General features: G+C 72.1%; 91 protein-coding genes and 1 riboswitch (1 of these 92 only partly in view). Of the genes, 38 read left to right on the top strand and 53 right to left on the bottom strand.

Features of this window, described 5'->3' with window-relative positions:
* The 6 genes from ligA to ACIBK8_RS02465 all read right to left on the bottom strand — a co-directional run.
* Positions 1–1,546: the 5' portion of an NAD-dependent DNA ligase LigA gene (gene ligA / locus ACIBK8_RS02490; protein WP_399039639.1), read on the bottom strand. It extends 671 nt beyond the left edge of the window; 1,546 of the gene's 2,217 nt are visible here — the first part of the coding sequence; it begins with the start codon at positions 1,544–1,546; its stop codon lies off the left edge, out of view.
* A 31-nt stretch (positions 1,547–1,577) separates the two neighbouring features.
* Positions 1,578–2,534, bottom strand: a complete 957-nt coding sequence (locus ACIBK8_RS02485; protein ID WP_399039792.1) for a methionine synthase — start codon at positions 2,532–2,534, stop codon at positions 1,578–1,580.
* A 219-nt stretch (positions 2,535–2,753) separates the two neighbouring features.
* The gene (locus tag ACIBK8_RS02480; RefSeq protein ID WP_399039638.1) at positions 2,754–4,190 is read right to left on the bottom strand and encodes an MFS transporter; all 1,437 of its coding nucleotides are present in this window, start codon (positions 4,188–4,190) and stop codon (positions 2,754–2,756) included.
* A 190-nt stretch (positions 4,191–4,380) separates the two neighbouring features.
* Positions 4,381–4,824, bottom strand: coding sequence for a MarR family winged helix-turn-helix transcriptional regulator (locus tag ACIBK8_RS02475; protein ID WP_399039637.1), 444 nt, complete (start codon positions 4,822–4,824; stop codon positions 4,381–4,383).
* 76 nt (positions 4,825–4,900) lie between these two features.
* Positions 4,901–5,590: an SDR family oxidoreductase gene (locus ACIBK8_RS02470; RefSeq protein WP_393682267.1), complete on the bottom strand. Its 690-nt coding sequence runs from the start codon at positions 5,588–5,590 to the stop codon at positions 4,901–4,903.
* An 85-nt stretch (positions 5,591–5,675) separates the two neighbouring features.
* On the bottom strand, positions 5,676–6,218 hold the full coding sequence (locus tag ACIBK8_RS02465) for a TIGR00730 family Rossman fold protein (protein ID WP_399039636.1): 543 nt from the start codon (positions 6,216–6,218) through the stop codon (positions 5,676–5,678).
* A 390-nt stretch (positions 6,219–6,608) separates the two neighbouring features.
* Here ACIBK8_RS02465 and ACIBK8_RS02460 point away from each other — a divergent pair, with 390 nt between their 5' ends.
* Positions 6,609–7,268: a hypothetical protein gene (locus tag ACIBK8_RS02460; protein WP_399039635.1), complete on the top strand. Its 660-nt coding sequence runs from the start codon at positions 6,609–6,611 to the stop codon at positions 7,266–7,268.
* A 47-nt stretch (positions 7,269–7,315) separates the two neighbouring features.
* Here the strand turns inward: ACIBK8_RS02460 and gdhA are convergent, their stop codons facing one another.
* From gdhA to mnmA, 3 genes are all read right to left on the bottom strand, one after another.
* Positions 7,316–8,692 (bottom strand): NADP-specific glutamate dehydrogenase, encoded by a 1,377-nt coding sequence (gdhA, locus tag ACIBK8_RS02455; RefSeq protein ID WP_399039634.1) that lies wholly within the window; start codon positions 8,690–8,692, stop codon positions 7,316–7,318.
* Between the two features lie 153 nt (positions 8,693–8,845).
* A complete protein-coding gene (locus ACIBK8_RS02450; protein ID WP_399039633.1) occupies positions 8,846–9,574 on the bottom strand; it encodes a VC0807 family protein in 729 nt (242 codons plus the stop codon).
* A 161-nt stretch (positions 9,575–9,735) separates the two neighbouring features.
* The gene (gene mnmA, locus ACIBK8_RS02445) at positions 9,736–10,863 is read right to left on the bottom strand and encodes a tRNA 2-thiouridine(34) synthase MnmA (RefSeq protein WP_399039632.1); all 1,128 of its coding nucleotides are present in this window, start codon (positions 10,861–10,863) and stop codon (positions 9,736–9,738) included.
* A gap of 54 nt (positions 10,864–10,917) precedes the next feature.
* Between mnmA and ACIBK8_RS02440 the strand changes: the two genes are divergently transcribed.
* Positions 10,918–11,619, top strand: coding sequence for an N-acetylmuramoyl-L-alanine amidase (locus tag ACIBK8_RS02440; protein ID WP_399039631.1), 702 nt, complete (start codon positions 10,918–10,920; stop codon positions 11,617–11,619).
* Here ACIBK8_RS02440 and ACIBK8_RS02435 read toward each other — a convergent pair.
* From ACIBK8_RS02435 to ACIBK8_RS02405, 7 genes are all read right to left on the bottom strand, one after another.
* Positions 11,609–12,385 (bottom strand): GIDE domain-containing protein, encoded by a 777-nt coding sequence (locus tag ACIBK8_RS02435; RefSeq protein ID WP_399039629.1) that lies wholly within the window; start codon positions 12,383–12,385, stop codon positions 11,609–11,611. The genes ACIBK8_RS02440 and ACIBK8_RS02435 overlap by 11 nt on opposite strands.
* A gap of 47 nt (positions 12,386–12,432) precedes the next feature.
* Positions 12,433–13,602 carry a cysteine desulfurase family protein gene (locus ACIBK8_RS02430; RefSeq protein ID WP_399039627.1) on the bottom strand — a complete coding sequence of 390 codons (1,170 nt, stop codon included), beginning with the start codon at positions 13,600–13,602 and terminating at the stop codon, positions 12,433–12,435.
* A 77-nt stretch (positions 13,603–13,679) separates the two neighbouring features.
* On the bottom strand, positions 13,680–18,047 hold the full coding sequence (locus ACIBK8_RS02425) for an SAV_2336 N-terminal domain-related protein (protein ID WP_399039626.1): 4,368 nt from the start codon (positions 18,045–18,047) through the stop codon (positions 13,680–13,682).
* The gene (locus tag ACIBK8_RS02420; RefSeq protein WP_399039624.1) at positions 18,044–19,057 is read right to left on the bottom strand and encodes an AAA family ATPase; all 1,014 of its coding nucleotides are present in this window, start codon (positions 19,055–19,057) and stop codon (positions 18,044–18,046) included. The genes ACIBK8_RS02425 and ACIBK8_RS02420 overlap by 4 nt, the downstream gene beginning before the upstream one ends.
* A gap of 118 nt (positions 19,058–19,175) precedes the next feature.
* Positions 19,176–21,332: a trypsin-like peptidase domain-containing protein gene (locus ACIBK8_RS02415; RefSeq protein ID WP_399039623.1), complete on the bottom strand. Its 2,157-nt coding sequence runs from the start codon at positions 21,330–21,332 to the stop codon at positions 19,176–19,178.
* The gene (locus ACIBK8_RS02410; protein WP_399039621.1) at positions 21,329–21,769 is read right to left on the bottom strand and encodes a CU044_2847 family protein; all 441 of its coding nucleotides are present in this window, start codon (positions 21,767–21,769) and stop codon (positions 21,329–21,331) included. Before ACIBK8_RS02410 ends, ACIBK8_RS02415 begins: the two co-directional genes overlap by 4 nt.
* 120 nt (positions 21,770–21,889) lie before the next feature.
* The gene (locus ACIBK8_RS02405) at positions 21,890–22,738 is read right to left on the bottom strand and encodes a thioesterase family protein (RefSeq protein ID WP_399039620.1); all 849 of its coding nucleotides are present in this window, start codon (positions 22,736–22,738) and stop codon (positions 21,890–21,892) included.
* Between the two features lie 96 nt (positions 22,739–22,834).
* Between ACIBK8_RS02405 and ACIBK8_RS02400 the strand changes: the two genes are divergently transcribed.
* Positions 22,835–23,464, top strand: coding sequence for a trimeric intracellular cation channel family protein (locus ACIBK8_RS02400; protein WP_399039619.1), 630 nt, complete (start codon positions 22,835–22,837; stop codon positions 23,462–23,464).
* A 21-nt stretch (positions 23,465–23,485) separates the two neighbouring features.
* Here the strand turns inward: ACIBK8_RS02400 and ACIBK8_RS02395 are convergent, their stop codons facing one another.
* The 9 genes from ACIBK8_RS02395 to ACIBK8_RS02355 form a co-directional block, all read right to left on the bottom strand.
* Positions 23,486–24,919 (bottom strand): M1 family metallopeptidase, encoded by a 1,434-nt coding sequence (locus tag ACIBK8_RS02395; protein ID WP_399039618.1) that lies wholly within the window; start codon positions 24,917–24,919, stop codon positions 23,486–23,488.
* A 91-nt stretch (positions 24,920–25,010) separates the two neighbouring features.
* On the bottom strand, positions 25,011–26,144 hold the full coding sequence (locus ACIBK8_RS02390; protein ID WP_399039617.1) for an ABC transporter ATP-binding protein: 1,134 nt from the start codon (positions 26,142–26,144) through the stop codon (positions 25,011–25,013).
* On the bottom strand, positions 26,141–27,217 hold the full coding sequence (locus ACIBK8_RS02385; RefSeq protein WP_399039791.1) for an ABC transporter ATP-binding protein: 1,077 nt from the start codon (positions 27,215–27,217) through the stop codon (positions 26,141–26,143). Before ACIBK8_RS02385 ends, ACIBK8_RS02390 begins: the two co-directional genes overlap by 4 nt.
* Before the next feature lie 134 nt (positions 27,218–27,351).
* On the bottom strand, positions 27,352–28,362 hold the full coding sequence (locus ACIBK8_RS02380; RefSeq protein WP_399039616.1) for an ABC transporter permease: 1,011 nt from the start codon (positions 28,360–28,362) through the stop codon (positions 27,352–27,354).
* 72 nt (positions 28,363–28,434) lie between these two features.
* Positions 28,435–30,183: an ABC transporter substrate-binding protein gene (locus ACIBK8_RS02375; RefSeq protein ID WP_399039614.1), complete on the bottom strand. Its 1,749-nt coding sequence runs from the start codon at positions 30,181–30,183 to the stop codon at positions 28,435–28,437.
* A gap of 104 nt (positions 30,184–30,287) precedes the next feature.
* Complete coding sequence (locus tag ACIBK8_RS02370; RefSeq protein WP_399039613.1) at positions 30,288–31,286, bottom strand: ABC transporter permease; 999 nt, start codon at positions 31,284–31,286, stop codon at positions 30,288–30,290.
* Between the two features lie 380 nt (positions 31,287–31,666).
* Positions 31,667–32,470, bottom strand: a complete 804-nt coding sequence (locus ACIBK8_RS02365) for an enhanced serine sensitivity protein SseB C-terminal domain-containing protein (protein WP_399039612.1) — start codon at positions 32,468–32,470, stop codon at positions 31,667–31,669.
* A gap of 59 nt (positions 32,471–32,529) precedes the next feature.
* Positions 32,530–33,327: an enhanced serine sensitivity protein SseB gene (locus ACIBK8_RS02360; RefSeq protein ID WP_399039610.1), complete on the bottom strand. Its 798-nt coding sequence runs from the start codon at positions 33,325–33,327 to the stop codon at positions 32,530–32,532.
* 89 nt (positions 33,328–33,416) lie between these two features.
* Positions 33,417–34,121, bottom strand: coding sequence for an AAA family ATPase (locus ACIBK8_RS02355; protein ID WP_399039790.1), 705 nt, complete (start codon positions 34,119–34,121; stop codon positions 33,417–33,419).
* A 210-nt stretch (positions 34,122–34,331) separates the two neighbouring features.
* Positions 34,332–34,426, top strand: a riboswitch (glycine riboswitch).
* A 150-nt stretch (positions 34,427–34,576) separates the two neighbouring features.
* On the opposite strand from ACIBK8_RS02355, the gene gcvT reads away from it, so the two are divergent.
* From gcvT to ACIBK8_RS02325, 6 genes are all read left to right on the top strand, one after another.
* Positions 34,577–35,704, top strand: coding sequence for a glycine cleavage system aminomethyltransferase GcvT (gcvT, locus tag ACIBK8_RS02350; RefSeq protein ID WP_399039609.1), 1,128 nt, complete (start codon positions 34,577–34,579; stop codon positions 35,702–35,704).
* 108 nt (positions 35,705–35,812) lie between these two features.
* Positions 35,813–36,190, top strand: coding sequence for a glycine cleavage system protein GcvH (gcvH, locus tag ACIBK8_RS02345; protein ID WP_393682305.1), 378 nt, complete (start codon positions 35,813–35,815; stop codon positions 36,188–36,190).
* Between the two features lie 66 nt (positions 36,191–36,256).
* The gene (gene glyA / locus ACIBK8_RS02340) at positions 36,257–37,516 is read left to right on the top strand and encodes a serine hydroxymethyltransferase (RefSeq protein WP_399039608.1); all 1,260 of its coding nucleotides are present in this window, start codon (positions 36,257–36,259) and stop codon (positions 37,514–37,516) included.
* A 214-nt stretch (positions 37,517–37,730) separates the two neighbouring features.
* Entirely contained in the window at positions 37,731–39,401 is a 1,671-nt protein-coding gene (locus tag ACIBK8_RS02335; protein ID WP_399039607.1) for an APC family permease, read from the top strand.
* 104 nt (positions 39,402–39,505) lie between these two features.
* Complete coding sequence (locus tag ACIBK8_RS02330; protein ID WP_399039606.1) at positions 39,506–40,888, top strand: L-serine ammonia-lyase; 1,383 nt, start codon at positions 39,506–39,508, stop codon at positions 40,886–40,888.
* Between the two features lie 264 nt (positions 40,889–41,152).
* Positions 41,153–41,617 (top strand): MarR family winged helix-turn-helix transcriptional regulator, encoded by a 465-nt coding sequence (locus ACIBK8_RS02325; protein WP_399039605.1) that lies wholly within the window; start codon positions 41,153–41,155, stop codon positions 41,615–41,617.
* A gap of 56 nt (positions 41,618–41,673) precedes the next feature.
* On the opposite strand, the gene ACIBK8_RS02320 is transcribed toward ACIBK8_RS02325, so the two are convergent.
* The 3 genes from ACIBK8_RS02320 to ACIBK8_RS02310 form a co-directional block, all read right to left on the bottom strand.
* Positions 41,674–41,973: a hypothetical protein gene (locus ACIBK8_RS02320; protein WP_399039604.1), complete on the bottom strand. Its 300-nt coding sequence runs from the start codon at positions 41,971–41,973 to the stop codon at positions 41,674–41,676.
* A 287-nt stretch (positions 41,974–42,260) separates the two neighbouring features.
* On the bottom strand, positions 42,261–43,745 hold the full coding sequence (locus ACIBK8_RS02315; RefSeq protein WP_399039603.1) for an ATP-binding protein: 1,485 nt from the start codon (positions 43,743–43,745) through the stop codon (positions 42,261–42,263).
* A 1-nt stretch (position 43,746) separates the two neighbouring features.
* Positions 43,747–44,490 (bottom strand): response regulator transcription factor, encoded by a 744-nt coding sequence (locus tag ACIBK8_RS02310; RefSeq protein ID WP_399039602.1) that lies wholly within the window; start codon positions 44,488–44,490, stop codon positions 43,747–43,749.
* A 207-nt stretch (positions 44,491–44,697) separates the two neighbouring features.
* Between ACIBK8_RS02310 and ACIBK8_RS02305 the strand changes: the two genes are divergently transcribed.
* The 4 genes from ACIBK8_RS02305 (at position 44,698) to ACIBK8_RS02290 (ending at position 48,114) form a co-directional block, all read left to right on the top strand.
* Complete coding sequence (locus ACIBK8_RS02305) at positions 44,698–46,038, top strand: glycosyltransferase family 4 protein (protein ID WP_399039601.1); 1,341 nt, start codon at positions 44,698–44,700, stop codon at positions 46,036–46,038.
* 105 nt (positions 46,039–46,143) lie between these two features.
* A complete protein-coding gene (locus ACIBK8_RS02300; RefSeq protein WP_393682319.1) occupies positions 46,144–46,698 on the top strand; it encodes a GH25 family lysozyme in 555 nt (184 codons plus the stop codon).
* A 53-nt stretch (positions 46,699–46,751) separates the two neighbouring features.
* On the top strand, positions 46,752–47,582 hold the full coding sequence (gene nadE, locus ACIBK8_RS02295; RefSeq protein WP_399039600.1) for an ammonia-dependent NAD(+) synthetase: 831 nt from the start codon (positions 46,752–46,754) through the stop codon (positions 47,580–47,582).
* Positions 47,583–47,793: 211 nt separating this feature from the next.
* Positions 47,794–48,114 (top strand): hypothetical protein, encoded by a 321-nt coding sequence (locus tag ACIBK8_RS02290; protein WP_393682321.1) that lies wholly within the window; start codon positions 47,794–47,796, stop codon positions 48,112–48,114.
* On the opposite strand, the gene ACIBK8_RS02285 is transcribed toward ACIBK8_RS02290, so the two are convergent.
* From ACIBK8_RS02285 to ACIBK8_RS02255, 7 genes are all read right to left on the bottom strand, one after another.
* A complete protein-coding gene (locus ACIBK8_RS02285) occupies positions 48,111–48,977 on the bottom strand; it encodes a cytochrome c biogenesis CcdA family protein (protein ID WP_399039599.1) in 867 nt (288 codons plus the stop codon). The genes ACIBK8_RS02290 and ACIBK8_RS02285 overlap by 4 nt on opposite strands.
* Complete coding sequence (locus ACIBK8_RS02280) at positions 48,974–49,735, bottom strand: DsbA family protein (protein WP_399039598.1); 762 nt, start codon at positions 49,733–49,735, stop codon at positions 48,974–48,976. Before ACIBK8_RS02280 ends, ACIBK8_RS02285 begins: the two co-directional genes overlap by 4 nt.
* Before the next feature lie 102 nt (positions 49,736–49,837).
* The gene (locus tag ACIBK8_RS02275) at positions 49,838–50,302 is read right to left on the bottom strand and encodes a hypothetical protein (RefSeq protein WP_399039597.1); all 465 of its coding nucleotides are present in this window, start codon (positions 50,300–50,302) and stop codon (positions 49,838–49,840) included.
* A gap of 537 nt (positions 50,303–50,839) precedes the next feature.
* Positions 50,840–51,367, bottom strand: a complete 528-nt coding sequence (locus ACIBK8_RS02270; protein ID WP_393682326.1) for an ATP-binding protein — start codon at positions 51,365–51,367, stop codon at positions 50,840–50,842.
* A gap of 274 nt (positions 51,368–51,641) precedes the next feature.
* Positions 51,642–52,409 carry an enoyl-CoA hydratase/isomerase family protein gene (locus ACIBK8_RS02265; RefSeq protein WP_399039596.1) on the bottom strand — a complete coding sequence of 256 codons (768 nt, stop codon included), beginning with the start codon at positions 52,407–52,409 and terminating at the stop codon, positions 51,642–51,644.
* Positions 52,410–52,484: 75 nt separating this feature from the next.
* Positions 52,485–53,702, bottom strand: coding sequence for an Ig-like domain-containing protein (locus ACIBK8_RS02260; RefSeq protein WP_399039789.1), 1,218 nt, complete (start codon positions 53,700–53,702; stop codon positions 52,485–52,487).
* A gap of 210 nt (positions 53,703–53,912) precedes the next feature.
* Positions 53,913–55,169, bottom strand: a complete 1,257-nt coding sequence (locus tag ACIBK8_RS02255; protein ID WP_399039595.1) for an Ig-like domain-containing protein — start codon at positions 55,167–55,169, stop codon at positions 53,913–53,915.
* 205 nt (positions 55,170–55,374) lie between these two features.
* On the opposite strand from ACIBK8_RS02255, the gene ACIBK8_RS02250 reads away from it, so the two are divergent.
* The 5 genes from ACIBK8_RS02250 (at position 55,375) to ACIBK8_RS02230 (ending at position 62,068) form a co-directional block, all read left to right on the top strand.
* On the top strand, positions 55,375–55,905 hold the full coding sequence (locus ACIBK8_RS02250) for a hypothetical protein (protein ID WP_399039594.1): 531 nt from the start codon (positions 55,375–55,377) through the stop codon (positions 55,903–55,905).
* A gap of 74 nt (positions 55,906–55,979) precedes the next feature.
* Positions 55,980–57,653, top strand: coding sequence for an alpha/beta hydrolase (locus tag ACIBK8_RS02245; protein ID WP_399039593.1), 1,674 nt, complete (start codon positions 55,980–55,982; stop codon positions 57,651–57,653).
* Between the two features lie 3 nt (positions 57,654–57,656).
* Positions 57,657–58,193, top strand: a complete 537-nt coding sequence (locus tag ACIBK8_RS02240) for a hypothetical protein (protein WP_399039592.1) — start codon at positions 57,657–57,659, stop codon at positions 58,191–58,193.
* Between the two features lie 78 nt (positions 58,194–58,271).
* Positions 58,272–60,170: an ABC transporter ATP-binding protein gene (locus tag ACIBK8_RS02235; protein ID WP_399039591.1), complete on the top strand. Its 1,899-nt coding sequence runs from the start codon at positions 58,272–58,274 to the stop codon at positions 60,168–60,170.
* The gene (locus ACIBK8_RS02230) at positions 60,167–62,068 is read left to right on the top strand and encodes an ABC transporter ATP-binding protein (RefSeq protein ID WP_399039590.1); all 1,902 of its coding nucleotides are present in this window, start codon (positions 60,167–60,169) and stop codon (positions 62,066–62,068) included. Before ACIBK8_RS02235 ends, ACIBK8_RS02230 begins: the two co-directional genes overlap by 4 nt.
* A 58-nt stretch (positions 62,069–62,126) precedes the next feature.
* Here ACIBK8_RS02230 and ACIBK8_RS02225 read toward each other — a convergent pair whose 3' ends face one another.
* The 8 genes from ACIBK8_RS02225 to ACIBK8_RS02190 form a co-directional block, all read right to left on the bottom strand.
* Entirely contained in the window at positions 62,127–63,353 is a 1,227-nt protein-coding gene (locus ACIBK8_RS02225; RefSeq protein ID WP_399039588.1) for an ATP-grasp domain-containing protein, read from the bottom strand.
* A 14-nt stretch (positions 63,354–63,367) separates the two neighbouring features.
* A complete protein-coding gene (locus ACIBK8_RS02220) occupies positions 63,368–64,585 on the bottom strand; it encodes an ATP-grasp domain-containing protein (protein WP_399039587.1) in 1,218 nt (405 codons plus the stop codon).
* Positions 64,586–64,599: 14 nt separating this feature from the next.
* Positions 64,600–65,556, bottom strand: a complete 957-nt coding sequence (locus tag ACIBK8_RS02215) for a cupin-like domain-containing protein (protein WP_399039586.1) — start codon at positions 65,554–65,556, stop codon at positions 64,600–64,602.
* A 36-nt stretch (positions 65,557–65,592) separates the two neighbouring features.
* Positions 65,593–66,285, bottom strand: coding sequence for an alpha/beta hydrolase (locus tag ACIBK8_RS02210; RefSeq protein WP_399039585.1), 693 nt, complete (start codon positions 66,283–66,285; stop codon positions 65,593–65,595).
* 43 nt (positions 66,286–66,328) lie between these two features.
* Positions 66,329–66,928, bottom strand: coding sequence for a GNAT family N-acetyltransferase (locus ACIBK8_RS02205; RefSeq protein WP_399039584.1), 600 nt, complete (start codon positions 66,926–66,928; stop codon positions 66,329–66,331).
* Complete coding sequence (locus tag ACIBK8_RS02200) at positions 66,925–68,601, bottom strand: AMP-binding protein (RefSeq protein WP_399039583.1); 1,677 nt, start codon at positions 68,599–68,601, stop codon at positions 66,925–66,927. The genes ACIBK8_RS02205 and ACIBK8_RS02200 overlap by 4 nt, the downstream gene beginning before the upstream one ends.
* 94 nt (positions 68,602–68,695) lie before the next feature.
* A complete protein-coding gene (locus ACIBK8_RS02195) occupies positions 68,696–70,459 on the bottom strand; it encodes a hypothetical protein (protein WP_399039581.1) in 1,764 nt (587 codons plus the stop codon).
* 208 nt (positions 70,460–70,667) lie between these two features.
* The gene (locus ACIBK8_RS02190) at positions 70,668–71,351 is read right to left on the bottom strand and encodes a DUF899 family protein (RefSeq protein WP_399039580.1); all 684 of its coding nucleotides are present in this window, start codon (positions 71,349–71,351) and stop codon (positions 70,668–70,670) included.
* Between the two features lie 207 nt (positions 71,352–71,558).
* Here ACIBK8_RS02190 and ACIBK8_RS02185 point away from each other — a divergent pair, with 207 nt between their 5' ends.
* The 10 genes from ACIBK8_RS02185 (at position 71,559) to glgB (ending at position 89,752) form a co-directional block, all read left to right on the top strand.
* On the top strand, positions 71,559–72,218 hold the full coding sequence (locus tag ACIBK8_RS02185; protein ID WP_399039579.1) for a DUF4328 domain-containing protein: 660 nt from the start codon (positions 71,559–71,561) through the stop codon (positions 72,216–72,218).
* 110 nt (positions 72,219–72,328) lie between these two features.
* A complete protein-coding gene (locus ACIBK8_RS02180; protein ID WP_399039578.1) occupies positions 72,329–73,498 on the top strand; it encodes a methyltransferase in 1,170 nt (389 codons plus the stop codon).
* Between the two features lie 44 nt (positions 73,499–73,542).
* Entirely contained in the window at positions 73,543–75,345 is a 1,803-nt protein-coding gene (locus tag ACIBK8_RS02175) for an ABC transporter transmembrane domain-containing protein (protein WP_399039577.1), read from the top strand.
* On the top strand, positions 75,342–77,222 hold the full coding sequence (locus ACIBK8_RS02170) for an ABC transporter ATP-binding protein (RefSeq protein ID WP_399039576.1): 1,881 nt from the start codon (positions 75,342–75,344) through the stop codon (positions 77,220–77,222). Before ACIBK8_RS02175 ends, ACIBK8_RS02170 begins: the two co-directional genes overlap by 4 nt.
* A gap of 295 nt (positions 77,223–77,517) precedes the next feature.
* Positions 77,518–79,542, top strand: a complete 2,025-nt coding sequence (locus tag ACIBK8_RS02165) for a M4 family metallopeptidase (RefSeq protein WP_399039575.1) — start codon at positions 77,518–77,520, stop codon at positions 79,540–79,542.
* A gap of 286 nt (positions 79,543–79,828) precedes the next feature.
* Positions 79,829–81,457, top strand: a complete 1,629-nt coding sequence (locus tag ACIBK8_RS02160; RefSeq protein ID WP_399039574.1) for a M4 family metallopeptidase — start codon at positions 79,829–79,831, stop codon at positions 81,455–81,457.
* 286 nt (positions 81,458–81,743) lie between these two features.
* Positions 81,744–83,747 (top strand): alpha-1,4-glucan--maltose-1-phosphate maltosyltransferase, encoded by a 2,004-nt coding sequence (locus ACIBK8_RS02155; protein ID WP_399039573.1) that lies wholly within the window; start codon positions 81,744–81,746, stop codon positions 83,745–83,747.
* Positions 83,744–85,462, top strand: coding sequence for a maltose alpha-D-glucosyltransferase (treS, locus tag ACIBK8_RS02150; protein ID WP_399039572.1), 1,719 nt, complete (start codon positions 83,744–83,746; stop codon positions 85,460–85,462). The genes ACIBK8_RS02155 and treS overlap by 4 nt, the downstream gene beginning before the upstream one ends.
* Positions 85,463–85,743: 281 nt before the next feature.
* Complete coding sequence (locus ACIBK8_RS02145; protein WP_399039571.1) at positions 85,744–87,228, top strand: maltokinase; 1,485 nt, start codon at positions 85,744–85,746, stop codon at positions 87,226–87,228.
* Between the two features lie 40 nt (positions 87,229–87,268).
* Positions 87,269–89,752, top strand: coding sequence for a 1,4-alpha-glucan branching enzyme (glgB, locus tag ACIBK8_RS02140; protein WP_399039569.1), 2,484 nt, complete (start codon positions 87,269–87,271; stop codon positions 89,750–89,752).
* A 137-nt stretch (positions 89,753–89,889) separates the two neighbouring features.
* Here glgB and ACIBK8_RS02135 read toward each other — a convergent pair whose 3' ends face one another.
* A complete protein-coding gene (locus ACIBK8_RS02135) occupies positions 89,890–90,306 on the bottom strand; it encodes a DUF4259 domain-containing protein (RefSeq protein ID WP_399039568.1) in 417 nt (138 codons plus the stop codon).
* Positions 90,307–90,417: 111 nt separating this feature from the next.
* Positions 90,418–92,109 carry an MFS transporter gene (locus ACIBK8_RS02130; protein ID WP_399039567.1) on the bottom strand — a complete coding sequence of 564 codons (1,692 nt, stop codon included), beginning with the start codon at positions 92,107–92,109 and terminating at the stop codon, positions 90,418–90,420.
* A gap of 114 nt (positions 92,110–92,223) precedes the next feature.
* Between ACIBK8_RS02130 and ACIBK8_RS02125 the strand changes: the two genes are divergently transcribed.
* Positions 92,224–92,850, top strand: coding sequence for a TetR/AcrR family transcriptional regulator (locus tag ACIBK8_RS02125; protein ID WP_399039566.1), 627 nt, complete (start codon positions 92,224–92,226; stop codon positions 92,848–92,850).
* Positions 92,851–93,217: 367 nt separating this feature from the next.
* Here ACIBK8_RS02125 and ACIBK8_RS02120 read toward each other — a convergent pair whose 3' ends face one another.
* Complete coding sequence (locus tag ACIBK8_RS02120) at positions 93,218–94,624, bottom strand: cation:dicarboxylate symporter family transporter (protein WP_399039565.1); 1,407 nt, start codon at positions 94,622–94,624, stop codon at positions 93,218–93,220.
* A 143-nt stretch (positions 94,625–94,767) separates the two neighbouring features.
* Here ACIBK8_RS02120 and ACIBK8_RS02115 point away from each other — a divergent pair, with 143 nt between their 5' ends.
* The 5 genes from ACIBK8_RS02115 to ACIBK8_RS02095 all read left to right on the top strand — a co-directional run bounded on the left by ACIBK8_RS02115 (position 94,768) and on the right by ACIBK8_RS02095 (position 101,616).
* The gene (locus ACIBK8_RS02115) at positions 94,768–96,459 is read left to right on the top strand and encodes an ATP-binding protein (RefSeq protein WP_399039564.1); all 1,692 of its coding nucleotides are present in this window, start codon (positions 94,768–94,770) and stop codon (positions 96,457–96,459) included.
* A gap of 49 nt (positions 96,460–96,508) precedes the next feature.
* The gene (locus ACIBK8_RS02110) at positions 96,509–97,189 is read left to right on the top strand and encodes a response regulator (RefSeq protein ID WP_399039563.1); all 681 of its coding nucleotides are present in this window, start codon (positions 96,509–96,511) and stop codon (positions 97,187–97,189) included.
* 151 nt (positions 97,190–97,340) lie between these two features.
* Positions 97,341–98,048 carry an XRE family transcriptional regulator gene (locus tag ACIBK8_RS02105; RefSeq protein ID WP_399039788.1) on the top strand — a complete coding sequence of 236 codons (708 nt, stop codon included), beginning with the start codon at positions 97,341–97,343 and terminating at the stop codon, positions 98,046–98,048.
* A gap of 165 nt (positions 98,049–98,213) precedes the next feature.
* On the top strand, positions 98,214–98,993 hold the full coding sequence (locus ACIBK8_RS02100; protein WP_399039562.1) for an ABC transporter ATP-binding protein: 780 nt from the start codon (positions 98,214–98,216) through the stop codon (positions 98,991–98,993).
* A gap of 61 nt (positions 98,994–99,054) precedes the next feature.
* Positions 99,055–101,616 (top strand): ABC transporter permease, encoded by a 2,562-nt coding sequence (locus tag ACIBK8_RS02095; RefSeq protein ID WP_399039561.1) that lies wholly within the window; start codon positions 99,055–99,057, stop codon positions 101,614–101,616.
* 77 nt (positions 101,617–101,693) lie between these two features.
* Here ACIBK8_RS02095 and ACIBK8_RS02090 read toward each other — a convergent pair whose 3' ends face one another.
* Positions 101,694–102,719: an ATP-dependent 6-phosphofructokinase gene (locus tag ACIBK8_RS02090; protein WP_399039560.1), complete on the bottom strand. Its 1,026-nt coding sequence runs from the start codon at positions 102,717–102,719 to the stop codon at positions 101,694–101,696.
* Between the two features lie 230 nt (positions 102,720–102,949).
* Here ACIBK8_RS02090 and pta point away from each other — a divergent pair, with 230 nt between their 5' ends.
* Genes pta through pyk form a run of 3 tightly spaced genes read left to right on the top strand, consistent with a single transcriptional unit; the run spans position 102,950 to position 107,790 of the window.
* Positions 102,950–105,046 carry a phosphate acetyltransferase gene (gene pta / locus ACIBK8_RS02085; RefSeq protein WP_399039559.1) on the top strand — a complete coding sequence of 699 codons (2,097 nt, stop codon included), beginning with the start codon at positions 102,950–102,952 and terminating at the stop codon, positions 105,044–105,046.
* Positions 105,047–105,093: 47 nt separating this feature from the next.
* Entirely contained in the window at positions 105,094–106,305 is a 1,212-nt protein-coding gene (locus ACIBK8_RS02080; RefSeq protein ID WP_399039558.1) for an acetate kinase, read from the top strand.
* Positions 106,306–106,365: 60 nt separating this feature from the next.
* Positions 106,366–107,790, top strand: a complete 1,425-nt coding sequence (gene pyk, locus ACIBK8_RS02075; RefSeq protein ID WP_399039557.1) for a pyruvate kinase — start codon at positions 106,366–106,368, stop codon at positions 107,788–107,790.
* Positions 107,791–107,870: 80 nt separating this feature from the next.
* Here the strand turns inward: pyk and ACIBK8_RS02070 are convergent, their stop codons facing one another.
* From ACIBK8_RS02070 to ACIBK8_RS02055, 4 genes are all read right to left on the bottom strand, one after another.
* On the bottom strand, positions 107,871–109,214 hold the full coding sequence (locus tag ACIBK8_RS02070; RefSeq protein ID WP_399039556.1) for a hypothetical protein: 1,344 nt from the start codon (positions 109,212–109,214) through the stop codon (positions 107,871–107,873).
* The gene (locus ACIBK8_RS02065; RefSeq protein ID WP_399039555.1) at positions 109,204–109,767 is read right to left on the bottom strand and encodes a DUF6114 domain-containing protein; all 564 of its coding nucleotides are present in this window, start codon (positions 109,765–109,767) and stop codon (positions 109,204–109,206) included. The genes ACIBK8_RS02070 and ACIBK8_RS02065 overlap by 11 nt, the downstream gene beginning before the upstream one ends.
* Positions 109,768–109,904: 137 nt before the next feature.
* Positions 109,905–110,522, bottom strand: coding sequence for a DUF6230 family protein (locus ACIBK8_RS02060; RefSeq protein ID WP_393682386.1), 618 nt, complete (start codon positions 110,520–110,522; stop codon positions 109,905–109,907).
* 593 nt (positions 110,523–111,115) lie between these two features.
* On the bottom strand, positions 111,116–112,090 hold the full coding sequence (locus ACIBK8_RS02055; RefSeq protein ID WP_399039554.1) for a tetratricopeptide repeat protein: 975 nt from the start codon (positions 112,088–112,090) through the stop codon (positions 111,116–111,118).
* Between the two features lie 338 nt (positions 112,091–112,428).
* Here ACIBK8_RS02055 and ACIBK8_RS02050 point away from each other — a divergent pair, with 338 nt between their 5' ends.
* Entirely contained in the window at positions 112,429–113,064 is a 636-nt protein-coding gene (locus tag ACIBK8_RS02050) for a TetR/AcrR family transcriptional regulator (RefSeq protein WP_399039553.1), read from the top strand.
* A gap of 6 nt (positions 113,065–113,070) precedes the next feature.
* Here ACIBK8_RS02050 and ACIBK8_RS02045 read toward each other — a convergent pair whose 3' ends face one another.
* Positions 113,071–114,099 (bottom strand): GDP-mannose 4,6-dehydratase, encoded by a 1,029-nt coding sequence (locus ACIBK8_RS02045; RefSeq protein WP_399039552.1) that lies wholly within the window; start codon positions 114,097–114,099, stop codon positions 113,071–113,073.
* A gap of 50 nt (positions 114,100–114,149) precedes the next feature.
* Positions 114,150–115,313: a UDP-N-acetylglucosamine--N-acetylmuramyl-(pentapeptide) pyrophosphoryl-undecaprenol N-acetylglucosamine transferase gene (locus ACIBK8_RS02040; RefSeq protein WP_399039551.1), complete on the bottom strand. Its 1,164-nt coding sequence runs from the start codon at positions 115,311–115,313 to the stop codon at positions 114,150–114,152.
* Positions 115,314–115,343 lie beyond the last annotated feature (30 nt).

Genomic DNA, 115,343 nt, shown 5'->3' with positions numbered 1-115,343 from the left:
CCGGGTCCAGGACATGGGACTTGATGGGCAGCAGCTGCTCGATGGAGAGGCCGAAGAGGTCGCCCTCGTCCTTGACCGGCGGTTCGGCGGGCTCCAGCGGCTGGCTGAGCGCGGTGGCGGCGACGTAGCCGAAGTTCTCGATGTCGAGGCACTTGCGGCCGGCGAGGTAGAACAGCCGCTCGCGGATCTGGGCGGGGCAGGAGCGGGCGTTGGGGCACCGCAGGTCGATGTCGCCTTCCTTGGCGGGCTGCAGCGGCGTCCCGCACTCGGGGCAGTCGGCCGGCATCACGAACTCCCGCTCGCTGCCGTCCCGGAGGTCGACGACCGGGCCGAGGATCTCGGGGATGACGTCGCCCGCCTTGCGGATCACGACGGTGTCCCCGATGAAGACGCCCTTGGCCTTGACCACGTCCTGGTTGTGCAGCGTCGCGAACTCGACCTCGGAGCCGGCCACGGTCACCGGCTGCACGACCGCGTACGGCGTGACCCGGCCCGTGCGTCCGACGCCCACCCGGATGTCGACCAGCTTGGTGTTGACCTCTTCGGGCGGGTACTTCCAGGCGATGGCCCAGCGCGGCGCCCGCGAGGTCGAGCCGAGGCGTCCCTGGAGCCGGATCTCGTCGAGCTTGACGACGACGCCGTCGATCTCGTGCTCGACGGCCGTGCGGCGGGTCTCGGCGTCGCCGTAGTGGGCGATGAACTCGCGTACGCCTTGCAGGGAGTCGACGACCTTGTTGTGCCGTGCGGTGGGCAGGCCCCACTCCCGCAGCAGGTCGTAGGCGTGCGACTGGCAGTCGATGTCGAAGCCCTCGCGGGCGCCGATGCCGTGCACCACCATGTGGAGCGGGCGGGTCGCGGTGACCTTGGGGTCCTTCTGGCGGAGCGAACCGGCGGCGGCGTTGCGCGGGTTGGCGAACGGGGGCTTGCCGTCGGCGACCAGCCGGGCGTTCAGTTCGAGGAACTTCTCCATCGGGAAGTACACCTCCCCGCGGACCTCGACCAGCTCCGGGATCCGCTCGCCGGTGAGGCGTTGCGGGATCTCGGCGATGGTGCGGACGTTGGGGGTGATGTCCTCGCCGGTGCGGCCGTCGCCGCGGGTGGCGGCGCGGGTCAGCCGGCCCTTTTCGTAGGTGAGGTTGACGGCGAGGCCGTCCACCTTCGGCTCGCACAGGAAGTGGTAGCCGGCCTCCTTCGGCGCGCCGCCCAGCTCCCCGGCGAGCCGCTCGGCCCAGGCCGCCAACTCCTCGTCGTCGAAGGCGTTGTCGAGCGAGAGCATCCGCTCGCGGTGCTCGACCTCGGTGAACTCCGTGGCGTACGCGCCCGCGACCTTCTGGGTCGGTGAATCCGGGGTGCGCAGTTCCGGATGCTCGGACTCCAGGGCCTCCAGGGAGCGGAGCAGCTTGTCGAACTCCGCGTCACTGACGACCGGAGCGTCCTTCACGTAGTAGCGGAAGCGATGCTCCTCGATCTGCTCAGCGAGCTGCGCGTGCTCCTCCCGCGCCGCCGTGGGCACCTCGGATGCCGCTGCGTGCTGTTCGCCAGCCACCGTCTTGTCCTCCCGTGGTCCTTGAGTGCGGTCACTCAGGGTTGTCTGCGAGCGATGTCGCCGCCCGGACACAGTGCGCAAGCACCGAGCGGGCATAAGCGGGCGAAGCACCCGCGAGCCCGCACGACGGGGTGACCACCACGGACTCGGCGAGAGTCCCCGGATTCAGCCCCAGCCTGCGCCACAGCGTCCTGACACCCATGACGCTACCGGCAGGGTCTGACAATCGGCCGTCCACGCCGGGCACCACACCGGCGAACAGGGCCGTCCCCCCTTCCACGGCCTCGCCGATCGCCTCCTCCTCACGCTCGGTGAGCAGCGAGAAATCGAACGAGACACCCGCGACCCCGGCCCTGCGCAGCAGCCCGAACGGGACCTCGGGCGCGCACGAGTGCACGACGACGGGCCCGCCCTGCGCCACCCCGACGAGATCGCGCAGGGCGCCCTCGACGACGGCCCGGTCCACCGCCCGGTGGGTGCGGTAGCCGCTGGCGGACTTCACCCGGCCCTGGAGCACGGAGGTGAGCGACGGCTCGTCGAGCTGGAGCACGACCCGGGCGCCCGGCACCCGCCGCCGTACGTCGGCGAGATGGCCGCGCACCCCCTCCACCAGGGAGGCCGTGAGGTCGCGGCAGGCGCCGGGGTCGCTGACGGCGGCCTCGCCGTTGCGCAGCTCCAGGGTGCTCGCCAGGGTCCACGGACCGACCGCGGAGACCTTCAGCGGCCCTTCGTAGCCCTGGGTGAACTCCTCCAGGGCGTCGAGGTCTTCGCCGAGCCAGGCGCGGGCGCGCCGGGTGTCGCGTCCCGGCCGGTCGCTGATCCGCCAGCCGCTGGGCTCCACGTGGGCGTAGAGCTCGACGAGCATCCCGATGGTGCGCCCGATCATGTCGGCGCCGGGGCCGCGGGCCGGCAGTTCCGGCAGGTGGGGGAAGGTCTCCAGGGAACCGGTGACGGTCTTGGCCGCCTCCCGCGCGTCACCGCCCGGCATCGACCCGACCCCGGTCGCCGTCCCGGCACCCCAGGGGTGCCCGCCGTCGTCCGCGGTGCCCGCGCCCTGCCCGTCGTACGTGTTGTTCTCGCTCACCCCGGAAGCGTATGCGGCGGGGCGGAAGTCGCGTGTGACGGGTGAGCTGGAACGTGGTGCATCACAGTGATGCACTGTGTACGGTTTGGGATTTTGCGCGCTGTCCGCCGGGGAGGGCTCCCGTCACCCCCGCCTCCGCACCCCCAGCCACCCCACGACCGCCGCGATCGCCAGCGCGACCGCGGTCAGGGCGAAGGCGTACGCGGCGCCCCGGTAGCCGCCGCCCGCCGCAGTCAGCACCGCGCCCATCCCGGCGATCCCGACGAGCGAGCCGACCTGCCGGTTGGCGTTGAGGGTCGCGCTGCCGATGTCGGCGTGCTCGCGTCCGGCCGCCTCCATCAGCACACCGGTCATCGCGGGCGAGGCGACGCCGCTGGCGAAGTTGGTGAGCGCGAGGACCGACGCCAGCGCCCAGTACGGCAGTTCCGGTGTGAGCACCAGGAAGAGCACGGCGTACCCGGCGGCCGAGAAGGCCAGCGAGGCGGCCAGGGCGGCGCGGTTGCCGACCCGCAGCCCGATCCTGGCGTAGAGCACGTTGCCGAACGGGATGACCAGGACGGCGGGCAGCATCTGGAGGCCCGCCGTGACGGGCCCGGCGCCGCGTGCGGTCTGGAGGAAGAGGCCGAGGACGAACAGCACGCCGTAGAAGGCGAAGTTGAAGAGGAAGCCGACCGCGTTGGCGGCCGAGAAGCGGCTGTCGGCGAAGAGCGCGACCGGCAGGACCGGGGTCCTGGCGGCCCGTTCGCGGACGACGAATCCGGCGGCGGCGACGGCGGCGACCGCGAAGGCGCCCAGGACCCCGGGGGCGGCCCAGCCCTTGGCCGGCCCCTCGATGAGGCCGAAGCTCAGCGAGGCGAGGGCGAGCAGTCCCAGCAGGTGTCCGGCGCCGCCGAGCGCCGCGCGGCGGCCGGGGACCGGTGCCACGATCCGCCGGGTGAGCAGCAGCGCCAGGATGCCGATGGGCAGGTTGACGAGGAAGATGCTGCGCCAGCCGAGCGTGCCCACCAGGAAGCCGCCGATCGACGGGGCGAGTCCGACGGACGTCGAGACGATCGCCGACCAGATACCGAGCACCTTCGCCCGGCGCGCCGGTTCCGGGAAGGCGTGCATCAGCAGGGACAGCGAGCTGGGCATGAACAGGGCGGCCCCCAGGCCCTGGAGGAAGCGGGCCGCCACCAGGACGCCGCCGTCCGGCGCGGCGGCGCCCAGCAGCGAGGCGGCGGTGAACACCGCGAGGCCCGCGAGGTAGATCCGGCGGGCACCGAACCGCTTGGCCAGCGATCCGGCGAGCAGCAGCAGCGAGGCGAAGGCGAGGACGTAGCCGTCGACGACCCAGGTGAGTCCCGACATGGTCAGGCCGAGCCGGGCCCGCAGGTCGTTCGACGCGACGTTCATGATGCCGGTGTCCAGGCTCGCCATCACGAACCCGAGCGCCAGGACGAGGAGTTGGGCCCAGCCGCCGCCCATGCGCGCGGGCGCCTGCGGCCCGCCCGTCGCCGCGCCGGTGGCGCCCGTCTTTCCGCTCGCCGCCGGTCGCGGGCCCGCCGTTTCAGTGATCATGGATTTACTTAAAGCTGTAGTCATCCACTCCAGCAATGGTTACAGCTATAACTTTACTCAACGTATACGGAACCGCCCCAGAGTCACGTGCCGGAAAACGCGAACGAGGCCCCAGGGGTACCCCTGAGACCTCGCTCCCGTACGGGACGCCCGTACAGGACGCCCGTACAGGACGCCCGCCTTCCGCAGGTCAGCCGCCGCTCCGGTCCAGCGCCCGCAGCAGCTGGTCGCGCAGCGCCGAGCGCTCGTCGTGCGACAGATGGTCGAGCGGCGACGCCTCGCCCATCCGCCGCAGCAGATCCAGCCGCAGCTCCCGGCCCGCCTCGGTCAGCACCAGCTGCTTGGCCCGACCGTCCAGCGGATGCGGCTGCCGCACGACCATGCCCTGTTTCTCCAGCTTGGAGATGACGTAGGTGACGTTCGGCGGCTCGCAGCACAACACCCCGGCCAGCTCCCGCGCCGTTCTGGGCTCGCCCAGTTCCTCCAGCGCCTTCGCCTGGGTGGGCGTCAGCTCCAGTTCGGCGATCCGGCTGCGCTGATGGGCGTCCATCCGACGGCTCAGTTCGGTGACGAGTCCCCGGATCTCCCGGAACCCGCACCCCGCCGCCGCGGTCGACTTCGCTTCAGTGGTCACCTGTGCAGCGTACGTCCGCGGCGCGGGGAACCGGAGGGTCAGCCGACGGGAAAACGTTCCGCCGCGGCCGGGCCGCTCAGCGCCCCGGCCGCACCGAGAGGTCGTTGATCTCCGCGTCCCGCGGCAGGTCGATGGCCGTGAGGATGGCCGTGGCGACCGACTCCGGGTCGATCCAGCGGGACGGGTCGTAGTCCTTGCCCTCCTGCTGGTGCGTGCTCGCCTGCATCGGCGTGGCCGTGCGCCCCGGGTAGACCGAGGTGACCCGCACGCCGTTCTCGTGCTCCTCGCCGCGCAGCGAGTCGGCCAGCGCCTTGAGCCCGTGCTTGCTCGCCGCGTACGCGCCCCACTGGGGGTTCGCGTGCAGCCCGGCACCGGAGTTGACGAAGACGACGTGGCCCTGGGCGACGCGTACCAGCGGCAGCAGCAGCCGGGTCAGCTCGGCGGGCGAGACGAGGTTGGCGGCGAGCTGCCGCTGCCAGGACGCGGCGCCCAGGTCACCGATGGCGCCCAGTTCCAGGACTCCGGCGATGTGCTGGAGCGAGTCGATGCGCTCCGGGAGCGGCTGCTTGCCGAGCGCCCAGGACAGCTTCTCGGGGGTGGCGAGGTCGCCGACGAGGGTGCGGGCGCCCGGGTACCGCTCGGCCAGCTCCTTGGCCCGGCCGGCGTCGCGGGCCAGCAGCCACAACTCCTCGCCGCGCTCCAGCAGCCGCCGCGCGACCGCCGCTCCGATGCCCGAACCTGCGCCCGTGATCAAGTGCGTTCCCATGCCACCGATCCTAACGAGCACGTCAGCGGTACGCAGACGCGCACGGTCCCGGCGGGCGGCCTCACGATTACCGTGGGCGAAGAGGTCAGCCCTGCACGCCCGCCTGCTCCTCCAGGTGGGCGAGCGCGCCGACGCCGTCCTCCGCGAAGAACACCAGCTCCGTGAGCGGAACCGGCAGGAAGCCCTCCGCCTCCATGCGCTGGAACTGCTCCTTCAACCCGTCATAGAAACCCGCGGTGTTGAGCAGCACGACCGGCTTGGTGTGCATCCCGTGTTTGCGCAGCTCCAGGATCTCGGTGGCCTCGTCCAGCGTGCCCGTGCCGCCGACCATGATGACGATGGCGTCGGCGCGCTCCAGCAGCTGCGCCTTCCGCTCGGCGAGGTCCTTGGTGACGATCATCTCGTCCGCGCCCGCCCGCACCTTGTGCGCCAGGAACTCCACGGAGATGCCGATCAGCCGCCCGCCCGCGCCCTGCACCCCGTCGGCCATGACCTTCATCAGGCCGGTGTCCGAACCGCCCCACACCAGGGAATGGCCGCCCTTGCCGATCAGCTCGGCGAACTGCCGGGCGGGGGTGACGTACCGGTCGTCGAGGTCGGCGGCGGAGCAGAAGACGCAGATGTTCATGTGCGCCAGCTTACGAGCCGGGTCTCTCGCGCCCCCCGTCGGATGCGTTTTCGCTGCCGCGCCGCACGTCGGTGCGCCCCCGTGTGCGCCTGCCCGCAGGCAGTCCGGCGCCGCGACGGTGGTCCTACGGTCGCTGCGGACGGCCGCTGCGGACAACCGTCCCGCACACACCGGCCGCGGGGACCACCCGGGCACCGTACGGAGGGCCGGGGGGCCGTACGGATGCCCGAGGGGGGAGCCGTACGGACCGCCGGGGGGAGCGTACGGCCGCCCGGGACGGCGCCCGTGCGGACCCTCCGAGGGGAAGGTCCGCACGGGCCGTCCGGGAAGCGGCCCTCGCGAGCGGCCCCCCGGAAGTGGCGGTGCGGCGGATCTGCGCGAGGAGGCACAGTGATTCATGTCAGCGAGACGTTGATGCTGCAGACGGTCGAGGACTTCCTCACCTCCGACGAAACCGCCCGGCTCATCAAGATCATGGACAGTGAGACCGCCGGTTGGCGCCCGGTCGGGCAGCCCGAGGTGCTGCCCGCGCCCGGTGCGGCACAGCAGATCCTGGCCGAGGCGACCTACCGTGCGCTGCCCGCGATCCGGCGGGGCACGCCGTCGATCGCCGGGGCGACCCCCTGGAGCTACACCGAACTCATCGCGGGCCAGAGCGTCCCCACCCACCTCGACGGCATCATCAGCCCCCGGACCCCGCCGCGCCGCATCGGGCGGATCGGCGTCGCGGTCGCCGAGGCCGATGCGGGCGGGCGGTTCTACATCGAGACGACGTCCGACCCCGCCCCCTGGACCGGCGCCGTGCTGGGCGAGGCCGACGGCTATCTGCCCGGCACCCCGGTCTGCCGCAGCCTGCCGCACGCGCCGTGCCCGCACGCATCGCCGCCCGCCTGGCTCGCCGGGCCCCGTAAGAGCCGGTGGCTCACCGACGCCGGCGCCGGGGTGGCCGTCGCCTACGGCGCCCAGGTCATCCACGGCGTCACGCCGGTGATCAGCGGACGGCTCCGCAGGTTCGTCACCGACCTCGTCGACACCCCGCCGGCCGGCTGACCGCGGGCGGCGAGCAGCGAGCGGCGGGCGGCGGGCGGCGGGCGGCCCTAGATCAGCCCCTGCGCCAGCATCGCGTCCGCGACCCGCTCGAACCCGGCGATGTTCGCGCCCGCGACGTAGTCGCCCGGCAGCCCGAACCGTTCGGCCGTCTCGTAACAGGTGTGGTGGATGCCCTGCATGATCGCCGCGAGTTCGCCCTCGGCGCGCTCGAAGGTCCATGACTCGCGCGCGGAGTTCTGCCGCATCTCCAGGGCGCTGGTGGCCACGCCGCCCGCGTTGGCCGCCTTGCCGGGGCCGAAGGCCACCCCCGCCTCCTTGAGGAGGGCCACCGCCTCCGGGGTGGTCGGCATGTTCGCCCCCTCGGACACCGCCTTGACGCCGCCCCGGATCAGGATCCGGGCGGCGTCCGCGTCGAGTTCGTTCTGTGTGGCCGACGGCAGCGCCACCTCGCAGGGGACGTCCCACACCCGCCCGCCCTCGATGTACCGGGCCGACGCGCCGCGCCGTGCCACGTACTCGGAGATCCGGCCGCGCTCGACCTCCTTGATCTGCTGGAGCAGCGCGAGGTCGATGCCCTTCTCATCGACGACATAGCCGCCGGAGTCCGAGCAGGTCAGGACGTGGGCGCCGAGCGCCTGGGCCTTCTCGATGGTGTAGATCGCGACGTTGCCCGAGCCGGAGACGACGACCCGCTGGCCGTCCAGCTCCTCACCGCGCTTCTTGAGCATCTCCTCGGTGAAGAGGACGTTGCCGTAGCCGGTGGCCTCGGTGCGGACCTTGGAGCCGCCCCATTCGAGGCCCTTGCCGGTCAGCATCCCGCCTTCCCAGCGGTTGGTGACGCGGCGGTACTGGCCGAAGAGGTAGCCGATCTCCCGGCCGCCGACGCCGATGTCACCGGCCGGCACATCGGTGTGCTCGCCCAGGTGCCGGTACAGCTCGGTCATGAACGACTGGCAGAACCGCATCACCTCGGCGTCCGACCTGCCGTGCGGATCGAAGTCGCTGCCGCCCTTGCCGCCTCCGATATTGAGGCCGGTGAGGGAATTCTTGAAGATCTGCTCGAAGCCGAGGAACTTCACGATCCCCAGATTCACGGACGAATGGAACCGCAGTCCGCCCTTGTACGGGCCGAGTGCGCTGTTGAATTCCACCCGGAAGCCCCGGTTGACGCGGATCGCCCCGGAATCGTCCTGCCAGGGAACCCGGAACATGATCTGCCGTTCCGGCTCACAGATCCGCTCAAGGATTTTCGCCTCGGCGAACTCCGGACGGGCCGCCAGCACAGGGGCCAGCGTCTCCAGCACCTCCAGGGCCGCCTGGTGGAATTCCGGCTCACCGGGATTCCGCCGGACCAGCTCCGCGTGCAGGGATGCCGGCCCGGCCGAATGAACCCCGGCCTTGACCTCGGACTGAACAGTCGACATATCTTCGGATCCCTTTCGTGGCCGACGAAAAGCCTGCTGCGGTTCGGTTCGATTCCTGGCACATTCTCGCCGCAGCGGCCCTCGGACGTCCCGTCGCGTCACCGACCCTATTTGCCGGTACCGCGTCATCGGCCGCGGGGGTGGGGAAAAGCCTCAGACCGGGGTGCCGACGGGCGTCCCGGCGACGCCTTCCGCGGCGTCCCGCTCCGCCGCTCGCGCCGCGACCTCGGCGCCGACCATCTTCTCCATCGGATCCGCGCAGCTCCCCCCGGCCACCACCATCGCCACCAGGACGGCCACCACCAGGATCACCGTGCCCAGCCAGACCATCGTGTCCACCGGCAGCGTGTACGCGCCGGCTGTGCGGGCCGCGCACTCGGCCAGCAGCGCGCTCCCCCAGATCGCCGAGAACCGCCGCTCGGCCCTGCGGAACGGAGCCGACCCGGCGCTCAGCCGGTCCCAGGCCGCGGTGCCCTCAGCGGTCCCCTTCGTCACCCAGGGCTTGAGTCCGGTCGTCATCAGCGGCCTGCCGGTGCGCGCGGAGAGCAGGATCGCGATCCCGACGACGCTGCTCACGCCGCTGTCCTTGGCGAGCATCAGCCGGGCGTCGCCCGTCATCGTGCTCAGCGCGAGACCGGCGGCGTTGACGAGCAGGATCAGCAGCGCCAGGCCGTTGACCCGGCGGCTCCTGACGAGCCCCCAGACCGTCCGCAGCGCGGGCACCACGCTGCTCCAGCCGAGCGCGGCCACCGTGCCGAGGCCGAATCCGGCGCTGAGCACGTAGTACGAGCCCAGCGGAATGCCGACGTCCGCGAGGAGCGGAAGGAAGCTCCGGAGCAGCGGGTTGCTGCGCTCGGTGGTGACGGGCCGGTCCTGCCCCATGACGTACTCCCCCGGGTCCGGCGCTGAACTGCGCGGTGCCGCCGCTCGGTTGCGGCGTGCCCCCAGCTTCGCCCGGCGCCCGGCCCGCCGACAGCTCCAACTGTCCTGTCCTGGCCGTGACATTTGTCAGGGCGTGCGGTGCAGTCCGTACGCCCTGGAGGTCAGGCTTCCGCGTGCGCCCTGCGCTCGGTCGTGGCGATGGTCGCCGAGCCGACGACGCGGGTGCCGTCGTAGAGGACGATGGCCTGCCCGGGGGCCACCCCGCGGACCGGTTCGGTGAAGGTCACCCGGAGCGTGGCGCCGTCGACGACCTCAGCCGTCACCTCCGTCTCACCGCCGTGGGCGCGGAGCTGCGCGGTGTAGACGGCGGGGCCCGCGGCCGGCGGCAGGCCGCACCAGCGGGGGCGGATGGCGGTGAGGGCGGTGACGTCGAGGGAGGCGGCGGGGCCGACGGTGACGGTGTTGTCGACCGGGGAGATGTCCAGGACGTAGCGGGGCTTGCCGTCGGCCGCCGGGGTGCCGATGCGCAGGCCCTTGCGCTGGCCGATGGTGAAGCCGTAGGCGCCGTCGTGGCTGCCGAGGCGGTTGCCCGACTCGTCGACGATGTCGCCCTCGGCGGTGCCGAGTCGCTTGGCGAGGAAGCCCTGGGTGTCGCCGTCGGCGATGAAGCAGATGTCGTGGCTGTCCGGCTTCTTGGCGACGAACAGGCCACGGCGGGCGGCCTCTTCGCGGATCTCGGCCTTGGTGGTGAGGGTGTCGCCGAGCGGGAACATGGCGTGCGCGAGCTGCCGGTCGTCCAGGACGCCGAGCACGTACGACTGGTCCTTGGCCATGTCGGATGCCCGGTGCAGTTCGCGGCTGCCGTCCTCCCGGAGGACGACGGTGGCGTAGTGGCCGGTGCACACCGCGTCGAAGCCGAGGGCGAGCGCCTTGTCGAGCAGCGCGGCGAACTTGATCTTTTCGTTGCAGCGCAGGCACGGGTTGGGGGTGCGGCCCGCTTCGTACTCGGCGACGAAGTCGTCGACGACGTCCTCACGGAAGCGCTCGGCGAGGTCCCAGACGTAGAACGGGATGCCGATGACGTCCGCGGCGCGGCGCGCGTCGTGCGAGTCCTCGATCGTGCAGCAGCCGCGGGCGCCGGTACGGAAGGACTTCGGGTTCTCGGAGAGCGCGAGGTGCACGCCGGTCACGTCATGGCCGGCCTCGGCGGCACGGGCGGCGGCGACGGCGGAGTCGACACCGCCGGACATGGCGGCGAGGACACGGAGGCGGCGGGGAGCGTCAGTCATAACCACCCCAGGGTAGACGGAACCACCGACGGGTCCGAAAGCGTTATCCAGCGCATGGGGAAGAAGGATCGGCCGAAGCCGGGCATCAGCAGGCGTCGGGCGCTGTGGCTCGGTGGCGGCGGTCTCGTGGCCGCCGGCACCGGCGCCTTCGCGGCCCGCGACGAGCTGCGGCGATGGGTGCGGCCGCCGTCGGACGCCGAGCCGCGGACACCGGGCGCCGTCGATCAGCGGGGCGCCCAGTGGGTCGCGGCGGACCCGGCGAACTGGCGGCGGGCCGAGCGGCCGTCCGACTACCGCATAGACCGGGTGGTGATCCACGTCGTCCAGGGCAGCTACGCGACGGCCCTGAAGGTCTTCCAGGACCCGTGGCACGCCGCCGCCTCGCACTACGTCGTGCGCAAGGACGGCCACGTCGCGCAGGTGGTGCGGGAGCTGGACGTGGCGTTCCACGCCGGCAATCGCGCGTACAACGAACGCAGCATCGGCATCGAGCACGAGGGCTTCGTCGACCGCCCGGAGTCCTTCACCGACGCCATGTACGCCGCGTCGGCCCGCCTGACGGCCGGGATATGCCGCCGCTACGGCTTCCCCGCCGACCGGAAGCACATCATCGGGCACGTGGAGGTGCCGGGCGCCGACCACACCGACCCGGGTCCGCACTGGGACTGGGACCGCTATCTGCGGCTGGTCCGCGCCGAGCTGCGGCGCCCGCCGCCACCCTCGCCTTCGCCTTCGTCTTCGCAGGTCAGCGGATAACGGCGAGGACCAGGAGTGCCACCGCCGCGACGCCGAGCACGCCGGTGCCGGCCGCGAGCAGCAGGGCCTTGCGCCGCTCGCCGCGCAGCAGCTCCTCCTCCGGCTTGACCGACATCACGAAGACGCCGCCCTCCTCGGGTGCGCCGACGGCGAGGCGGCCGCCGCCGTCGCCCGCCTCGCCGTGGACGAAGAAGCGGCTGCCGGGGCGGACGATCCACTCCTCGTGCCGGAAGCCGATGGTGCCGTCGCCACCGAGGTTCAGGCTCAGCGGGCCGATCGACAGGCTGTTGCCGCCCGCGGTGTGCGGGTCGAAGCGGTCGACGACCTTCTCGGCGCCGACGACGGTGTGCTCGCCCGGCCTGATCACCATCTTGCCGGTGGCGTCCTCGACGAAGAACGCGGTCGACGTGGCGTGCTCGGAGACCACCTCGGTACGGGTACGGCGCTTGCGGTTGCCGTTGCCGTCCCGGTATGTCTCCTCGTACTTACGGGTGACCTTGTGGCGGTGCCAGACGCAGTCCAGCTCGGCGATCTGCGAGCGCAGCGCGCCGTCCTTGTGCGCGCGGGCCTGGCCCGCGACCTCGCAGCGGTAGCGGAAGTGCCCCGCGCCCGCGGCGTCGGCAGCCGCCTCGTGCAGGGCCCGCAGGTCACGCACCGGCAGCGTCTCGGTGCGCTCCATCACCCGCGTACGGGTGCGGGACACCCGGTGGAGAAATCCGCAGAGGGCGGCGGCGACCAGCGCGATCAGGCCGGCTATCCAGAACACAGCATCTTCCCGTTCGGTTCGGGTGCAGGGCGCTCCCCGGACGGGTCCTAGCTCAGGCCCGCGCTGCGGGCCCGTTCCGCCACCGGTCCGATGGCGTCCGCCAGCGCCGCCACGTCCGCGGCGGTGGAGGTGTGCCCCAGGGAGAAGCGGAGCGTACCGCGGGCCAGCTCCGGGGCCATGCCGGTGGCCAGCAGGACGTGGCTCGGCTGCGCGACGCCCGCCGTGCAGGCGGACCCCGTGGAGCACTCGATGCCCTGGGCGTCCAGGAGGAGGAGCAGGGAGTCGCCCTCGCAACCGGGGAAGGAGAAGTGCGCGTTGGCGGGGAGGCGTCCCGCCGGGTCGGGGTCGCCGCCCAGTACGGCGTCGGGGGCGGCGGCGCGGACGGCCTTGATCAGGTCGTCGCGGAGCGCGCCGATGTCCCGGGCGAAGTCCGCGCGGTGGGCGACGGCGTGCCGCCCGGCGGCGGCGAAGGCGGCGATGGCGGGGGTGTCGAGGGTGCCGGAGCGCACCTGCCGCTCCTGGCCGCCGCCGTGCAGCACCGGGACGGGCGCCCACTCGCGGCCGAGCAGCAGCGCGCCGATGCCGTACGGGCCGCCGATCTTGTGTCCTGAGACGGTCATCGCGGCGAGGCCCGAAGCGGCGAAGTCGACCTCGACCTGGCCGACCGCCTGCACCGCGTCGGCGTGCAGCGGGATCCCGAACTCGCGGGCCACGCGGGCGAGTTCGTGGACCGGCTGGAGGGTGCCGATCTCGTTGTTGGCCCACATGACGGTGGCCAGGGCGACGTCGGCGGGATTGCGGGCGACGGCCTCGCGCAGCGCGTCGGCGTGCACCCTGCCCAGCGCGTCGACCGGCAGCCATTCGACGTCGGCGCCTTCGTGCTCGGCGAGCCACTCCACGGCGTCCAGCACGGCGTGGTGCTCGACGGGGCTGGCGAGGACGCGGGTACGGGCCGGGTCGGCGTCCCTGCGGGACCAGAACAGGCCCTTGACCGCGAGGTTGTCGGCCTCGGTGCCGCCGGCCGTGAAGACGACCTCGCTGGGACGGGCGCCGAGTGAGGCGGCGAGCGATTCGCGTGCCTCCTCGACGGCGCGCCGGGCCCGCCGGCCGGCGGCATGCAGGGAGGACGCGTTGCCGGTGACGGTCAGCTGGGCGGTCATCGCCTGCACCGCTTCCGGGAGCATCGGAGTGGTGGCGGCGTGGTCGAGGTAAACCATGGTGCGACGATTCTACGAGCAGCCGTCGCGGGCCTCGGGGGCGCATGTCCGGCGCGCGGTGGCGCCCCGGCCACCGGCTACCGCCCGAGGCGCCGCGCCACGTCCCGGGCGGCGGCCGTCAGCCCCGCGTCCGACGCTTCCGAATCCGCGAGCTGCGCCGCCACCGCCCGCAGGCGTTCCTCTTCGGCGCCCGCCGCCGCGTCCGGGCGGCCGGTGCGGGCGAACGCGGCCAGCCGCGCGGCCAGCCCGGCCTCCGCGGCGGCCAGGACGGCGAGCTGCCGGGCCCTGACGCCGGACGCGGACCGGCCCGCGGTGCGCAGCCGCAGCCGGTCGCGCAGCACCCGGACGGCGGCGGTCAGATCGCGCAGCGCGGTGCCGGCCCGCGCCCACTCCGCCGTGCGGGAGGTACCGGCGGGCGCTCCCGGCCGCTCCCGCAGCAGGGCGCGGATCTCGTCGGCGTCCGCCGTCGCGTCGAACTCCTCGTAGACGGCGAGCGCGTCACGCCAGTGGGCCTCCGCGCTCTGCTGGTGGCCCAGGGCGCTCTCGGCCCGCCCCAGCACGGTCAGCGCGTCGGCCCGCCAGCGTTCGCCGCCTGGCGCCATCAGCCGCGCCGCCGCGTCCTGTGCGGCGTTCAGCGCGTCGTGCGGGCGGATCACCGCGACCATCGCCTGGGCCATCCGGCTGCGGGCCCTGGCGGCCCAGAGGTCCTGTCCGTCCGCGTCGAACAGCGGCAGCGCTTCGGAGATGCGGCGCAGCGCCTCGCCGCTCCTGCCGTCCGCCGCCAGCGCCTCGGCCAGTGCGTACAGGCCGTGCGCGAGTCGCGGGGTGCGGCCGACGCGTTCGTACGCGCCGACGCTCCACTCCGCGTAGGGGACGGCGTCGCCGCCCGCGCCGCCGGCCGCCCAGACCCGCGCGAGCGCGGCCAGTACGGTGGCCTCGCCGAGGGTGTCCCGGCGGCTGCGGCAGCGCTCCCATGCCGGTGTCAACTGCCGCTCGGCGTCGTCGAACCGGCCTTGGTGCAGCGCGATGAGGCCGTGGGCGAGCGGCGCCCGGAAACGGGTGAGGGAGTCGTCGGCGGCCCGCCCGGCGCGGTCGGCCCGCCGCACCTCCTTCTCCGCCGCGGCGAACCTGCCCCGCGCGGCGAGCGCCTCGGCGAGCACCAGCCTGGCCCTGCCCTCCGCGCGGTGTTCGCCCTCCAGGGCCGCGCGGTCCGCGACGATGCGCGCGGCGGGCCCGAACTCCGCGCCGTACACGCCGGATTCCGCCGCGGGCTGGGCCACCAGCAGCAGGTCGGCCGCCCTGCGCAGGGCCACGTGCGAACGGACGGCGAAGGCGCCCCCTCCGGACGCGGCGCCCGCGGCCGAATCCGCCGCCACCTGCCGCACCAGGGCCAGCACCTGCGGCATCTCCTCCGCCCACCCGGCCTGCGTCCCGGGCCGCTCGCCTGCGGGCGGCCCGCTCTTGCGGGAGCTCCCGGCGAGTTCGTCAGGCAGCCGGTCGCCCGGGTAGCGGCGCCGGTGGATCCGCTGCCCGGTGACGAGGTACCACTCCAGCAGCCTGGCCAGCCCCGCTTCCCGTGTGGACGCGGACAGTTCACGCAGCGCGAGGTCACGGGCGAGCGGGCGCAGCAGCCCGGTGTGGCGGTAGCGGTCCGGCCCCGACTCCGTCACGAGACCGGCCGCCACCAGCTCGGCAAGCACCGGCGTCAGCCGCGCCACCGGGACGTCCAGCAGCGCAGCCGCCGCGTCCCGGGAGATCGCCTCGCCGTCCGGGACGGCGAGCATCCGGAAGGCGCGCCGCGCGGGCGGCCCCGCGAGGACGCCGTCGGCCCACGCGGCGGCGGAGCCGGTGGCCGTGGCGGAACCGGAGCCCGTGGGGAAGAGGGCGCCCGGCCGCTCTTCGAGCCACTCGGCGAGCGTCCGGCCGGACGCGGTGAGCCGGTCGGCCGCGGTGCGCAGGGCCGCCGGGAGCCCGGCCGTCGCGGCCACCACGGCGTCCGCCGCCTCCGGTTCGGCGGCCACCCGCTCCGCGCCGATCAGCGCGCCGAGCAACTCCCGTGCCTCGTCCGTGCGCAGGCCGGTCAGCAGCAGTGCGCCGGGGTCCTGACGGCGGGTGCCGACACCCAGGACGGCGCTGCCGGGGCCCGCGGGCAGCAGCTCAGGGGGCACGGCGGCGTCCTCAGACGCCGGGGGCACGTCGTCGATCACGAGGAGCAGCCGGCGGCCCTCGGTCCTGGACCGGTAGCGCGCGGCGAGGGGGCCGACGGCGGTGGGCAGGCCATCGGCCGGCTCGCCGAGCCTGGCCAGCAGCTCGGCCAGGGCGGCGGCCACCGGTTCTTCGGCCGCCGCGCCCGCGCCGCCGGACCGCCGCAGCGACACGAACAGCCGGCCGTCCGGGAAGTGCTCGGCCGCCTCCCGCGCCACCCGCCGGGCGAGCGCCGACTTGCCGACCCCCGGAGGGCCGTACAGGAACCGGCAGCGCGGCGACCCGGCACCCGCCTCGCCGCCATCCGTCAGACCCGCGAGCAACCGGGCGGCCTCCTCGTCACGGCCGATGAACGGCTCGTCGGACGGCTCGTCGGACGGCTCGTCGGACGGCTTGTCGGGTGGCACATCGGACGGTTCGCCGGACGGCACGTCGAACGGCTCGCCGGATGTGGGGAGTTGGACGTCGGCGGACCGCACAGGAGGCGCGGGCGGCGGCGGTGCCGTCGCGCCCGGCGTCCCGCCCATCCGTTCCAGCACCGGGCTCGCCAGCACCGCGAACGCCCGCGCCGACTCCTTCAGCCGCATCTCGCCCGCCGCGTCCCCCATCAGCACGGGGAAGTCCGGCAGCCGTCCCATGTACGGCTCCAGGGACCTGCCGACCGCCTCGACGACCTCCACGGCCGCCTCCGCGCCGAGGCCGCTGGAGAGCAGGTCCCGTACGCCGGGCCGGAAGTCGTACACCGGCTGCGCGCACCGGCCGGCCGCCGGGCCGGTGCGCAGGGCACGGCCGATGGTCCGGGCGGCGGCGGTCTCCCGGCCGGTCCCGGTGGGTTCCAGCAGGCCGCCCAGGAGTATCTCGGCGACATGGGTGGGCCCCGCGTCGCGCATCGTGGCCGCGCGGACCAGTTGCATCAGCTGTGTGGTCAGCGGCCGGATCGCGGAGAGCCGCACGGCCAGGCGGTACGCCTCGGGCGAGAAGGCGCCCCGGAAGTACGCGACCAGTTCCTCCGCGCTGCCCTTCGGCAGGCGGCGGGGGCTGACCGGCGTCCCGTCCAGCAGCGCCGTGTCGAGCAGCCGCGGGACGCCGGGGCGGGTGAGCAGGCCCGCCCATTGGCGCAGCGCGGAGGCCGTCGGGTGCAGTACCGGCAGCACGAGCGCGCCGTCCGCCGCCGGGTCGCGCTCGCCGCTGAGCGGGTCGCGGACGGACAGCCGACGGGCCGGGGCGAACGCGCCGGGCGAGAGGAGTTTCCTGGGCACGGCCTCCAGCGCGGTGCCCCGCCACAGCCTGCGGGGCAGCGGGTTGAGTACGGCCAGCGGGCCCGCGCGCCCCCACTCCTCCAGCGCCGCCACCGTCCGCGGGTCGCGCCACCCGTCGCTCGTGCCGTCGGTCAGCAGGAACGTCAGGGTGGCGCCTGGCCGCTGTCCGCGCCCCGGCCCCGCCGGGTTCCGCGGGTCGATGCCGTACACGTGGACGGCGCGGAAGACGCCGCTGCGGGCGAACAGCGCGCGCAGTTCGGCGGGGAGGGTGTCCCACACCTGGAGGGACGGGGAGGTGTCCACCAGCAGCACAGCCGTCCAGCGCCGTTCCTGCTCCGGGCGGCTGACCACGTCGAGGAAGCCGGTCTCAGCGGTCAGCCGGACGGTGGCCTCGATGTCGGTGACGGTGCGCTGCGGGTGGTCCTGGGCACGGTGCAGCGGTCGCAGCTCCCGCCCCAACTGCTGGGCGTGCGGCAGCGCCCTGCGCCCCGGCACCCGCGCGGCCCTGGCCCGCTCCCCGTCCGGCGCACCGCCCTGGCTCCCCATCCCGTAGAGGGCGCGACGGGGCGGGACGGATGGGGCGTTGGGTTCTGGAGGGGATGGAGAGGGTTGAGGGGCAGAGGAGGCCGATGGGGTCGAGGAGGTCGGAGGGAGCGGGAAGGCCGGAGGGTTCGACGGGGCCGGTGCATCCCGGGAGTCCCGGTGCCCCAACTTGCCCGGCGATGTCGGCGAGTTGGAGGTCCCTGGCAGGTCCGACGGGACTGCCGAGTCCGACGGGTCTGAAGGGACTGAAGGGCCCGACACCTCCGGCGCACCCACCGAATCAGCCGCACCCTCGGCGGCACTCCCGTCCTCCCCCTCCTCCCCGTCCTCCTCCCCCAACGCCCCCATCGCCCGTGCCAGCCACAGCACGTCGAGGAGTTCGGTCGCTCCCAGGTCGTATCCGGCGCCTCCGAGGGTCTGCCGCAGCTGGTCGATCATGGCGACAGTGGCTCGTCGAGGCGGTGCAGCACGGCGGAGAGCAGTTCGTCCCGGCTGAGGTCGGCGCCGCTGATCCGGAGGTGGACGGCGGCGAGCAGCTGGTCGGTTGCCAGCGTCTGGGTCCTGGTGCGCTGCTCGAACGCCTCGATGAGGTCCTCGGCCTCCGCCAACGCCGTGGCGCCCAGGTGGTGTTCGACGATCTTCCGCAGCCGGTCGCCGGTCGGTTCGGGCAGGTCGAGCCGTACACAGCGGCGCAGGAAGGCGGGCGGGAAGTCGCGTTCGCCGTTGCTCGTCATGACCACGATCGGGAAGTGGGTGCAGCGGACCACGCCGCGGTGGATGGGCACCCGCTCCCGGCTCCCGCTCATCAGGACCTGCACGTCCTGCTGGTGTTCGGGCAGCCGGGCCAGCTCGGGGATCTCGAATTCGCCCTCCTCCAGGACGACCAGGAGGTCGTTGGGCAGGTCGATGTCGGCCTTGTCGAGTTCGTCGACGAGCAGCACCCGGGGCCGGCCGGCCGCCAGCGCGCTGCCCAGCGGGCCGAGCCGCAGGTACTGGCCGATGTCGCCGGCGGGCGCCGGGCGCCGGGACGCGGCCCGGCGCGGCGCCCCGCGCAGTTCCTCGCGCTCGCGCCGCAGCGAGGTCTCCCGCAGCCGGCCCACCGCGTCGTAGCGGTAGAGGGCGTCCTGGAGGGTGGAGCGGCTGTTGACGGACCAGCGCAGGACGCTGCCGAGCCCCAGTTCGTCGGCGATGGCGCGGGCCAGCGAGCTCTTGCCTGCGCCGGGGCGGCCGGTGACCAGCAGCGGGCGGTGCAGGTGCAGTGCCGCGTTGACGACGGAGATTTCGTGGTGCTCCAGGAGGTACGGGTCCACCGTCTCCCTGCCGCGTTCGGCGGGGAAGCGCCGCCAGGGCGGCGGCTCGGGCAGCGGCGACGGGCCGCGGAACACCCACCAGTTCTCGGGCTCCGCCGCCCCGCCGTCACGTCCGCCTGCTGCGCTCTGTCCGGTCACCGCGTGCTCTCCTCCTGTTTCCGGTACGTCCCCCGTTTCCTGCCCGCCGTGCCGCGCCGGGCGCTTCGGCCCGTGCGGCGTGCGTCCCGCTGTGTCCGCCGCGGTCACGGCCCGCCCCTCACGGCTGTGTCAGCACCCAGGCGTCCGGCGCGAGCGGGCCGGGACGGAAGTCGGGTGCGTCGTACAGCAGGGAGAGGCGCCGGCCGTGGTGCGCGGTGTGTCCCGGCTCGGCGACGGCCTTGGCCCGCTCCAGGCGCACCGCTTCGGGGATCTCGGTGTGGTGCGTGCCGTCCACCAGCGCCAGCAGGTCCCTGCCGATCCGCTCGCCGTGGTCGGCGCGGTGCCACAGCACGGTGTGCACCCCCGCCTGGACGCACTGCCGCAGCAGCGCGCCGTGGTGGTCGGGCGGGCAGCACAGCACCACGGTGCCGGCGTCGCGGTGCACTTCGAGCTGGGCGCGGGCCACCTTGCGGTCGGTGTGCCGGTGGTCGAGTACGACGCCTTTGGCGTGCGGCAGCGCGGCGGTGCGGTGTTTCCAGCCCGCGTAGCTCTCGCGGGACCGCTCGGTGGTGCGTACCACCACCCGCCGGCTGATGCCCGGCGCGAACGGGCCGTCCTCGTCGCTGTCGCAGGACTCCCAGGAGTCCACGTCGAGGCCGAGCCAGGCGGCCGGCAGGAAGAACTCCACCAGGGCGGTCTCCGGGTCCTCCCTGACCTCGGTGCGCAGCACCCGGCGGATGTCGTCGATCACCTGCTCGCTGCCCGCCTCGCTGTCCCTGACCATGAGGAGGCGGTGCGAGGCGCGGTCGGGCCAGGCCCAGATCTGGTAGGTGAAGCCCCGTCCTGACGGCCCCGGCAGCAGCTCGACCTGGACGCGGGGGGCGAAGCGCGGCGCGGTGACGCCCGGCTGAGGGGCGGCCCCGGGTGCCGGGGGCCGGACGGCGGTGGCCGCGAGGTCGGCCCTGAACTGGTCGACCGCCGCTTCGTCCACACCCGAGCGGGCGGCGACGCGGCCGACCCAGGCGTCCAGGTCGTCGGCCGGGTAGGCGCCGGCCGCCCGTTCGTCCGCGCTGATCCGCACCACCCCTTGCAGCAGCGGCGGCAGCGGCGTCCCGGGGGCCGGCGGGAAGCCCTCCAACGCGTCGACGGTGTCGGCGAGTCCGGTCACCTCGGGCAGCTCGGGCGCGTGCGGCAGGACGCGTTGCAGCAGGGTGCGCGCGTCGGTGCGGGTGCAGTGGGCCAGCAGCCCGGACAGGCCGCGGCGCTGATGAGTGGTCAGGTATTCGCCGGGGCGCACCGTACGGGCCGCTCTGCGCAGCGCCTCCCAGTCGTCCCTGGCGCTGTGGGCGGCGGGGCCGTGCGGGTCGCCCCAGGGCGCGTGGTGGTCCCTGACCAGTTCGAGGAGTTCGGGGATCCCGCGGCGGACGCCGACGGCCAGACCGACCAGCCGCTCCAGGTCGGCGGCCGGTCCTGCCGACGGCCGCCCGAGCCGGGCGGCCAGCCGCTCCTCGCAGTCCAGGACCGCGTCCGGCCTGGTCAGGATCCGCTCCAGCGCGCCCAGCAGTTGCTGCACACCGCGTTTGGCGGTGGGGACTGCGGGCGGCGGCAGGGTGGGGAGTTCGGCTTCGATGGCGGGCACGCTGAGGGCGTACATCGTGGGCTGCGCCCCGGCGGATCCTTCCGGCGGGCGGTGCACGGCGGTGACCAGGCCGACGACGGCCTGGCGCGCGCGGTCCCACAGCGGTCCGCCGCTGAAGCCCTCGGTGACCTGTCCCGGGCCGAGCACGTCCAGCGCGATCCAGGGCGGCGCCGAGACCCGTGGCACGGCGCGCACGGTGGGCAGCGGATTGCCGCTGGCCCACAGGGCGATGACCTCACCGGCGTGACCGTGCGGCAGGAAGGGCGCGGGCTGCGCCCCGTCGGGCGGGTCGGCCGCCAGCTCCAGGACGGCGAGGTCTCCGTGGTACGGCACCCGGCCCGGCACGGCGGGCTCGCTGCCGCGGGCCGTGGCGCGCGGCGGCGCCCACCATTCGTGGGCGACGTGGGCGGTGAGGTCGCGGCCCGGCGCGAGGTGCGGCAGCCGGAGGGTGACCGCTTCGCCGCCGGGCGGCTGCCGGTCGAAACGGTCCCTGCCCAGCGCGCTGTTGACGACGTGGGCGCAGGTGAGGACGAGCCGGTCGGCGATCAGCACGCCGCAGCCGATGGCCGCTCCGGCGTGCCGTACGGAGACGAAGGAGCGGTGCAGCGGCGTGTCGTCACCGGCGCCGGTGATCACGGCGTCGTCCCACCGGTCTCACCCGCGTCACTGCCGAGCTTCCAGGTGGCGGAGACGGTGAAGCTGGCCTCGCCGTTGCCGGAGAACACCCCGAGCTTCAGGTCGGAGCCGAGGGTGACACCGAACTGGACGGTGACCTCGTCCGGGTGGTGGCTGCTGTCCGCGATCGAGCGGTGGATACGTCCGAGTACCCCGCCGAGCGGTCGCAGGGCCTCTTCGAGCACTTCGCCGCTGCGGGTGAGCGTGCGGTGCAGCCGACTGTCGACGCTGACCGGCTGCGCCGACCCGAAGCCTTCGGGAAGTTCCAACTCGCCGTCCCCGGCGTGCCGTTGAGCGTCGTCGCCGGTGGCCGGTCCGGTGTCCTGGGCGGGGACTGCGGGTGTGGCCCGCAGCCATACGACGGTGCCGTCATCGATGCTGAGCGCTACGTCCCCCATGTCGATCAGTCTGACACGGGCGCGGCCGAATGTGGTCTCTCTTTTGCGCCGTAGGCGGAGCGGTCGTGGCGTCGGCCGCGTGCGGTGCGGGGGCACCCACCAGGGCGGGTGCCCGAGCCGTCAGCTGTCGAGCAACACCCGTGCCAGTTGGCGGGATTGAGCCACGAGGCGGTCCCGGGAGTCCCAGATCTCGCCGTCCTCCTCCAGGAAGCCGCCCGCGAGGTTGCGGGTGGTGAGGGCGACCCGCAGCGGTCCCGGGGCCGGGCGGCAGCGGATGTGGGTGGTGAGTTCGATGGTCGGCACCCAGCCGGACAGGCCCAGGTCGAAGGCGGTGGGCGGCATGCCGTCGACGGCCAGCAGCAGGGACAGCGGGTCGTGGTCGCGCCCGTCGGCGAGGCCGAACCAGCCACGCATCTCGCCCTTGCCCGACGGGGCGCCGACCGCCCAGCCCGCGGTGGCCGGATCCAGTCGTACCGCCAGCCGGCCGGCGATGGCGGTGCTGCCCGGGATGGGCGGCTGCCCCTCGGGCGCGCTGTCGGTGCCGAGGCAGTGTTCGTACGGGGGCAGGGCGGGCGGCTTGGCGCTGGTGCGGACGTCGTCGGGCAGCGCGTCGAGGTCGCCGTAGGACGCGAGCACCCGCAGCCGCTCGACCTCGGTGCCGTCCTCCTTGAACTGCACGAGGGTGGCGGCGCCGGTGGACATCGTCCGGCCGGTGCGGACCACCTCGGTCCGTATGACGGCCGGTCCCGGGACCGATGCGGTCAGGTAGTGCGCGGTGACGGAGAACGGGTCGGGGTGCGGGAGGGTGTCGCCCAGGGCGCGGCCCATGAGGGCGAGCAGATAGCCGCCGTTGACCGCGTGGATGATCGTCCAGCCCGCCGAGAGCTGTGCGTCGTAGACGCCGGGGGCGCGGCGCACGACCGCCGTATCGCGGTCGAACTCGCTGTTACCTGGGGTCACCGTAGCCATGGGATGCACGCTACACCGAAGAGTTACCGACCGGTAGTGTCACTTTGACGGAACACATCAGGCCATGACGCTCCCGGAGCCTGCAATGATTCCGCCATGCTTCACGTGCTCTACCTGGTCGGCGTCGCCGCCTTCGCCGCGAGCGGGGTGCTGGCCGCGTACCGCGCCAACATGGACCCCTTCGGCGGCCTGGTGCTCGCCTTCGCCGCCTCGATCTCCGGCGGCACGCTGCGCGATCTCATCCTCGACCGGCACCCGCTGTACTGGACCCACGACTGGGTACTGCTGACCGTGATCATCTGCGTCGGCGTCGGCACCATGATCTATCTGCGTTTCCGGACGCTGCCGTACAAATCCCTGCTGGTCGTCGACGCCGCCGGGCTCGCCGTCGTCACCGTGATCGGGGCCCGCGCCGCCATCGACGCGGGCGCCACCCCGCTCGCCGTGATCATCCTCGCGGTGCTGACCGGCGTGACCGGCGAGGTCGTACGGGACGTGCTGTGCGGGGAGTTCCCGCCGCTGCTGCTGCGCGAGGACGTCTACGCCATCGCCGCGCTGGCCGGCGGCTGCTGCCTGCTGGGGCTGCACCACCTCGGCGTCAACGGCACCGCGGCGACCGCGGCATCCGCCGGGCTCGTCTTCGCCCTGCGGATGGCCGCGGTCTACCTCGGATGGCACCTGCCCCGGCCGCAGCAGCTGGACGGCGGCCGGGGCGCGGCGGACTGACGGGCGGCGGCCCGGCAGGCCCTACTTGCCTGCCGGCAGTTCGGGCCGCCCCGGGGTCATCAGCCAGGTGTCGAAGAGGTCACCGAGCCGCTGCCCCGAGATCTTCTCGGCGAGCGCGATGAACTGCGAGGTCTCGGCGTTGCCGTAGCGGTGCGCCGAGGTCCAGGCCGGCAGCAGCCGGAAGAACGCCTTGTCGCCGATCCGCTCGCGCAGCGCCTGGAGGGTCATCGCGCCCCGCTCGTAGACCGTGTCGGAGAACATCGTGTCCCGCTGCGGGTCGCCGGCCTTGATCTGCCAGAACTCGTCGCCCGCCGGCACCGACGCGTACGCCTCGCGGAACGCGTCGTGGGCGCTCTTGGTGCCCTTGTGCTCGTCCCAGAGCCACTGCGCGTAGGTCGCGAAGCCCTCGTTGAGCCAGATGTTCTTCCATTCCTTGACCGAGACCGAGTCGCCGAACCACTGGTGGGCCAGCTCGTGGACGATCGTCGTCTCGTTGCGGACGGCCGAGTACACCGGCTTGGACTGCACCTCAAGGGAGAAGCCGGCCTTCGGCATGTCGTCGACGATCGCGCCGGTCTCCTCGAAGGGGTACGGGCCGAAGACCTTGGACCAGTAGTCGGTGGCGGCGGCGGTGACGCCGTAGACGTCGACCTTCCCGGTGGGCAGGGTCGGGTCGGTGGCGACGTAGATCGGCGTGCCGCCCGGTGTGGTGCCGGTGCGGACGTCGAACTTCCCGATGGTGGCGGTGGCGAGGTACGGCGCCATCGGCCGGCTCTCCCGCCAGTGCGCGTACGCGCGGCCGTTGCGCTCGCCCGAGTCGACGAGCCGGCCGTTGGAGACGCCGGTCAGGCCCTTGGGCGCGTCGATCCGGATGTCGTAGGTCGCCTTGTCGCCGGGATGGTCGCTGGAGGGGAACCACGTCGACGCGGCGTTCGGCTCGCAGGCGACAAAGACGCCGTCCTCGGTCTTCATCCAGCCGTAGTCGGAGCCGAAGAGGATGGGGCCGCTCAGCGGCTGCGGGACGCCGCTGTAGACCACGGTCACGGTGAACTTCCGGCCGCGGGACAGCGGGCTGCCCGGACGTACGGTCAGCTCGTCGCCGGATCTGCTGAAGTCCGCCCGGTGGCCGTTGACCGCGACCGAGGCGACGTCGAGTTTCTGCAGGTCGAGGTCGAAGGCGGAGAGGTTCTGGGTGGCCCTGGCGGTCAGCGTCGTACGGCCGTCGAGACGGCCGCTGTCGGGGTGGTAGCTGACGCCGAGGTCGTAGTGCAGGGCGTCGAACCCGCCGTTGCCGAGGTGCGGGAAGTACGTGTCGCCGACGCCAGGCGCGCCGGGTGACGCCGCCGGCGGGGCGGCCGACGCGCCGGGTCCTGCGGCGATGGACGCGGCGGCGGCCACCGCGGTGGCGAGTGCGAGCAGACGGGTGGTGCGACGTGCAGAACGGGAGAGTGCCATGAGCCGTCCCTTCGAACACACGGAGGAAAAGAATCAACCGTGCCGACTCTGCACTCTCCCGTGCCGCTTCACCCGGGACTTTGCCAACTCCTCAGGCGTGACCGCCCGTTGACTCCTTACCGCCCTTACCTTCCGTACCGTCCGCCTGCTCCGGAATCGTGCCGCCGCCGAACGGCTCCGGGTGGTGACAGGCGACCTGGTGCCCGGTGCGCAGCGCGACCAGCGGCGGCTCGGTGGTGGTGCACACCTCGGTCGCCTTCCAGCAGCGGGTGCGGAACCGGCAGCCGGACGGCGGGTTGATCGGCGAGGGCACGTCGCCCTTGAGCAGGATCCGGTCGCGCTCGGTGCGCCGCTTGGGGTCGGGCACCGGCACGGCCGACAGCAGCGCCTTGGTGTACGGGTGCAGCGGCGACGTGTAGAGCGAGGCGCGGTCGCTCAACTCCACGATCTTTCCGAGGTACATGACCGCGATCCGGTCCGATACGTGCCGGATGACCGAGAGGTCGTGGGCGATGATGACGTAGGTCAGCCCCAGCTCCTCCTGGAGGTCGTCCATGAGGTTGACGACCTGCGCCTGGATGGAGACGTCGAGGGCCGAGACCGGCTCGTCGGCCACCACCAGCTTCGGCTTGAGCGCCAGGGCGCGGGCGATGCCGATGCGCTGCCGCTGGCCGCCGGAGAACTCGTGCGGGTAGCGGTTGTAGTGCTCCGGGCTCAGCCCGACCAGCTCCAGCAGCCGCTGCACCTCCTTCTTCACCCCGCCGTCGGGCTCGACGCCCTGGAGGCGGAAGGGCGTGCCGATGATCCCGCCGATGGTGTGCCGCGGGTTCAGCGAGCCGTACGGGTCCTGGAAGATCATCTGGACGTCGCGGCGCATCGGCCGCAGCCTGCCCGGGGACAGGTGGGTGATGTCCTTGCCCTCGAACTCGATGCTGCCGCCGGTGGGTTCGTCGAGCCTGGTGATCAGCCGGCCCATCGTGGACTTGCCGCAGCCGGACTCGCCGACCACGCCCAGGGTCTCCCCCGGGCGTACGTCGAAGTCGATGCCGTCGACCGCCTGCACGGCCCCGACCTGCCGCTTGAGCAGCCCCTTGGTGATCGGGAAGTGCCGCGTCAGGCCGCGCACCCGCAGCAGCGGCTCGGGGTCGGACACCTCCGGGGACGCGGCCTCGCCGGGCCCGGCCGCCGGGGTGTTCTGGCTCTCGTCGTCAGTCGTCTCGGTCACAGCTTCGGCGCAATCTCTTCGGTCCAGATACGCTCCCGCTCCTGCGGCGCCATGTGGCAGGCGGAGAAGTGCCCGCCGTCGACCTGGCCGAGTTCGGGACGCACGGTGCGGGTGAGGTTGTCCTTGGGGACGTCCGCGTACGGGCAGCGGGGGTGGAAGGCACAGCCGGACGGCACGTTGATCAGGCTGGGCGGCGCGCCCTTGACCGGGATGAGCCGGTCGGTCTGATCGCGGTCGATCCGCGGCATCGAGCCGAGCAGGCCCCAGGTGTAGGGGTGCTGCGGCGTGGCGAAGATCCGCTCCGCGGGGCCGCGTTCGACGCACCGGCCGCCGTACATCACCAGCAGGTCGTCGGCCAGCTCGGCCACCACGCCCAGGTCGTGCGTGATGATGACGACCGCGGAGCCGAACTCCTTCTGCAGATCGCGGATCAGGTCCAGGATCTGCGCCTGGACGGTGACGTCGAGAGCGGTGGTCGGCTCGTCGGCGATCAGCAGTTCCGGGTTGTTGACCAGCGCCATCGCGATCATCGCGCGCTGGCGCATACCGCCGGAGAACTGGTGCGGGTGGTCGTCCACCCGCTTGTCGGGCTGCGGGATGCCGACCCGGTCGAGCATCTCGATCGCCCGCTTGCGCGCCGTCTTCTTGTCGACGTCGTTGTGGACGCGGTACGCCTCCACGATCTGCCGGCCGACCGTGAAGTACGGGTGCAGCGCGGACAGCGGGTCCTGGAAGATCATCGCCATCTCGCGGCCCCGCAGCCGCCGCACCTCGTCCGGATCCGCGCCGACGAGTTCCTTGCCGTCCAGCCAGATCTCGCCGGACATCCGGACCTTGCTGCGCTGCTGCCGGGAGGCGCGGTGCAGGCCCATCACGGCGAGCGAGGTGACGGACTTGCCGGAGCCCGACTCGCCGACGATACCGAGCGTCTTGCCCTTCTCCAGGGCGAAGGAGAGCCCGTCGACGGACTTCACGAGGCCGTCGTCGGTCGGGAAGTGCACCTTTAGGTCCCGCACTTCGAGGAAGGCGGAGGGCGCGGCCCCGCTCCCGGCCGCGGGCACCGAACCGGTCACCGTGGCGGTCGCGGACTCGGGCGCGGGTACGGCCTCGGGCGCGGCCTCCGTCGTGGCCTCGGCCTCGGCCGGTGACTCCGTGCCGGCCGCCCCGGTGGCGTCCTCGGCGGTTTCGGAGGATTCGGAGGAATCAGTCACGAGAGCCTCACCCGCGGATCGACGGCGGCGTACAGAACGTCCACCACCAGGTTGCAAAGGACGATGAAGAACGCGGCGAGCAGCGTGACGCCGAGGACCTTCGGCAGGTCGTTGTCGGTGATCGCCTGTACCGCGAAGGCGCCCACCCCCTGGAGGGAGAAGACCTGTTCGGTGATGAGCGCTCCGCCCAGCAGCAGCCCCAGGTCCATGCCGAAGACGGTGACGATGGGGGTGAGGGCGGCCCGCAGACCGTGCCGGACGACGACGGTGCGCTCCCCCAGCCCCTTGGCCCGCGCGGTACGGATGTAGTCCTCACCGAGGGTCTCCATCATCCCGGCTCTGGTGAGGCGGGCGTACAGCGCCGAATAGAGGAAGGCCAGCGTCACCCAGGGCAGGACCAGCGTCCTCGCCCACAGGAAGGGATTCTCCAGGAGCGGCACGTAGTCGCTGCGTTCGAAGATCGGCCACTGATAGGTGAACAGGGCCAGGGCGACCGCGCCGGTGAAGAACATCGGCAGCGAGACGCCGGCCAGCGCGACACCCATCGACAGCCGGTCGAAGATCGAGCCGGGGCGCAGCGCGGAGATCACGCCGGTGGTGATGCCGGAGACCAGCCACACGACCGCCGCGCCGAAGGCGAGCGAGAGGGTGACGGGAAGCCGGGACTGGATCTCGGGCCAGACCTCGATGTGGGTCTTGAACGAGTAGCCGAAGCACGGCACGTTGCAACGCGCCGCTTCCGGGCCGAACTTGTAGTCGACGCCGACGAAGATGCCCTTGATGAACTCCCAATACTGTTCGTATACGGGCTTGTCCAGGCCGAGATTCTTCTTCACCGCGGCGATGTCGGCAGGTGTGGGCGCCTTGCCGATGTACTGCTGGGCAAGTTGGTCGGTGGTCTGCCCGGCGAGCTTCGGCAGCAGGAAGAAGATGCCGAAGGTGACCGCGCTGACGATCAGCAGCAGGATCACCGCGCTGATCAACCTGCGGATGATGTACGAGAACACGGGGATGCGGCGTCGGTGCCCGCCGGCCGGAGGGGCCGGCGGGCACCAATGCCTTCACCTGCCTTCCGGTGCTTACTTCTTGACGCCGATGTTGAGGTAGTCGTACTGACCGCTGTAGGCCGATGTGGAGACCAGGTTGGTGGCCTTGGGCGAGCGGTAGTTCAGCACCTTGAAGTAGGTGAGCGGAACGATCGCGGCCTGCTCCATGGCCTTCTTGTCGATCTCGGCGTACTCCTTCTCGCGCGCGGCCTTGTCGGGGTTGGCGACGGCGTCGTCGAGCAGCTTGTTGATCTGCGGGTCGTCCAGCTCCGAGAGGTTGGAGTTGCCGGACTGGCTGATGGCCTTGCCGTGCAGGATCTGCTGGAGGTAGCCGTAGCCGGTCGGGAAGTCGGCGCCCCACTGCATCATCATCAGACCGACGTTGTTCTTCTTGTTGAACTTCGGCACACCGGCGTAGTCCGAGAAGTACTTGCTGGTCGGGTACTGCTGGATCTTGGCGTTGACGCCGATCTTCTTCAGCGAGTCGATGACCGAGGTCGCCGCGTCCACCTCTTCCTGGCGGTCGTTGCGCGCCAGGATCGTGGTGTTGGTCTTGCCGGCGCCGCACTTGTCCCAGTGCTTCTTGGCCTCGGTGAGGTCCAGCTTGTCGCCGGAGTACTTCTGCGGGTACAGGTCGTACTTCTGGTAGCCGGCGATGTCGGTCGGCAGCACCGTGGAGGCCAGGTCACCGCGGATCGGGCCGCCGAGCGAGGTCTGCACGGCCTTCTTGTCGACGGCGTACTCGACGGCCTTGCGGCACTCGACGTTGTCGAACGGCGCCACATTGGTGTTGATCGCCATGTAGTTGAGCCGCTGACCGAGGGCGTTGTCGGTGTTGCCCTTCTCCTTGGAGTTGGTCAGCAGCTGGGCCTGCGTCTGCGCGTCGACGCCCTTGCCCGCCATGTCGACCTGGGTGTTGCCGGCCAGCAGGTCCTTGTCGATGGTGGACTGCGCCACCTTCAGCCGCAGGACGATCTTGTCGGGCAGCTGCTTGCGCAGCGGGTCGGTCTTGGCGTCCCAGTGCGGGTTGCGGACCAGGGTGAGCTGCTTGCCCTCCTGGTAGTCCTGGAACTTGTAGGCGCCGGACGAGACCACGTGCTTGGTGTAGTCCGCGCCCTTGTCCTTGTCCTGCGGGACGGGCGCCGTCTGCGGGGCGCTGACCAGGTAGTCGAACTCCGCGAACGCCTTCTTGAGGTGGAAGACGATCGTCTGGTCGTCCGGCGTCTCGATGGACTTCAGACCGGCCTTGCTCTTGTCCTTGTACGGACCCTTGTAGCCGTCGTCGTTGTCCTTGAGGAACTGCTGGAAGTAGTTCGGCCCCAGGGACAGCGTGTCGCGGGCGAAGTTGCTGCGCTCGACCGCGTACTTGACGTCCTGCGAGGTGATGGCGGAACCGTCGTCGTACTTCAGACCCTTGCGGATCTTGTACGTCCAGGTCTTGCCGCCGTCGCTGGACTTGCCCATCGACTCGGCCAGGTCCGGCGTGAGTTCGTTGCCCTTGGCGCCGGGCGCCGCCTTGAAGGCGGTCAGTGAACGCGCGTAGAGGCGGCTGAAGTTGTAGACGAACGCGTAGTAGGTGTTGCCGGGGTCGAACGACTCGGGCGAGTCGCTCATCGCGTAGTTGAGCGTGCCGCCCTTCGCGTCCGAAGCGTTGACGATGCCCTTGGTCGCGGCGTTCGCCTCGCCGGAACTTCCGGACGTACCGCCCCCGCTGCAGCCGGCCAGCAAAAGGCCCGCACTGGTGATGGTCGCTGTCACCGCGACCGGAACTGACCTTCGCATGATGGTGGCTGTCCCCTTCATTCGTCGGAAAACGTCGGAAAACTTCGGCGGAGAGAAACTTCGGAGAGCCGGGATGCGGGCGCCGGGCCGCGGTCCGGCGGGCCTCAGCGGCTGCGCGGATCCAGGGCGTCCCGCAGTCCGTCACCGAGGAGGTTGAACGCCAGCACGGTGACGAAGATGGCGATGCCGGGGACGAGCATGTACTGCGGGTCGACCTCGTAGTACTTGACCGCCTGGTTGAGCATCCCGCCCCAGGACGCCTGGGGCGGCTGGATGCCGACACCCAGGAAGCTCAGGGCCGCCTCGAAGAGGATGTTGGAGGGGATCAGCAGCGTCGAGTAGACGACGATCGGGCCGACGAGGTTGGGCAGCAGCTCGCGGAAGAGGATGAACGGGCCGCGCGCGCCCATGCCGCGGGCCGCGTCGACGAATTCCCGCTCGCGCAGCGACAGCGTCTGGGCGCGCACGATCCGGCCCATGTACGGCCAGTTGAAGAATCCGATCACGAAGATCAGCACGGAGAGGTGCAGCGGCAGGCCGGTCAGTCCGAAGGCGCCGCCCTGGAGGGACGCGGAGATCGCAATGGCGAACAGCAGCAGCGGGAACGCCAGGAAGACGTCCATCAGCCGGCTGATGACCGCGTCGACCCGGCCCCGGTAGAAGCCGGCGATCACCCCCATGACCGTACCGATGGCCACCGACAGCAGGGTGGCGCCGAAGGCGACGATCAGCGAGACCCAGGAGCCCTCCAGCACCCGGGCGAGCAGGTCGCGGCCGAACTTCGGGTCCACACCCAGCGGGTGGTCCAGGCTCATCCCGCCCATGTCGCCCTGGGGGAGCGTGGTGTTGGGGTCGATGAGCGACTGGTGCGGCGCGTCGGGGTCCAGGCCGAGCAGGGCCTGGAGCGGGCGGGAGAGCGCGGCGACGGCGATGAGGAGGATGACAACGATGGCGCCCACCACCGCGACCTTGTCGCGTCGGAAGCGCAGCAGCGCGATACGCCCGAGCGAACGCCCCTCGATCCGCTTGGTCTCCACGCCCTGGAGCACCGCTTCCGGCTGCGCCTGCGCAGCCGCCCCGGTGGTCTCGATCGGTGCGGTCACGGTGCCTTTGACCCCTCTCGGCCGACGGTGGCCGGCCCACGCCCCGCCGCGGTGGCGGCCTGGTTCACATCACTGGTGCAAGTGGTGCAGGTGTCGCGGAAGTTCGCCCCGCGGCGATCCGCGGGTCCGCACGACACCGGTGGTCGGATGACGTTCGTACACAGGGCCGAGACCCTGCTGCCGGAGTCTTCATCCGATTCGCGATCACTCACCAGCCCTGACGGTGAATGGATGCGCAACTGTGATGTGGTCCGCAGGTTTCCGTTATACGGACAGAACTCCCGGCTCAGCGGAGCGGGCGGACACGCGGGAGAGGCCCAACGAGCGGGCAGAGAGGGCGAATTCGCCCGGAAATCGACGCCGTGACGCGCCGGGTGGCGTCAGTAGGGACGCGGGTAGCCGTAGCCATAGGACGGCGCGGGCGCGGGCATCCGGCCGCCGGGAGCGCCGTAGCCGTCCCGGTCGAAGAAGGGCCGCGCACAGGCCCGCATCCACATGCCGACGGGGTCGTACTCGTCGTTCATCGCGACGGTCGACACCGGCAGGCCGTCCGGAACCGCGCCGATCGACTGCTGGATCATCAACCGCACCGCGTCCACGGCCTGTTGGCCGGTGTCGTACAGGTCGAGGCCGATGGCCAGATACGGCGCCCCGAGCGCGGGCTGCACCCAGGCCCTGCGCAACGCCCGTACGGCGGGCGTGTGGTGCGCGTTCTGCGCGAGCAGGGCGTAGAACTGCGGGAGTTCGATGGCCGGTTCGGTGATCCGCAGCGGTCCGGCGGGCAGCCGGTCGAGGCCGCCGGCGATCCGGCGCAGGTCCAGCCAGGGGATACCGACGCCGCCGCCGGGAGCGTGCGGATTCAGCCACAGGCCCCAGCGGTCGGGGAAGAGCGAGGCGGCGATGTCGACACCGGCCACCAGCTCGTGGTCGCGGTTCCAGCCGGACGCGGCGAGTTCGGGCGCCGAGGTGACGCACGGCGCGTAACCGAGCCCGTCGACCTCCATGTTGCCGTACTGCGCGTCGGGCATTCCGGCCCGGCCGTGCCAGAGCAGCATCCAGACCTGTCCGGCGGCGAGGGCGTGCAGCAACGCCTCGTAGGCGTCGTAGCGGCCGGGCGAGACCTGCGCCAGCATCTGTTCGACCTGGCCGGCCGCCGCCGCTCCCTGATGCGCACCCGCGCTCACGTGGTCCGTCCCTTCTCCGGCAGGGCACGTGGGGTGCGCCCGCCCGTCATCCAACCAGCTTACGAGTGGTCCCGGGCGTAGAAGGGACGCACGCGCTCCAGCATCCGGTCGGCCACCGGATCACCCTGGGCGATGTCCAGCATGACGAGCTGGACGGGCCAGGGCACCGGGACCGCGCCGAGCGCACGTCCCAGGGCCGACAGTGCGGCCTCCCGCGTACGGTCGTCGTGCAGCGGCGCCTGGGCGGTGTCGACCTGAACTCCGACGAACAGCGCGGGCGTGTCGCCCTCCACGCTTGCCAGGACACGTCGGGCAGTCAGGACAAATCCGGCAGCTGAGAACTCCAGTCCCGCCGCCGCGAGGAAGTCCACCGGCTCGTCCTGCCAGTCCGGTTCGAAGAGCCGCACCCGGCCGCCGCCCGGCATCATTCCGGCCTCGGGACCGTCCTCCCGGCACAGCGCGGCCACCGCGGGCGCCGGCAGCGGCACCCCGACCGTGCCGTCGGGGTTGACGGCGATGCCGAGCTTCGGCGGCAGCCCGCGGGCGAACTCCCTGGCCGGCGCGACGGTGAAGGACAGGTGCGAGCCGACGACCCGCAGGAACTCCTGCTCGGAGCTGAAGACCGGCACGTACGCGAGGCCGTCGATCTCGACGGTGGGCAGGTCGAGGCCGCCCGCGCCGAGGCCCGCGCTGTCCGGCCCGCCGCCGTTCGGCAGCGGGATCCACAGCCGGCTGCGGCCCAGCACCTCCACGATGCGGCCCCCCGCCCCGGGATGCCCGACCGAGGCCGCGAGCACCTCTTCCAACTCGTTGGCCGGCCATGCCAGCTGAGGTATCCCCTGCTCAGAAAAGTTCATGTCCATCCGCCTGCTCGCAACCGCACTGTCCGGCTGAAAAGCCTAGATGAGGAGGACGGGGCTCGCGTTGCCCGCCCGCGCGGTCCGCTTCAGCCGAACCTGACGGTGCGCAGCGCGTCGGCGGCTGCCCGGTCCAGCAGGACGGCCGAGCCGAACCCCCGCGGCAGCCGTCCCCGCTCCGCGCCGCCGAGCAGCCGGCCGACGGCCCTGCGGTGCCGGGCGAAGGCGTACCAGGACACCCCGCGGCCACGCGACGCCTGGCCGTGCAGCGCCACCTCGGCCGGCACGTCGAGCAGCACCAGGTGCAGGGCCCGGCCGTCCCGGCGGGCCGCCCGCGCGACCCAGCGGCGCACCCACGCGAGCGTCCCGCAGTCGTGCACCACCACGCTGCCGCCGGAGCGCAGCGCGCGGCGCAGCCCGGCGTAGTGGGCGGCCCTGACCAGCGGGCGGTAGAGCGGGTACGGCCACCGGCGCAGCCTGCCGCGCTCCCAGCGTGCGCGGGCGTCCTGCGAGTCGATGCGGTGCACCGGGGCGCCGCGGCCGTCCAGCGCCGGGACGAGGCGGTCCATCAGCGTGCTCTTGCCGCTGCCCGGCAGTCCCGAGACCACGACGAGGGCGCCGGGGGCGCAGCGCAGCCCCGTCGTGCGGCGGGCGGCGGGCAGCGCCCGCAGGTCCATGACGTGCCCGTACCCCTCCCGTGCCAGGGGCTGCGGTACGGCCTGCGGGGCGCGTGGCGGGCGTGGCAGCGCGACCCCCGCCGTCGTCGCGTATGCGGCTTCGCTGTGCACCGTGATCGCCCCTCCCGGTCCGGTGGTTCGGGCCTGGCCCGTACCTGCCCGCAGAGTGTCAAGAAAAGGTAATGTCCATCAAGGCGGTCGGCTGGCCCTTCCGGCTGCCGAGGGGCGGCGACCGGGACTCCTGCGTCCGGCGATCCCGTGCAATGATGTCGGCGCCACGTGCACATCTGTGTTCACTCGTGCACCGTCAACTGCATACCGGCCGCTTGAATCCGCGCGGGAGAGTCCCCGGCTGCGCGCCGGGGCGCCGAAGGAGCAAGTCCTCCCTTGAATCTCTCAGGCCCCGATACCGCGCGGGCGAGGCAGATCTGAAAAGCGAGCCACTGCCCGGCTGACGGGGCGGCTCCACCCAAGGTGCAAACCGGCCCGTTCGCGGGATTCCGGTGAACCTCTCAGGTTCCGATGACAGATGGGGAGACATGTCCTGTCAACCTGCCTGGGAGCCCGGAACCATGACAGAAGCCCCCCGCCGCACGGCGCTGGATGCCACCCATCGCGCGCTCGGCGCGACCATGACCGACTTCGCCGGCTGGGACATGCCACTGCGCTACGGCAGTGAGCGCGACGAGCACGTCGCCGTCCGCACCCGCGCCGGCCTCTTCGACCTCTCCCACATGGGCGAGATCACCATCACCGGACCGCAGGCCGCCGACCTGCTGGACTACGCCCTGGTCGGCAACATCGGCGGGGTCAAGCCCGGCCGGGCCCGCTACACCATGATCTGCGAGGCCGGCGGCGGGATCCTCGACGACCTGATCGTCTACCGGACCGGCGAGCAGGAGTTCATGGTCGTCGCCAACGCCTCCAACGCGCAGGTCGTGCTGGACGCGCTGACCGCGCGCGCGGGCGGTTTCGACGCCGCGATCCGCGACGACCGGGACGCGTACGCGCTGCTCGCGGTGCAGGGCCCGGAGTCCCCCGGCATCCTCAAGGCCGTCACCGACGCCGACCTGGACGGGCTGAAGTACTACGCGGGCCTGCCCGGCACGGTCGCCGGCGTCCCGGCGCTGATCGCCCGTACCGGCTACACCGGTGAGGACGGCTTCGAGCTGTTCGTCCGGCCCGCGGACGCGGTCACCCTGTGGGAGGCGCTGACCGCGGCGGGCAAGGACGCGGGCCTGGTGCCGTGCGGTCTCTCCTGCCGCGACACCCTGCGCCTTGAGGCCGGCATGCCGCTGTACGGGCACGAGCTGACCTCCGCCACCACGCCGTTCGACGCGGGCCTCGGCCGGGTCGTGAAGTTCGAGAAGACCTCCAACGGCGGTGACTTCGTGGGCCGCGCCGCGCTGGAGGAGGCCGCCGCGCGCGCCGAGTCCGCGCCGCCCCGCAGGCTCGTGGGCCTGATCGCGCAGGGCCGCCGCGTCCCGCGGGCCGGCTACCCCGTGGTCGACGCGGCGGGCACGGTCATCGGCGAGGTCACCTCCGGAGCGCCGTCACCCACCCTCGGCAAGCCGCTGGCCATCGCCTATGTCGACGCCGCGCACGCCGAGCCCGGCACCGACGGCGTCAAGGTGGACATCCGCGGCAGCCACGAGCCGTACGAGGTCGTCGCGCTGCCCTTCTACAAGCGGCAGAAGTAGCCCGTCCCCCTTGGCACACCCCGGCGCCGGGGCGCCGCCGCACCCCGTGTGTCTCACTGTGCAAGACCCCTTTCACCTTCACACCTTCGCGTACAGGAGAATCGACCCATGAGCAACCCCCAGCAGCTGCGCTACAGCAAGGAGCACGAGTGGCTGTCGGTCGCCGAGGACGGCGTCTCGACGGTCGGCATCACGGAGCACGCGGCGAACGCGCTCGGCGATGTCGTCTTCGTGCAGCTTCCCGAGGTCGGTGCCACGGTCACGGCGGGCGAAAGCTGCGGTGAGCTGGAGTCGACCAAGTCGGTCAGCGATCTCTACGCGCCGGTCGACGGCGAGATCACCGAGGTCAACGAGGTCGTTGCCGAGGACCCCTCGCTGGTGAACTCCGCCCCGTTCGAGGGCGGCTGGCTGTTCAAGGTGAAGATCACCGCCGAGCCGGGTGACCTGCTCTCCGCGGACGAGTACACCGCCTTCACCGCCGGCTGAGTACGCCGCTCGGCCCCCGCCCGTCCCGGAAGCGCTTCGCGCCCCCTGACTCCCCAGGAAAGACTCATGTCGCTTCTCAACAGCTCCCTCCATGACCTCGACCCCGACGTCGCCGCCGCCGTCGACGCCGAGCTGCACCGCCAGCAGTCCACCCTCGAAATGATCGCCTCGGAGAACTTCGCTCCGGTCGCCGTCATGGAGGCCCAGGGCTCCGTCCTGACCAACAAGTACGCCGAGGGCTACCCCGGCCGCCGCTACTACGGTGGCTGCGAGCACGTCGACGTCGTCGAGCAGATCGCCATCGACCGGATCAAGGACCTCTTCGGCGCCGAAGCCGCCAACGTCCAGCCGCACTCCGGCGCCCAGGCCAACGCCGCCGCCATGTTCGCCCTCATCAAGCCGGGCGACACCATCCTGGGCCTGAACCTCGCCCACGGTGGACACCTCACCCACGGCATGAAGATCAACTTCAGCGGCAAGCTCTACAACGTGGTGCCCTACCACGTCGACGAGAAGTCGAACCTGGTCGACATGGAAGAGGTCGAGCGCCTCGCCAAGGAGCACCGCCCGAAGCTGATCGTGGCCGGCTGGTCCGCCTACCCGCGTCAGCTGGACTTCGCCGAGTTCCGCCGCATCGCGGACGAGGTCGGCGCCTACCTGATGGTCGACATGGCGCACTTCGCCGGTCTGGTCGCCGCGGGTCTGCACCCCTCGCCCGTGCCGCACGCGCACGTCGTGACCACCACCACGCACAAGACGCTCGGCGGCCCCCGCGGCGGTGTGATCCTCTCCACCCAGGAGCTCGCCAAGAAGATCAACTCGGCGGTCTTCCCCGGCCAGCAGGGCGGCCCGCTGGAGCACGTCATCGCGGCGAAGGCGGTGTCCTTCAAGGTCGCGGCGTCCGACGACTTCAAGGAGCGCCAGCAGCGCACCCTGGACGGCGCCCGCATCCTGGCCGAGCGCCTCGTCCAGGACGACGTCACCGAGCACGGCGTCTCCGTCCTGTCCGGCGGCACCGACGTGCACCTGGTCCTCGTCGACCTGCGCAACAGCCGGCTCGACGGCCAGCAGGCCGAGGACCGTCTCCACGAGGTCGGCATCACGGTCAACCGCAACGCCGTCCCGAACGACCCGCGGCCCCCGATGGTCACCTCGGGCCTGCGGATCGGCACCCCGGCGCTGGCCACCCGCGGCTTCCAGGAGGCGGACTTCCGCGAGGTCGCCGACATCATCGCCGAGGCGCTGAAGCCCAGCTACGACACCGAGTCCCTCAAGGCCCGGGTCACCGCGCTCGCCGAGAAGTACCCGCTCTACCCCTCTCTCTGAGGGGCGCGCGCCACGAATGTGACGCGTTGCACGAACTGAGCCTTCCGGAGGCCGGTCCGCCGGCCCGGAGAAGGTGAACGGGCCGCGAGCCCGGGGCCGTTGGTCCCGGGCTCGCGGTCTGCCTGCCCGCATTCCGTGCCTTTGTCGGCACTTATGGTGGCATGGCCCCTGGGTGACGGGGGCTTCCGCGACAGAGGACGGACACACGCACTCCATGGACATGAGCGCGGGCAACAGGAAGGGGCTCAGCCTCTTCGCCCTCATCATGATCGGCATCGGATCGATCTTCGGCTCCGGCTGGCTCTTCGGCGCAGGCACCGCCGCCCAGGTGGCGGGCCCCGCCGCACTGGCGGCCTGGGTGATCGGCGCCGTCCTCATCGGCATGATCGCCATGACGTATGCGGAGGTCGGCTCGGCGTACCCGATCCCCGGCGGGATGGCCCGCTACGGTCACCTCTCGCACGGGCCCGTCCTGGGCTTCCTCACCGGCTGGGCGGTGTGGATCGCGGTCGCCTCGCTCATCCCGATCGAGTCGATCGCCGCCACCCAGTACATGTCCTCCTGGAGCTTCGGCTGGGCCCGCGGCCTGGTCGACGGGGAGCGCCACGAGCTGACCGCCACGGGCATCGGCGTCGCGCTGATCCTGACCGTCGCACTGTGGCTGACCTGCTACTGGTCGGTCCAGCTGCTGGCCCGCGCGAACACCGTGCTGACCCTGGTCAAGTTCGTGATCCCGGTCCTCGCGGTGGCCGCCCTGATCGCCTCCGGCTTCCACACCTCCAACTTCAGCGCGCACGGCGGCTTCGCCCCGTACGGCTGGTCGGCGGTGCTGACCGCCGTCACCACGTCCGGCGTCGTCTTCGCGTTCAACGGATTCCAGGCCGTGGTCAACCTCGGCGGCGCGGCCAAGAACCCGGGCCGGGCCATCCCCATCGCGCTGGTCGGGGCGCTCGCCCTCGGCCTGGTGATCTACCTGGCGCTCCAGACCGCGTACCTGGGCGCCGTACCGCCCGAGCAGCTCACCCAGGCGGGCGGCTGGCGGGGCGTGGACTTCAGTTCGCCCTTCGCCGATCTCGCCAAACTGCTGATGCTGCACTGGGTCGTCACGATGCTCCAGTTCGGCGCCTTCATCTCGCCGGCCGGGTCGAACATCGCCAACGTCGCGTCGGCCGCCTACATGGTCCAGAACATCGCCGAGACCGGCTTCTTCCCGAAGAAGCTGGCCGCCGTGCACCCCAGGTACGGCACCGCGCGCCCGGCGATGTGGCTCAACCTCGGCTTCTCCGTGCTGCTGCTGGTCACCGTCGGGCACAGCTGGGAGGCGCTGGCCGGGGTGATCTCGTCGGCCATGGTCATCTCGTATCTGATCGGCCCGGTCGCGGTCGGTGTCTTCCGGAGGACCAAGCCGGATCTGCCGCGCCCGTTCCGCCTCCCGGCCGCCGCCGTTCTCTGTCCGCTCACCTTCGCCTTCGCGGCCTGCGCGCTGTACTGGTCGCGGTCGCCCGACACCGCCAAGGTGGCGGCGATCACCCTCATCGCGGTGCCGGTCGCCGCGCTGGTGCTGCGCCGTACCGGCAGGCGGCTGCGCGGGCAGTTCGCCCCGGCGTGGTGGATGGTCGCCTTCCTGCTGTGGATGGCCCTGGTCTCCGCGCTGGGCAGCCCGGACTTCGGCGGCCTCGGCATCATTCCCGGCGGCCTGGACATCGCGCTGGTCGCCGTCTCGGCCGTGGCCTTCTACTTCTGGGCGGTACGCGCCGGGGTACGGGCCCACCGCAAGGGCCTGACCGGCGCGGACCCGACGACGGACACCCCGCCCGAGGCAGCCGATACCGCCGCGGCACCGTCCGTTGCCCCGGAGGACGACCGCCCGACGGTCGCCGTCTGACCACGGACGCCGGGTCCGGGTTACGCTCGGCAGTCGGCGCAGAAACGCATCAACCACCCCATTGCTCCACCGTTCACCACGAGCAGACAAGGGAGTTCGCCACCGTGGCCATCTCTGTCTTCGACCTCTTCTCCATCGGCATCGGCCCCTCCAGCTCCCACACGGTCGGCCCGATGCGGGCCGCCCGGATGTTCGTCGGACGGCTCAAGAAGGACGGGCTGCTGGCCCAGACCGTGTCCGTGCGCGCCGAACTCTTCGGCTCGCTCGGCGCCACCGGTCACGGCCACGGCACCCCCAAGGCCGTCCTGCTCGGCCTGGAGGGCCACTCCCCGCGCACCGTCGACGTCGAGAACGCCGACGCTCTTGTGGACCGCATCCGCAGGACCGGCCGGCTCCGCCTCCTCGAAGCCGAGATAGGCGACGCGCACGAGATCGACTTCGATGAGCCCACCCAGCTGATCCTGCACCGCCGCCGCTCGCTGCCGTACCACGCCAACGGGATGACCCTGTTCGCGTACGACACGCACGGTGCGCCCCTGCTGGAGAAGACGTACTACTCGGTGGGCGGCGGCTTCGTCGTCGACGAGGACGCCGCGGCCGAGGACCGGATCAAGCTCGACGACACCGTCCTGACGCACTCCTTCCGCACCGGTGACGAGCTGCTGCGGCTGTCCCAGGACACCGGCCTCTCCATCTCCGCGCTGATGCTGGAGAACGAGAAGGCGTGGCGCACCGAGGCGGAGATCAGGGCCGGGCTGCTGGAGATCTGGGAGGTCATGCAGCGCTGTGTGGAGCGCGGGATGACCCGCGAGGGCATCCTGCCCGGCGGCCTCAAGGTCCGCCGCCGCGCCGCCAACGCCGCCCGCGCGCTGCGCTCGGCGGGCGACCCGCAGGCGCACGCCATGGAGTGGATCACCCTCTACGCGATGGCCGTCAACGAGGAGAACGCCGCGGGCGGCCGGGTGGTGACCGCCCCCACCAACGGCGCGGCCGGCATCATCCCCGCCGTGCTGCACTACTACGTCAACTTCGTGCCGGGCGCGGACGAGGACGGCGTGGTCAGGTTCCTGCTCGCAGCGGGCGCGATCGGCATGCTGTTCAAGGAGAACGCCTCCATCTCCGGGGCCGAGGTCGGCTGCCAGGGCGAGGTCGGCTCCGCCTGCTCGATGGCAGCCGGCGGTCTCGCCGAGGTGCTCGGCGGCTCGCCCGAGCAGGTCGAGAACGCCGCGGAGATCGGCATGGAACACAACCTCGGCCTGACCTGCGACCCGGTGGGCGGGCTCGTCCAGATCCCGTGCATCGAGCGCAACGGCATGGCCTCGGTCAAGGCGGTCACCGCGGCCCGGATGTCGCTGCGCGGCGACGGGCGCCACCACGTCTCCCTCGACAAGGTCATCAAGACCATGAAGGAGACCGGTGCCGACATGAGCGTCAAGTACAAGGAGACGGCCCGCGGCGGTCTCGCGGTGAACATCATCGAGTGCTGACCCGCCGGCGGCGGAGCGTGCGACGACGGCCGCGGATCCGTCCCGTCCGGGGCGGGCCCGCGGCCGTCAGACGTTCCGCACCCGCCCGCAGGACGCCACCCGGGGTGTACTCAGTGCACGGACGATCCATCCCCAACTCGCCTATCTCCAGGGCCATTAGCCCCGACCGAGGCGCTCCGTGCGCGACATGTGCCCCGGTACACTGAAACGTCCACGCCGACGCGACACGCACGGCACCCACACGACCACGGGGAGGGGCCCGGCGTGCCCACGCTCGACCTCAGCAGCCACCCGGGCCATCTGGCCCGCCGCTTCCAGCAGGCGCACACCCTGCTGTGGAACACCATCGTCTCGGAGGAGGTCACCTCCCCGCAGTTCGCGGTGCTCAACGCGCTGGTCGACGAGGACGGACTCGACCAGCGCACGGTCGGCGAGCGGGTCGGTCTCGACCGGTCGACCATCGCCGAGGTGATCCGCCGGCTCGTCGCACGCGGCATGGTGGGCAAGATCCGCGATCCGCACGACGGCCGGCGCTCGGTGCTGCGCGCCACGGACCAGGGCGTACGGGTGCACAAGAAGCTCGCGGTGCGCACCGCCCGGATGAACCAGGTCTTCCTCGCCCCGCTGGAACCGGCCGAGCGGACCGTCTTCCTCGATCTGCTCCGGCGGGTGTCGAACGCCGCCGAGGACCTCCGTCATCCCGAGGAGCCGGCCGCGCCCGGCCGGTAGGACGCGGCGGCGGGCGGCGAGGCCAGGCGGCCCCGCCGCCCTGCGGGAAGCGGGCGCTACCTGCCGATCTCCCAGGCGAACGGCGGGAGTTCACCCGCCCGGGAGTAGATCTCCAGGGAGTGGTCCACCGGGACGAAGGGGTGGACCCGGCCACCGTCGAGACCGGCCAGCAGCCGGGCGCAGTGGTGCAGGCAGCCGGCCACCTCCGTGCCGTCGCCCGAGACGATCGTGGCGGCGGTGTGCGGGCCTTCGCACGGCGTCGGATCCTGGGCGGACGCGGCGGCGCAGCGGGCGACGGAGCGCGTCGCGGGGTGGGGTTCGGGGAGGTCGGCGGCGGGGCGGAAGGGTATGTCCATCGGTACTGTCCCCCAGTTGGTGCGATGGTGACCGGTGCGGTGCGGATGCCGGTACGGACCCATGTCCGGCGGCACCCAGCACAGTGGTACTCCGCTACTCGCCGGTCCATGCCCGCTTGGCGAAGACCGGGGGAAGACCTGAAGCGTTCGTCATCGACTCATGGGTTCGGGGCGCGTCCGATGCCGCCGGAGCGCGGTACGCAGCCGCCCGAAACCCCTCCGATCGGGAGCGCGGTGGCGTCACGGGGCGCACGCGACCGCGGCGCACTCCCCTCCGGTCGCCCCGTTCACGTGCCCTGGGTGTCCGCGGGGTCGCTCCCGGCCCCCGTCGGTGTCCCCTGGCCGACGGTGAAGCCCAGGACGGCGCCGCCGCCGGGGCGGTGGGCGGCGAAGGCGTGGCCGCCGTGGGCGGCGGCGATCTCGCGGACGATGGCGAGGCCGAGGCCGGATCCGGGCAGCCCGCGGGCGGCCGGTGCGCGGTAGAAGCGGTCGAAGACCCGGGAGAGGTCGGCCTCCGCGATCCCGGGGCCGCGGTCGAGCACCTCCAGCCGGTCGCCGCTGACCACGACCTCGATCGGCGCCGTCCCGCCCGCGTCGAACTTGGCGGCGTTCTCCAGCAGGTTGGACAGGGCACGGTGCAGCCCGGCCGGGCGGCCCTCGACGACCACCGGGCGGTAGGTGCGTACGGTGATCTCCCGGCCGGTGCGCCTGCGGGCCGCGGACGCCGCCTTCTGCGCCACATCCGCGAGGCTCACCTCGCTCAGCGGATCGGCGTCCCGCCGCCCGGCCGCCAGGTCCACCAACTCGTTGACCAGGTCGGTCAGCTCGCGCGCCTCGCCCGACAGGTCGGCCAGCAGTTCCTCGCGTGCGGCGGGCGGCAGTTCGTCGAAGCGGTGCAGCAGCGAGATGTTGGTGCGCAGCGAGGTGAGCGGCGTCCGCAGTTCGTGGCCCGCGTCCTGGGCGAGCCGCTGCTGGTCCCAGGCCGAGCGCGCCAGCCGCCCGAGCATGTCGTCGAAGGCCCGGCCCAGACGCGCGACTTCGTCCCGTCCGGCGACCGGCACCGGTACGTCCAGCCTGCCGTGCTCGGCGACGCTCTCGGCGACCGAGGTGAGCCGCACCAGCCGGCCGGTGATCCGGCGCGCCAGCCACCAGCCCGAAGCCCCGGCCACCACCAGGACGGCAGCCGCCAACAGGGCGGTGCGCACCTGGAGTTCGGCCAGCAGGTCCTCGGACGCGCTGGACCTCTGCGCGACCTGTACCGCGCCGCGCCCGCCGCCGAGCGCGACCGTCGCCACGTGGTACGCGTCGCCGTCGGCCGTCGCCTCGCGCTCCGCGTGCCGCCCGGCCTCGGCGGCGCCCGCCAGGTCCCGCTCCGCCGCGCCGACCGGGAGCCGCGGGCGCCCCGGGTCCACGATCCGGCCGTCCGCGCCAAGGACCTGGACGTCGGTGCGGGTGGGGCGGGTGAGGTCGTCCCGGGGGCCGTCGTGGTCCGCGTCGGCTGCCGTGTAGTCCGCGGGCCCGAACGGCTTCTCCCGCACCTGGTCCCGCAGATCCCGTACGACCCCGGAGAACACCGACTTCTCGTCCACCCGCACCAGCCGCGCCGCGGCGTCGTAGCTGAGGAAGCCGACGAGCACGGTCACCGCCGCGGCGCCGGCGGCGAAGGTCACCGCGAAGGAGGTGCGCGCGCTGGCCGGCGCCCGGTCCCGCAGCCGCGCACGGAGCCGGCCGCCGGGCCCGCCCCGGAGCCCGCCGCCGCGGCCGGTGCCCACCTCAGTCCTCCCGCAGGACGTATCCGATGCCGCGCACCGTGTGGATCAGCGGCCTGCTGCCCGGCACATCGACCTTGCGCCGCAGATAGCCGACGTACACCGCGAGGTTCTTCGAGCCGGGGCCGAAGTCGTAGCCCCAGATCCGGTCGTAGATCGTCGAGTGGTCCAGCACGATTCCGGCGTTGCGCGCCAGCAGTTCCAGCAGCTCGAACTCGGTGCGGGTCAGCTCCAGTTCGTGCCCGCCGCGCCAGGCCCTGCGGGACGGCCCGTCGATCCGCAGGTCGGCCGCTTCGACGACACCGCTGTCCGCGGCGCACTCGTACCCCGCGCCCGTATCGCCTGCCGCCGCGCCGTCCCGGTCGCCGTACTCGCCGTCCGGCGCGGTCCGCCGCAGCAGTGCGCGCAGCCGGGCGAAGACCTCATCGACCTCGAAGGGCTTGACGACGTAGTCGTCCGCGCCGGCGTCGAGCCCGGCGATCCGGTCCGCGGTCTCGACCCGGGCGGTGAGCATGAGGACGGGGGTGCGGTTCTGCTCGGCCCGCAGCACCTGGCAGACCTGGAGGCCGTCGATGCCCGGCATCATCACGTCCAGCACGATGACGTCGGGCCGCTCGCGGTGCGCCGCCGCCAGCGCCTGGATCCCGTCGGCGACCGCGGTCACCCGGTAGCCCTCCAGCGTCAGGGCGCGCTCCAGGGCGGTGCGGATCGGACGGTCGTCCTCGGCGAGCAGTACGGCGTAGGTCACCGGGCAAGTCTGCCAAGCCCGGCCGGGCCGGTGCCCTGCACCGAACGGCCACCGCGGCTTTCTTACCGGGCTCTCACCCGGGCCACGCCGCGGGCTTACCCCGTGCCGCCAGCGTGGTCACGGGCCGGACGGCAGGCCCCGGGGCGTCCGGCCGCCGCGCCGCCCGGACGGCCGGAGTCACGCGGCGCACCTACCGGGAAAGACCGGATGAAGATCACCCTCCTGCTGCACAACGCCTATGCCATCGGCGGCACCATCCGCACCACGCTCAACCTCGCCGCCGCCCTCGCCGACCGGCACGACGTGGAGATCGTCTCGATGCTGCGGCACCGGGAGGTCCCGCGGTTCGCCGTCGATCCCCGGGTGCGGCTCGTCCCGCTGGTGGACACCCGGGTCGGCAGCGACGACATGGCGGACCCGCGGTTTTGCGAGCCCGCGCGTGACTTCCCCGCGGCCGAGAAGCGCTACGAGCAGTACAGCCGGCTGGTCGACCTCCGGGCCGCCGCCCACCTGCGGGCCACCGACGCGCACGTGGTGATCGGCACCCGCCCCGGCATCAACGTCTACCTGGCCCGCTTCGCCCCGCGCCGCGCGCTGCGCATCGCCCAGGAGCACCTGCGCCACGACGCGCACGGCAAGCGGCTGCGCGCCGAACTCGCCCGCCACTACCGGACGCTGGACGCCGTGGTCACCACCACCGAGGCGGACGCCGCGGTCTACCGCGCCCGGATGCCGCTGCCCGGCGTCCGCGTGCAGGCGGTGCCCAACATCGTGCCCGCGCCGCAGGGCCCGCCGTCCGACGGCACCGGCAAGGTGATCGCGGCGGCCGGCCGGCTGGTCCCGGGCAAGCGGTTCGACCTGCTGATCGAGGCGTTCTCCGCGGTCGCCGCCAAGTACCCGGACTGGCGCCTGCGGATCCACGGCGGCGGCGCCGAGCGGGTCAGGCTCCAGCAGCTGATCGACGGACTCGGCCTCGGCGACCGGGCGGAGCTGACCGGCCCGCGCTCGCCGATCGAGGCGGAGTTCGCCAAGGCGGCCGTCGTCGCCTCCGCTTCGGACGCCGAATCCTTCGGCATGACCCTCGTCGAGGCGATGCGCTGCGGCGTGCCGGTGGTCAGCACCGACTGCCCGCTGGGGCCCGGCGAGATCATCACGGACGGCACGGACGGGCTGCTGGTGCCGCCAGGCGACGGGCAGGCGCTGGCCGGTGCGCTGATCGCGCTGATCGCCGATCCGGTGCGCCGCGGGCGGATGGCCGCCGCGGCCCTGGAGAGCGCCACGCGCTACGACCCCGGGCCGATCGCCGCCCGCTACCAGCTGCTCTTCGACGAGCTGCGGGCCACCCGCAGGCGGCGGGCCCTGCGGCGGTCCTTCGGGTGGGTCCGTTCGCGGGCCGGGCGCCTCGCGCGACGGGTCCGCACCGCCGTGCGCCGGCCCGCGAACGGCGCACCGGCGGCGCACGGCGGGGCGGACACCGCGACCCGTGGGGCAACCGGCGCCTCAACCGCCCCGGCCACCCCGTCCGCCCCCAAAGCACCGTCCCGATAGGGAACTTCGCGCCCCTGATCTGGCGTCTCCGGACGTACACATGCTGAACTGCTGGGACGCAGATGACGCTTCGGGAACGCAGGTCCGATCGGCGGGAGGCCGCTCATGCTGCACGGTGTCGATGTCAGCTCGTACAACTCGTCGTTCTCCACCGACGGCCTTGACTTCGTGATCGTCAAGGCCACCGAGGGCCGCTCCTACATCAACCCGCACCAGTCCGCGCAGGCCGCCAAGGCCCGCAAGGCGGGCTGTGTGGTCGGCTTCTACCACTTCCTGTGGCCCGGGAACATCGCCGCCCAGGCCAGGTACTTCGTCGAGAAGTGCGCGTCCGTCCAGGGCGACATCCTGGCCGCCGACTGGGAGCGCACCGGCGACGGCACGTACGCGAGCAACGCGCAGAAGGACCAGTTCCTGAGGGAGGTGAGGAAGCTCCGCCCGACGCACCGCGTGATGCTCTACTGCAACCGCGACTTCTGGCTCAACCACGACACCACGTCGTACGCAGCCGACGGTCTGTGGATCGCCGACTACGTCTCCGCGGGGCACCCGAGGATCAAGGCGAACTGGCGCATCCACCAGTACACCGACAGCCCGCTGGACAAGAACGTCGCGGACTTCTCCAGCAAGGCCGCCCTCAAGAAGTGGGCGCACCCGGCATAAGGTTTCGGTAGCCGGCACACCAGGCCGGACGGAACCAGAACCGAGGAGCAGCCGTGACCGACCCGGCGTCCATGACCGTGCAGCAGGAGATCGCCCGGGATCTCCAGGTGACCGCGTCCTTCGACGCCGAGCAGGAGATCGAGCGCCGGGTGGCCTTCCTCACGGAGCGGCTGACCTCCACCGGCCTGCGGTCGCTGGTGCTCGGGATCAGCGGCGGCGTCGATTCCACGACCGCGGGCCGGCTCTGCCAGCTCGCCGTGGAGCGGGCCCGCGCCGCCGGGCACGACGCGACGTTCTTCGCCATGCGGCTGCCCTACGGCGTCCAGGCCGACGAGAAGGACGCCCGGCTGGCACTGGACTTCATACGCGCCGACCGGCTGCTGACCGTCGACGTCAGGCCGGCCAGTGACGCCGCGCTGGCGGCTGCGCTGGACGGCGGCGTGGAGTTCCGTGACGCGCGTCACCAGGACTTCGTACAGGGCAACATCAAGGCCAGGCAGCGGATGATCGCGCAGTACGCGGTGGCAGGCGCCCAGGACGGCCTGGTCGTGGGCACCGACCACGCGGCCGAGGCGGTCTCCGGCTTCTTCACCAAGTTCGGTGACGGCGCGGCCGACGTCGTCCCGCTGACCGGCCTGACCAAGCGCCGGGTGCGCGCGGTGGCCGCGGCGCTCGGCGCCCCCGCCGAGCTGGTCGAGAAGGTGCCGACGGCCGACCTGGAGACCCTCGACCCGGGCAAGCCCGACGAGGACGCGCTCGGTGTCTCCTACGACCAGATCGACGACTTCCTGGTGGGCCTGCCGGTCCCCGAAGCGGCCTTCGAGACGATCGTCCGCCGCTACCGCCTCACCGACCACAAGCGCGCCCTGCCGATCGCTCCCTGAGCACCGTGCATCCGACGGGCCCGTGGGCAGCCGCCCCGGGCCCGTCGGCGTGCGCCCCCGGGCCGCGCACGGACCTGTCATGAGCCGGTAAGGCGACGGTCACCGTGCGGGGGCTAATCCGTCGGCGGGAGTGGGCAGGGATGCGGCCATGGGAAGCCGCGAAGTCCGATCGGAAGATCAACTGTCAGTGGGGCCGCCTACGCTCCGAGGTATGGGTTACGCACAGCTGCGCGAACTCCGGACCGCGCTGACCACCGCTTCCGACATTGCCTCATCCCTCCAGACCGCCCCGACCCGCCGGGACGCCGACCAGCTCGTCGACGTCCTCCGCCAGGCGCTGACCGCCGCCAGCTCGCTCAGCGAGGAGAACGGCCCGACCGGCTGCGCCGTCCATCCGCACGGCGCCGTCGATCCGCTGTACGGCGACCCGGACGATCCGCTGCCGCCCGGCTACGGCAAGTGCCTGCTCTGCAACGACCGGCGGCGCCGGGCCGACGCACACCCGCATGTGCACCGGCGGCGCATCGCTTAGGGGCGGGCCTTCTCGTCCGCTCGCAGCCTCTCGTCCTCCTGTGGCTTCTTCTCGGGCCGCAGCGCGATCCGCCCGAGCACCGCGGCGACGACCAGCGCGGCGAGCGCGATCAGGACGTAGTCGGGCACCGCGTTGCCGATCCCCGCGACCCACTCCTCGACGTGGAATTCGGCGTCCGCGTCCAGGATTCCGGGCAGTCCCACGGTCCCGTTGAAGAGCAGGAACAGCACGCCGATGCCGATGAAGAAGACGCCGGAGAGCAGCGAGGTGGTGTGCAGCCGCAGCCTGCCGACCGAGAACTCCCGGCCGCGCAGCCAGCCGCGGCTGCCGAGCCGGAAGCGGTCCCACAGCAGCGCGAGGACGAACAGCGGCAGCGCCATGCCCAGCGCGTAGACGGCGAGCATCGAGGCGCCGTACACCGGGGAGCCGCTGACCGCGGTGACGGTCAGCACCGCGCCGAGGATCGGGCCCGCACAGAAGCCCGCCAGGCCGTAGACGCAGCCGAGGAGGAAGGTCGAGACGGCCGAGCGCGGGGTGATCCGGGCCGCCGCCTGCTGGGCGCGCTTGGAGGCGAATCCCAGGCCGAGGATCTGTGCCACACCCATCGCGATGACGACCCAGCCGCCGACCGCGATCAGCAGGTCGCGGTGCCCGTTGAACAGCCGGCTGGCGGCCGTGCTGGCCGCGCCGAGCGGGACGAGGGTGGTGGCGAGCCCCAGGTAGAAGACGCCGGTACGGGCCAGCAGCTTGCCGGGGTTGGCGAGCGAGTACGCGAAGAAGGCGGGCAGCAGCAGGGCGCTGCACGGGCTGATCAGGGCGAGCACGCCGCCCAGGAAGGCGGCGAGGTAGCCGATGTCGCTCACTTGCCCGACCCCTTCGCCTTCGCGGTGGCGGCGGCGTCATCGATCGCCCGGCCGAAGACGTCCGCGGACTGTGCGCCGGCCACCGGGCGGCCGTTGACCAGGAACGACGGGGTGGACTGTACGCCGAGCCCGTAGCCCTCGTCCTGGTCCTTCTGCTGCGCGCGCTTCGCCGCCTCGCTGTCCAGGTCCTCGCGGAACCTGTCGATGTCCTTGACTCCGCTGGTGCGGGCCATCTCCACGAGCCGGTCGGTGGCCAGCGCCGAGCCCTTGCGGGTCTTGGCGTACAGCTCGTCGTGCATCTCCCAGAACTTGCCCTGCTGCCCGGCGGCCCAGGAGGCGCGGGCGGCGCGCTCGGAGTCGGCGCCGTAGATGGTGAAGTTGCGGAACTCGATGCGCAGCGTGCCGGCGTCCACGTACTTCTTGATCAGGCCGGGCTGGGTCTCGCGGGTGAAGCGCCCGCAGAACGAGCACTGGTAGTCGGCGTACTCGACCAGCACCACCGGGGCGTCTTTCCTGCCGACCGCCAGCGGGTCGCCGTCCTGGCGCCTGCTGGTCTGCTCGGCGAGCTGGTCGTACATCTTCTGCTGACCCGCGTCCTCCTGCTGTGTGACGGACGCGGCGGCATCGGGATCGCCGTTGTCGCGGCTGCCTTCGACGGCCTTGCCGACGGCGATGGCGAGGGCGATCACGGCCACGACGAGGGCGATGACCGCGCCGACGGCGGCGAACTTGCGGGTGGGAGAGGCGGATGTGGGCATGCGGAAGCTCCAGTCGTACGCGGGGGATGGCCGGGCGCCGGGGCGACACGGCCGGGGCCGGATGCGGCGCGGCTCCGCGGGTGCGGGGCGCCGGGGAACGGCCTAAATCCGCAGTACGGGAAGGAGGGTGGAGTGGTCGGCGTGGCCCGCGGCGGCGGTGGGCGGCCTGGCCAGCGCGAACTGCGCGGGCAGGTCGACGGCCATCGGCGCCGGGCCCGCGATGCCGGGGGCGAGGGGTTCGCCGCGGTGCGGGGCGGGCAGCGGCGCGGACTCGCTGCTGCCGGGCGCGTGCTGTCCCGAGCAGCGCTTGGGCACGTCGAGGACGTCGGTCCACACGGCGAAGCGGTCCGCCCGGTGCCCGGCCTCGGGGCCGGTGGATCCGGCCGCGGTGGCCGGCCGGGCCGCGGCGGCGTCCGCCGTGCCGGTGTCGGCGATGACGCCGGCCGCCGCGGTCGCCTGGACCGCCTTCCACGCCTGGTCGCCGCCGTTCCGGCAGAGCAGCGGCCCGAAGGTGACGGCGAGGAGGAGCAGGAGGATCACGGCGGCCGACCGGCGTGCGTGCGTCATGGCGTCCTCCTTCCCCGTCCGCGCGCGGCTGCTGCCGGGCGCCCGCTGTCCGGCTCCCGGGGCTGCGAACCACCGGCCGCGCGCGGGAGCATGAGCGGCCCATCCTACGGACCGCGGGGGCGGGTCCGTAGCAGGCACCGGCCCCCGGGCGTACCGGCGCCACCGGGTGAGCGGCTGCCCGCCGGGGCGGCGGATTCCCGCCCCGCAGCGCCCCCACGCCGCCCCTTCACCGCATATCCATAGAGGCAACCGATTATTCAACCGTCGTTTACAAGGTCGGTGGCGTACCTCACCTTGGATCAGGCACCAATTGATCGCGCTATCGGCTACCTTGTCCGTAGTTGCACCTTTGGCAACTGGCGGCCGACCTGCCATAGTCGACCGCAGCGACCCCCATTGACCCGGGCCAGGTCGTTCACGACCCCGCGGACACACCCCTTCCGTCCGCCGCGGGTCGGCACTGGGGCCTCACCCGCACGATCCCGCGGGAGGCCCCAGTCCCGTTTCCCGGCCCTTTCGCGGTGCGCGCCGCCGGGCTCAGCGGTCGGTGACCCGCATCTCGAACCACGTCGTCTTGCCGCGCGGCAGCAGGTCCACGCCCCAGCGGTCGGAGAGCCTGTCGACGAGGAAGAGGCCGCGGCCACTGGTGTCCATCTCCTGCACCGGCATCAGGCAGGGCAGCCCCCGGGACGGATCGCGCACCTCGATGCGGATCCAGCCGCGCCGCCTGAGCATCCGCAGCCCGAACCGGCGCGCCCCGGTGTGCCGTACGGCGTTGCCCACCAGTTCCGACACCAGCAGCACGGCGTGCTCGGCGAGTTGCGGCGACAGCGCCCACTGCTCCAGGAGCACGGACTGCGTCAACCGGCGTGCGGTACCGGCGGATTCGGGGCGCGAGGGCAGTCGCACCTCACCGACGGTCGGATCACCGACCAGTTCGAGTGCCGCGAGGTGCAGGGCGTCCGGCAGCGCCCCGCCCCCCCTGTCCGCTTCCGGGAGTCCCCGGTGCACGGCGGCCGTGTCACCGCACGGCCGCGGCTGCTCCATTCCTTCGAGGCCCGCCATGCCCCCCATCATGGCCGCTGCGCGACCCTCGCGGGGCCGGAACCGGCGGAATCATCTGCCCGGAATCACCGGTTCGCGACCCCCAACGGGGCATGTGCCAGCGGCAGTTAAGGTTTCCTCGTACCCCGGCCGACCTGCGAAGACTCCCGGCTTACCACGGAACGGGAGGCCCTGTGCACAAGGTCGGCTTAAGGCGGGGTTAAGGCTGACGCGATTCCCTCACACGAGGCACGGGTATCGGCCACATCCGAACGGGCCGCCAACACCGGCCGTATCAGCGGAACTTGGCCTTGCCAGGACCCTCCTCGACGAAGCTGCGCATGCCCGTCTCCCGGTCCTCGGTGGCGAACAGGCCCGCGAACCAGGTGCGTTCGATGGTCAGGCCGGTGTCGAGGTCGGCTTCCAGGCCGCCGTCGACCGCCTCCTTGGCGGCCCGCAGCGCGAGCGCGGGGCCCTTCGCCAGCCGCGCGGCCCAGGCGTGCGCCTGCTCGAAGACCTCGGCGGCCGGCACCACCCGGTCGACCAGGCCGATGCTCAGCGCCTCGTCGGCCTTGACGTGCCGGCCGGTGAAGATCAGGTCCTTGGCCTTGGACGGGCCGACCAGCCGGGCCAGCCGCTGGGTGCCGCCGGCGCCCGGGATCAGGCCGAGCAGGATCTCCGGCTGTCCGAGCTTGGCGTTGTCGGCCGCGATCCGGAAGTCGGCGCAGAGCGCCAACTCGCAGCCGCCGCCCAGCGCGTAGCCGGTGAGCGCGGCGACCACCGGCTTGGGGATGCGGGCCACGGCGGTGAACGCGTCCTGCAGGGCCTTGGAGCGGACGACCATGGCCGGGTGGTCCATGGCCTGCATTTCCTTGATGTCCGCGCCGGCCGCGAAGACCTTCTCGCTGCCGCGCACCACGACGGCGCGCACGTCATCGCGCCGGGTGGCCTCGTCGGCCAGCTCGTGGAGCCGGTCCTGGGTGGCGATGTCCAGCGCGTTCATCGGCGGGCGGTCCAGGCTGATGGTGCCGACGCCGTCGGCGACCTCGAAGTTCACAGTCATGCGAGGAAGGTTAGTTGCCGTTAACGGCGGTGGGCGCGGTGCACTTGGTCACAGTGCCGCCCGGCCCGCCGCCGTCTATCGCCCGGCCTTCCACCGCTTCCAGGAGAGGTTCCAGTCGCTGAAGCCGTTGTCGGCCCGGATCGTCTCGTCGTGCGAGTTCTCGACGATCACGACATCGCCTATCAGCGAGTGGCGGAAGAACCACGCCGCGGGGGTGGACGCGTCGCCGCCGCCGCGCCGGTCGAAGAGTCCCACACAGCCGTGGCTGGCGTTGCGGGCGCCGAACGCGGCCTTCCCCGACCAGTAGTTGCCGTGGAGGAACGTCCCGGAGGTGCTCAGCCGCATGGCGTGCGGGACGTCCTTGATGTCGTACTGGCCGCCGAAGCCGACGGTGTCGCCGTTCATCCGGGTGACCGGCAGCTTCTCGCTGATCACCATCCGGCCGTTGTAGGTCTCGGTGCCCGGTGCGCCCGCGGATATCGGGATGGTCTTGATCTTCTTGCCGTCGCGGACCACGGTCATCTTCTTCGACGCGGCGTCGACGGTGCTCACCTGGCTGCGACCGACCGTGAACGACACCGACTTGTCCTGGGTGCCGTAGACACCCGGGCGGCCCTCGACGCCGTCCAGCGCGAGCCTGAGGGTGACCTTGGTGCCCGCCGCCCAATACTTCTCGGGGCGGAAGTCGAGGCGGTCGTTGCCGAACCAGTGGCCCTCGACGGGGACGGACGGCTCGGCGGTGACCTTGATGGCGTCCTCGACGGCGGCGGGGTCGGTGATGCCGCGGGTGAAGCGGATCGAGACGGGCATGCCGACGCCGACGTGCCGGCCGGCGTCCGGGGTGTAACGGCCGATGAAGGTGTTCTCGGGGACGAGCGTGCTGAAGGCGGAGTGCTCGGCGGACTCCCGGCCCCGGCTGTCGACGGCCACCGCGTCGACGGTGTACCGGGCCGACGCCCCGAGATGGCCACTGGGCCGCCACCGCGTGCCGTCGCCGGATATCTTGCCGCCGACCTCGTTGCCCTTGTCGTCCTCGACCCGGACGGACCTGAGCTTGCCCTTCCGGGCCGTCACCTTCAACACACCGCTGGTGGCCACGCCTTCGGCGCCGTCATCGGGCGAGACGGTCACGGCGGCCTGCGAGGCGGCCGCACCGCCCGCCGCCTTCCCGTCCGGCTCCGGCCGGCCGGTCGCGCCGCCGCCGCACGCCGTCACCAGCAGCACAGATCCGAGCAGCAGCGCCGCCACCCCGCCGCGCCGCCACCGCCGCCTGCGCACCGGCTCCTTCGCCATCGGCTGCCTCACGACCGGCCCCTTTCCCCCTCGCACCACACGCGCTCCCCCGCGCGCGGGTCACCGCCCTGCCCGGCGCGCCGCCTCCCGCCCTGCGTGCCGGACCGCCGCGCGCGTGCCGATAGACAACCACACCGGTCCGACAACGCGATGCCGGGCGACGGCACCGTTCCGTTTCCCGGCGGAGCCGGGCGGGCGCACCGGCCCCGGCTACAGCACGCTCCCCTGCCGCCACTGCTCCCACGGCATGTTCCAGCCGCCGAGCCCGTTGTCCGGCGCGACGGTGCGGTCCTTCGAGTTCCGCACCTCCACGATGTCGCCGACCATCGACTGCCCGTAGAGCCACCCGGCGGGTGTGCCCCGCCCGCCGCCCTTGGTGTCCCGCAGGCTCACGCACCCGTGGCTGGTGTTGTCCCAGCCGAAGACCTCGGGCGGCGCCCAGTAGTTGCCGTGCAGGAACGTCCCCGACGGGGTCAGCCGCATGGCGTGCGGCACGTCCGGGATGTCGTACTCGCCGCCGAATCCGACGGTCCTGCTGTTCATCCGCGTCACCCGGTGCCGCTCCAGGATCACCATCTTCCCGTTGTACGTGGGGTGCTTCCGGTCGCCGGCGGTGGCGGGAAGGGTGGCCGTCACCCTGCCGTCGCGGCGGACCGTCAGGGTGTGCGTGGCCGCGTCGATGACGCTGGTCTGGTCCCTGCCGATCCGGAAGCGGACGGTCTTGCGCTGCGCCCCGACCGCCTCGGGGCCCGCCTTGACCCCGCGCAGCCTGAGGTCGACCGTGACCTCGGTGCCCGGCTGCCAGCGCTCGCGCGGACGGAAGTCCAGCCGCTGGTTGCCGAACCAGTGGGCGGCGATCTCGACGTCCGGTTCCGCGGTGACCGTGATGGCCCGTTCGACGACGGCGCGGCGGGCGATCGGCCGGTTGAACTGGAGCGAGACGATCATGCCGGTGCCGACCGTGGCCTTGTTCTCGGGTGTGAAGTAGCCGATCAGGCGGTGCGGGGACACGTAGGTGGTGAAGGTGGTGTGGCGGGTCACGCGGTGGCCCTTGCCGTCCACCGCCGCCGCGTCCACGGTGTACGTCGCGCCGGGCTCCAGCGGTCCAGCCGACGGCCGCCAGGTCTTGTGGTCCGCCGAGATGCGGCCCGCCACGGACGCCTCCCCGGTGTCCCCTTCCCGCTGGACCGTCACCCGCTCCAGCCGTCCGGCGGGCACCCTGACCTCGAACCGTCCGTTCGCCCGTACCCGGTGCGCGCCGTCGCCCGGGACGACCTCGATCGCGTGTTGCGGGCCGGGCGGCTTCCCGCTGAGCAGTTCGCCCGCGACCGCGCAGCCCGCCAGAGCGGTCAGACCGAGCAGGGTCACCAGGACGAGAGTGGCGCGGTACCCGGCCTGCGGGAGGAGGCGAGCAGGCCATCGGCGGGCGGTGCGCTGAGAGTTGTGATCGTTCTTATCACCGGACATGTCCCGAATTGTGACGGATGAGGCGGTCGCCGCACCGTATGTGACTGTCCGGCATGCCGCGCGGCCGGGGCGCACACGCCACGGGGCGCACCGGGAAGCGCGCCGCCCGTCCCGCCGCGCGCACCGGGAGGGCACGCCGGAAGCCGCTGTCACCAGGGCGTTGCTATTGTCGGGGCGCAATCTGGACTCGGGGGAAGGCAACAGGATGTCGTCCAAGACATCCGTCGATCCGGGAGAGCTGCGCGCCGCCGCACACGCGGAGGACGCCATCTCGGATGACATGACGGACAAGAACCGCAAGGCCCTCAGCAGCACCAAGGACGCCGCGGCGTCACTCAAGGGCTGGTCGCTCGCGCAGGCGCTGCTGGCCACGGCCGACAGCTGGCAGCCGTCGCTGAACGGCATGCACAAGCGCGCCAAGACCGGCGCCACCAACCTTCGGACCTGCGCCGAAGGCCATGACTGGAACGACACCGCGACGTCCGCGGACTTCGAGAACACCGATGGCCTGACGCAGTCGGCGCCGCAGACCCTGGCCGCGCCCGCCGGCGGCGGCATCGGCGGACCCGGCGCCGTCGGCTCCGAAGGCACCTCGCCGCTGCCGGCGCCGCCCGCCTTCCTGGACCGGGGCAACACCACGCGTCCCGCCCGCGATCCCGGCGCGCAGTGGACCGCCGACGACATGCGGAACGCCGAGCCCATGCCGATGCCGACCGCCGATTCCCCCTTCGGGTGAGAGACGGAAAGCCATCCGTCGAGAGACGGAAAAGCCATCCGTCACCCGCTGTTGCCACAGGGAAGTAAACACAAGTGACCAGCGACTATTCGCGACTGCTGAAGCAGGATTTCTCGGACTGCGACGAAGCATCGGCGGCCTGGCACAGGCTGTCCACCCATATGGACGAGCTCAACGACCGGCACCGGACGAAAGTCACCGGGCCGCTGCACGCCAACTGGTCGGGGGACGACGCCGATGCGGCGCTCTTCTACCTGGAAGACCTGGAGAGCCGCTTCGGCATCGTCCGCACCGAAGCGATGGCGATATCCGAAACCATCGCCCAGGGCGCGGCCAAGATGCTGCTCGCACAGAGCCATCTGCGCAGCACCGTCAAGGAAATCGAGAGCGAGAACTTCTTCGTCGACGACGAGGGCGCCGTCCACCCGCCCAAGGGCCGGGAAAAGGAGCAGGAAGGCGAGACCAGGCAGGATCGGCTCGATCTCTTCACCAAGCTGGAGAACTACCAGATCGAGATCAACGACTGCATCGCGCGGGCGCGGGACGCCAGCGACGAGGCGGCCAAGGCGCTGGGGCGGCTCAGCGGCGACATCCTCCAGGGCAACATCGACGACGCGGCGGGCGAGGCGCGCGACGACGTCAAGCAGGTCTCCAAGGACCTGAACATCGATATCGGCAAGCCGTATCCGCCGAACGACCCCAAGGACGCCGCGGAATGGTGGAAGAACCTTCCTGAGGGCCAGCGGGAGTCCTATGCGGCGCTCCATCCGGAAATCATCGGCAGGACCGACGGACTGCCGTCCGCGACCCGGGATGACGCCAACAGGCTCGCGCTGGAGCAGGAGTTGAGCGCGATGGAGAATTACGAGTACCACGACAAGTACTCCACCGACGACTACAACAAGCGCCTCAACAACATGCAGACCCTCCAGACGGAACTGGACAAGCGGGACGGCATCACCGGCGAAAAGCAGCTCTACGTGCTCGGGTTCGACTCCGAGGGCGACGGAAAAGCCATTCTCGCCATGGGGAATCCGGACACCGCGGACAATGTCGGGGTGAGCGTTCCCGGCACGTCGACGACGATGGAATCCACCGAGGGACAGCTCGGCCGGATGGACAAGCTGCAGAACGCCGCGGGGGACGCCGACCCCGGCGCGAAGACGTCCATGGTCTATTGGCTCGGATACGACGCTCCCGAGATCCCCGGATCCCAGGCGGGCAATCTGGACGTCGCCGGCACCGGGCGGGCCGAGGACGCCGCGCCCGACCTGCGGAACTTCACACACGGACTGCGCGCTTCGCACGAGGGCGAACCCGCCAACCTCAGTGTGCTCGGGCACAGTTACGGCTCCACCGTGGTCGGCGCCGCGGCCTCGGACGGCGGCGGCCTGGACGCGGACAACATCGCGGTGGTCGGCAGCCCCGGCATGACCGTCGACAAGGCCGAGGACCTGAACATCGATCCCGACCACGTCTACATCGGCCTGGCCCAGGACGACGGGATCAAGAACGCCGCGGGCATGACCCTGGGGCCCGATCCGTCCCAGGAAGCCTTCGGCGGCCAGCGGTTCAAGGTGGACACGCACGGACACAGCGGCTACTGGGACGAGACCGACCACGGGCCGAGCCAGAGCCTCGCCAACCAGGGCAAGGTCATCGCCGGGGTCACCCCCACCCCGTCCCCGAAGGAGCCGCCCCCGGGCGACACGGGCCGCCCTGACATTCCGATGGGACCGCACCCGTAACCCATGACAGCCCACCGCACGAAGGCCGTTCGGTCCTTCACCCTGATCGCCCTGACCGCCCTGCTCACGGGAGCCTGCATGTCCCAGCCGTCCGAGAACGCCAACGCCCCGCTGCCGCGGAAGAGCCGGGAGGACACGCTGGCCTGGGCCAAGCAGTACACGGCGACGATGGCCCACCACGCGCAGGTGGACATCGCCGATGACCCGGCGCCCCGCACACACTTCGAGGCGTGCATCGGCAAGAACGACGAGGTGGCGGACGACGGCAGGTTCACCCTCAGCTACGCCACGTACGCCCGCGTCCCGGCCGGTGAGCAGATCGCAGCCGTCAAGAAGCTGCGGAAGGCGCTGAAGAGCCAAGGTGTGGACGTCTCCGACTACTCGGAGGACCCGCAGCGGCCGGCGGTCACGCTGTACGGGAAGAACACCAAGGAGCGCTTCCTGATCGTCGCCGACACCGTGAAGCCCGCCAACACCCTCCGGCTGGAGGTCAGTACGGCCTGCTTCCTCCCGCCCGGGAGCGAACAGCAGAAGTTCTGACCGTCGTCGCGGCGGGTCGGCGGGCCCGGCGGAAATCCACGTGAGCGTTGTCAGTGGTCGCCCTTACTCTCACTGACGATGGCTGCTGCAACGAGTACACCGACGCGTTCCCCGTCCGGCGGACCGGACGGGCACTCCGCCGTGCGTTCCCTGCTGCGGCTGTGGCCCTTCGTCCGGCCGGTGCGCGGGCGGCTGGCCACCGCCGCGGTGGTGGCCGTGGTCGCCTCCTGCGTCGCGCTGGTCATTCCGCTGGTGCTGAAGTGGCTGGTGGACGGCCCGGTGGCGGAGGGGGATCCGGGCGGGGTGTGGCTGGGCGGCGGGTATCTGCTGCTGCTCGGGGTCACCGAGGCGGGCCTGTTCGGGCTGCGGCGCTGGCTGGTGGCCCGGCCCCTGGCCCGGGTCGAGGCGTCCATGCGCGAGGCCCTGTACCGCCACATCCAGCGCCTCCCGGTCGCCTTCCACGACCGCTGGTCCTCGGGACAGCTCCTGTCCCGCGCCACCACCGACCTCCAGATGCTGCGCATGTTCCTGGCGTTCCCGCTGACGTTCCTGATGGTCAACGGCGTCACGATCCTGGTGGGCTGCGCGATCCTGCTGACGCAGCAGTTCTGGCTCGGTCTCGTCCTGCTGGCGCCGGTGCTGCCGCTGATGGTGGTGTGCTCGGTGTTCGAGGCGAAGTACGCGCTCGCCGCCCGCCGGGCGCTGGACCAGGTCGGCGATCTGACGACGGTGATCGAGGAGTCCGTGCTCGGCATCCGGGTCGTGAAGGGCTTCGGGCGCCACCGCAGCCAGGCCCGCGCCTCCCGGCGGCTGAGCCACGAACTGCGGACCACCGAACTCCACAAGGCCCGGCTGCTCGCCGCGATCTGGGGAGCCATCACCTTCCTCCCCGAGCTGGCGATCGGTGCCGCCCTGGTGGTGGGCACGGTCCAGGTGGCGCACGGCGGCCTCTCGGCCGGCACCCTCGTCGCGTTCCTGTCGACGGCGCTCGCGCTGCGCTGGCCGGTGGACTCCATCGGTTTCCTGCTGGCGCTGAGCAACGAAGCGGCGACGGCCACCGACCGGTACTTCGAGGTGCTGGACGAACCGGCGGCACCCGCCGCACCGGAGCGGACACCCGGTGCCGGGGCCGGTGCCGGGGACGCGGCGCCCGACGGCGTGGGCGGGCTGGAGTTCGCGGGGGTCGAGTTCCGTTATCCCGACGCTCCTCCGGACGCGCCGCCGACGCTGCGCGGCATCGACCTGCACATCAGGCCCGGCGAGACGATGGCCCTGGTCGGCGCCACGGGCAGCGGGAAGACCACCCTCACCGCCCTGGTGCCGCGGCTCTACGACGCCACGGCCGGCCGGATCACGCTCGACGGGCGGGACCTGACCACGTTCACGCGGGCGGAGGCCCGCGCCCTGGTGTCGGTCGCGTTCGAGGAACCGACGCTGTTCTCGGCGACCGCGGCGGAGAACGTCCTCATGGGCGGCGAGCAGCTCCAGGAGAGCGATCTGCGCCGCGCGTTGGAGGTGGCCCAGGCCGACGGATTCGTCGACGCGCTGCCCGAAGGCTCCGCCACACAGGTCGGCGAGCAGGGCCTGAGCCTGTCGGGCGGCCAGCGGCAGCGGCTCGCGCTGGCCCGTGCCGTGGTCGGCAGGCCCCGCTTCCTGATACTCGACGACCCGCTCTCCGCGCTCGACGTGCACACCGAGGCGAAGGTGGAGGCGGCGCTGCGCACGGTGCTGGCGACCACCACCGCCCTGGTCGTCGCGCACCGCCCGTCCACGGTCCTGCTCGCCGACCGGGTGGCGCTGCTGTCCGGCGGCCGGATCGCCGCCGTCGGCACCCACCACGAACTGCTGCGCAGCCACCCCGAGTACGCCGCCCTGATGTCCGGCGCGGACGGCGCCGGGGAAGCGGAGCCGGCGGCCGGGAACCCGCCGCCGGCCGGCGGGGAAACGCCACGGCCCGACGGAGGCGACACCCGATGACGGCACCTTCCACGGACCTGCCGCCCGAGAGCCAGGACGACGGCCGGGGCCCCACGACGGCCGCCGCACACGGCGCCCCGCCGGACGGCGCGGCCGGGCCCGCGGCCGGTGACGCCTTCGAGCGGGACGCGCTGCCGGCCCCGGACGGCGCCTCCCGCGCCCTGCTGCGTTCGCTGCTCGCCCCGCACACCGGGCGCGTCCGGGTGGCGGCCGTCGTGCTGCTGCTCCAGCAGGCGGCGGTGCAGGCGGGGCCGCTGCTCGTGGCGTTCGCGATCGACCGCGCGGTGCCCGCCCTGCGCGCGCAGCACACCGGCCCGCTGATCGCCGTGGCGGTGGCGGCCCTGCTGTGCGCCGCGGCGTCCGGCGGGCTCCAGTACCTCTTCGTCAGGTGTTCGGCCAGGATCAGCCAGGACGTCCTGCTCGATCTGCGCGGCAGGATCTTCCGGCACGCGCAGGTGCTCAGCCTGGACTTCCACGAGCGCTACACCTCAGGCCGGCTGATATCCCGCGCGACGACGGACGTGGAGTCGCTGCGCGAACTCCTGGAGGAGGGCCTGGAAGAGCTGATCTCGGTCGGCCTGTCGACGGTGTACATCACCGCGATGCTGCTGTACCTGGACTGGGGTTCCGGCGCCGCGGCCCTCGTCTCGGCGGGCCCGCTGTATCTCCTCGTGGCGTCCTTCCGCCGCCGCTCCCAGCAGGTGTACGGCACGAAGTCATCGGCCATCGCCGCCGTCATCGTGAAGTTCACGGAGACGGTCAACGGCATCCGCCCGGTGCAGGCGTTCCGCCGGGAGCGGGCCAACGAGGCCGAGTTCGCCCGGCTGAACCACCGGCACCAGGGCGTCAACGGCGACGCGACCCTGGAGATGGCCCGCTATGTCGCGCTGTCCGGCCTGGTGGCCAACACCGCGGTCGCCGCGATCGTGCTCTGGGGCGCGTACCGGGTGGCCGCCGGCGGCCTGCCGCTGGGGGTGCTGGCCGCGGCCGTGCTGTATCTGCGCCGCCTGTACGACCCCATCGACCGGCTGGGCATGTTCCTCAACTCCTATGAGTCGGCGGCGGCTTCGCTCGGCAAGATCGCGGGGCTGCTCGCGCAGCGCCCGTCCGTTCCGGAGCCCGAGTCGCCCGCGGAGCTGCCGCCCGTCGCCGAAGGCCGCCCCGGCCGCACGGTCACCTTCGACGACGTCCGCTTCGCCTACCGCACCGGCGGCGAGGTGCTGCCCCGCTTCGCCCTGACGCTGGCCGCGGGCGGGACCACCGCCGTGGTGGGCTCGACGGGCGCGGGCAAGTCGACCCTCGCCAAGCTGCTGGCCCGCTTCTACGACCCGACCGAGGGCCGGGTCCTGCTCGACGGCGTCGACCTGCGGGAGCTGTCCGCCGCCGAGCTGCGCCGGGGCGTGGTGATGGTCACCCAGGAGGCGTTCCTGTTCTCCGGCACGGTCGCCGACAACATCGCCATCGGCCGCCCCGACGCCACCCGCGCGCAGATCGAGCAGGCGGCCAGGGCGATCGGCGCACACGACTTCATCGCCGCGCTGCCGGACGGTTACGACACGGACGTCCGCAAGCGCGGCGGCCGAATATCCGCGGGCCAGCGGCAGTTGGTCGGCTTCGCGCGGGCCCTGCTGGCCGACCCGGCGGTGCTGATTCTGGACGAGGCGACCAGCTCGCTGGACATTCCGGGCGAGCGGGCGGTGCAGCGCGCCATGGACACCGTGCTGCGGGGCCGTACGTCCGTGGTGATCGCGCACCGCCTGTCGACGGTGGAGATCGCCGAGCGGGTGCTGGTCATGGCGGACGGCCGGATCGTGGAGGACGGCACCCCGGCCGCCCTGATCGCCGGCCGGGGCCGCTTCGCCGCGCTGCACCGGGCCTGGCGGGACAGCGTGGGGTGAGCGGGCCCCCGGGGCGGCCGGTGTGATCGCGCAGGCCACCCGGGACGCATCCCCCGGCTCACACGTCCGGCGCGCTCCAGCCGTAGACGAAGCGCAGCATGCCGGTCGCCTCGCGGGCGCGGCTCACCGCCTGCCGGGGCGAGTCGCCGACGGCGATGACACGGCCGGAGCGGTCGAAGTTCTGCCGGACCGTGGGCTGCGGGCTCCCCGGCTCCTTCAGCAGCGTGACGGCGTGGACGTGGGGCAGGTCGCGGACCTGCTCGACGCCGTGCACGTCCAGCAGGGTGTGCGTCGCCGGTCCGGAGGGGGCCGCGTACCAGGCCGCGGCGCTGCGGTCGTGGACGGTCTCCCGGGGCAGCAGGGCGCCGATGTCCTCGCCGATGCTCTGGCGGGCGACCAGGTCGTACATGTCCACGCCGGTGGAGAGGTGGACGAGATCCATGATGGCGTCCCCGCCGATCCGGTTGTGCATCTCGATGATGCGCGGCCCGCGGTCGGTCAGCATGACCTCGGTGTGCGAGGGGCAGTCGTGGAAGCCGAAGGCGTCGAGGACGCGGGTGACGTACGCGGTGACGGCGGCGTGCTCATCGGGGGCGAGCGGGGCGGGCACGACGTGGCCACGCGAGACGAACGTCTCGGCGTCGGTGAACTTGCGGGTGACGGCGACGATGCGGTGCCGGCCACCGGTGGAGAACGCCTCGACGCTCAGCTCCCTGCCGTCGAGGAACTCCTCGACGAGCACCCCTCGTTCGATGTGTGCGGAGCCGACCCGGTGCAGTGCCGCCTCGATGTCCTCGGGGGTGCCGATGCGCGAAACCCCCACGCTGGCCTCGGTGTCCACCGGCTTGACGATGCACGGCAGGCCGATCTCACCGACGGCTTCCAGGACGGCCTGCCGGCCGCGGGCGTAGGTGTGCCGGCAGCTGGGGATGTCGTGCTTGTCGAGGATCTCCCGCATTTTCGCCTTGTCCAGCACCCGGTGGAACAGGTCGAGGTCGACCGTGGAGGGGATGCCGAGACGTGCGCTGACGGCGTGCACGATGGGGTAGGTGTGCTCGTTGTGCGCGGCGACGGTGTCGAAGGGCGCGCTGCGGTGCAGGGCCTCGGCGATGTCGGCCCACAGGCCGTCACCTGCGCCGTCGTCGAGGATCACCACATGGGCGTACGGGCCGGTCGCGTCCTCGCGCCTGGCCCTGGCCCGCGGGACGAAGAGCACCAGTTCGTGGCCCTGGTCGCGAAGCCGTTCGTGGCACATCCTGTTGGTGCCGATCACGAGAACTCGCATGGTCACTCCTTGACTTACCGTGCCGCGGTGCCGGTGAGCGGCACGGCGTCCACGCGGACGAGGTCGCGCGCCGCCTCGGCCCTGGCCACGGCGTCATCCGTGCTGTCGCCGGCGCAGAGCACGTAGCCCTGGCGGGAGTCGGATGAGACGAGGGGGCCGAGCTGCCGGCCGGGCCGCAGGGTGCACACCGCCCGGATGACGCCGGGGGCGCGCTCGGCGTCGGGGACGCCGTCGACGTGCCGGATGCGGACGTTTTCGTGGGAGAAGAAGCGGATGGCAGCCGCGCGGGCCTTCGGGACGCGCGGCGGGTCCGGCAGGCCCAGCAGGGCGGAGAGGGTCTCGGTGATCTGATCGGCTCCGCTGACCAGCTGGCACATCTCCCAGATCTGGTCGCCGCCGACGCGGGTCTGGGCCTCGATGAGGCGCGGGCCGTTCGGGGTGCGGCGCAGCTCGCTGTGGACCGGTCCGGTCCGCTGGCCGATGAGGTCGAGGAACTGCAGGACGAGCTTCTCGATCGCGTCCCGGTCACCGGCGTCGAGGCGGGCGGGGGCCTGGTGGCCGAGTTCCACGAAGCCGGGTGAGCCCGTGGTCATCTTCTCGGTGACCATGACGACCTCGTGCCTGCCGTGCCGGGAGACCGACTCGACGCTGTACTCGGGTCCGGTGAGGAACTCCTCCGCCAGCACCGGCTCCCGGCCGGCCACGGCCGCGGTCCAGGGCCAGCGCTCGGCGAGCTGCCGGGCGGACCCGACGACGTAGACCCCTTCGCTGAGGCCGCCCGACGGTGGCTTGAGCACGAGGGGCTGCCCGTCGAGCTCGTCCAGGAAGGCGGCGGCGTCCGATACTGCGGTGCACAGGCGGTGGCGTACGGGGCTCAGGCCGTGCCGGTCGAGCAGCGCGCGGGTCCTGGTCTTGTCGCGGGTGGCGAGGACGGCGGTCAGGTTTCCCCCGGGAACGCCCAGGTCGATCGCGATCCGGGAGGCGGGCTCCAGGCCGTACTCGGTGAAGGAGAGCACGGCGTCGAAGGGGTCTGCGGCGTGCCAGTCCCGGGCGAGCGGAAGGACCTCGTCCAGGTTCCGGTAGTCCAGGACGGCGTACCGCGCGGCGGCTGCGGCGTGCGCCTCGTTCGCCCGCTCCGGGATCTGGATCATCGAGTGGCGCAGGTTCAGCGCCGCCGCCTTGGGCAATTCGTGGCCTCGGCCGCCGACCAGCAGGATGTGCTGTTGCCTCATGGGCTCTTTCTACCTCACTGACGCAGCCGGGACAGGTCGATGTCCATCCGGTCGGCCAGGGCCCTGGCTCTGGCGATGACGACGTCGAACAGCTCGGAGTGGGTGACGCGCAGCTCGTCCGGGTTGAGGGCGAGGGCCAGCAACTCCCCGATGCGCTGGCGGATGTGGGCGCCGAGGTGGGCCTGGTCCAGGCATTTGCGGCCGAGTCCGATGGAGTCGCTGAGCAGCTCGATGCGGTGGAACCACAGCGCGGGGAGGTAGAGCACGTCGCCCGGCCGCAGGACGAAGCGCATCAGCCGGGTGTCGGGGGAGGCGCACAGCGCGTCCAGTTGCGCCGCGCCGCCGGGCCCCGGCAGCAGTTCGGCGCCGGGGCCCATGATGTGCCAGAGCTTCTCACCGACGATCTGCGCGTGCATGACGTCGACGGAGTACGCGTCCTGGTGCAGGCGGGTGATGCCGCCCTGCTGGCCGATCCACAGCTGGTGGTTGGTGGAGGCGGCCTCGCCGTACAGGTCGCGCCGGAAGTCGTACTGGGCGATGTCCAGTTCGGGCAGGTCGTCGGCCAGCTCGGGGGCGACGGTCCGGTAGTACCACTCCTGGAGGTAGAGCGGGTCGGCGCCGCTGCCCGCGCTCGCCTCCAGCCGGGTGACGAACTCTCCGAAGGTGGTCAGGCGCGCGGCCTCGCTGCGGTAGCTGTCGACCACGACCGGGACGTCGGCGCAGCGGTCGGCGAGGTTCTGGAAGGTCCAGTGGCGTACGGACGGCCAGTCGGCGGCGTAGCCGTCCAGCACGACCGGGCGGCCCCTGAAGCGGTACTCCCGCTCGAACTCCTCCCGCGTCAGGCCGCTGCGGCGCTCCAGCTCCGGGGCGGAGTCGAGAAGCCCGGCCAGCGGGCCGGAGCGGAAGGCCGCCGCCACCGTCTTCAGGGCGTCGATGTCACGTCGTTTGAGCAGGTTCCGCTCGGTCTGCATGGCGATGCGCCTCCCGGGTGCGGGCGTGGGTGGGGGTCAGGCGGCGAGCAGCCGCAGCACGGCGTGCACGGCGTCGTCCCGCAGGGATTCCTGGCCTGGCAGCCAGCGGTGGACGAAGTGGTCGCAGTCTTCGAGCCAGACGACCTCGGCGGAGCGGGCGCTGCGGGCGTGGTCGAGGTACCCCTCGATGACCTCGGGCGGGCAGACCTGGTCCTGGCGGGCGCCGAAGATCAGCAGATCGCCGTCGAACCGGCGCAGGGCGGCGTACGCGGGCGAGTCGGGGTGGTTGGCGGGGCGGACCAGGCTGCCGTCGAAGGGCAGGTCGGCGGCGTGCGCGGGGTAGGTCGCCGGGCAGAACAGCACCAGGGCGCGGGGACGCAGCTCCGGCACGGTCCAGGCGGCGAGGTGAGCGCCCATGCTGGTGCCGATGAGCACGGGCGGCCCGTTCTTCGCCAGTTGGCCGGCCGCGGCCAGGGTCTCGGTGCGGCGACGGCACAGGGTGGACCGGGTGAGCGCTCCGGTGCTGTCGCCGTTGCCGGAGAAGTCGAAGGTGAGCGAGGCGTGTCCGTGGTCCGCCAGTGCGTCGAGCAGGTAGCGCACCCGGTGCCGGGTCGCGGTGGTGCCCAGGCCGTGCAGGGCCAGGATCCGTGGCTCCGCCCCGTCGGCTCCCGTGATCTTTGTCGCCGCCAGGCGCTCTCCGGCGGCTTCGATGACGAACTCGTGCTGCACTGTGTGCCCTCCCCCTGTGGACGTGCTGCCGTGGTGGTGAGGTTCAGCTGCCGGCGCCGGTCGCCTCGAACCGTTCCTTGCGTACGGCGGGCCACTCGTCACGCAGGATGCTGTAGTAGACGATGTCGCGGCGGCGCCCGCCCGGCATGAAGTTGAAGCTGCGCAGGACGCCTTCCTCGGTCGCTCCGATGCCGGCCAGGCCGGCCCGCGCCCCGGCGTTGCGCACGTCGGTCTTGAACTCGACCCGCGCACAGCCGAGTTCGCCGAACGCGTGGTGGAGCAGGGCCAGCTTGACGGCCCGGTTGACGCCGGTCCTGCGGGCCCCCGCGTACAGCCACGACCAGCCGATCTCCAGCCGGCGTTCGGCCGCTGACAGGTTGCCGTAGGCGGTACTGCCGACGATCCGCCCGGTGGCGTTGTCGAGGACGGCGAACACGATGCGGGTGCCGGTCAGGGTGTCCCGGATCGCCGTCTCCATGAACGTGTGCAGGTCGTCCCGCGTCGCGATGCGCTGCACGAAGTGGCGCCAGATCTCCGGCTCGTACGCGATCTCGGCGAAGGCATCGGTGTCGGCGATGCGGATGCGCCGCAGGGTCACCCGGTCGTTGGCCAGCTCCAGTTCGGCCAGCTTGTCCCAGCTCACTTCTGCTCGTCCTCCGCTCGTCCGTCGTGTGGCGGGCCGGCCGCCGCCGTCACCAGCACCGGTGCGTCGCCGACGGTGCCGTCGTTGTAGATCCGGTGTTCCGCGTAGGCCCGTTCCAGGTCTCCCGCGTAGCGGGCGCCGATCGGTGTCCGCATCAGCTTGTACTGGGCGTTCAGCAGGCCGTTCTCGATGGAGAACGGCTCGTGGGCGATGACGGCGGCGAAGAGGCGCTGCTCGTAGCGGAGTTCTTGGTTCAGTTTGGCCAGGTCGCGGGCGAGCGCCTCCCCGTCGAGGTCGGGGGCGGCCGGTGAGACGACCGCGGTGAGGTAGGGCCTGCCGTCGCCGAAGACGGCGCAGTCGTGCACCCCCGGCAGCTCGCGGAGGCGTTCCTCGACGAGGGGCACCAGGATGTTGAGTGCTCCGCTCAGGGTGACGGTGTCGTCGACGCGGCCGTCGATGTAGAGGAAGCCGTCCTCGTCGACGTGGCCGATGTCGTAGGTCTTCACCTCGCCGGTGGGTAGGAACACCCGCTCGTTGGCGCCGGGCGCACACCAGGTGTAGCGGGTGTTGACGGGGTGGCTGCTGCCGACGATGAGGATGCCGTCCTTGTCGAAGCGGATCCGCTTGTGGGGCAGGACCCGGCCGACGCTGCCGACCCGGAAGGCGCCGGGGTGGTTCTTGGTGACGATGCACGTCTCGTTGAGGCCGTAGCCCTCGTGGAGGGGGACGCCCGCGTCGTGGAAGAAGTGCAGGACCTGGCGCCCTGCCGGGGCGGATCCGGTCCACAGGTAGCGGATGCGGCCACCGAGCGCCTGCTGGATCGCCGCCCCGCGGCCCGCCGGGTCGGCGGGAATCCCGTCGGCCTCCAGCCGGGTCATGAGCTGCCCGTAGAACCCGGGCACCCCCATGATCACGGTCGGGGAGACCGCGTGCGCCGTCTCCACCGCGGTGACCCGGTCGGCGAGGGTGACGTCGTGGCCGTGGGCGAGGGCCGAGTAGATCCAGTAGCGCTGCTGGAGGAACCGGACGGGCAGGAAGACCAGCAGGTTGTCGCCGTCGCGGTGGTCGAACATCTCCTGCACGGCGGCCAGCGACCGGTTGACGCTGGCGACGGTGGCCTCGATGCCCTTGGGCGGCCCGGTGCTCCCGGAGGTCTGCTTGACCGCGCAGATGTCGGCCGGATCGTAGCCGGGGTGGGGCGGCAGCGCGGGCGCGTCGGCCGGGGTGCCGACCGTGTCGAAGGCCCAGGCGTGGACCTGCGCGATGTCGTGCACCGCGCCCGAGGCGTCGCCGGCGTGGTGGGGGTCGCCGGTGAACAGCAGGCCGAGGCCGAACTCGGCGAGTACGGCGGCGGGTTGGTAGCGGTCCGGTTCGATTCCGGCGGTCACCGCGCCGAGCTTGAGCGCGGCGAGGTCGAGCAGCACCCACTCGATCCGGTTGGGCGCCATGACGCCGACCCGGTCGCGGGCGCGGATGCCGAGCGCGTGGAGCCGGGCGGCCACCCGGACGGCAGCCGCGTCGAGGTCGGCGAGGCTCAGCGAGCGGATCTCACCGTCCTCGCGGTAGTGGATGCGGTGCCGGGTGTCCTGGCAGGCGGTCCCGGCGACGGTGTTGACGACGTCGGCGACCGGTACGGGAGGGCCCGGGTCCTGGCCCGCGGTCTGCTCGGTCATACGGGTGTGTCCTCCTCGGGAGGTGGCGGCGGGCGGGCACGGTCGCGCGCCGTGGTGTCGGGCCGTGGCGGCGCCGCCGGGAGCGCGGCGGCGGTCAGCCGGGTACGGGCAGGGCCCCGGTGCCGAGGGGGTACGCGTCCAGCCGCTGCCACCCCCGCGACAGGTACCAGTCGCGGTCGAAGCCGCCCATCGGGCGCACGGGCAGGGTGCCGTGCTCGACGCCGTCCGCGAGGGTCCGCCACAGTTCGTCGACGAGCGAGCAGTGGCGTACGGCCTCCCGGAGTTCTCGCAGGGTGTAGGCCGGGCGGTCGGTGCGGACCAGCCGGATGTCGTAGCAGCCGCGGAAGCCGTGGCCGAAGACGGTGAACGGGGGGTGCCATGCCTGGGCGCCGGGGGCGCGGATGGAGAAGCGCACCCGTGAGGCGGTGTGGCCGCCGTGGTGGTGCTCGGCGTGCTCGGTGATGTCGGGCACCTGCGGCGGAAAGAAGTAGTGCCGTTTCTCGGGAATGGCCTCGCGGTCGAATTCGCCGGGGGCGAAGTGCCAGCGGTTGTACATCATGCGCTGGGCGGCCCGCCACAGGATGCGGGCGGTTTCCTCGCCGTCCCCGGCCATGCGGGTGGGGTGGGGCAGGCAGCAGCAGACGAAGTCGGCCTTCTTGAGTTCCAGCACCCCGTCGGGACCGCCGGGCCCGGCGCCGCGCAGCCGTGCGAGGTCGCGGACGGAACTGCTCATGCCGTAGTCGGAACCGGTGGCGTGGACGGCGGAGAGCACGAGGGCGGCGAGGAGTTCCCCGACGGCACCGTGCCCGGCCCGGGGCCCGGCGTCCGCGGCTGCCTGCGCGTCGCGGAGGGTGGCCGCGACGGCGAGGGAGCGCAGGTCGTCCCGTACCCGTCCGGTCGGCTCGACACCCAGGTGGGCGCGGCCGTGGCGGGCGATCAGCTCGGGCAGCGCGTGCGGGTCGCGTGGCTGCGGGAAGTCGGCCAGGTACTCGTTCTTCGCGAAGGTCAGGCCGTTGATGCGGCGGTAGCGCATGAGGGGCGAGTGCCGGTCGACCTCGCTCTGGAGGGCGCGGACCTCATCGGCGAGATCCAGCAGCGGCATACCGCCGGGATTGCACGGCGGGCGTCCGATTGCGGCGCGGTAATGCGCGTGGCGGTCCAGCAGATATTGGCGGAGCCCGGTCGCCGAAAGCTGTACGCCGTTGAACTCCTCGAAGCGGACGGAACGGCCGCTGCGGAACAGGCAGTGCGCAAGGACGACGAATAACCGGTCCGCCCGGTGCCAGGTTTCGACCGGGCGTTGCCGGAGATTCGCCAGGCGGCCTTCCCGCGTCAAGGTGTTGCTGCCGGCGTCGGACTTCGAGAAGACCTCGCGCCCCACGAATATGTAAACCGTCTCGACGCGTTCGACCCAGTCGGCCAGCCGGATCAGCCGGTGATCGAGTTCCCCTTTCTCCTCCCAACTGCGGAGTATGGCGTCGACCTCGTGGAATGCGGCGGCTTCCCGCGCCTGGGCGGACCGTTCCTCCTCGTCGACCATGTCCAGGACCTCGGGCGGCACCCGCATCCAGGCGAGCGGCTCCGGAGCGGATTCCCGCAGCTCACCGGGCTTCCAGAGGGAAATACCGAAGAGGGCGGAGCGGGTCACCGGTATGAGGTCGGCGTCGGGATCCGGGTCCGCGACGCATTCGACGTCGGTCCTGCCGAGCACGTACTGGACGAGCAGCGCCTCCCACACCGTCAATCTGCGGCAGGCCAGCCGGAAGGGAATTCGGCCCTTGCTGGTCAGCTCGCCGAGCAGCCAGCTCGATGCCTCCTGTGAACGTAATACGGCAGTATCCGATCCCGACAAAAGCATGAAGATCCCCTGCCGTTCGGCAATGAAACGCCTCAATGGAATCAGCGGAAACTGGTGAGCAGCCTGACAGAACAGCGCTCATCGTGACAACGGCCCGTTACGGCGTATACGCAGTTTTCGGCCGTTCCCCTGCGCGTGCGAGCGAGCGGAAAAGATCAGTTCCCAAGAATTCGATCAAGAAGCCGTTCCTTCGTACGCACCGCGGAGATCAGTAGTCGACGCTCGGGTACCAGTCGCCGCGGCCCTGCGGGGTCAGGTCGAGGAGGTGCCAGACGGGTGCCAGGAGGTCGATGCCGCGCTCGTCGATGTCCTCGGCCAGGCGGGGGTGGGCGGAGTAACGGTGGCGGACCGTGCCGTCCGCGTCGCGGGTGAAGACGGAGACGGTGGAGTCCTGCTCACCGTCCTCGTCCTCACTGCCCAGGTCGTACTTGAACGTGCTGTCGCCGCAGCTCAGCAGCCGCAGCCGGGACCAGCCGCGGTTGCGGGCGTGCTGCCGCAGGACGGGCGGTTCGGCGGCAGCGGCGATGACGAAGTCGGCGTTGCGGGCGACGTGGTGGGCGATGCCCTGGAAACCGTCGATCCACAGGGTGCACATCGGGCAGGGTTCGGTCTGCCGCTTGCCGTACATGAAGTGGTAGACGATCAGCGGACGGTCCGGGGCGGTGAAAAGACCGCTCAGGGTGACCTCGCGGACCGGTGTGTCACCGGCGTCGAGTCCGGCGGGGCCCTCGATGAAGACGTAGTCGCCGACGGGCGGCCCCTGCGGTAGTGCCCGTCGCTGTGCCGCGACCTGCTCGCGGTGGCGCATGAGGTCGATCTCGGCCCGCCGCAGCTCTTCGCGGGCGGCGAGGTGGTCCGCCGATTCCCCGGCCAGTCGGGTCTGCCGCAACATCGCGTCCTCCTGGGGTGGCCTCCCCACTCCCGAGCCCTCGTCTCCCCCGGCCCGGCCCTTCAAGTCTATGGCGGCACGGTGGGAGCGGTACGGTCCGCGCGGCCGACGCAGGTCCATATCCGGGCACTTCGCGCGTCAACCGGCCGACGGGGCAGGCGTGCTGGCCCTGCCTGGCGTCCCCGGCCGCGCGTGCGCCAGGATGACCCGGTGAACGATCACATAGCGCCGCCGTCCCTGCAGCCGGTCCGCGGAGCGGCCCGCTGCGCCATCGCCGCCCTCGCCCTCGCCGCAGCCGCCTGGGGGCTCCGGGGAGCGTGGCAGATCCGGCTCGCCATGTCCGGGATGCCCGCTTCCGGGCCGCCGGACCAGGGCGACGGCAAGCACCGCCCGCTGACCTCCCTGGAGAACGCCTACCACTTCGTCAGCACCCTGGGAGACGCCGCCACGGTGCTCTGCGCGCTCACCTTCCTGATCTGGCTGCTGCGCGTCCAGGCCAACGCCCGCACCCTCTCGGGAAAGCCGCCGCGCTACGCCTGGCCGTGGGTCTACGCGGGCTGGATCGTGCCCATCGCGAACCTGTGGGTGCCGCGCGGCATCATCGCCGACATCCACCGTGCGAGCGCCCCGGACGAGCGGCTGCCGCACGTCGTGAACTGGTGGTGGGGCCTGTGGCTGGTCGGCCTGCTGAGCGGTCTCGGCCTGAATTCCACGGACTCCACTGACGGCGTCATCGCCCGCGCCTACGAGGGCGTATCACCGCTCCTGGCATCCGACGCCGCCGTCGTCGGCGCAGCGCTGACCGCCATCTTCGTCGTCCGCGCTCTCACCACGGCACAGCAGCGGCACACCGGCGCATCCCTGGGGTAGGCACCGGGCCTCCGGCACGGGGCTGCGCCGCAGCGCCGCTGAACGGCTGCCCCCCGCAGCCCCCGGCCCCGCCGCACCCCCGTGCCGCTCTCGGCTAGCCTGAGTCCACGATGAACCGTTTCACGACGTCATGGGGTGCGTTCGACCTCACCCGCTTCCCCGAGGACCCCCGCGACACGCTCCGCGCCTGGGACGCCGCCGACGCGTACCTGCTCCAGCACCTGGCCGAGATCGAGGCCGGGGGCGAAGCCGAGACCGGGGCCGGTACCGGCCCCGGCGCCACCGTCGTCCTCGGCGACCGGTGGGGCGCGCTGGCGACCGCGCTGGCCGCGCGGCGTCCCGTGCAGATCACCGACTCGTATCTCACGCAGCGGGCGACGGTGGCGAATCTGCGGCGCAGCGGTGTTGACCCGGAGGCGGTGGGGCTGCACTCCGTGCTGGACGCGCCGCCGGAGCGGATCGACCTGTTGCTGGTCCGCGTGCCCAAGAGCCTCGCGCTGCTGGAGGACCAGCTGCGCCGGCTGGCACCCGCCGTGCACGCCGGTACCCGCGTCGTCGGCGCGGGCATGGTCACCGAGATCCACACCTCGACGCTGAAGCTGTTCGAGCAGATCATCGGGCCGACCAGGACCTCCCTCGCCGTCAAGAAGGCGCGGCTGATCTTCTGCACCCCCGACCCCGGGCTCCCCCGCGTCCCCAGCTCCTGGCCGCGCAGTTATCCGCTGCCCGCGGACGTCGGGATCGTCTCGGGCCGTACGGTCACCAATCACGCCGGCATCTTCTGCGCCGACCGGCTCGACATCGGCACCCGCTTCCTGCTGGCGCACCTGCCCGCGCCCCGGGGCGGCCGGGTGGTGGACCTCGGCTGCGGCAACGGCGTGGTCGGTACCGCGATGGCGCTGGCCGACCCCGGGGCCGAAGTGACCTTCATCGACGAGTCGTTCTCGGCGGTGGCGTCGGCGCGGGCCACCTTCGCGGCGAACGCGCCGGCCGACGCGAAGGCCGAGTTCGTCGTCGGCGACGCGCTGTCGCAGGTGCCGGCCGGTTCGGTGGACCTGGTCCTCAACAACCCGCCGTTCCACAGCCATCGCGCGACGTCCGACGCGACCGCCCGCAGCATGTTCGGCGGGGCGCGGGCCGCGCTGCGCCCCGGCGGCGAACTGTGGGTCATCGGCAACCGCCACCTCGGCTACCACGTACGGCTGCGCCGCCTCTTCGGCAACTGCGAAGTGGTCGCTTCCGACCCGAAGTTCGTGATCCTGCGGGCCGTCAGGCGCTGACCCGGCCCCTCTTGGTGCCGGATCGCCTCGCATAGGGTGCGGGCATGAGCGCCCCTGCTTTGGACCTGTGGGACGCGCCGGAGCCGGGCATATCCGGCCGTGGGGCGGCGGGCCCCGGCGTGCCCGACCACCGCGGCCCCGCGCGCTATCTGTGGTGGCTGACCCGCAGCCAGCTGCGCCGGGTCGCGGCCGGTGCGACGTTCGGCAGCCTGTGGATGGTCGGGCTGATGCTGCCGCCTTACGTGCTGTCCCGCGCCATCGACGAGGGTCTGGCGCCCGGCAGGACGGGGTCGTTGCTCGGCTGGAGCGGTGTCCTGCTGGCCACCGGGGTGCTGAACGCCTTCCTCGCGATCATGCGGCACCGCACCATGACCAAGATCCGGATGGACGCCACCTTCCGTACGGTGCGGGTCGTCGTGGCGCACACGCTGCGACTGGGCGCCGCGCTGCCGCGCAAGGCGACGGCGGGCGAGGTGGTCACCATCGGCGTCGGGGACGTCGCCGTGATCAGCCAGACGCTGACCCTGACCGGGCCCGGCGTCGGCGCCGTCCTCGCGTACGGGGTGGTGGCCGTCCTGCTGCTGTCGGTGTCGGCGCTGCTCGCCGTGCTGGTACTGCTGGGAGTGCCGCTGCTCGCGGTGCTGGTGGGGCCGCTGCTGGGGCGGTTGCAGGGCGCCGAGTCCCGCTACCGCGAACGGCAGAGCGGTCTGGCCGCGCGGCTGACGGACCTGGTCGGCGGCCTGCGGGTGCTGGGCGGGCTCGGCGGCAAGGAGGCGTTCGCCGCGCGGTACCGCCGGGAGTCGGACGCGCTGCGCGCCGAGGGGTACCGGGTCGGCGCGGTGACCAGCTGGATCCAGGCGCTCGGGGTGGGCCTGCCGACCCTGTTCCTCGCCGCCGTGACCTGGCTCGCGGCCCGGATGGCGGCCCAAGGCGCGCTGAGCGTCGGCGAGTTGGTCGCCGTGTACGGCTATACGGCGGCGCTGGTGATCCCGGTGACGTTCTTCATCGAAGGCGGCTACGACCTCACCCGGGGCCTGGTCGCCGCCCGCCGGGTGACACGTTTCCTGGACCTGGAGCCACCGGCCGACGGCGGGGCCTGCGGCGGCACGCCGGACGGTCCCGCGGTGCCGTCCGCGCTGCGCGACCCGGAGTCGGGTGTCGAGGTGGTGCCAGGGGAGCTGACCGCGCTGGCCTCGGCACGTCCCGCCGATTCGGCAGCGGTGATCGACCGGCTCGGCGGCTTCGCGGAGCCGTCCGCCACGTGGGGCGCGGTACGCGTCGACGACGTCGATCGCGCGCGGCTGCGCGAGCGGATCCTGGTCGCCGACAACGAGGCGGAGCTGTTCGCCGGCACGCTGCGCGAGGTGATCTCGGGACGCCGCGAACGGGAGGCCGCGGCCGTGGCCGATGCCCTGCACTCCGCCGTCGCCGACGACATCGTGCGCGGGCTGCCGGACGGTCTGGACTCGCCGGTCGCGGCGGGCGGACGCAATCTCTCCGGTGGGCAGCGGCAGCGCGTCCGGCTGGTGCGGGCGCTGCTGGCCGACCCCGAGGTACTGCTCGCCGTGGAACCTGCGTCGGCCGTCGACGCGCACACCGAAGCGGCCATCGCGGCCCGGCTGCGCGCCGCGAGGTCGGGCCGTACGACCGTCGTCACCAGCACGTCGCCGCTGCTGCTCGACCGCGCCGACACCGTGTACCACCTGGTCGGCGGCCGGGTCGCGGCGGTCGGCAGCCACCGTCAACTCCTCGCGTCTCAGCCGGAGTACCGCAGGCTGGTGGCGCGCGGCGATGACGACGCCGGGGCCGCGGAACCGGACGGCGTACAGGTCGAGGAGGCCAGGTGAGCGGCGGCCGGGAGACCGCACCGGAGGGCGCGCTGCCGGTGGCGGGACCGCGCAGGACCCGGCGCGCCGCGCTCGGACTCGTCCGCAGGGACGGCCGTGCCTTCGCCGCGCTGCTCGCCCTCAACGCGCTGGCGGCGGCGGCAGGTCTCGCCGGTCCCTGGCTGCTCGGCAGGATCGTCGACACCGTGCGGGCCGGTGGCGGCACGGGCGCGGTGGACCGGCTGGCGCTGGTGCTCCTGGTCTGCGCGGTGGCCCAGTTGCTGCTGGCGCGGTATGCGCGCTATGTCGGCCACCGGTTCGGTGAGCGGACGCTGGACCGGGTGCGTACGGAGTTCGTCGACCGCGCGCTGGTGCTGCCCGCCGCGGTCGTGGAGCGGGCGGGTACCGGGGACCTGACGGTGCGCGGCACGACGGATGTCGCCACCGTCGGCAGGACGCTGCGCGACGCGGCGCCCGAGGTGTCGGTCGCCGCGGTCCAGGCGCTGTTCCTGCTCGGTGCCGTGGTGCTGCTCGATCCGCGGCTCGGCGCCTGCGGCCTGGGCCTGCTGGGCGGTTGGTTCGCCGTCCGCTGGTATCTGCGCCGGGCGCGGGAGGCGTATCTGGCGGAGGGCGCGGCCCAGTCGGCGCTGGCCGAGCTGCTGGCCGCGACGGCGGCGGGCGCCAGGACCGTCGAGGCGCTCGGCCTCCAGGAGCGCCGTGCGGCGGCCTGCCAGGAGGCGGTCGAGCGCTGCCGGCGCACCCGGTTGCGGACGCTGTTCCTGCGCAGCGTCCTGTTTCCCGCGGTGGACGTCTCGTACATGGTGCCGGTCGTGGGGGTGCTGCTGACAGGCGGGGCGCTGCACGGCTCCGGGGTGGTGAGCCTGGGGGTGGTGGTGTCGGCCGCGCTGTATCTGCGGCAGGTGTATGCGCCGATGGACACCGTCCTGCTCTGGGTGGAGCAACTGCAGAGCAGCGGCGCCGCGTTCGCGCGGGTCGAGGGTGTCGGCGCGGCCCTGGAAGCCGCGGACGGCACGGGTTCGGGGAAGCCCGGCCCGCCCCGTACCGCCCGCCGTACCCCGCAGGTCCCGTCGCCCTCGCCCGCCGACGGCCACCGCTACGGCCCGTACGGTTGTGCCGGAGCCGCCGACCGCATCGACGTCACCGGTGTGCGCTACGCCTACCCCGGCGGCTCCGGTGACGAGGTGCTGCGCGGCGTCGATCTGAGTGTGCGGCCGGGCGAACGGCTCGCGCTCGTCGGTCCTTCCGGCGCGGGCAAGTCCACGCTGGGCAGGCTGCTCGCCGGGGTGGACGCGCCGAGCGGCGGTGCGGTGACGGTCGGCGGGGTGCCGGTCGCCGGTCTTGCGCCCGAAGTCCTGCGGCGGCAGGTGGTCCTGGTGACCCAGGAGCACCATGTGTTCCTGGGGACGGTCCGGGACAATCTGCTGATCGGCGCCCCGGCAGCGGCCGACGCCGAGTTGCGGGCCGCGCTCGCCACCGTCGGCGCGGACTGGGCGGCGCGGCTGCCCGCCGGTCTGGACACCGAGCTGGGGGCCGGCGGTTTCCGCCCGGACGGCGCGCAGTCCCAGCAACTCGCGCTGGCACGGGTGCTGTTGGCGGATCCGCACACGGTGATCCTGGACGAGGCGACGGCGCTGCTGGATCCGCGGACCGCCCGGCACGCCGAGCGCGCGCTGGCCGCCGTGCTGGCGGGCCGTACGGTCATCGCCATCGCGCACCGGCTGCACACCGCGCACGACGCGGACCGGGTGGCGGTCATGGAGGCGGGCCGGCTGGCCGAACTGGGCACCCATGACGCGCTCGTGGCGGCCGGCGGCGCCTACGCGACGCTGTGGCATTCCTGGCACGGCGACAGCGAGCTGCCGTCCCCGCGCGCCTGAGCAACCGGCTCGCCCGCCGGGTTTTCCCGCCATCTGTCCGTAATCCGGAGGTGAATTCCGAGCAACGGACGGTTTCCGGCCATTTAGTTGAAGAGACCCTGACAACGACGGCGGGACGGTGGGACTCTTCCCCGCAGCCGCCACGCGGACCCCACGGCTCACCCGCGCGGCAGTCGGCACCACGTCTCCCCCCACACGCTCCATGTGTTCTGCCTCGCTCTGCCCGGACGGCCCCCCGCCGCCCGGTCCCCCTCGGCAGCGGCCACTCCGCCGCAGCCCAGCAGAAGGAGTCAGCGTGAGACGCACCCCCCATCGGCGCGCCGTAGCGACCGGCGCGCTGGTCGCCGTCACGGCGATGCTGGCCGTCGGCGTACAGGCCACCGCCGGCACGGCAGCCACCCCGCAGCCCGGCACCGAGCACGCCGAGCCGGCCCCCGGCGCCCTGCCCGCCCCGCTCTCCCCGTCCCAGCGCAGCACGTTGATACGGGACGCCGGCGCCGCCACCGCGGCGACGGCGAAGCAGCTGAAGCTCGGCGCCCAGGAGAAACTGCTCGTCAAGGACGTCTCGAAGGACGCCGACGGCACCACCCACACCCGCTACGCACGCACCTGGGCCGGACTCCCGGTGCTCGGCGGCGACCTGGTCGTGCACGAGAGCAAGGCCGGCGCGGTCAAGGGCGTCACCAAGCCGCTGCGCGCCAAGTTGACGGTGCCGACGACGACCGCGAAGGTCACGCCGTCCGCCGCCGCGTCCAAGGCCGTCAAGTCCGCGCAGGCGCAGGGCTCGGAGAAGACCAAGGCCGACCAGGCGCCGCGCAAGGTGGTCTGGGCCGCCGACGGCACCCCGCGGCTGGCGTACGAGACCGTGGTCGGCGGCCTCCAGGACGACGGCACGCCCAACGCGCTGCACGTCATCACCGACGCCACCACCGGCGCCCGGATCTTCCAGTACCAGGGCATCGAGAACGGCATCGGCAACAGCGAGTACAGCGGCAAGGTCACGCTGGGCACGTCGGGTTCGGGATCCTCGTACACGCTGACCGACAACGGGCGCGGCGGGCACAAGACCTACAACCTCAACCACGGTTCGTACGGCACCGGCACCCTGTTCACCGACGCGGACGACACCTGGGGCGACGGCACGCCGCAGAACGCCCAGACCGCCGCCGTGGACGCCGCCTACGGCGCCCAGGAGACCTGGGACTACTACAAGAACGTGCACGGCCGCACCGGCATCCGCGGCGACGGCGTCGCCGCGTACTCCCGCGTCCACTACGGCAACAGCTACGTCAACGCCTTCTGGGACGACAGCTGCTTCTGCATGACGTACGGCGACGGCAGCGGCAACGCCAGCCCGCTGACGGCGCTGGACGTGGCGGGCCACGAGATGTCGCACGGCGTGACCGCGGCGACCGCGGGGCTCATCTACAGCGGTGAGTCCGGCGGCCTGAACGAGGCGACGTCCGACATCTTCGGCACCGCGGTGGAGTTCTACTCCGACACCGCAGAGGACCCGGGCGACTACCTCATCGGCGAGAAGATCGACATCAACGGCGACGGCACCCCGCTGCGCTACATGGACAAGCCCTCCAAGGACGGCGCGTCGGCCGACTACTGGTCGAGCAGCGTCGGCAACAAGGACGTGCACTACTCGTCAGGCGTCGCCAACCACTTCTTCTACCTGCTGTCCGAGGGCAGCGGCGCCAAGGACATCGGCGGCGTGCACTACGACAGCCCGACCTACGACAACAAGCCGGTGCCCGGCATCGGGCGGGCCAACGCCGAGAAGGTGTGGTTCAAGGCGCTCAGCCAGTACATGAGCGCCAACACCAACTACGCGGCGGCCCGTACGGCCACTCTGAAGGCCGCGGCCGACCTGTTCGGCCAGGGCAGCGCGTCGTACAACACCGTCGCCAACACCTGGGCGGCGGTGAACGTCGGCTCCCGGGTCGACGACGGCACCGACCCCGGCGGCGACAACGTCTACGAGAGCACCGGCGCGGTGCGGATCCCCGACGGCGGCGCGGCGGTGACCTCGCCGATCACGGTCAGCCGGGCGGGCAAGGCGCCCAGCGGTCTGAAGGTGTCGGTGGACATCACCCACTCCTACCGCGGTGACCTCGTCATCGACCTGATCGGGCCGGACGGTTCGATCTACCGGCTGAAGAACGCGAGCACGTCGGACGGCGCCGCCGACGTCAAGCAGACCTACACCGTCAACGCCTCGGCGCAGGCCGCCACCGGCACCTGGAAGCTGAAGGTGCAGGATCTGTACCGCTACGACTCCGGCACGCTCAACGGCTGGAAGCTGACGTTCTGACGGTCCGACGGCACCGGGCGGCCACTTCGGTGTGGCAGTCCTGAGTCCCGACCCCCGTCACACCACAACTGAACTGCACAAACAGCGAGTTGGGCGCCGCTTCCGGAATGTCGGAGGCGGCGCCCGACTCCGTTATACGGACAGCGATCTTCTCTCTACGGACGATTTTCGGCCAACCTTGCCCGGCCCTCCTGACATGCACGCGTTCGAATGGCAGTCTTCCCGACGCACGTCACACCCGCATCGCTTTGCACCCCCACCACTTGGCAAAGTTGAAGGAGCACGCGTGACCCCCCGCATATCCCGTAAGACCCGCGTTACCGGTACCGTCGTCGCCGCCGCGGCCCTGCTCGCCGCCGGCATCACCGCCGGCAGCGCAGGCGCCTCGCCCGCGCAGACCGACCAGAGCGGTGCCCCCCTGAAGCTCACCGCTTCGCACCGCGCCGAGCTGCTCCGCGACGCGAGCGCGACCAAGGCGCAGACCGCCAAGGAACTGGGCCTGGGCTCCCAGGAGAAGCTGGTCGTCAAGGACGTCATCAAGGACGCCGACGGCACCACCCACACCCGCTTCGACCGCACCTACGCCGGACTCCCGGTGCTGGGCGGCGACATGGTCGTGCACACCGCCAAGGGCGGCGCCATCAAGAGCACCACCAAGTCGACGCAGAAGACCATCAAGGTCGCCTCCCTCACGCCGAAGATCGCCGCGTCCGCCGCCGCGAAGAGCGCGCACGGCACCGCCGCCAAGTCCATCAGCGCGAAGCAGACCGGCGCGCAGGCCGCGAAGAAGGTCGTCTGGGCCGCCTCCGGTTCGCCGGTCCTGGCGTACGACACGGTCGTCAAGGGCGTCCAGAAGGACGGCACCCCCAGCCGGCTGCACGTCATCACCGACGCCAACAGCGGCAAGAAGCTCTTCCAGTACGACGAGATCCACACCGGCAAGGGCGAGAGCGAGTTCAGCGGCAGCGTCGAGCTCGGCACCACCAAGGAGGGCAGCGGCTACACGCTGACCGACGGCGGGCGCGGTGGCCACAAGACCACCAACCTGGAGAACGCCGAGGACGGCGAGGGCAAGGCATTCACGGACGACGACGACAACTGGGGCACCGGCAAGCCCGACGACCCGCAGACCGCGGCCGTCGACGCGCACTACGGCGCGGCCGAGACCTGGGACTACTACAAGGAGGTGCACGGCCGCACCGGCATCAAGGGCGACGGCAAGGGTGCCTCCTCGCGCGTCCACTACGGCGACAACTACGTCAACGCCTTCTGGGACGACAGCTGCTTCTGCATGACGTACGGCGACGGCGAGGGCAACAAGGCCCCGCTCACCGCCATCGACGTCGCGGCACACGAGATGTCGCACGGTGTCACCTCCGCCACCGCCAACCTCACCTACAGCGGCGAGTCCGGCGGTCTCAACGAGGGCACGTCGGACATCTTCGGCACCTCGGTCGAGTTCTACGCGAACAACAAGTCCGACCCGGGTGACTACCTCATCGGCGAGAAGATCGACATCAACGGTGACGGCACCCCGCTGCGCTACATGGACAAGCCCTCCAAGGACGGCCAGTCGCAGGACAACTGGGACTCCAGCACCGGTGGTCTCGACCCGCACTACTCGTCGGGTGTCGCCAACCACTTCTTCTACCTGCTGTCCGAGGGCAGCGGCGCCAAGGAGATCGGTGGCGTGAAGTACGACAGCCCGACCGCCGACGGCTCGAAGGTCGAGGGCATCGGCCGGGACAAGGCCGAGAAGATCTGGTTCAAGGCGCTCACCGAGTACATGACCTCGAACACCGACTACAAGGCCGCCCGCGAGGCGACCGTCAAGGCCGCCACCGACCTGTACAAGGCCGGCAGCGCCGAGGTCAAGGGTGTCGAGGCCGCGTGGAACGGCGTCGCCGTCAAGTAACGCCGCACACCACGGCGTTCGGAACACCATCGACCGCTCCGGGGTATCCGTGACGTGACCCGGAGCGTGGGCGGTGTCGGAATCCGGCGGACGGCCGGGGAGAGATCCCCGGCCGTCCGCCGTTTTCGGGCACCGCCCTTCGTCGTACCCGCCGACGGAACGCCGCACTCCGCCCGCCAACCGAGTGAAGGGCACCGGCCCCCCGATGCCCGCCTCCCGCCACATCCCGATGAACCGGATAGAAAGAACAAAATTCCCTAAAGCATGACAACTCTCTGGTGATCCCATGATCGGTCGCATCCCTGTCCTGGACATCCGCCCGCAGATCGACTGCGGTCACCGCCCGGCCAAGGCGGTGGTCGGCGAGACCTTCGCCGTCTCGGCCACCGTCTTCCGCGAGGGCCACGACGCGGTCGCGGCGAACGTGGTCCTGCGCAACCCCGCGGGGCGCTGCGGCCCCTGGACACCGATGCGCGAACACGGCCCCGGCACCGACCGCTGGAGCGCCGACGTCACCCCGGACGTCGAGGGCCGCTGGACGTACACCGTGGAGGCGTGGTCGGACCCGGTCACCACCTGGCGCCGCACCGCCGCCGTCAAGATCCCGGCCGGCATCGACACCGCGACGGTCCTCGCCGAGGGCGCGGCACTCCTGGAGCGGGCGGCGAACGACGTCCCCAAGAGCGAAGGCCGCGAGCCGGTGCTCGGCGCCGTCGACACCCTGCGCGACACCGCGCTGCCCGCCACCGCCCGCCTCGCCGCCGCCCTCTCCCCCGACGTCACCGACGCGCTCGACCGCCACCCGCTGCGCGAACTCCTCACCGTCTCCCGCCCGATGCCCCTGGTCGTCGAGCGCCGCCGCGCACTGTACGGCTCCTGGTACGAGCTGTTCCCGCGCTCCGAGGGCGCCACCACCGCGCCGGACGGCACCCTCGTCGGCGGCACCCTGCGCACCGCGGCCGAACGGCTGCCCGCCGTCGCCGCGATGGGCTTCGACGTGGTCTACCTCCCGCCCGTGCACCCCATCGGCACCTCCTTCCGCAAGGGCCCCGACAACGCCCTGACCGCGGGCCCGCACGACGTCGGCTCCCCCTGGGCCATCGGCTCGCCCGACGGCGGCCACGACGCGCTCCACCCCGGCCTGGGCACCTTCGACGACTTCGACCACTTCGTCCGCACCGCCCGCGACCTGCGCATGGAGGTCGCCCTCGACTTCGCGTTGCAGTGCTCGCCCGACCACCCCTGGGTCGAAAGGCACCCCGAGTGGTTCCACCACCGCGCGGACGGCACCATCGCCCACGCCGAGAACCCGCCGAAGAAGTACCAGGACATCTACCCGCTCGCCTTCGACACCGACTTCCGTGGTCTGGTCCGCGAGACCGTACGGCTGCTGCGCTTCTGGATGGCCAAGGGCGTCCGCATCTTCCGCGTCGACAATCCGCACACCAAACCGGTGCCGTTCTGGGAAAAGGTGCTCGGCGACATCGCCCGCACCGACCCCGACGTCCTCTTCCTCGCCGAGGCGTTCACCCGCCCGGCGATGCTGCACACCCTCGCCAAGATCGGCTTCCACCAGTCGTACACCTACTTCACCTGGCGCAACACCAAGCAGGAGCTGACCGACTACCTCACCGAGCTGTCCCGGGACAGCGCCGCGCACCTGCGGCCGAACTTCTTCGTCAACACCCCCGACATCCTGTCCGGTTACCTCCGGACCGGTGGGCGCACCGCCTTCGAGATCCGCGCGGTGCTCGCCGCCACCCTCTCCCCCACCTGGGGCGTCTACGCCGGATACGAGCTGTGCGAGGCCACCCCCGCCGCGCCGGGCAGCGAGGAATACCTCCACTCCGAGAAATACGAACTCCGGCCACGCGACTGGGCCGCCGCGGCCCGCGGCACGGACAGCATCGCCCCGCTCCTCACCACCCTCAACCGCATCCGCCGCAGGCATCCCGCGCTCCAGCAACTACGGTCCCTGCACTTCCATCACACCGACCACGACGCGGTGCTCGCATTCTCCAAACGTGAAGGTCACGGCGGTGGAGCGGACACCGTCCTGACCGTCATCAACCTTGATCCACACCACACCCACGAGGCGACGGTGTCGTTGGACATGCCGGAACTCGGCCTCGGCAGGCACGAATCCTTCCCGGTGCGCGACGAGCTCACCGGCGACACCTACCACTGGGGCAGGGACAACTATGTACGCCTTGGTCCGGGCCGCTCGCCGGCGCCCGCCCATGTGCTGTCCCTGCGACCGTCCTCACCGATCGGAGGGTCACCCAATTGATCGTCAATGAGCCCGTTCACGACACATTCGAGGACACCCCGGAAAAGGACCGCGACCCCGACTGGTTCAAACGGGCCGTCTTCTACGAAGTCCTGGTGCGTTCCTTCCAGGACAGCAACGGCGACGGCGTCGGCGACCTCAAGGGCATCACGTCGAAACTCGACTACCTGCAATGGCTGGGAGTGGACTGCCTCTGGCTCCCGCCGTTCTTCACTTCCCCCCTGCGGGACGGCGGCTACGACGTCGCCGACTACACAGCGGTACTCCCCGAATTCGGCGACCTGGCCGACTTCGTGGAATTCGTCGACGCCGCACACCACCGCGGCATGCGCGTCATCATCGACATGGTGATGAACCACACCAGCGACCAGCACCCGTGGTTCCAGGAGTCCCGCACGGACCCGGAAGGGCCGTACGGCGACTACTACGTCTGGGCCGACGACGACAAGCAGTACGCCGACGCGCGCATCATCTTCGTCGACACCGAAGCCTCCAACTGGACCTTCGACCCGGTGCGCAAGCAGTACTTCTGGCACCGCTTCTTCTCCCACCAGCCGGATCTCAACTACGAGAACCCGGTGGTCCAGGAGGAGATGATCTCCGCGCTTCGCTTCTGGCTCGACCTCGGCATCGACGGCTTCCGGCTCGACGCGGTGCCGTACCTCTACGCCGAGGAGGGCACCAACTGCGAGAACCTGCCGCGGTCGCACGGCTTCCTCAAGCGGGTGCGCGCCGAGATCGACGCGCATTACCCGGACACCGTGCTGCTGGCCGAGGCCAACCAATGGCCCGAGGACGTCGTCGACTACTTCGGCGACTACTCCGTCGGCGGCGACGAATGCCACATGGCGTTCCACTTCCCGGTCATGCCCCGCATCTTCATGGCGGTACGCCGCGAATCCCGCTATCCGGTATCGGAAATCCTCGCCAAGACCCCGGCGATTCCGTCCGGCTGCCAATGGGGCATCTTCCTGCGCAACCACGACGAGCTGACCCTCGAAATGGTGACCGACGAAGAGCGCGACTACATGTACGCGGAGTACGCCAAGGACCCGCGTATGCGGGCCAATATCGGTATCCGCCGGCGCCTCGCCCCGCTGCTCGACAACGACCGCAATCAAATCGAACTCTTCACGGCCCTGCTGCTCTCCCTGCCGGGATCGCCGATTCTCTACTACGGCGACGAAATCGGCATGGGCGACAACATCTGGCTGGGCGACCGCGACGCGGTCCGCACACCGATGCAGTGGACGCCGGACCGCAATGCCGGATTCTCGTCCTGCGACCCCGGCCGGCTCTCGCTGCCGACCATCATGGATCCCGTCTACGGCTATCAGGTCACCAATGTCGAGGCCGCGATGAGTTCGCCGTCCTCGCTGCTGCACTGGACCCGCCGGATGATCGAGATCCGCAAGCAGAACCCGGCGTTCGGCCTCGGCAGTTACACCGAACTCCCCTCCACCAACCCGGCGGTGCTCGCCTTTCTCCGCGAGTCGCCCGGAGCCGGCGGCGCCGACGACGACCTGGTGCTGTGCGTGCACAACTTCTCGCGCTTCGCCCAGCCGACGGAGCTGGACCTCCAGCACTTCAGTGGCCGCCACCCGGTGGAGCTGATCGGCGGGGTCCACTTCCCGGCCATCGGACAACTGCCGTACCTGCTGACCCTCGCGGGCCACGGCTTCTACTGGTTCCGGCTGCGCAAGAACGCCGGATAGGGCCTGATCCGCACGACAGGCCCGGTCGCCCCGCCCCACCGGGCACGGGGCACCGGCACATCCGCCCGTACGCGGCCACCCGACGCGTACGGGCGTCCCCTTTCCGGCGGCTTTCCGCCCGTGCACGGCAGGGGCCCGCCGTGCACGGGAGCCCGCCCGCACACCGCCAGGCGCCCCGGACTCCGTCTGGGGGTACCCCCACCGCGCCGCCGCACAGACCAGGCCGCATTCCGGGACACTTTGCGCATCCTGTCGTGTGCCCGGGGAAAGGACGCGACGCCATGTCGGACACCGCCCCGACCCGTGCCACCGGAAACACCGCCGACCGACCGCTCGCCTCCGCCCCCGACCTGCTGCCCTCTCTGGCACCGCTGCTCGCCGACTGGGTGCCACGGCAGCGCTGGTTCGCCGGCAAGGGACGGCGGATCACCGGCCTCACCCTGCTCTCCGCGACCGAACTGCTGCCGTGCGCCGCCGACGGCGACGGACCCGGCCTGCTCCAACTCCTGGTACGCACCCGGCAGTCCGCGCCGCCGTCGCCCGCCGCCGACAGCGACTGCTACCAGCTGCTGCTCGGAGTCCGCCCGGCGCTGCCGCCGCAGCTCACCCCCGCGCTGATCGGCCGGCCGGCCGGCGGCCCGCTCCGTGGCCGCGCGGTGTACGACGCGCTGCGGGACGGCCGGCTGTGCGGCCTGCTGCTGGAGCGCCTGCGGCTGCCGGGGCGGTTCGGGGCGCTGCACTTCCGCCGGGAGGCCGGCGCCGACATCCCCGCGGGGCTGCCGGGACGGCCGCTCGCCGTGGAGCAGTCCAACACCTCGCTCGTCTTTGGAGATACGTTCATTCTCAAGGTGTTCCGGCAGATCACGCCGGGCATCAACCCGGACCTGGAGCTGCCCCGCGCGCTGGCGGACGCCAAGTGCCCGCGGGTGCCGGCGCCCGTCGCCTGGTACGAGGCCAGGCCCGCGGGCACCGGCGACGAGCCGACCACGCTCGGGGTGCTCCAGCCGTACCTGCCCGACGCGTCCGACGGCTGGCAGCTGGCACTCGCCGCGCTGGCCTTCCGCACCGACTTCACCCCCGCCGCGCGGGCCCTCGGCCACGCCACCGCCGAGGTGCACACCGCGCTGGCGCAGACGCTGCCCACCGCCGAACTCGGCCGCCCCCAACTGGAGTCGATCGCCGCCGGAATGAGCGAGCGGCTGGACGTCACCGTCCGCGCGGTGCCCGCCCTGGAGCCCTACCGCACCCGGCTGCGCACCGCGTTCGACGCGCTGGCCGCCGTCGGGCACGACGGGCGCTGCTGGGCCGCCCAGCGCATCCACGGCGATCTGCACCTGGGACAGACGCTGTGCTCTGCGGGCAACGGCCGCTGGTCGCTGATCGACTTCGAGGGCGAACCCGCCAGGCCGCTGGCCGAACGGCGCCGGCCGCAGCCCGCGGTGCGCGATGTCGCGGCGATGCTGCGCTCCTTCGACTACGCGGCCCGCAGCGGTCCGTCCGGCGGCGACGCCTGGTCACTGGAGTGGGCCCGCCGCACCCGCGACGCCTACTGCCGCGGATACGCCGAGGCCGGCGGGCTCGACCCGTGGTCGGCGCCGGAGTTGCTGCGCGCGTACGAGACCGACAAGGCGGTCTACGAAGTGCTCTACGAGGCCCGCCACCGCCCCGACTGGCTCCCCGTCCCGATGGCCGCCGTCCGCCGCCTGGCAGCGGGGGCCGGGCGGCCGGCGGACGGGGGCGGGGCGCTGCCCCCGCACCACCGGTGACCGTCCCTACCGTCCGACGCCCCGCCGAGGAGGCCCCCACGTGACCGCCCGACCGCCGTCCCGCCGCCGCACCACCGCCCCGACCTCAGCCGCCCCTGCCGCAGCCGCACAGACCGCGGCCACGGCGGAGGCGACCGCTCCCGCCCCGTCCGCCGCTTCCGCCACCCCTACCGTCCCCTCCGTGCCTCCGGTGCGCGACGCGGTGCCGCCGCCGGATTCCGTGGTGGCTCCGCCGGATTCCGTGGTGGCTCCGCCGGATTCCGTGGTGGCTCCGGCCGCTTCCCGGCCGGGGCGGACGGCTGTCGCCCGGCCCGGGGACGGCGGGCGCGGGGTACGGCCTGCCGAGCCGCTCTGTGACGAGGACCGTGACCGGCTGCTGGGCGGGGCGCACCACGATCCGCACGGGCTGCTCGGCGCGCATCCCGTGCGCGGCGGGGTGCTCTTCCGGGTGCTGCGGCCGTACGCGACGGGCGTGACCGTCGTCGGCAAGGGGCTGCGCGCCGCGCTGCGCCCCGAGGGCGACGGGCTGTTCGCCGGCGTGCTGCCGCTGCGCGCCGTCCCGGACTACGCGTTGCAGATCACCTACCCGGACACCACCCTGACGGTGCCGGATCCGTACCGCTTTCTGCCCGCGCTCGGGGATCTCGATCTGCATCTGCTGAGCGAGGGCCGGCACGAGCAGCTCTGGCAGGCGCTCGGCGCCCGCGTCATGGAACACCAGGGCGAGACCGGCACCCGCTTCACGCTCTGGGCGCCCAACGCCCTCGGCGTGCAGGTCGTCGGGGACTTCAACCTCTGGGACGGCACCGCCTGCGCGATGCGCTCACTGGGCTCGTCGGGTGTCTGGGAGCTGTTCCTGCCGGGGATCGGCGCCGGCGAGCTGTACAAGTTCAAGATCATCCGGCCGGACGGTACGCCGACGGTACGCGCCGACCCGATGGCCCGCCGGGCGGAGTGCCCGCCCGCCAACGCCTCGGTCGTGGACGCGTCGGACCATGCCTGGCAGGACGCGGACTGGTTGGCCCGGCGCGGCACGCGGCCCGTCCACGAAGCGCCGTTCTCGGTCTACGAAGTGCACCTGCCCTCCTGGCGCCCCGGGCTGACCTACCGGCAGCTGGCCACTCAACTCCCTTCCTACGTCAAGGATCTGGGGTTCACGCACGTCGAGCTGATGCCGGTCGCCGAGCATCCCTTCGGGGGGTCCTGGGGCTATCAGGTGACGGGTTTCTTCGCCCCGACCGCCCGGATGGGCACCCCGGACGACTTCCGGTTCCTGATCGACGCCCTGCACCGGGCCGGTATCGGCGTCCTGATGGACTGGGTGCCCGCGCACTTCCCCCGGGACGACTGGGCGCTGGCGGAGTTCGACGGGCGGCCGTTGTACGAGCCGGCGGATGCCTCGCGGGCCGCGCACCCGGACTGGGGCACGCTGGAGTTCGACTACGGGCGTACCGAGGTGCGCAACTTCCTCGTCGCCAACGCCGTGTACTGGTGCGAGGAGTTCCACATCGACGGCCTGCGGGTGGACGCCGTGGCCTCGATGCTCTACCTCGACTACTCGCGGTCGGACGGGGAGTGGACACCCAACGAGCACGGTGGCCGGGAGAACCTGGACGCGGTGGCCTTCCTCCAGGAGATGAACGCGACCGTCTACCGCCGCTGCCCCGGGGTGGTCACCATCGCCGAGGAGTCCACGGCCTGGGACGGCGTCACCCGCGCCACGCATCACAAAGGGCCCGGGGGGCTCGGCGGGCTGGGCTTCGGCCTGAAGTGGAACATGGGCTGGATGCACGACTCCCTCGTCTACGTCTCCAAGGAGCCGGTGCACCGCAAGTACCACCACGGCGAGATGACCTTCTCCATGATCTACGCCTATTCCGAGAACTACGTGCTGCCGATCTCGCACGACGAGGTCGTGCACGGCAAGCGCTCGCTGGTGTCCAAGATGCCGGGCGACTGGTGGCAGCAGCGGGCCACCCACCGCGCGTACCTCGGCTACATGTGGGCCCACCCCGGCAAGCAACTCCTCTTCATGGGGCAGGAGTTCGCACAGGGCGCGGAGTGGGCGGAGAGCCACGGCCCCGACTGGTGGCTGCTGGACCCGTCGTACGCGGCGGAGCCCGACCACCGGGGGGTGCGGGACCTCGTCCGCGACCTGAACCGGCATTACGGCGACACCCCCGCGCTGTGGGAGCGGGACACCGACCCGGCGGGCTTCTCCTGGATCGATGCGCACGCCGGGGACGACAACGTCTTCGCCTTCCTCCGCTTCGCCACCGACGGATCCCCCCTCCTCGCCGTCAGCAATTTCTCGCCCGTGGTCCGGCATGCCTACCGCCTCGGCGTCCCCGATGACGTACCGGCCTGGCGTGAGGTCCTGAACACCGACACCCCGTGCTACGGCGGCAGCGGTGTCGCCAACCCCCGCCTCCTGACACCCGAGCCCGTGCCCTGGCACGGCCGGGCCGCTTCCCTCACGCCCGCCCTGCCGCCGCTGGCCACGCTCTGGCTGCGGCCGGTCTGACGGGCGTGCCGCGGCGGCGCGCCCGCGTCCGCCGGGGCGCCGCCGCGAAGTCCGCGGCGGCGCCGTCCCGTTGCCCGTGGCCCTGGCGCCTTACGGCCTCGCCTCAGTCCCGGCCCTGCCTCAGACCCGGCCCCGCCTCAGACCCGTTCTGCGGCGGGGCCGAGTGCCGTCCGCAGGCCGGCCACCGAGGCGCGCCACTCCTGACCGGCGTCGGACTCGTCCCAGAGTTCGGCGAGTTCGGAATCGGGCGCGAGGACCCGGTCCAGGGCGTGCACCGCCAGCCCGGCCAGTTCTTCGGAGGGCTCCGGTATCGCCTGGCCGGGGCCGAGCGCCGGGGCACAGGGGGCGGCGCCCGGCCTGGCGGCGGCGAGCAACGCGGCGGCGGCCACGGCGACTTCACCCTCCGGCGCCTCCAGGTAGCGCCGTTCCTCCGCCGCCTCGGCCAGCGCCGCACGGACCGCGAAGAGCCGGCGGCTCTCCGGCAGCCCCGCGAGACCCGCCGCGAAGTCCGCCGCGGCATCGCCGCCGAACGGATCCGTCCCCCATGTCCCCATGCCCCGCTCCTCGTTCGCCCGCGCCGCTGCCCGCGACGGTCGGTGTTGCTCCGTCACATGCATGGTGCCAGTCGGCACTGACAATCCATGGGCGGCGGGGAACTGCGCAGGTCAGGGGCGCGGACCGGAGGAGGGTCCGGTGCCGGACGCCGCCTGGCGGGTACGTCGCGGCAGCAGGAAGGCCACCACGACGGTGCCGACGCCGAGCAGGACGGCGCCCACCAGGCTGGTGTGCGCGACCGCATCGGCGAACGCGCCGCGCACCGCGTCGGCGACCGCGCCCGCCTGTTCCATACCGAACGCCCTGGCCTGCTCGGCACCCATCTTGGGCGCCGCGCCCGCGGCTGCCTGCTTGCCGACCTCCTGGGCCACCGCGAGGCCGGCGCCGACCGAATCCTGCGCGGTCGACAGTGCGTCGGCCGGGAGCTTCGGGCCGCCCTTGGCCGCAGCGGCGGTGGCGCTGGCGGCGAGCCCGGACGAGTAGGTGCCGGCCAGGATGGAGCCGAGGATGGCGATGCCGAGGGAGCCGCCCAGCTCCAGCGAGGTGTCGTTGACGGCGCCGCCGATGCCGAGCTGGTCCTCGGGGAAGGCGCCCATGATCGCGTCGGTGCACGGGGAGAGCGCCAGGCCGATGGCGACGCCCAGGATGATCAGCGGGGCGACCAGGTCGGCGTAGGAGGACCCGGCGTCGATCCTGGTGAGCAGCGCGAGGGCGACGGTGCCGCCGACCATGCCGGCCGTGACGGTGACCTTCATACCGAGCCGCGGGGTCAGGAATCCGGTCAGCGCCGCGCCCACGAACACCGCGCCGGCCAGCGGCAGCATCCGGACTCCGGTGTCCAGCGGCGAGTAGCCGAGGACGAACTGGAGGTGCTGGGTGAGGTAGTAGAACGCGCCGAACACGGCGAGGAAGAAGAGCGCGACGGCGAGGTTGGAGCCGGCGAAGGCGCGTCGCGCGAAGCGGCGGACGTCGAGCACCGGGCGGGGGTGGCGCAGCTCCCACAGGACGAAGCAGAGGAGTCCGACGGCCGCGACGATCGCCGCGGTGACGGCTTCGGTGCCCCAGCCGAAGTGCGGCCCCTGGATGATCATGTAGATCAGCGCGCCGGTCCACACGACGGAGAGCAGGCCGCCGACGAGGTCGAGGCGCTCGCGGTGGCCCGCCCTGGACGCCGGCACCACCAGGAGCGCGCCGATGATGCCGAGCAGCGCGATCGGCACGTTGATCAGGAACGACGAGGACCAGGCGTGGTCTTCGAGCAGCGCGCCTGCGACCAGCGGGCCGACGGCGATGGCCAGGCCCGCGGTGGCGGTCCACACGGTGATGGCCAGGGCGCGTTCGCGGCGCGGGAAGGTGGCGGCCAGCAGCGAGAGGGTGGCGGGCATGATCATGGCGGCGCCGACGCCCATCACCGCGCGGGAGGCGATCACGCCGCCCGAACTGTCCACGAGGGCGCCGGACACCGAGCCGCCGGCGAAGACCAGCAGGCCGAGGACGAGGGCTCCGCGGCGGCTGTACTTGTCGCCTATCGCGCCGAGCAGCAGCATCAGGGCCGCGTACGGGACGGTGTAGCCGTCGATGACCCACTGCAGGTCGGCACTGCTGAGGTCGAGGTCGGCGGTCATGGCGGGCGCGGCGACGGTGAGCGAGGTGTTCGCCATCACGATGATCAGCAGGCTCAGGCACAGGACGGCCAGCGCCCACCAGCGCTTCGGATAGGGCGGCTGGGATTCCGCCCGTGCGGGCCCGGCCTCGTCGGGGGCCGGTCGGGCCGTTTCGACCGGCGTCCCGGTCCGCTTCATTCCCATGACACTCCACTTGACGATCTTGCACAGTGCTGTGCAATTACACAGGGCTGTGCAATTTACGTCATTGCACAGTGGCGTGCAAAATGGGGTGCCATCGAGGAGGAGCCCATGACGACCGGTCCGTCCAGCAGCCGTGCCTACGCCAATCGGCGGCGGATCATGGACATCGCGCTGACCGAACTCCTGCAGGACCCGGACGCGAGCATGGACCGCATCGCGCGGGCCGCGGGGGTGGTGCGGCGCACCGTCTACGGGCACTTCCCCAACCGGGAGGCGCTGGTCACCGCGCTGACCGACAGTGCGACCGCCGATGTCGCGGCGGCCTTCGACAGCGGTACGGATCCGGAGCTGCCAGCGGATCTCGCGCTGGCCCGCGCCACCGTCGCCGTCTGGCAGGTCGCCGACCGCTACCGGCTGCTGATCGCGCTCGCCCGGCGCAGTGTCACGGACGAAGGGATCCGGGCGCGGCTGGAGCCGGTGCGGCGGGCCGCCGCCCAGTTGATCGCGCGGGGGCTGCGGGAGGGGTGCTTCCATACGGACCTGCCGCCGTTGGCGCTGTCGCACCTGCACGAGCACACGCTGTTCGGCATCACGCAGGCGGTGAACTACGGCGCGCTTCCGGCTCGGGAGGCGGGGGCTGCGGCGGTGGCGGCGGTGCTGGCGACGGTGGGGGTGGGGGCGGAGCGGGCGGCGGAGTTGGCCTGTGTGGTGACGGGTGTGGGGGCGGAGGGCTGACGTTGCCGGGTGGTCCGGTGGGTCGCTTGGTGTCTGTGGGTGGGGGTGGGTCGGAGGGGCCGCACCGGGTCGTCTCCTCGACGCATGTGCCCTCGGCGACCAGTCAAGAAGCTGCCGGCGTTGGCACCTGTCGCTGCGGGGAGCGACCCGGTACGGCCCCTCCGACCCACCCGGGCCTCGTACGCGACTGCGGGGCGGTGGGCCTGACTCTGCGCCTCGCCCTTCGGGCCTCGTGGGTCTCGGGGACTGCCTCGTACGCGGCGGGGTGGACCGAGTGCCCGGCGAGCGGCTGCGGTAGGGCGTGGGTGTCCTCCAGGGGCGGGGCGCTGCATGCGCCCCGCCCCTGGAGGGTGTGGGTGGCGGCGTGTCAGACGCCGGCGGGTTGCTTTGCGTCGTCGCTGCGTGGGTCGGGGGTGTCGGGGGACGGGGGTTCGGCGTGGGGGTTGGTGGTCAGGGACTTTTCGTCGAACGGGAGGCGGCCGGCCAGGACTTCGTCGACCCTGGACTTGTCGATCTCCTTGGTCCAGGTGCCCACCAGGACCGTGGCGACCGCGTTGCCCGCGAAGTTGGTGAGGGCGCGTGCCTCGCTCATGAAGCGGTCGATGCCGACGATGAGGCCGACGCCGTCGACGAGTTCGGGGCGGTGCGACTGGAGGCCGCCGGCCAGGGTGGCCAGGCCCGCGCCGGTGACGCCTGCCGCGCCCTTCGAGGCGATGATCATGAAGACCAGGAGGGAGATCTGCTGGCCGAGCGCCAGCGGTTCGCCCATGGCCTCGGCGACGAAGAGGGACGACATGGTGAGGTAGATGGCGGTGCCGTCGAGGTTGAAGCTGTAGCCGGTGGGGACGGTGATGCCGACCACCGGCTTGCTGACGCCCAGGTGTTCCATCTTGGCGATCAGCCGGGGCAGCGCGGACTCCGACGAGGACGTGGAGAGGATCAGCAGGAACTCGCGCGCCAGGTACTTCAGGAGAAGGAAGATGTTGACGCCGGCGAACAGGCGCAGCAGGGCGCCGAGCACGACGATCACGAAGAGCAGGCAGGTCGTGTAGAAGCCGATCATGATGATGGCCAGCGACTTCAGGGCGTCCACACCGGTCTCGCCGACCACCGCGGCGATGGCTCCGAAGGCACCGACCGGCGCCACCCACATGATCATCGAGAGCACACGGAAGACCAGCTTCTGGAGGTGCCCGACGCCGCGCAGCACCGGCTCGCCCGCCTTGCCCAGGGACTGGAGGCCGAAGCCGACCAGCAGGGCCACCAGGAGCGTCTGGAGGACCTCGCCCTGGGTGAAGGCGGAGACCAGCGTCTTCGGGATCATGCCGAGCAGGAATTCCGACGTGCTCTCGCCGCCGCCCTCGGTCTGGGCCTGGCCCGCGTGCCGGACGGTTTCGGTCAGGTGGAGCCCCGATCCCGGCTCCAGGATGTTGCCGACGACCAGGCCGATGGCGAGGGCGACGGTGGACATCACCATGAAGTAGCCGAGTGCCAGACCGCCGACGGCACCGACCTTGGCGGCCTTACGGACCGAACCGACGCCGAGGACGATGGTGCAGAAGATGACGGGCGAGATCATCATCTTGATGAGGTTCACGAACCCGGTGCCGAGCGGCTTCAGTTCGACGGCGACCCCGGGGGCCGCGAAGCCGACGGCGATGCCGAGCAGGACGGCGGCGATGACGGCGATGTAGAGGAAGTGGGTACGGTCCCGCTTCTTCTTCGTCGCGGTCCTGCTTGTGGTCCCCTGGGACGGTGGGGTCTGTGCAGCCACGGCTGCCTCCTCGGTCTACGGCTGTGCGCTGATCTGCGGCTCCGGCGCACAACAAGTCCCGGCGACTATGCACGTCGGTTGTGGCGCCCGTCACCCTTGTGTGCGTTTCGTTCATGTAAAAGTGACCGGGCAGACTGTTATGTATGCGCCTCCCCCGTCCCCGTACACCGCGCCCGCTGCGCGGTCCGCGCAGCCTCGCCGGGCAGCTCTTCGCGATGCAGGTCCTGCTGGTGGCCGTGGTCGTCGCCGGGTGCGTGGTCTTCGCGTACGTCAGCGCGGGGCGCCAGGCGCAGGAGACGGCGCGGCGGCAGACCACGGCGGTGACCCGCGCGGTGGCCGATTCGCCCGCGGTCGTGGCGGCGGCCCGTGGTGCGCATCCGACGGCCGCGCTCCAGCCGTACACCGAGCGGCTGCGCCGGGACGCGGGCGTCGACTTCGTCGTGGTCATGGCCACCGACGGCACCCGCTGGACGCATCCCGAACCGTCCGCGATCGGCAAGACGTACTACGGGCACACCGAACGGGCGCTGCGCGGCGAGACGTTCCACGAGACGTACCGGGGCGTGCTGGGCCCGTCGGTGCGCGTCATCGCCCCGGTGCGCGACCCCGAGCACGGCAACCGCGTCACGGCGCTGGTCAGTTCGGGCATCACCGTCGAGTCCATCGGCGAGCAGCTGCGCGACCAGGTGCTCGCGCTGGTCGGGGTCGCGGCGGCTGCGCTGGCCATCGGGGGGCTCGGCACGTACGTCATCAACGCGCGGCTGCGGCGGCACACCCACGGGATGAACGCCGCCGAGCTGAGCCGGATGCACGACTACCACCAGGCGGCGCTGCACGCGGTACGCGAGGGGCTGCTGATGCTCGACGGGCGGCGCAGGGTCGCGCTGATCAACGACGGCGGGAGGGAGTTGCTGGGGCTCACGGGCGAGGTGGTGGGGCAGCCGGTGGCGGAGTTGGGGCTGCCGGATCCACTGACCGGAGCGCTGGCCGCCACCGGACCGCGGGTCGACGAACTCCACCTCACCGCCGAGCGAGTGCTGGTCGTCAACGCGTCGCCGGTCTCGGGCGGTGAGCACCGCGGCACCGTCGTGACCCTGCGCGACCACACCGAACTCCAGGCGCTTTCCGGTGAGTTGGACTCGGTACGCGGCTTCGCCGAGGCGCTGCGCTCGCAGGCGCACGAGGCCGCGGGCCGGCTGCACACGGTCGTCTCGCTGATCGAACTCGGCCGCGCGGACGAGGCCGTGGAGTTCGCGACCGCCGAACTGGAGCTGGCCCAGGCGCTGACCGACCAGGTCGTCGGCGCGGTCGCCGAACCGGTGCTCGCCGCGCTGCTGCTGGGCAAGGCGGCGCAGGCCAACGAGCACGGCGTGGAGCTGACACTGACCCCCGACAGCCGGATCGACGACGGGCTGATCCCGCCCCGGCTGCCCGCCCGTGACCTGGTGACCGTGCTGGGCAACCTCATCGACAACGCCATCGACGCGGCGGCCCCCGACGCCGCGTCGCCGCCCCGGCCGCCCGCCGACGGGCCGCCGCAGGTCCGCGTCACCGCCCGCGCGGACGGCGGCGAACTGCTGCTGTGTGTCGCGGACAACGGGCCGGGTGTCGCCGAGGAGGCGGCCGACGAGATCTTTCGGCGGGGCTGGAGCAGCAAGTCCCCGGCGCCCGGCGGGCCGGCCTGCGGCCGTGGCCTCGGTCTGGCCCTCGTGCGGCAGGCGGTGCGGCGCAACGGCGGCACCCTCACGCTCGGCACGGCGGCCGGCGGCGGCGCGCGGTTCACCGTACGGCTGCCGCTGCGCGCCCTGCCCGGAGCGCGGGACGGCGTCTCATGAGCGGGCGGTGCGGCCCCGCCGGGTGCGGGGATGGGAGAAGGTGTCCGCGATGACCACAGCCGATATCCGGGTCCTCGTCGTCGAGGACGATCCGGTCGCCGCCGCCGCGCACGCCCTGTACGCCGGGCGGGTGCCGGGCTTCACGGTCTCCGGGACCGTGCACTCCGGCGCCGACGCGCGCCGCCACCTCGACCACCACCCCGTCGATCTGCTGCTGCTCGATCTGTACCTGCCGGACGGGCACGGCCTCCAGTTGATGCGCAGCCTGCGTGCGGCGGGGCACGCGGCCGACATCATCGCGGTCACATCGGCCCGCGACCTGACGATGGTGCGCGAGGGTGTCTCGCTGGGCGTGGTGCAATACGTGCTCAAGCCGTTCACCTTCGCCACCCTGCGCGACCGGCTGCTGCGCTACGCCGAGTTCCGCGCCACCGCGGGCGAGGCCAGCGGCCAGGACGAGGTGGACCGGGCGATCGCCGCGCTGCGCGCCCCGCGGCCCGCCGCGCTGCCCAAGGGGCTGACCTCCGCCACCCTGCGGGCGGTCACCGACGCGCTGCGCGCCGCCGGTGACGGCCTGTCGGCCACGGAGGCGGCGGCCGGGGTCGGCATCTCGCGGATCACGGCCCGCCGCTATCTGGAACACCTCGTGGAGTCCGGCCGGGCGGCGCGGGCCCCGCAGTACGGCCAGGTCGGCCGGCCCGAGCTGCGGTATCGCTGGTCGGGGCATTGACGGCGGCTGCCTGAGGGGCGGCGCGCCCGGCCGCCCGGCGGGCCCATCCCGCCGCGACCGCGTCCGAAAAGCCCCTTGCGCCGTACGTTCCTACGACTTTCACGCTTGGGCGTACGCACCATAGGTGCCGCGATCCGGCGTCACCTACCGTGTGCCGGTGACTACGCATGCCGCAGAGCCCCGCAGGCCGCCCTTCGACGCCGAGGCCGCCCGGCGGCTGCGCGAGGCGCTCGGCATGACCCCCGCGCACGTCGCGTACGGCATCAGGGCCGCCTTCGGCATCCCGGCCACGGCCGCCACCGTCGTCTCCTGGGAGCTGGCCGAGACCTCGCCCACCGAGGCCGAACTGAGCGCGCTGGCCGGGGCGTTGTGGTGTGCGCCCGCCGACCTGATCGGCGTCCCCGGCACGCTGCGCGAGTACCGCTTCGCGCGGGGCATGGCGGTCGCCGATCTGGCGCTGCGGACCGGCATGGACACCGCCGCCTACCGGGAGCTGGAGGAGGGCGGGGCCTGGCACGGCAGTGACCGGCAGGCGACCGCGCTCGCCGACGCGCTGCCGCTGCCCGCCCTGCTCCGCTTCACCGGCCGGGAGGAGCGCCTGGCCGAGCTGTTGCACAGCGCGGTCACCGCCCGGTGGCAGCCGTACGTCCGGCCGGTCGGCAGGCTCGTGCCGCTGCCCAGGGAGCGGCTCCAGGAGGTGCTCCAGCATCTGCACGACGAGTACCAGTCGACGATGGTCGCGTCCCTCAACTGGGGCGGCGGGGGCAGCGCCGCCTCGTCGGGGAAGGCCGGCCGCGCCTTCCTCGACGGCATCCTGGACCACTTCTGGGAGCGGGCGGGCGACGCCGGGGAGGGCTGACGCGCCGTCGGCCGCAGGACGGACCGCCGTCCCCCCAGGGGATGACGCGGGGGGTACGCGTGGCACTTCCGGCCGGTCGGGCTTTCGGTCCTGGCGGGTGACGTGCGTGATGACGTGCTCATTCAAGAATGGAGGCATCACCGTCCCCCCTCTCCAGGAGTCCCCGTGTCCTACGCGGCTGCCCCCACCCCCGCCCGCACCACCGCGGCCGTCGCCGCCCGCGCGACGGACCTGAGCAAGGTCTACGGCCAGAACGAGACCCGGGTGGTGGCGCTGGACTCCGTGTCCGTCGAGTTCGGCAAGGGCCGCTTCACCGCGATCATGGGCCCTTCGGGTTCCGGCAAGTCCACGCTGATGCACTGCATGGCGGGCCTGGACTCGGTCTCGTCCGGCTCGGCGCGGATCGGCGACGCGGAGCTGGCGTCGCTCGGCGACAAGCAGCTCACGCGGCTGCGCAGGGACCGGATCGGCTTCATCTTCCAGGCGTTCAACCTGCTGCCGACGCTGACCGCCGAGGAGAACATCACGCTGCCGATGGACATCGCGGGCCGCAAGCCCGACCGGGAGTGGCTGCGCAACGTCATCGAGACCGTCGGCCTGTCCGGGCGGCTCGGGCACCGGCCGGCCCAGCTCTCCGGCGGGCAGCAGCAGCGGGTGGCCGTCGCGCGGGCGCTGGCCGCCCGGCCGGAGATCATCTTCGCGGACGAGCCGACCGGCAACCTCGACTCCCGCTCCGGCGCCGAAGTCCTCGGCTTCCTCCAGGAGTCGGTCCGCGCGATGGGCCAGACCGTGGTGATGGTCACCCACGACCCGGTCGCCGCCTCGTACGCGGACCGGGTCGTCTTCCTCGCCGACGGCCGGATCGTCGAGGAGCTGTACGAGCCGACCGCGGACGCCGTTCTGGACCGGATGCGGATGTTCGACTCCAAGGGCCGTACCAGCTGACCCCGCGCGGCGCCGCCGCACCCGCCCCATCCGCGCCACCGGACCCAGGACTCACACCACCATGTTCCGCACCGCACTGCGCAACGTCTTTGCGCACAAAGCCCGTTTGCTGATGACCGCGCTCGCGGTCGTGCTCGGCGTCGCCTTCGTCGCCGGCACCCTCGTCTTCAGCGACACCGTCGGCGAAGCCGTCAAGAACGCCTCGGCCAAGAACCTGAAGGACGTGGCGGTCTCCGTACAGGCCGTCGACGCCGATGTCGCGGGACCGCCGAAGGACGGCAACCGGTCCACCCTCCTCGACAGCGCGCTGGCCGAGCGCATCGCGGCGCTGCCCGGCGTCACGGCCGTACGGTCCGACGTCACCGGCGAGGCGACCCTCGCCGACAAGGACAACAAGCCGGTCGGTGACAGCTGGCAGAACCGCGCCGCCAACTACCACCCGGGCAAGGACGGCAAGGACAGCCGCTACCCGCTGGTCCAGGGCCGCGGCCCGGCGAACGGGAGCGAGATCGCGCTGGCCGACTCCACCGCGAAGACGGCGGGCTACCGGATCGGCGACACCGTGCGCTTCGCCGTCGACGGACCGGTGCAGACGAAGAAGCTGGTCGGCATCGTCTCGACCGACGACCCGAAGGTCACCGCGGGCGGCACCCTGGTGCTCCTCGACACGGCGACGGCCCAGAAGCTGTATCTGCATCCCGGCCAGTTCGAGGAGCTGGTGGTGTCGGCGCAGCCGGGCACCGACCAGAAGGCGCTCACCGCGAAGGTCCGCACGCTGCTGCCGAAGGACCGCGCCGAGGCCACCAGCGGCACCCAGCTCGCCGCGGACCAGGCCAAGAGGATCGCGTCACAGAACGAGGCGCTGAGCCAGACGCTGCTGACCTTCGCCGGTATCGCCCTGTTCGTCGGCATCTTCATCATCGCCAACACCTTCACCATGCTCATCTCCCAGCGCAGCCGCGAAATCGCGCTGCTGCGTGCGGTGGGCGCCTCCCGGCGCCAGGTCGTCCGCTCGGTGCTGATCGAGGCGGGTCTGCTGGGCCTGGTGTCATCCGTGATCGGGTTCGCCCTGGGCACCGGCATCGCGGTGGGTCTGCGCGCGGTGCTCAACGCCAACGGCGCGGGCTTCCCCGGCGGCCCGGTCGTCTTCACCCCGACCAGCGTGCTCGCCGCGCTGGGTGTGGGTGTCCTGGTGACCGTCCTGGCCGCCTGGCTGCCCTCCCGCAAGGCCGCGAAGATCGCTCCGGTGGAGGCGCTGAACAGCGTCGAGGCGGCGCCCGCGCCGCGCAGCCTGGTGATCCGCAACTCCGTCGGCGCCGTCATCGGGGGCCTCGGCGTGGCGATCATGTGCTACGCCTCCACCCTGACGTCGTCCGACGACATGCCGATCGCCATGGCGGGCGGCGTCCTCACCGTGACCGGCGCGGTCGTCCTCGCCCCGCTGCTGTCCCGGCCGCTGGTGTCCCTGGCGGGCCTGATCACCACCCGGCTCTTCGGGATCGGCGGCAAGCTGGCGAAGGAGAACGCGCTGCGCAACCCGCGGCGCACCGCCGCCACCGCGTCGGCGCTGATGATCGGCCTCGTCCTGATCACCGGCATGACGGTCATCGGCAGCTCGGTGCAGCAGGCGATGGACGCCAGGATCAACCGCGAGCTGACGGCCGACTACGCGGTCACCACGTCGAACTACGTCGGGCTCGACATCGCGCTGTCCCGCAAGGTCGCGCAGGTCCCCGGCGTCGAGGCGATGGCTCCCCTGCGCAAGACCGGCTTCCAGGCCGGGCACGGCTTCGCGGCCGTGACCGGCACCGACCTCGCCCGCATCGGCAAGGTCGCCCAGCTGTCCTTCACCGAGGGTTCGCTCGCGGCGCTCCAGGACCTCGGTCCCCGGGGGATCGCCGTGTCGCAGACCACGGCCAAGGAGAACGGCTGGCACACCGGCGACGCCCTGACGGCGACATTCGAGGACGACAAGCCGAAGGTCCGGCTGAAGGTCGCCGGTGTCTACGAGGACAACGAGACCATCGGCGGATCGCTGGCCGCCACGTCCGTGGTGGACCCCTACCTCTTCACCCAGCAGAACGACGAGTTGCTGGTCAAGGCCGAGGACGGCAGGACCGAGGGGCTGGAGAAGCGGATCCGCCACGCGCTCGGCGACAGCCCGCTGCTCAAGGTCCAGGACCACGACGCGCTCCGCAAGGAGCAGTCAGGTCCGATCGAGATGCTCGTGAACATCGTCTACGGCCTGCTGGGGATGTCCGTGGTGATCGCGGTCGTCGGTGTCGTGAACACCCTGGCCATGTCGGTCTTCGAGCGGACCCGTGAGATCGGGATGCTGCGGGCGATCGGGCTCTCCCGGAGCGGCATCAAGCAGATGGTGCGTCTGGAGTCGGTGGTCATCGCCCTGTTCGGCGCCGTACTCGGCATCGCGGTCGGCATCTTCCTCTCCTGGTCCGTCGGCTCCATCATGAGCAACGGACTCCCCGACTACGCGCTCCGGCCGCCGTGGGACCGGCTCGGCCTGTTCCTCCTGCTGGCCCTGATCGTCGGGGTGCTGGCCGCACTGTGGCCGGCCCGCCGGGCGGCCAAGCTGAACGTGCTGGAGGCGATCGGCGCGGAGTGAGCGCCGGTACGCCGACGGCGGCGCGCTCCCCTCACCGGGGGGCGCGCCGCCGTTTTCGGTACTGCGGGGCCGGGGCTCTAGAACACCGACTCGGCCTCCTGCATGCGGTGCGCGGGCACCCGCTTCAGTTCGGTGACCGCGTCGGCGAGCGGCACCATCGTGATGTCGGTGCCGCGCAGCGCGGTCATCTTGCCGAAGTCGCCGCGGTGGGCGGCCTCGACGGCGTGCCAGCCGAAGCGGGTGGCGAGCACCCGGTCGTAGGCGGTGGGGGTGCCGCCGCGCTGGACGTGGCCGAGGATGACCGGACGGGCCTCCTTGCCGAGGCGCTTTTCCAGCTCGGCGGCGAGGGCGTTGCCGATGCCGGAGAACCGCTCGTGGCCGAACTGGTCGATGGCGCCCTTCTTGTAGTCCATGGAGCCCTCGGCCGGGTGCGCGCCCTCGGCGACGCAGATGACGGCGAACTTCTTGCCGCGGGCGAAGCGCTCCTCGACCATCGTGACCAGGTCATTCACGTCGAATCCGCGCTCCGGCAGGCAGATGCCGTGGGCGCCGCCCGCCATGCCGGACTCCAGCGCGATCCAGCCGGCGTGCCGGCCCATGACCTCGACGACCATGACCCGCTGATGCGATTCGGCGGTGGTCTTGAGGCGGTCGATGGCTTCCGTGGCGACGCCGACCGCGGTGTCGAAACCGAAGGTGCGGTCGGTGGAGGAGATGTCGTTGTCGATGGTCTTGGGGACGCCGACGACCGGCAGCCCGGCGTCCGACAGCATCCGGGCGGCGGTGAGGGTGCCCTCGCCGCCGATCGGGATGAGGACGTCGATGCCGTAGTCCTTGGAGTGGTCCTTGGCGTTCTCGCAGGCTTCGCGGAGCCGGGCGCGCTCCAGCCGGGACGAGCCGAGGATGGTGCCGCCGCGGGCGAGGATGCCGCTGACCGCGTCGAGGTCGAGCTTGCGGAAGCGGCCGTCGAGCAGCCCGGCGAATCCGTCCTCGAAACCTATGACCTCATCGTCGTGCCCCGTCAGGGCGCGGTGAACGACGGACCTGATCACAGCATTCAGGCCGGGGCAGTCGCCGCCTGCGGTGAGGACTCCGATACGCATCGTGCTGTGTCTCCTGTGCTCGCTGTCGGACGTGTGAGCCGGTCCGATTGTTTCACGGCGCCGTGGCACCCGCCCTCACTCGCCCGGTGCCCCTGCGCTCTCCTGCACCGCCGTCTCGGGGAAACTGGGAGAGCGACTTATCCACAGCCGCGGGTATTGTCAAGAGGGGCGAGCCCACCATAACGGCTGAATTTGACCATGCCAGCAACGGAATGGATCGGAGAGCACGCGTGACGCGCAGCGTGTACGTGACCGGTATCGACCGCGGCGACGGCCGCCAGGTCATCGAGCTGGGAGTCATGGAGCTCCTCACCCGCCACGTCGACCGGGTAGGTGTCTTCCGCCCGCTGGTCCACGACGGACCCGACCGGCTGTTCGACCTCCTACGGGCGCGCTACCGGCTGACGCAGCCCGCCGAGACCGTCTACGGCATCGCGTACGACGAGGCCGCCGCCCTCCAGGCCGAGCAGGGCACCGACGAGCTGGTCTCCCGGCTCGTCGAGCGCTTCCACCAGGTGGCGCGGGAGTACGAGTACGTCCTGGTGCTCGGCTCGGACTACGCGGGCAGCAGCCTGCCGGACGAGCTGAGCCTCAACGCCCGGCTCGCCAACGAGTTCGGCGCCGCGGTGATCCCGGTCGTCGGCGGCCAGGGCCAGGAGGCCGAGTCCGTACGCGCCGAGGCCCGCAACGCCTACCGCGCCTACGACTCGCTGGGCTGCGACGTCGTCGCCCTGGTCGTCAACCGCGTCGCCCCCGGCCTGCGCACCGCGGTCGCCGAGCGCCTCGCCGCCCGGCTCCCGGTGCCCTGCTACGCGCTCCCCGAGGACGGCGCGCTGTCCGCGCCGACCGTCGCCCAGATCGTGCACACGCTCGGCGCCGAGGTGCTGCTCGGCGACGATTCCGGGCTGGCCAGGGACGCCCGCGACTTCGTCTTCGGCGGCGCGATGCTGCCGACCTTCCTCAAGGCGCTGACCCCCGGCTGCCTGGTGGTGACCCCCGGGGACCGCGCCGACCTCGTCGTCGGCTCGCTCGCCGCGCACAGCGCGGGCGCCCCGCCCATCGCCGGCGTCGTCCTCACCCTCGACGAGCGCCCCGGGCCCGACATCATGGCGCTGGCGAGCCGGCTCGCGCCCGGCACCCCGGTCATCTCGGTGCCCGGCGGTTCCTTCCCCACCGCGGGCGAGCTGTTCGCCATCGAGGGCAAGCTCAACGCCGCGTCGCCGCGCAAGGCCGAGACCGCGCTCGGCCTGTTCGAGCGGCACGTGGACACCACCGAGCTGACGAACCGTATCTCCGTCGCCCGTTCCGGACGGGTCACCCCGATGATGTTCGAGCACGAGCTGATCGAGCGCTCCCGCTCCGGCCGCCGCCGCGTGGTGCTGCCCGAGGGCGGCGAGGAGCGGGTGCTGCGCGCCGCCGATGTGCTGCTGCGCCGCGACGTCTGCGACCTGACGCTGCTCGGCGACGAGGAGGCGATCCGCAAGCGCGCCGCCGAGCTGTCCATGGACCTGGCGGGCGCCCAGATCATCGACCCGCAGTCCTCGCCGCTGCGCGAGCGGTTCGCCGAGCGGTACGCGGAGCTGCGCGCCCACAAGGGCGTCGGCTACGAGCTGGCCTTCGACGTGGTCGCCGACGTCTCGTACTTCGGCACGCTGATGGTGCAGGAGGGCCTGGCCGACGGCATGGTCTCCGGCGCCGTGCACTCCACCGCCGCGACCATCCGCCCCGCCTTCGAGATCATCAAGACGAAGCCGGGCGCGCAGATCGTCTCGTCGGTCTTCTTCATGTGCCTGGCCGACCGGGTCCTGGTCTACGGCGACTGCGCGGTCAACCCCGACCCGGACGCCGAGCAGCTCGCCGACATCGCCATCCAGTCGGCCGCCACCGCCGCCCAGTTCGGCGTCGAGCCGCGGATCGCGATGCTGTCGTACTCCACCGGCACCTCCGGCTCGGGCGCGGACGTCGACAAGGTGCGCAAGGCGACCGCGCTGGTCCGTGAGCGCCGTCCCGACCTGCTGGTCGAGGGGCCGATCCAGTACGACGCGGCGGTGGACGCGGCGGTCGCGCAGACCAAGCTCCCCGAGTCCGACGTGGCGGGCAAGGCCACCGTGCTGATCTTCCCGGACCTCAACACCGGCAACAACACCTACAAGGCCGTGCAGCGGTCGGCCGGCGCGGTCGCCGTCGGCCCGGTCCTCCAGGGCCTGCGCAAGCCCGTCAACGACCTCTCGCGCGGCGCGCTGGTCCAGGACATCGTCAACACCGTGGCCATCACGGCCATCCAGGCGCAGGGCGCGCAGCCCGGCGCCGGGCACACCGCCGACTGACGCCGCCCCTCCCCCACGACCCCCGCACCCCATCCGGAAAGCCCTCCATGACTGCCACCGCCTCCCGCGTCCTCGTCCTCAACTCCGGCTCCTCGTCGGTGAAGTACCAGCTGCTCGACATGACCGACGGCAGTCGCCTGGCGGCCGGGCTCGTCGAGCGCATCGGGGAGGAGACCTCGCGCCTGACCCACCACCCGCTGGCGAACGGCGGCGAGGCGCGCGAGACCGAGGGCCCGATAGCCGACCACGAGTCCGCGCTGAAGGCGGTGGCCGATGAGCTGTCCGCCGACGGCCTCGGCCTGGACTCGCCGGAGCTGGCCGCGATCGGGCACCGGGTGGTGCACGGCGGCCTGAAGTTCACCGTGCCGACGGTGATCGACGACGTGGTGCTCAAGGAGATCGAGCGTCTGGTGCCGGTCGCGCCGCTGCACAACCCGGCGAACATCACCGGCATCAGGACGGCCCAGCGGCTCCGCCCCGACCTGCCGCAGGTCGCCGTCTTCGACACCGCCTTCCACACGACCATGCCGGAGTACGCGGCCCGCTACGCCATCGACGTGGAGACCGCCGACGCGCACCGCATCCGCCGCTACGGCTTCCACGGCACCTCGCACGCGTACGTCTCGCGCAAGACCGCGGCGCTGCTCGGCAAGGACCCGTCCGAGGTCAATGTGATCGTGCTGCACCTGGGCAACGGCGCCTCGGCGTCCGCGGTGGCCGGCGGGCGCTGCGTGGACACCTCGATGGGGCTCACACCGCTGGAGGGCCTGGTCATGGGCACCCGCTCGGGCGACATCGACCCGGCGGTGACCTTCCACCTCAAGCGGGTCGCCGGGATGTCGGCCGACGAGACCGACGAGCTGCTCAACAAGAAGAGCGGCCTGGTCGGGCTGTGCGGCGACAACGACATGCGGGAGATCAGGCGCCGCATCGACGCGGGTGACGCGCGCGCGAAGCTCGCGTTCGACGTCTACATCCACCGTCTGAAGAAGTACATCGGCGCCTACTGCGCGGTCCTGGGCCGGGTGGACGCGGTGGCGTTCACCGCGGGTGTCGGCGAGAACGCCGCCCCGGTGCGGGAGGCCGCGATCGCCGGCCTGGAGGAGATGGGCCTGGCCGTGGACGCCTCGCTCAACGCCGTGCGCTCCGCCGAGCCCCGGCTGATCTCGCCCGAATACGCCAGGGTCGCGGTCGCGGTGGTGCCGACCGACGAGGAGCTGGAGATCGCCCAGCAGACATACGCCCTGGTCAGCGCCTAGTCCTGGTGTTTACCCGCGGGGGAATATTCCGCTCCGAAACAAACCGATAGGATTCAGCCCATGCGCCGTTCGAAAATCGTCTGCACCCTGGGCCCCGCCGTCGACTCCTACGATCAGCTCAAGACGCTGATCGAGGCCGGGATGAACGTGGCCCGCTTCAACATGAGCCACGGAACCCACTCGGAGCACGAGGAGCGGTACCACCGCGTCCGCAAGGCATCCGATGAGACCGGCCGCGCCGTCGGCGTGCTGGCCGACCTCCAGGGCCCCAAGATCCGCCTGGAGACCTTCGCCGACGGCCCCGTGGAGCTGGTGCGCGGCGACGAGTTCGTCATCACCACCGAGGACATCCCCGGCGACAGGACCATCTGCGGCACCACCTACAAGGGGCTGCCCGCCGATGTCTCCAAGGGCGACCCGGTCCTGATCAACGACGGCAACGTGGCCCTCCAGGTCGTCGAGGTCGACGGCCCGCGGGTGCGCACCATCGTCATCGAGGGCGGGGTCATCTCCGACCACAAGGGCATCAACCTCCCCGGCGCCGCGGTGAACGTCCCCGCGCTGTCCGAGAAGGACATCGAGGACCTCAAGTTCGCCCTGCACATGGGCTGCGACATGGTGGCGCTGTCCTTCGTCCGGGACGCCAAGGACGTCCAGGACGTGCACCGCGTCATGGACGAGGTGGGCCGCCGGGTTCCGGTGATCGCCAAGGTCGAGAAGCCGCAGGCGGTCAACAACATGGAAGAGGTCGTGATGGCGTTCGACGCCGTCATGGTCGCCCGTGGTGACCTGGCGGTGGAGTACCCGCTGGAGAAGGTCCCGATGGTGCAGAAGCGCCTGGTGGAGATGTGCCGCAGGAACGCCAAGCCGGTGATCGTGGCGACCCAGATGATGGAGTCGATGATCACCAACTCGCGGCCGACCCGCGCCGAGGCGTCCGACGTCGCCAACGCCATCCTCGACGGCGCCGACGCGGTCATGCTCTCCGCGGAGTCGTCGGTCGGCCAGTACCCGATCGAGACCGTCAAGACGATGTCGAAGATCGTCGAGGCGGCCGAGGAGGAGCTGCTGTCCAAGGGCCTCCAGCCGCTGGTGCCCGGCAAGAAGCCGCGTACGCAGGGCGGTGCGGTGGCCCGCGCGGCGTGCGAGATGGCGGACTTCCTCAACGGCAAGGCGCTGGTGGCCTTCACCAAGTCCGGTGACACGGCCCGTCGGCTCTCCCGCTACCGCGCCGCCCAGCCGATCCTGGCCTTCACCACCGACGCGGCCACCCGCAACCAGCTCGCGCTGAGCTGGGGCGTGGAGACCTTCGTCGTGCAGCACGTCGACAACACCGACGCGATGGTCGACCTGGTCGACGCGGAGCTGCTCAAGCTCCAGCGCTACAGCCAGGGCGACACCATGATCATCACGGCCGGTTCGCCCCCCGGCGTCCCCGGCACCACCAACATGGTGCGGGTGCACCACCTCGGCGGCGAGAGCTGACCGCCCGCCGACGGCGCTGAAGCAACGGCGGTGGGCCGCCCCCTTCGAGGGGACGGCCCACCGCCGTTTTCGCTGCCCGCTCAGTCGGTGATGCTCTGGTGCATGCCCGGGACGTGCAGGGTGCCGCCGAACTGTCCGGCCTGCGCGATCTTCACCTTGGTGAAGTACGCGAACGGGACGTTGATGGGCGGCGGGTGCTCCGGGTCGAAGACGATCGGGATCAGCCCGAAGAGGTTGCCCTCAAGGCGTTCCGTATACATCGTGACCTGGCCGTCGCGGATCGTCGACGTCGAGCCCTTGGCGGCCCGGACGTGGTACTTCTTGCCGTTCGGGCCCGCCACGATCTGGTGCAGATCGCCGATGTCGACGCTGCCGGCCGTGAACTTCAGGGCCTGCTTGGTCCGCCCGTCCGGCGTCTTGAGGTTGACCACGCCCTTGTAGTCCAGGTCGCGCAGGGTCAGCGCGCTGGACTCCAGCTGCCAGGGCTCGTTCGGAACGGTGCCGGGCGGCTGCTCGTCGCTGCCGTCCGACTTCTTCTCCACGACGCACGGGAACGGCTTCTTGCCGTCCGCGTCCGCCGCGCCGGCCGACGGCGACGGCAGTGCCTGATCGGCCTTCTCCTTGGCGTCCTTCGCCTCATCGGCGAGCTTGTCCGCGGAGCCGGCCGCCTCATCGGCGGTCCTGCCGAGCTTGTCCACCGTGTCCTTGACCGGATCGGTGCCCTTGCCCGCGTGCGGGGCCGCGCCGTCCTTCGCGGACGTGCCGTCCGTGGATTCCGGTGCGGTGGCGGTGCCGGACGGCGAGGCACCGGGCGAGGCGGTGGCCCCGTCGCCGGCCTTGTCATCGGCCTTCTCCTGCGCCTTCTTCGGATCGAGGGCGTCCCCGATCTTCTTGCCGAGGCCCAGCGGGTCGTACCAGGGGTTGTCCTCGTCCGCCGTCGCGGAGGGCGAGGGGCTGTCCGACGGCTCGGCCGACGGCGTGGGGCTTTCGCTCTTGTCCTTCGACGCGGACGGCGAGGGCGAGGGCGACGCCCCGGCGTCACCGGACGGGGTGGCATCCGGCTTCTTGTCCCCGGCCGCCTTCTTCTTCTCCGCCGCTTCCTTCGCGGCCTCGGCTTCCTTCTTGGCCTTCTCGGCCTTCTCGGCCTTGGCGGCCTTCTTCGCCGCCTGCGCTTCCTGCTCCTGTGGGTCCGGAGCGCTCACGCACGGGCCGTCCTTGAAAGGGCTCTTGGGTGCCTGCTTGGCCATCGCCAGCTGGGGCGTCAGGCCCATGCCCATGAGTACGGCCGACGGCATCGCGGCGATGGCGATCGCCTTGCCCGCGGGCACGTGGAACCGCGTCAGCAGCGGCTTCCTCGGTGCCGCGTGCCTCGGCCCGGATCTCGCCCCGGCGGCTGCGTTCTCGTGCAGCTCGTCACCCGGCACGGTGCCTCCCGTTCGTTCCGTTGGTCGGGCTCGTTCCTGACAGGTCGTCCAGTGCGTTGCCCGATCCCGAACCGGCGCCGGCCGTGGCGGGTTCCGTGTCGCCCAGCGGTCCGGTGGGCCGCCCGCGCGCGGGCGTACCGGCGTCGGCCCCGGCCGCCTTGGCCGGAGCCCAGGAGACCGCGAGCGCCCCGCCGATCAGCCCCAGCAGGAAGCCGATCAGGAAGGCGCCGAAGTTCGAGACGACCAGGGAGACGAGTGACAGCAGGATCGCCGCCACCCCCGCGAAGACGCGCGAGGCCGGCTGGAACCACATGGTCAGGCCGAGCACGACCAGCAGTACGCCGATGATCAGCGAACCGGCGCCGGCGGTGGTGGCCATGCGGACGGTCAGGGAACCGATCGTGAGATTCGCGTAAGGGATGTACATGATCGGGATGCCGGCCAGCAGAGTCAGGAAGCCGCCCCAGAACGGGCGGTGTCCGCGCCACTCCCGGAACGAAATGCGCTTCCGGCCGATGGTCTCGATCAGCCGTGGTCGCGTGTCGGCGCTCATGTGGTACAGCTCCTCGGGACTGGCAAATCGGTGGTTCTGAGCGGAATGCGTACTGCACGGCACTGCCGTCGTACGGGCACGGGATGCACGGGGCACCGGCCTCGGGGTACGCACCCCGCGCCCGCACGCTCAGCGCGTCAGTAGCACTCGTTCTTGCCCTTGCTGACCTTCATCTGCAGGCCACTGAGCTTGAACGTGCCGGCGGTGGTCGCCCACGCTGTCTGCCTGACGCCGGTCAGCGTGGCCGTGTCGGCTTCCTGGGCGAACGAACCGGGGTCGGCCTTGTCGCCCTTCTTCATGCCGGGGCCCTTGGACGTCGACCCCGCGGCAACACCGATGTTGATGTTCTTGAAGGTCGCGTCGGCGTCCAGCTGGTCCAGGTCGATGTAGAGGTTCTTCGCCTGGACCGGCGTGTCACCGCCACCGGCCATCAGCTTCATCGACACATCGCCGAACACCGGCACCGGCACGACGACCGACTGGCACAGGTTCTTGATCTTGGCGTCGGAGAACGCCGAGACCGCCACCGGAACCTGCTTGCCGTTCTTCTGGGCGTCGACCGCTCCGTACTGGACGAACCCGGTGCCGTCCAGCCGGTCGGTGCTGACCTTGAACTGCTGGCCGGACACGCTGAACGATGCCGCGAGCGCGCCCTGCGAGAGGGCGACGCCTATCGCGGCGGTCGCCGCGACACTCGGCACCATGACGACGGCGAACCGCTTCCATCTGGTCCCGCCACGAGCCAGGGACTCCATGACTTTCCTCCTTCTCGGACGTACATCTCCGGATACCGGCGGCCTCAGGGGGAGAACTGCCGTACCTGGGATGGGAGAAGTGCTACGTCCTCGGGAAGGAGAGCGCCCGTACTCGGAGGCGCTTGACGTTTCCGAATACCGGCGATCACCCCCGAGCGACAACCACTGGCCACGCTCTCGCGCAACCTCCGGACAGGCTCTGCCGGTTGGGCAAAGACCCCCCTGTCCACGGCCGGCAGCACTGCCGCCGGCCACTCGGTGGGGTTCCATGCGACCCGCGGCGCCGGCCGGATGCCGGACTGCGGGAATGGACCGAGCGTGGCCGATCGTGGTGCATTCCACGCCGCCGCACAAGGGGTTCGTTACTTGCGAGTAACGGACAGATAACCGGACTGCGACCGGCTGATATCGCACGGGTACGCAGGGTCGTCGCTCACAGCGAAGAAACATGGGGCATTTGCGGACACAGAGCCGCGCAACACCCCAGGGGATTTACTCCAAGTAACAGCGGCCACGATTGCCAAGATTTGGCAAAGCGTGGCCGCTGTTCCGTTTGCCTCCACGGCACACGGCGGGACGGGAGCGAGGGAGCGTCAGAAGAGCACCCGGGCCAGCGCGGTACGCGCCGACGTCACCCGCGGGTCGTCCGTCCCGATCACCTCGAACAGTTCGAGCAGCCGCACCCGGGCCGCCTCGCGGTCGTCACCGAAGGACCGCTTGACCGCGTCGACCAGCCGCCCGAAGGCGTCCTCGACGTGCCCGCCGACCAGATCGAGGTCGGCTGCCCGGATCTGCGCCTGCACATCGGCCGGGTTCTCCGCGGCCTCCTTGCGCACCTCGGCGGGGACCAAGTCCTGCACCCGGCGCAGCAGTTCGGCCTGCGCCAGGCCGAGCTTCGCCTCGGGGTTGGCCGGGTCGTCGGACAGCACGTTCTTGTACGCCTGGACCGCACCGCCCAGATCGCCGGAGTCCAGCGCCTGGTTGGCCGCCTCCAGCGCGGCGTCGTACGGGCCGACGGGCACCGGTGCCTCGTCCGGCGCGTCCTGGACACCCGCGGCCTGCGGGTCGACGGGCGCGCCCACGATGCCGAACTGCTGCTCGGCGGCCTGCACCAGCTGGTCGAGCACCTGGCGGATCTGCGCCTCGGGGGCCGCGCCCTGGAACAGCGGGATCGGCTGGCCGGCGACCACCGCGAAGACCGCGGGGATGCCCTGCACGCCGAACTGCTGGAAAAGCGTCTGGTTCGCGTCGACGTCGATCTTGGCGAGCACGAACTTGCCGGCGTACTCGGCCGCCAGGCGCTCCAGCAGCGGACCCAGCTGCTTGCACGGCTCGCACCACTCGGCCCAGAAGTCGATGACGACCGGAACCTCTGTGGAGCGCTGCAGGATGTCCAGCTGGAACCCTGCTTCGTCGACGTCGAACACCAACGGGGCACCGCTCACGGGCGCCTCGCCCGTACGGGCCGCGTCGGCGCGCGCCTGCTCCGCCTTCTGCTTCGCTTCCCCGGCCGCCTTCACCGCTGCGAGGTCGACGACTCCACTCATGGACATGTTGCGTGGCTGCATGGGTCCATCCTCCCCCCTGCGCGGTCCGTTCCGGAAAGCGATGCGGAAAATCCGGCCCGCCCGGCGGTCCCGGATCCTCTCCCGGGCTCCCCGGCCGTCCGTACGCTCCGCCGGAATGCCGGCGTACGTCCGGGCCCGGTGCCCGATACGGCCCCCGAAAGGGCCGCCCCTGCACGGCCGTAGGTCCCCACCCAGGCCAGTGATCGTCGCTCTTACGCTACGACCCGTAGCGTAACTGTTCGGGGTCCTGGCCCGGCACCCCCCTCAGGACCCGCGGGCCGTGATCTGTCTCACGAGCAGCGCCTTCCGGCCGCCTACTGGCCGGTATGGTCGCCCGCATGCCGCACTCCGCCCGCCCGCACAAGGCCCGCACCGGCCGCCCCCGCAGCGCCGAGACCGACCGCGCGATCCTCGACGCGACCCGTGCCGCCCTCGTCGACCTGGGGTGGGGCAAGCTCAGCATGGGCGATGTGGCGGCCCGTGCCAAGGTGGCCAAGACGACGCTCTACCGGCGCTGGGCCAACAAGAACGAACTGGTCGTGGACGCGGTCGCGGTCCTCTTCGACGAACTCGAACTCCCCGACAGCGGCTGCCTCCAGGCCGACATCAAGGACGTCACCCTGCAGTTCGGGGCGCTCCTGGAACGTCCCGAGACCAAGACCGCGCTGATGGCCGTGGTCGCCGAGTCGACGACGGACGCGGCGCTGCGCGAGCGGATCCGCACCGCCATCGTCGACCGGCAGATGCGCCTGGTGATCCTGGGCCGCGAGCGCGCCCAGGCCCGCGGCGAGCTGCCGCCCGACGCCCCGGGGCCCGAGGGCGCACGGGCCGCGGCGGACACGGTGGGCCTGATCTTCGACGTCATCGCCGGCGCGATCGTGCACCGCACCCTGGTCAGCGCCGAGCCGGTGGACGACGCCTGGGCCCACCGGCTCGCGACCGTGCTGCTGCTGGGGCTGACGGCTCTCGGCTGACGGCCGTCAGACCTGGTAGCGGTCCGCCCGGAACAGCCCCAGGTTCGCGGCCACCCACTCCGACGTGCGCTCCAGGCCCTCCTCCAGCGACACTTCGGGCCGCCAGCCGGCCCACTCGCGGGCCCGGGAGTTGTCCGACAACAGCCGCTCGACCTCGCTGCCCGAGGGGCGCAGCCGCCCGGCGTCCACCACTACCTCCGCCTGCCTGCCGGACGCCGCGATCAGCGCTTCGGCGAGCGCGCCGATGGCGATCTCCCGGCCGGTGCCGAGGTTGACGACGTGCCCCAGCGCACGGTCGCAGTCGGCCAGCGCCAAGAAGCCGGCCGCGGTGTCCGTGACGAAGGTGAAGTCCCGGGTCGGGGTGAGCGAACCGAGCTTGATCTGCCGTGCGCCGGAGTGCAGTTGGGCCAGGATCGTGGGGATCACGGCGCGGGCCGACTGCCGGGGCCCGTAGGTGTTGAAGGGGCGGACGACCGTCACCGGCAGCTCGAACGCGTGCCGGTGCGAGAGCGCCAGCATGTCCGCGCCGATCTTCGAAGCGGAGTAGGGCGACTGCGGCTGGAGCGGGTGGTCCTCGGAGATCGGCGCGGTCAGCGCGGTCCCGTAGACCTCGCTGGTGGAGGTGTGCACCAGGCGCCGCACCCCGTGCCGGCGGCACGCCTCGGCGACGTTCTCGGTGCCGACGACGTTCGTCTGGACGTAGGCACCGGGCGAGTCGTAGCTGTACGGGATCCCGATCAGCGCGGCCAGATGGAAGACCGTGTCGCAGCCAGCCACCGCGTCCATCACCCGGCCCGCGTCCCGCACATCGCCCGCCAGCATCTCGACGGCGCCACCCGGCGCCAGGTGGTGGGCCAGGTGTCCCTTCTCCGCATACGGCTTGTAATGCACCAGGGCACGCACCTCGGCGCCCCGCTCGACGAGCAGATCCACCAGCGTCGAGCCGATGAACCCCTCGGCGCCGGTGACCAGCACCTTCCGGCCCTGCCACGGCCCGGCGCCGCGGTTGCCGGTGCTGTTGCTGTCGCTGTTCATGCTGACTCCTTCATGTTCCTGGGTGGCATCGGACGCATCGGACGCCGGATTCATCGGACGGATATCGGGTGGGTGAGGAGCTGCGGCTGCGGGTGACCGGCCAGCGCCAGGGCCTTGGCGGCCAGCAGGTCGGCGGCGCTGCTGTGGGTGCCGGGGTCGGCGGCGGCCCCCATCGCCGCGAGCCGGGCCGGATCAGCCAGCAGCGGGGCGGTCAGCGCGTCGAGACGCTCCGCCGAGGTCTCCGCGTCGGCGAGCAGCAGCGCAGCCCCGGCGTCGGAGAGCACCCGCGCGTTGTGCGTCTGGTGGTCGCCCGGCGCGTGCGGATAGGGCACCAGGACGGCGGGCATGCCGATGGTGGCCAGCTCCGCGACGGTCGCGGAGCCCGCCCGGCACACCACCAGATCGGCGGCGGCGTAGGCGAGGTCCATCCGGTCCAGGTACGGCACCGCGTCGGCCACCGCCGCGCCGCCGTTCGCGGCCAGCCGCGCCCGGGTCTCCTCCAGGGCCGCGGGCCCCGTCTTGATCAGCAGCCGCAGGTCCCCGCGGGCCCGGTGCCTGGCGGCAAGGCCCACCGCGGCATCGGTGAGCCGGGCGGCGCCCAGGCTGCCGCCGTTGACCAGCAGCAGCCGCACCCCGTCCGGGACACCCAGCTCCCGGCGGGCGGCCGGCCGCAGCGCCGCCCGGTCCAGGTCGGCCAGCGGCCCGACCAGCGGCATCCCGACCGTCTCCGCCCGCTCGCCGCCCGCGAGATACGGGCGGCTGCGGTCGAAGGCGAGGGCGAGGTGCGGGGTGAGGCGGGCGGCGAACCTGTTGGCCCGGCCGGGCACCGCGTTGGACTCGTGGACCAGGCTCGGCAGCCCGGCCAGACGCGCCCCCACGATGACCGGCGCGCTCGGGTAGCCGCCCATGCCGACGGCGACCTGGGCGCCCTGCTCCTTGAGGATCGCGCGGCACTGGGCGCCCGATTTCAGCAGCGCGGCCGGCAGCAGGTAGCGCCTGGCGCCCAGCGAGGGGTCGAAGGGGATCATGTCGACGGTGTGCAGCCGGTATCCGGCCTGCGGGATCAGCCGCGTCTCCAGCCCGCGCTCGGTGCCGACGAAGGAGATCACCGCGTCGGGTACGGCCCGGCGGAGCGCGTCGGCGAGGGCGAGTCCGGGGTAGATGTGGCCGCCGGTGCCGCCCGCACCGATCACGACGGAAAGTGGTGTGCGCATGGCCGCCACGCTCGCGATACGCCCTAAGAA

The sequence above is a fragment of the Streptomyces sp. NPDC050161 genome, assembly GCF_044460025.1.
Classification (GTDB): Bacteria; Actinomycetota; Actinomycetes; order Streptomycetales; family Streptomycetaceae; genus Streptomyces.
The sequence above is the reverse complement of the archived record's forward strand: the minus strand, read 5'-3'. Positions and strand labels throughout refer to the sequence as shown.

Excerpts from the sequence above, each read along its gene's own strand:
- ACIBK8_RS02300 (WP_393682319.1), top strand. The coding sequence starts at position 46,144 with ATGCTGCACGGTGTCGATGTCAGCTCGTACAACTCGTCGTTCTCCACC.
- ACIBK8_RS02090 (WP_399039560.1), bottom strand. The coding sequence starts at position 102,719 with ATGCGTATCGGAGTCCTCACCGCAGGCGGCGACTGCCCCGGCCTGAAT.
- ACIBK8_RS02155 (WP_399039573.1), top strand. The coding sequence starts at position 81,744 with ATGATCGGTCGCATCCCTGTCCTGGACATCCGCCCGCAGATCGACTGC.
- ACIBK8_RS02440 (WP_399039631.1), top strand. The coding sequence starts at position 10,918 with ATGGGGAAGAAGGATCGGCCGAAGCCGGGCATCAGCAGGCGTCGGGCG.
- ACIBK8_RS02215 (WP_399039586.1), bottom strand. The coding sequence starts at position 65,556 with ATGCAGACCGAGCGGAACCTGCTCAAACGACGTGACATCGACGCCCTG.
- ACIBK8_RS02135 (WP_399039568.1), bottom strand. The coding sequence starts at position 90,306 with ATGGGGACATGGGGGACGGATCCGTTCGGCGGCGATGCCGCGGCGGAC.
- ACIBK8_RS02400 (WP_399039619.1), top strand. The coding sequence starts at position 22,835 with ATGCTTCACGTGCTCTACCTGGTCGGCGTCGCCGCCTTCGCCGCGAGC.
- ACIBK8_RS02220 (WP_399039587.1), bottom strand. The coding sequence starts at position 64,585 with ATGAGGCAACAGCACATCCTGCTGGTCGGCGGCCGAGGCCACGAATTG.
- ACIBK8_RS02280 (WP_399039598.1), bottom strand. The coding sequence starts at position 49,735 with ATGCCCACATCCGCCTCTCCCACCCGCAAGTTCGCCGCCGTCGGCGCG.
- ACIBK8_RS02425 (WP_399039626.1), bottom strand. The coding sequence starts at position 18,047 with ATGATCGACCAGCTGCGGCAGACCCTCGGAGGCGCCGGATACGACCTG.
- ACIBK8_RS02055 (WP_399039554.1), bottom strand. The coding sequence starts at position 112,090 with ATGCAGCCACGCAACATGTCCATGAGTGGAGTCGTCGACCTCGCAGCG.
- mnmA (WP_399039632.1), bottom strand. The coding sequence starts at position 10,863 with ATGACTGACGCTCCCCGCCGCCTCCGTGTCCTCGCCGCCATGTCCGGC.
- ACIBK8_RS02260 (WP_399039789.1), bottom strand. The coding sequence starts at position 53,702 with ATGGCGAAGGAGCCGGTGCGCAGGCGGCGGTGGCGGCGCGGCGGGGTG.
- ACIBK8_RS02395 (WP_399039618.1), bottom strand. The coding sequence starts at position 24,919 with ATGGCACTCTCCCGTTCTGCACGTCGCACCACCCGTCTGCTCGCACTC.
- ACIBK8_RS02195 (WP_399039581.1), bottom strand. The coding sequence starts at position 70,459 with ATGCTTTTGTCGGGATCGGATACTGCCGTATTACGTTCACAGGAGGCA.
- ACIBK8_RS02045 (WP_399039552.1), bottom strand. The coding sequence starts at position 114,099 with ATGAACAGCGACAGCAACAGCACCGGCAACCGCGGCGCCGGGCCGTGG.
- ACIBK8_RS02110 (WP_399039563.1), top strand. The coding sequence starts at position 96,509 with ATGACCACAGCCGATATCCGGGTCCTCGTCGTCGAGGACGATCCGGTC.
- ACIBK8_RS02230 (WP_399039590.1), top strand. The coding sequence starts at position 60,167 with ATGACGGCACCTTCCACGGACCTGCCGCCCGAGAGCCAGGACGACGGC.
- ACIBK8_RS02050 (WP_399039553.1), top strand. The coding sequence starts at position 112,429 with ATGCCGCACTCCGCCCGCCCGCACAAGGCCCGCACCGGCCGCCCCCGC.
- ACIBK8_RS02465 (WP_399039636.1), bottom strand. The coding sequence starts at position 6,218 with ATGAACATCTGCGTCTTCTGCTCCGCCGCCGACCTCGACGACCGGTAC.
- ACIBK8_RS02430 (WP_399039627.1), bottom strand. The coding sequence starts at position 13,602 with ATGGTTTACCTCGACCACGCCGCCACCACTCCGATGCTCCCGGAAGCG.
- glyA (WP_399039608.1), top strand. The coding sequence starts at position 36,257 with ATGTCGCTTCTCAACAGCTCCCTCCATGACCTCGACCCCGACGTCGCC.
- ACIBK8_RS02180 (WP_399039578.1), top strand. The coding sequence starts at position 72,329 with ATGAACCGTTTCACGACGTCATGGGGTGCGTTCGACCTCACCCGCTTC.
- ACIBK8_RS02235 (WP_399039591.1), top strand. The coding sequence starts at position 58,272 with ATGGCTGCTGCAACGAGTACACCGACGCGTTCCCCGTCCGGCGGACCG.
- ACIBK8_RS02470 (WP_393682267.1), bottom strand. The coding sequence starts at position 5,590 with ATGGGAACGCACTTGATCACGGGCGCAGGTTCGGGCATCGGAGCGGCG.
- ACIBK8_RS02060 (WP_393682386.1), bottom strand. The coding sequence starts at position 110,522 with ATGGAGTCCCTGGCTCGTGGCGGGACCAGATGGAAGCGGTTCGCCGTC.
- ACIBK8_RS02125 (WP_399039566.1), top strand. The coding sequence starts at position 92,224 with ATGACGACCGGTCCGTCCAGCAGCCGTGCCTACGCCAATCGGCGGCGG.
- ACIBK8_RS02360 (WP_399039610.1), bottom strand. The coding sequence starts at position 33,327 with ATGAACTTTTCTGAGCAGGGGATACCTCAGCTGGCATGGCCGGCCAAC.
- ACIBK8_RS02405 (WP_399039620.1), bottom strand. The coding sequence starts at position 22,738 with ATGGCTACGGTGACCCCAGGTAACAGCGAGTTCGACCGCGATACGGCG.
- ACIBK8_RS02190 (WP_399039580.1), bottom strand. The coding sequence starts at position 71,351 with ATGTTGCGGCAGACCCGACTGGCCGGGGAATCGGCGGACCACCTCGCC.
- gcvH (WP_393682305.1), top strand. The coding sequence starts at position 35,813 with ATGAGCAACCCCCAGCAGCTGCGCTACAGCAAGGAGCACGAGTGGCTG.
- ACIBK8_RS02250 (WP_399039594.1), top strand. The coding sequence starts at position 55,375 with ATGTCGTCCAAGACATCCGTCGATCCGGGAGAGCTGCGCGCCGCCGCA.
- ACIBK8_RS02270 (WP_393682326.1), bottom strand. The coding sequence starts at position 51,367 with ATGGCGGGCCTCGAAGGAATGGAGCAGCCGCGGCCGTGCGGTGACACG.
- ACIBK8_RS02335 (WP_399039607.1), top strand. The coding sequence starts at position 37,731 with ATGGACATGAGCGCGGGCAACAGGAAGGGGCTCAGCCTCTTCGCCCTC.
- pyk (WP_399039557.1), top strand. The coding sequence starts at position 106,366 with ATGCGCCGTTCGAAAATCGTCTGCACCCTGGGCCCCGCCGTCGACTCC.
- ACIBK8_RS02290 (WP_393682321.1), top strand. The coding sequence starts at position 47,794 with ATGGGTTACGCACAGCTGCGCGAACTCCGGACCGCGCTGACCACCGCT.
- ACIBK8_RS02275 (WP_399039597.1), bottom strand. The coding sequence starts at position 50,302 with ATGACGCACGCACGCCGGTCGGCCGCCGTGATCCTCCTGCTCCTCCTC.
- ACIBK8_RS02130 (WP_399039567.1), bottom strand. The coding sequence starts at position 92,109 with ATGAAGCGGACCGGGACGCCGGTCGAAACGGCCCGACCGGCCCCCGAC.
- ACIBK8_RS02225 (WP_399039588.1), bottom strand. The coding sequence starts at position 63,353 with ATGCGAGTTCTCGTGATCGGCACCAACAGGATGTGCCACGAACGGCTT.
- gcvT (WP_399039609.1), top strand. The coding sequence starts at position 34,577 with ATGACAGAAGCCCCCCGCCGCACGGCGCTGGATGCCACCCATCGCGCG.
- ACIBK8_RS02305 (WP_399039601.1), top strand. The coding sequence starts at position 44,698 with ATGAAGATCACCCTCCTGCTGCACAACGCCTATGCCATCGGCGGCACC.
- gdhA (WP_399039634.1), bottom strand. The coding sequence starts at position 8,692 with ATGTCGACTGTTCAGTCCGAGGTCAAGGCCGGGGTTCATTCGGCCGGG.
- ACIBK8_RS02320 (WP_399039604.1), bottom strand. The coding sequence starts at position 41,973 with ATGGACATACCCTTCCGCCCCGCCGCCGACCTCCCCGAACCCCACCCC.
- ACIBK8_RS02065 (WP_399039555.1), bottom strand. The coding sequence starts at position 109,767 with ATGAGCGCCGACACGCGACCACGGCTGATCGAGACCATCGGCCGGAAG.
- ACIBK8_RS02115 (WP_399039564.1), top strand. The coding sequence starts at position 94,768 with ATGCGCCTCCCCCGTCCCCGTACACCGCGCCCGCTGCGCGGTCCGCGC.
- ACIBK8_RS02265 (WP_399039596.1), bottom strand. The coding sequence starts at position 52,409 with ATGACTGTGAACTTCGAGGTCGCCGACGGCGTCGGCACCATCAGCCTG.
- ACIBK8_RS02175 (WP_399039577.1), top strand. The coding sequence starts at position 73,543 with ATGAGCGCCCCTGCTTTGGACCTGTGGGACGCGCCGGAGCCGGGCATA.
- ACIBK8_RS02450 (WP_399039633.1), bottom strand. The coding sequence starts at position 9,574 with ATGGGGCAGGACCGGCCCGTCACCACCGAGCGCAGCAACCCGCTGCTC.
- ACIBK8_RS02145 (WP_399039571.1), top strand. The coding sequence starts at position 85,744 with ATGTCGGACACCGCCCCGACCCGTGCCACCGGAAACACCGCCGACCGA.
- ACIBK8_RS02240 (WP_399039592.1), top strand. The coding sequence starts at position 57,657 with ATGACAGCCCACCGCACGAAGGCCGTTCGGTCCTTCACCCTGATCGCC.
- ACIBK8_RS02040 (WP_399039551.1), bottom strand. The coding sequence starts at position 115,313 with ATGCGCACACCACTTTCCGTCGTGATCGGTGCGGGCGGCACCGGCGGC.
- ACIBK8_RS02375 (WP_399039614.1), bottom strand. The coding sequence starts at position 30,183 with ATGCGAAGGTCAGTTCCGGTCGCGGTGACAGCGACCATCACCAGTGCG.
- ACIBK8_RS02200 (WP_399039583.1), bottom strand. The coding sequence starts at position 68,601 with ATGACCGAGCAGACCGCGGGCCAGGACCCGGGCCCTCCCGTACCGGTC.
- ACIBK8_RS02095 (WP_399039561.1), top strand. The coding sequence starts at position 99,055 with ATGTTCCGCACCGCACTGCGCAACGTCTTTGCGCACAAAGCCCGTTTG.
- ACIBK8_RS02485 (WP_399039792.1), bottom strand. The coding sequence starts at position 2,534 with ATGCCGGGCGGTGACGCGCGGGAGGCGGCCAAGACCGTCACCGGTTCC.
- ACIBK8_RS02255 (WP_399039595.1), bottom strand. The coding sequence starts at position 55,169 with ATGTCCGGTGATAAGAACGATCACAACTCTCAGCGCACCGCCCGCCGA.
- ACIBK8_RS02410 (WP_399039621.1), bottom strand. The coding sequence starts at position 21,769 with ATGGGGGACGTAGCGCTCAGCATCGATGACGGCACCGTCGTATGGCTG.
- ACIBK8_RS02480 (WP_399039638.1), bottom strand. The coding sequence starts at position 4,190 with ATGATCACTGAAACGGCGGGCCCGCGACCGGCGGCGAGCGGAAAGACG.
- ACIBK8_RS02080 (WP_399039558.1), top strand. The coding sequence starts at position 105,094 with ATGACTGCCACCGCCTCCCGCGTCCTCGTCCTCAACTCCGGCTCCTCG.